Genomic DNA, 115,343 nt, shown 5'->3' with positions numbered 1-115,343 from the left:
ATTTCGGCGCGCAGATCGTCGACGCGCGGAGCGTGGGGCCGGCCGAGGAGGACGGCCCCACAATCGCCACCGAGGAGACGACATGAACATCCAAAAGATGATGAAAGATCTCCAGAAGATGCAGTCCAAGCTGCAGGACGAAATCGAGGTCATGGAGATCGAGGCCACCGCGGGGGGAGGGGTCGTCACCGCTCGGATGAACGGGAAGAAGGAGCTGGTCGCACTCACCCTGCAGCCCGAGGCGATCACGCCGGACGATCCGGGAATGCTTCAAGACCTCGTCGTTGCCGCCGTGAACGAGGCAGGGCGCATGGTGGACGCCGAGATCCAGAAGAAGACCCAAGGCCTCGCCGGCGGGTTGAAGATCCCGGGCCTGACGTAGATCACGCGGTGGCGACCGGTCTCGCGGCACCTCTCGAGCGGCTCATGGCGGAGCTGGCCAAGCTCCCGGGCGTCGGTCGAAAGACCGCGCAGCGGTTCGCCTTGCATGTGCTCAAGGCGCCCGCGTCCGACGTCGAAGCGTTGACCCGCGCGCTCTCCGAGGTCCGCGAGAAGATCCGGCTCTGCACCGTCTGCTTCAACTTCGCCGAGGGCGATCTTTGCGTCGTTTGCGCCGACCCGCGCCGCGAGCGCACGGTCGTCTGCGTCGTGGAGGAGGCGGTGAACGTTCTCGCACTCGAGCGGACGAACGCGTTCCGGGGTCTTTACCACGTCCTCGGCGGCGCGCTGTCGCCCCTCAAGGACGTCGGACCGGAAGACCTACGCATCGCCGAGCTCCTCGAGCGTGTCCGCGCCTCCGGGGTCCGCGAGGTCATCCTCGCGACGAGCCCGAACGTCGAAGGTGAAGCGACGGCGGTTTACCTGTCCCGCCTGTTGAAGCCTCTCGACGTGGCGACGACGCGGCTCGCCCAAGGGCTTCCCGCGGGTGCCGATCTCGAGTTCACGGACGATCTCACCCTCCAGAGGGCGCTCGAGAACCGGCGCGATTATTGACCTTCCCGCCGTGCTTGCCCCGAACGGGTGGCGGGCGTTAGATTGGCCGCGCTCGCTCCTTGGGGAAGTCGGGGAGGTTCACGGGAAAGGTATGGCAGTCTCCGATCTCGTCTTACTCGAGGCCGACCACGCGCGGTTCACCACCGTCCTTCAGCGCCTTTGCAAGGACGCCAACGCGCGGTTCGTCTTCCTCATCGACAAGAACGGGCAGCAGCTCGCCTCCGCCGGTGACGTGAGCGCGCTCGATCCGACGTCGCTCGCCTCGCTCGCGGCAGGCAACGTCGCGGCCACCGACGGCCTCGCGAAGCTCCTCGGCGAGCGCGAGTTCTCGATCCTCTTCCACGAAGGGGAGCACGACAATCTCCACATCAACGTCGTCGGCGGCAAGACGATCCTGCTCGTCATCTTCGACGAGCGCTCGTCGCTCGGGCTCGTGCGTCTGCGCGTCAAGAAGGCGACCGCGGAGCTCGCCGGCATCGTCCACGACATCACGACTCGCTCGCAGGCTCAGCGCGCCGCCGTCGGCAGCCTCGCCCCGTTCGCGGAGATCACGGACGACGACATCGACGCCCTCTTCAGCTGACCCGCGACCTCGCCATGACCTTCATCAACTACGCCGCACGCGAGATCAACTGCAAGATCGTCTATTACGGGCCCGGTCTGGGCGGCAAGACGACCAACATCCAGTTCATCTACGACAAGACCGGCACCGGCTCGAAGGGAAAGCTCATCTCGCTGGCGACGGAGAGCGAGCGGACGCTCTTCTTCGACTTCCTCCCCATCGAGCTCGGAACGATCCGGGGCTTCCGCACGCGCTTCCACCTCTACACGGTTCCCGGCCAGGTCTTCTACGACGCTTCCCGGAAGCTCATCCTCAAAGGTGTCGACGGCGTCGTCTTCGTGGCGGATTCCCAGGAAGCCCGGATGGACGCGAACGTCGAGTCGATCCGGAACCTCAGGGAGAATCTCAAGGAGCACGGTTACACGATGGAGCGCGTCCCATACGTGCTTCAGCTCAACAAGCGAGATCTGCCGACGGCGGTCCCCACCGCCGACCTGGTGTCGGCCCTGAGGTTGAACGAGGAGCCGGTCTTCGAGGCAGTCGCTCCGAAAGGGGTCGGGGTCTTCGAAACGCTCAAAGCTGTGGTCAAGAGCGTGCTCGTCGATCTGAAGAACCGCTAGTTCGGTCGTCTTCCGGCCCGATCCTTGACACCCCTCCCTCGGTCGTCTAGAGTCCCGGGGTTTCCACGGGAGTCAGGCCATGTACGCTGTGATCGAGACGGGCGGGAAGCAGCACCGCGTCCAGGTGGGTGAGGTCGTGCGCGTCGAGCGTCTCGATCTCGAAGAAGGGGCGGCGGTCGTCTTCGAGCGTGTGCTCGCGCTGGGCGAAGGCGAAGGATTGCGCTTCGGCTCGCCGACGGTGTCCGGAGCGTCGGTGCGCGGAACCGTGATCGAGCAGGGCCGCTCCAAGAAGGTTCTGATCTTCCGGTATCGCCCGCGGCAGAACGCGAGCCGCCGGCGCGGCGGACACCGCCAGGACTACACCGCGGTCAAGATCGAAGCGATCGAGTCGTAAGCGTCAAGGAGTCTCGTCCATGGCACACAAGAAAGCCGGCGGCAGCTCGAGAAACGGTCGCGATTCGAATTCCCAGCGCCTCGGCGTGAAGCGCTTCGACGGCCAGGTCATCCACGGCGGATCGATCATCGTTCGTCAGCGCGGGACTCCGATCAAACCCGGCGTCAACGTCGGCCGCGGCAAGGACGACACCCTCTTCGCGCTCGTGACCGGCACGGTGAAATTCCAGGACCGCGGCCGCATGGGCCGCTTCGTCAGCATCCTTCCGGTCGAGTAGCCCGGGTCCCGGCATCGCCGGGGCCGATCCTGATGTTCGTCGACGAAGCCCGCATCACCGTCATGGGTGGCGACGGTGGGAACGGCTGCGTGTCGTTCCGTCGCGAGAAGTTCGTTCCCAAGGGGGGCCCGGACGGCGGCGACGGCGGACACGGCGGTTCCGTGATCCTCGTCGCAGATCCCGAGATCAATACCCTCCTTCCGTTCCGCTACAAGACGATCTTCCGCGCCGACCGTGGACGGCACGGGGAAGGTGCCCAACGCACCGGCCGCTCCGGCGACGACCTCGAAGTTCACGTGCCGATCGGGACGCTCGTCTTCGATGAATCGGATGACGCTTCCCTCGCCGATCTCGCGCAAGGAGGCGACCGGTCGGTCGTCGCCGCCGGCGGGATGGGCGGCCGTGGCAACGCTCGCTTCACTTCGTCCACGAACCGGGCGCCGACCCGGCACGAGCCCGGACGCGAGGGCCAGCAGCGGCAGCTCCGCCTCGAGCTGAAGCTGCTCGCGGACGTGGGACTCGTCGGGTTCCCGAACGCGGGTAAGTCCACGCTCCTCTCCCGGATCTCCGCGGCGAAACCGAAGATCGCCGACTATCCGTTCACGACGCTGGCCCCGGTGCTCGGCGTCGCCGCCGTCGACGCCCACAAGACGCTGGTCGTGGCGGATATTCCGGGACTCATCGAGGGCGCGCACCAGGGCGCGGGACTCGGCGACCGATTCCTCCGGCACGTCGAGCGATGCCGCGTCCTTCTCCACCTCGTCGACCCTCACACGCCGCTCGGATTCCGGGGAGCGGTGGATGCGATCGACCGGGAGCTGGCGCTCTACAGCGCCGCGTTGGCGACGAAGCCTCAGATCCTCGTCTTGACGAAGGCGGACTCGATGCAGCGCGACGCCGAGATCCTGGTCGAGGCGAAGCGGGAGGCCAAGCGACGCAAGCGATCGCTCCACGTCGTCTCCGCCGTCTCGGGGACCGGGCTCACGCCGCTCTTGCGCGCCGCCGCCGAAGCCGTCGGCCGGGCGGGTGCGACCGGATGACCGCGGCCGCGATCCTCGGCGGGAGCTTCGATCCCGTTCATCGCGGTCACATCGTCCTGGCTGCCGGAGCGCGCCGCACGCTCGGCGTCGAGCGCGTGTTCCTCCTGCCGTGCGCGGAGCCAACGCACAAGCCCGGCCGGCGTCTCGCCGCGCGCTACCACCGCCTCGAGATGTTGGCTCTCGCCACCGAGGGCGTACCCGGCCTCGCGGTCTCGACGTTCGAGATCGCCCGCGGCGGCCACCGGTACACGATCGACACGCTGCGCGCCCTTCGCGAGGAGGGGCTCCGGACCGTGTTCCTCGTAGGCTCCGATGCGCTTGCCGAGCTCGACTCGTGGAGGGACTACACCGAACTTCTCGCCGAGTTCGACTTCGGGGTCGTCGAGCGCCCAGACGAGGTCGGCCACGCTCGAGGAGCGACGCTCCCCGAGGCGGTGCGCGAACGGCTTCACGACCTTCCCGCGACGGGACCGCCGCCCGGGAAAGGCGGCCGGATCTTTCGTCTCGCCGTCGACACCCTCCCCGTGTCGTCCAGCCTCGTGCGACAGCGCCGCTTCGAAGGAAGGGCCATCGGCGATCTTGTTCCCCCACGCGTCGCCCGGTATATTCAGCGTCACGGCCTGTACGAGGAGGAGGCCCACCGCTGAGAGCCGTCCTGAAGCACATCGTGGAAGCCGCCCGCGACAAGAAGGCGGAAGACATCCTGGTTCTCGATCTCAGAGGACTCTGCGACTTCACCGATTACTTCGTCATCTGCCACGGCTCGAACTCCCGGCAAGTTCTCGCGATCGCGGACGCGGTCGAGGAGCGCCTGCGCGAAGAGGCCACCCTCAAGCCGAAGCACGTCGAGGGCCGCCGGACAGGCGACTGGGTGCTCTTGGATTTCATCGACGTCGTCGTTCATGTCTTCCAGGACGAGAAACGGGCGTTCTTCGGGCTCGAGCGGCTCTGGGGAGATGCGCGGCGCGTGGCGCTTCCCGGCACCACCGCGACGATCCCTCGCGCGGGACGAAGGCGCCCCGGCATTTCGAGCTGACCGCACCCGGCCGATGCCGGACTTTCTCTCGCGCGACCCTGTCTTCCTCGAGTCTCTCCGCATCGCGGAGCGCGCCGCCGCCGCTTCCTCGAACGTTCTCATCGTCGGCGAGTCGGGAACCGGGAAGAGCCGCATGGCGCGGTGGATCCACGCTCATGGCGCGCGCTCGGAGGCACCGCTCGTGGAGGTGGCGTGCGCGAACGTCCCCCCCGAGCTCTTCGAGAGCGAGATGTTCGGTCACGAGGCCGGCGCTTTCACCGATGCCCGTGAGGCGCGGGCCGGCCGCCTCGAGCGGGCCGACCGCGGAACGCTCTTCCTCGACGATCTTCAGGAGCTCGATCTCGCGGCGCAGGCGAAGCTGCTGCGCGCGATCGAGGAGCGTCGCTTCGAGCGGATCGGCGGACGCAGCACGCTCGAAGTCGACATCCGTGTCCTCTCGTCCGCGCGCGGCGATCCGCAACGCCTCATCGCAGCCGGCCGCCTGCGCGAAGACCTCCTCTACCGTCTCGACGTCTTGCGCATCGAGATGGTCCCCTTGCGCCGCAGGCCGGCCGACATCCCCGCGCTCGCGGAGCGCCTCCTCGAAGAGCTGGCGGAACGCCACGGCGGCGGGCCGAAGCGCTTGGCGCCGGAGACGATCGAGCACCTCGTCGCCCATCCGTGGCCCGGCAACGTCCGGGAGCTCCGGCATGCGATCGAGCGCGGGGTCATCCTGTCGGCGGCCGAGCTGCTCATGCCTTCCGACCTCTCCGACGCCTTCTCCGTCGCCGCATCGTCGATGATCCTCGACGCCGCCGAGCGCGAGATCACGCTCGCGGACCTCGAACGCGCGTACATCGACGAGGTTCTCCGCAAGACCCGCGGGAACAAGTCCGCCGCGGCGCGCATCCTCGGGATCCACCGGAAGACGCTGCACGAGAAGCTGCGCGCGTGAGGCTCATCGTCCTGAGCGTCGGGCAGCCTCCGCGCGGCCCCGCCGCGGAGCTGGTGGAGGATTACGTCTCCCGCATCCGGCGGTTCGGCATCTCGCTCGACCTCCGCTTCGTCAAGGAGGTGCGGCCTTCCGGCCGGTTCACCGACGCGCACCGTCGCGAGCGGGAGGCGCGTGCGCTGACGGAGGCCCTTGCGGAGGACGCCAACAGGATCGCCCTCGCGCCCGGCCCGGCGACGACCACGAGCGAGCAGCTCGCCCGGAAGCTCGAACGGTGGGCCTCGCCGCTGGCGGCGTTCGTCATCGGAGGCCCCACGGGGCTCGACCCGGCGTTCGTGCGCGCATCCGAGGCCACGCTCTCGCTGTCGGCGATGACGCTTCCGCACGAGCTCGCGCGCGTCGTGCTCGTCGAGCAGCTCTACCGTGCGGTGACGATCCTTCGGCACGTGCCGTACCACAAGTGAGCGCGCCTTGACGCTCCCGGGACGCTGAACTAACCTCCCCTGCGGCGGCGCGCATGAAGCTTCGCACCTTCCTCTACATTCTCGTCGCGATGGGCGCGGCTCTCGCGATCATCACCTTGTTCGTCGCGAACCGCGCGGTGCTCCTGGATCACCGCTTCCATTTCTGGGGTGGTATCGACCTCCCCGTCGGCTTGGCGATGATCGTCTTCTTCGTGGCCGGGGTGGTGATCACCCTCCTCGCCGGTCTCACCCGCGAGGCCTCGAGGATGATGGACGGGTGGCGCCTCCGCAAAGCCAACCGCACGACCGAGGAAGTGGAGGAGGAATTCGCGCGGGGCCTCTCCGCGGTCCTCGAAGGGCGGGACGACGAGGCACTCTCGCATTTCCGCGCGGTGCTCGAGCACGACAGCCGTCACTTCAACACGCTCTTGAAATTGGGCGAGGTGCTCCGCGGACAGGAGCGGTTCGACGAGGCGATCGAGTACCACCGGAAGGCCCACCACCTGAAGGACGACGACACGCGACCGCTCTACGCCCTCGTCGAGGACTACGAAGCCAAGGGCGACCTCGAGCGCGCCCGCACGGTGCTCGGCCGGATCATCGCCCTGAAACGCGACTCGATCTCGGCGTGGCGGAAGCTCCGCTGGCTCCACATGAAGGAGAGGAACTGGACGAAAGCGCTCGCCGCACACCAGCGCGCCGAGAAGCGCTCGAAAACGCGGGATCCGCGCGACGACTCGGATCGCCGGTTCGGCATCGGAATCCGGTTCGAGATCGCGACCGAGCAGCTGGCGGCGGGCAAGCCGAAGGAAGCCGCCGCGACGCTGCGCAAGCTCATCAAGGACGATCCGCAGTTCATCCCCGCGCACGTGCGGATCGGAGAGGCGCTCCGTGCCGAAGGCCTTTTGAACGAGGCGGTCGAGTCGTGGTTCCAGGGGTTCGAATCTACGGGGTCGCCGATCTTCCTCACGGTGCTCGAGGAGCACTACCTCGATCAGGAGCAGCCGCTGGCCGCGATCGAGGCGCTCAAGCGTTGTGTCGCGAGGGCCCGGAAGGACACGCTGCCGCGCTTCTACCTGGGGAAGCTCTTCTTCCGCCTGGAAATGCTCGACGACGCGCTCGCGGTGCTCCAGGCTCTGGACGGACGCGCGTCGTACGCTCCCACGCTCCACTACCTCCTCGGTCGCATTCACGAGCGTCGTCGCAACTGGCGCGACGCGTCGTCGGAGTACCGGCGGGTGATCAAGGAGATGGAGCTCGTGCAGCTCGAGTACCGCTGCCGCGCGTGCCGCGACACGCGCGCCGACTGGGCTCCTCGCTGCACACAGTGCGGTGAATGGAACACGATCGAAGTCGATTTCCGCGAGGAGATCTCCCTCGAGGAGCTCGGCCTCGCCCCGGCTCCCGTCTACAGCGCGCGAAGCTGATCCGTCCCGGCCTCCCCAGAGATTGCTGATGCGTTGGCTCTCGCGATGGGGGACGCTCGCCGCGACCCATCTGCTTCCGGCCGACTGCTTCGTATGCAGCCGCCGCCTCGTTCGTCACCATCTCGGTGCCTGTCCCTCGTGCTGGTCGGCGCTCGTGCCGCTCGGAGGATCGTGCTGCGTCCGCTGCGCGATCCCGCTCGGGCCTGCGGGCTCGCCGAGGGGACTGTGCCTTCGCTGCGCGATCCGCCCGTTCCCGCTGGACGAAGCGATGGCGGCGGTCGCCTATCGCGGTGTCGCGGCGCGCTTCCTCCTGCGGGCGAAGCAGGGTGCCCGGCCGGAGCTGCTCGAGCCGCTCGCGCATCAGCTGCTGGTCGCGGCATCCGATTCCGGAATCCTGGCCCGTGCCGACGTCATCGTTCCGGTTCCCTCCTCGTTCCTCTCACGCGTCCGTCGGGGATTCAGCCCAGGTCACGAAATCGCCCGCACCCTCGCTCGCGCGTCTTCGCTCTCCTGGCGGCCGCACGGCCTGAGGCGCCGCGGGTCGGTTCCCGCGTTCAAAGCGCTCGGCGCATCCGAGCGATGGAAGCGTGCCGAAGGAGCGATCGGCGCACGCGGGCGCTTCACGGATGCCGACGTGCTGCTGGTCGATGACGTGATGACCACCGGCGCCACGCTGGCGGCGTGCGCGCGGGCGCTGCGCCGGGCGGGAGCCGCCACCGTGAGGGCGGCGGTGTGGGCGCGTACGCCTGTTCCGGAAGAACGCTTTGACCCGGGTCCCGAGGGACGCCTATAATCGCCGCTTTTGGCCGGGTCTCGGAAGAAAGCGAGGGCGCGGATGCGGCGCGTGATCGGATCGTGGTTCGTGTTCCTGTCGATGGCCACGGCGGCTGGAGCGGCCACGCCGGCGAAGCCGGCCGCGGCCCCCGTGAAGGCGGTGTTGGAGCTCAATCAGCAGTTCTATTACGTCGGCGAGCCGCTCAACATCCGCGTCACACTGTCGAACCCGGGCGCGGCGGAGGTCTCGAACCCGGTCAAGAGCCCGGTGATCGGCGCCTTCACCGTTGCCGATGCGTCCGGAGCCAAGATCGCGCCCACGGGCAAGTCGGCAGCCGAAGAGCCGGCTCGGCGAGCGAAGCTCGCGCCGAAGGAGTTCTACGGGGTGGCCGTCGAGCTTTCGAAGGTCTATCCCCAGCTGTCGACCAAGGGTCGCTACACGATCGGATGGTCCGCCGACGGGGTCGCCGCCGACAGCATCATCGTCACGGTCATCCCGAAGTTCGACCCGGGGAAGAACTACAGCGCCAAGGTCGAGACCGAGGCCGGGACGTTCACCATCGACCTGATGAAATCCACAGCCCCGATCGCCACGAAATCATTCGTCGACATGGCGAACGCCGGCTTCTACGACGGTCTGCTCATCCACGAGATCCGCAGCGACCAGGCGATCGCCGGTGGGGACCCGACCGGAACCGGCGGTGGTCAGGCCCCGATCCGCTTTCCGGCCGAGCTCTCCGCGATCCCGGTCGTCGCCGGCACGGTCGTCCTCAAGCCGGCGGGCCTGGCGCCTCCGGCGAACAGCTCCCAATTCATCATTTCGCTCCGTCCGGAGCCGAAATGGACGGGGCAATTCACCGTCCTGGGCCAGGTCACCAATGGCCTCGAGGTCGTCAAGAAGATCTCGAACCTGCCCAGCACCGACCGCCCGAATTTCCGTCCCATGACCGAGATCCATACGGTCCACGTGACCGTCATCGAGAACTAAAATGACGAAGCGGGCGCGGAAAATCAGCCTCTGAACTGCGAGACGCCTTGACCCGCGTCGGGCTTCAGCGTATAGAAAGCGTCGCGCACGGAAAATCAGTCGATTTTTGGGGGCACGTTCAGCGAAATCCGAGCAAAGACGGTGGCGGATTGGCCGTTTGCGCGCGAAAGGGCTTGACGATCTGTTGGTTGACCGTATAGGTAGCTAACCTTGCTGTCACGAAAAGATGAAATTTCAGGAGATCCCGGAGCGGGGAGGTCATTTCAATGAGGAGAGTTAATCGGATCGGGTTGATCGCTGTTCTTGCGGGTGCGATGGCGGCGGGCTCTGCGTTCGCCGGCAGCGTGACCGTGGGAAATTTCTACACTGAGATCGCCAAGGCGAAGCGGTTGACGGCGGTCGACGGTCCTTCGGCCGAGGCGAGCCTCCGTGCTGCGGGGTACCAGCTTCCGGTTCTGGGCCTTGGAAAGACGTTGACGGAAGGCGATGTCTCGTCGATCTCGGGCGTTCTCGGCCTTCGCGTGACGACCACGCGTCCGACCCAGCCGGTCAGCGATTCGCAGATGGCGCAGTTCGTCTCGAGTTTCAGCAACCAGCTCGGCAAGTCCGCGGTCGGCTCTCCCTACGAGATCCTGAGCCAGGGCGGCGATCCGGGCAACAGCGGCAACGGCAAGGGCAAGAAGAAGGGGCACAACAAGTCCCCGTCCGAGCCGCTCTGATCCAAGACCGCAGCTTACTCAGCTAGATCCAGCCGAAACGCCATCGCATCCGCGATGGCGTTTCTGTTTTTGACGGAGCGCTTTCGCCGGGCGCTAGGATGTCGAGGTGGTCGAATCCAACGCTGAGCGTCCGTCGCTCCCACCCCGATGGCTCGTCTTTGGGCTCTTCTTCCTGTCCGGCGTCACGGGTCTTGTCTATCAGGTCATCTGGCTCCGTCAGCTCACACTGATCTTCGGCGCTACGGCCTACGCGTCGAGCGCGGTCCTCTCCACGTTCATGGGCGGCCTCGCGCTCGGTTCGTACTGGGCGTCGAACCGGGGCGACGCATGGCCCCGGCCGCTCCGCGCCTATGGTGTGCTGGAGCTGGGCGTATCCGCTTACGCGGCGATCATCCCCGCGCTCCTATCGCTCCTCACGCCCGTCTTGGGCGCCGCGTGGCAGCTCGGCGCGGGGCGGCATTTCGTCGTTCTCGCGCTGATCAAGTTCGTCGCGATCGCGCTCCTCATCCTTCCGGCCACGACTCTCATGGGCGCGACGCTCCCCGTCCTCTCGCGCGTGGCCCTTCAATACCGGAGCGGTCTCGGCAGTGGCGTCGGCGCTCTCTACACCGTCAATACCTGCGGCGCGGTCGCCGGCACGTTCGTGGCGGCGTTCGCGGCGCTCCCTGCGCTCGGAATGAAGAGAACGCTCGGGCTGACGATCGCGCTCAATGTGCTCGTGGCGGTCGTCGCTTGGGTCGCCGGCTCCGCGCCTCAGAGCCGGGCCACTCCCGAGTCCCCTCGACCCTCGGAGAGCGGCACAGTGCCCGGGCGCTGGTTGATCGGCACCTTCGCGGCGTCGGGCGCGGCAGCGATGGTCCTGGAAGTCGCCTGGACGCGCGGCCTGGCGCTCGTGTTCGGGAGCTCGGTCTACGCCTACGCTTCCATGCTGGGCGCCTTCTTGATCGGCCTCGCCTCCGGTGCCGCCTGCGCCACAGCGTTTCTCAAAAGGCGGCCGGGAGCTGACGCGACCCTGGCGTTTTCGATCGCGCTCGGCGCCGCGGGCCTGCTCTCCTTCGGGACGGCCTACGGCATCCAGACCCTCCCGCACCTCTTCGGCGATATCTATTTCCGGTGGAGCCCGTCTCCGGAGGGTTGGTGGGCGGTGCAGGTCGGCCTGGCCCTTCTCATCATGTTTCCTACGACGTTCGCTCTGGGCTGGATCTTTCCGCTCGTTCTCGAAGCAGCCGGAGTATCCCGTCGAGGGGTGGCATCGGCGGTAGGACGTGTTTACGCCGCGAACACGCTCGGAACGATCGTGGGCGCCGCGGCGGGCGGGTTCCTCCTGATCCCGGTCCTGGGAGTCGGACGCACGCTCATCGGTGTCGCGGTGGCCCAGCTCCTTCTCGGGGCGGCGATGGCGCCGCGAACCGCGGCCCGAGGCCGGTCGTGGGTAGCGACCGCCTTCGCATCGGGCGCCGTCTGCTGCGTGCTCTTGCGGCCGTCGTGGGACGTCCTGCTCATGAACAGCGGCGTCTACATGAACATCCAGAATTTTACGGACCGCGGCGGTTGGACGGCTTTCCTCAACCAGGTTCGCCAGGACAACACGCTCGTCCTGGCGCGGGACGGCCTGACCGCGTCGGTCGTCGTCGCCAACCAGCCGAAAGCGAAGAACCTGTACCTGACGGTCAACGGCAAGACCGATGCGTCGTCGCGCGAAGACCTCGAGACCCAGATCATGGCGGGCCAGCTCCCGCTCCTTCTGCATCCCCAACCGAAGGACGTCCTCGTCATCGGGCTGGCGAGCGGGATCAGCGTCGGATCGGTCGCGAGCCACCCCGTCGAGCACATCCGAGTCGTCGAGGTCGAGTCGGCGATGATCGAAGCGGCGCGCGCGTTCGGCCCACACAACGGTCAGGTTCTCGACGACCCGCGCGTCACCGTCTCGATCAACGACGCGAGGAACGAGCTGCAGTTCGATGCGTCGACCTACGACGTCATCGTCTCGGAGCCGTCCAATCCGTGGATGACGGTCGCGGCGAACCTCTTCACCGAAGATTTTTTCCGAATCGCGAAGAACCGCCTGCGCGCCGACGGAGTCTTCGGACAGTGGGTCCAGGCCTACTGCCTCGGTCCCGAACAGCTCCGGTCGATCATCGGTGCGTTCCAGCGGAGCTTTCCCCACACGCTCGTCTTCGAGACACTGCACGGGGTCGACCTTCTGCTCGTCGGATCGGACCGGCCTCTCGTTCTGGACGCCGCGATACTCGATGACCGGATTTCCGAGTTTCGCGTGCGGCTCGATCTCGCCCGGGTCGGAATCTCGTCAACGGATGATCTCGCCGGGATGCTTCAGAATGGTGGAGACGGGCTGCGATCGGTCCTGACGGGGGCTCACACCAACACCGACGACAACGGCTACGTCGAGTTCGCCGCGCCGAAAGCGCTGTATCTCGATAGTCAGGATGCGAATCTGGCAATGCTCCAAGGGACCGCTCCCGATCCCTTCGACACGATCCGGCCGCTCGTCCGCGCGACCGGCGACGAGGACTCGTTCCGGCTCGCGCTGATTCGCCGGTGGATCCTGCGGGATGACGTGGATAGGGCGAAAAAGGCGATTTCTTTTCTCAACGCTCCGGACGCAGTCGCGCGCGCTCAGGCTCTCCTGCCTGGCACATCCGTGCCGCCCCAATGATCGGAAACTTTCCTGCTGATTCCTTGTCCGCATAGCATCTTCGCCGTATAGAACCCCGCTGGCGGGGAAAGTTTCGGGTTTGCGGCTTGGTGAATGGCCCGGGCGGGGGTATTCGAATGCGGGCGGTGTCGGCCTGGACACGTGTATCTCATCTACTCCTGATCCTGGCCGCTCTTCTGATCGCGGCAACTCCTGCGGCCGCGCAGGTCACGGTGTGGGCCGACGATTGCGCCGGAACCGGCACCGGGACGCAGGCCAATCCGTACTGCAAGATCCAGACGGCGATCTGCGCGATCAAGGCAACCGGCGGCACCGTCAACGTCATGCCGGGCACCTATCACGAGTGCCTGAGGTTCCCGGCCAACGTCTCGGTGATCTCTACCGACGGCCCTGCCGTCACGATCCTCGACGCATCGGGTAAAGCGGGGGTCAGTACGGACTTCTGCACGATCGGGACGGAAATCCCGTACGCTGCGGTCTACTTTCCGTCGGCGGCCGGCTCGACGAGCCGGATCGAAGGCATCCACATCCAGGGCGGTGGCGGCGTCGACCAGACCTGCAGCGGTACGTGTGCCTCGAAGATCGGCGGTGGCATCCTCGTCTACGGCTCCTCGCCGACGATCACCCGCAACGAGATCGTCGGGAACACGATCAGCAGCTCAAGCTACAAGACGTACTACGGCGGCGGCATCTACATCAACGGCAACGATCCCAACGCTCCGCCGCGGCCGACCATCACGAGCAATCTCATCCAAGGGAACGCCGCCGACCCGCCGGCCGGTACGAGCCATTCCATGTCCGAAGGGGACGGCGGCGGCATCTACGTGGGGTTCAACTCGGCGCCGATCATCACCGCGAACACGATCAAGACGAACAAGGCCGGGAACCCGGCGACCCTCAACCAGTACGGCTCGGGCGGTGGCATCTCGATGTACAGCCGCGTGACGGCTCAAGACACGCGCATCAATCGGAACACGATCAGCGACAACAACGCCGCCGACTACGGCGCCGGTATCGCGTTCGGCGAGTACGACGGCGTCACGCCGGTTCAAGGGACTCGCGGTACGGTCGACAGCAACATCTTCTACATCAACGGTGGGGTCGACGGTGGCGCCGTCGGATTCACGACGTCTTTCGTCAAGTTCTACAACAATACGATCGAGAACAACAACGCCTCGCTCCACGGCGGCGGCGTGTACTTCTCGCCGGTCTCCAATGCCGGGCAGGTCGCCGACTTTCAAAACAATCTGATCACGAACAATCAGGCGACCGGAAGCGGTCTCGGCGGCGGGATCTACGTCGACAGCGCCGATGTCCCCGCCGCGAAGTTCAACGACTTCCGCGGGAACACGCCGACGAACATCGCGGGGGCGAAGACCGACGCCGACTACATCGGCGTCAACGGAAACGTCTCGGTCGATCCGCTCTACGTCAACCGGTCGGCGACCCCGCCGGACCTGCACTTGCAGTCTACGAGCCCGGTCATCGAGGCCGGAACGAATACCGTCATCGGAGCAGGATGGCTCGACTACGACGGGGCTCCCCGAATCCAGGATGCGGACTACAACGGGACGGCGACCGTCGACATGGGCGCCTTCGAGTTCCAGCCTGACTTCGACGGCGACGGTATCCCGGATTACCTCGATCCCGACGACGACAACGACGGCGTGCCGGACGTCTCGGACTGCGCGCCGCTCGACAAGGGGATCTCGCAGCCGCCGGCGAAGGTCGACAACGGCCTGCGGATCGACAAATCCGGGAACACGGCGACCCTGAAATGGCATCACGCGTTTCAAGCGCCGACCTACAACGTCTACCGCGGCACCTTCGGGGGTGGATTCCCGTTCGCCTACAACGAGACCTGCTTCGACACCGAGAACATCGCGCGCACGATCACGGACGGTGCGGTGCCGACGCCGGGCAACGGCTTCTACTACATCATCTCGAGCCGGAACACGTGCGGGGAATCGGCGGCGGACACGAACGGTCAAAACGTCGATCACACGCCGTCCCTGACCTGCTCGACCGCCAACCGCAACAGCGACGCGGACACGCCACGCGACCTGGGGGACAACTGCCCGGCGACGACGAACGCGACCCAAGGCGACGTCGACGCCGACTCCGTGGGCGACGCCTGCGACAATTGCCCGAGCCTCGCGAACGTCGATCAGGCCGACACCGACGGTGACGGCCGCGGCGATGCCTGCGACAACTGCATCAACGTCGCCAATCCGACCCAGACCGACACCGACGGCGACGGCTTGGGCGATGCCTGTGACAATTGCATTTCAGTTCCCAACCCAACTCAGGCCGATAACGACCACGATGGGCTGGGTGACGCCTGTGATCCGGACGACGACAACGACGGCGTCCCCGACGTCAGCGACAACTGCCCGTTGACCCCCAACCCGAGCCAGGCGAACAGCGACGGTGACAGTCTCGGCGACGCCTGCGACAACTGCCCGACCGTGACGAACGCCAACCAGGCGGACTCCGACGGCGACGGCGCCGGCGACGCCTGCGACAACTGCCCTGGCGTTCCGAACGTCGGCCAGGCCGACACCGACGGCGACGGCCGCGGCGATGCGTGCGACAACTGCCCCGGCGTCTCCAACGCGAACCAGATCAACAGCGATGGCGACACGCTCGGCGACGCCTGCGACAATTGCCCGACGGTCGCGAACCAGAACCAGGCCGACGCCGACTTCGACGGTCGTGGAGACCTCTGCGACAACTGTCCCACCGTGTCGAACCCGAGCCAGGCGAACAACGACGGCGACACCCTGGGCGACGCCTGCGACAACTGCCCGACGGTGACGAACCAGAATCAGGCCGACACCGACGGCGACGGCAAGGGCGACCTCTGCGACAACTGTCCCACGGTCGCCAACCCGAACCAGGCCGACACCGACGGCGACGGCAAGGGCGATCTCTGCGACAACTGCCCCACCGTCGGGAACGTGAATCAGGCCGACGCCGACGGCGACGGCAAGGGCGACCTCTGCGACAACTGCCCGACGGTCGCGAACGCCAATCAGGCCGATGCCGACGCCGACGGCAAGGGCGACCTCTGCGACAACTGCCCGGCAGTCGCGAACGCGAACCAAGCCGACGCCGACGCGGACGGCAAGGGCGATCTCTGCGACAACTGCCCGACCGTGTCGAACGCCAATCAGGCCAACAGCGACGGCGACACCCTCGGTGACGCCTGCGACAACTGCCCCACAGTCACGAATCAGAACCAGGCTAACGGGGACGGCGATACGCTCGGCGACGCCTGCGACAACTGCCCCACGGTTACGAATCAGGACCAGGCCGACGCCGACGCCGACGGCAAGGGCGACCTCTGCGACAACTGCCCCACTGTCGCGAATGCGAATCAGGCGGACGGCGATTCAGACGGCAAGGGCGACCTCTGCGACAACTGCCCGACGGTCGCCAACGCGAACCAGGCCAACGGGGACGGCGACACCCTCGGCGACGCCTGCGACAACTGCCCGACGGTCACGAACCAGAACCAGGCTGATGGAGACTCCGACGGCAAGGGCGACCTCTGCGACAACTGCCCGACGGTCGCCAACGCGAACCAAGCCGACGGCGACTCCGACGGCAAGGGCGATCTCTGTGACAACTGTCCGACGGTCGCCAACGCCAATCAGGCCGACGGCGACGGTGACGGCAAGGGCGATCTCTGCGACAACTGTCCGGCGGTCGCAAATGCAACCCAGACGGACGGTGACGCCGATGGCGCCGGTGATGCCTGTGACAACTGTCCGACGATCGCAAACGCGGGTCAGCTCGATGCGGATGGCGACGGCCACGGCGACGTCTGCGACAACTGCCCCACCGTCGCGAACGTGAGCCAGGTCGACGCCGACGGCGATGGACGCGGCGATGCCTGCGACAACTGCCCGGCGATCGCCAACGTGAACCAGCTCGACAGCGACGGGGACGGCGACGGCGATGTCTGCGACAACTGCCCGACTGTGGCCAACGCGGACCAGTCGGACCTCGATCAGGACTCGGTCGGCGACGCGTGCGACTGCGCCCCGTCCGATCCCGCCCTGACGACCGCTCCGGGCGAGGTCCTCGGCCTGGTCGTCGCGAGGGGCGCGTCAACCACACTCTCGTGGGGAACGCCGCAAGGGGGCGCTTCGACCTACGACATCGTCGCAGGCCTGCTGTCGCTCATGCGGACCGGCGGCTCGGTGAACGACGCAGCCTGCCTGGCGAACGATCTTTCGGGGCCGGACTGGAACGACAACCGCCAGGATCCGGACCCGGGCGACGGCTTCTATTATCTCATCCGCGCCTCGAGCATCTGCGGAGTCTCGACCTACGGCGCCGACAGCAATGGCGTGAGCCGGGCGCCCGGGACGCCTTGCCCCTGAGTCGACCCCCAAGCGGTCCTTGTCTCCGCAGCACCTTGGCGGTATAGGACTGCGGTCGGGCTGTGGGCGTTTTCAAAATACCGCTTGGGGTTGGCCGGGCGCAGGGATTCGAGGGTGGCCCGTGGCAGCCTGGACGCGCATCGCTTACCCACTGGTGGCCATCTCTTGCATCATGGCCGCCGCTATTCCGGCATGGGGACAAGTCACGGTCTGGGTCGATGATTGCGCCGGGAACGGCACCGGGACCCAAGGAAACCCGTACTGCAAGATTCAGACGGCGATCTGCGCGATCAAGGCGACCGGCGGCACGATCAACGTCATGCCGGGCACGTATCACGAGTGCCTGAGGTTTCCTGCCAACGTCTCGGTCATCTCCACCGACGGCCCGGCCGTCACCGTCCTCGACGCGTCGGGCAAGGCCGGGGTCAGCACTGACTTCTGCACGATCGGGACGGAAATCCCTTACGCCGCGGTCTACTTCCCGTCCGCGGCGGGTTCGACCAGCCGGATCGAAGGCATCCATATCCAGGGTGGTGGCGGCGTCGATCAGACCTGCAGCGGAACCTGCGCGTCGAAGATCGGCGGCGGCATCCTCGTCTACGGCTCCTCTCCGACGATCACGCGCAACGAGATCGTCGGCAACACGATCAGCAGTCCGACCTACAACATGTTCTACGGCGGCGGCATCTACATCAACGGCAACGATCCCAACGCTCCGCCGCGGCCGACCATCACGAGCAATCTCATCCAAGGAAACGCGGCCGACCCCCCGGCGGGCACGAGCCACGCGATGTCGGAAGGGGACGGCGGCGGCATCTACGTAGGGTTCAACTCGGCGCCGATCATCACCGCGAATACGATCAAGACGAACAAGGCGGGAAACCCGGCGACCCTCAACCAGTACGGCGCCGGCGGCGGAATCGCGATGTACAGCCGCGTCACGGTTCAGGACACGCGGATCAACCGTAATTCGATCAGCGACAACAACGCCGCGGACTACGGTGCGGGGATCGCCTTCGGCGAGTACGACGGCGTCTCACCGGTCGCCGGATCGCGAGGGACGGTCGACAGCAACCTCTTCTTCATTAACGGAGGGGTGGACGGCGGCGCCGCCGGGTTCACGACGTCGTTCGTCAAGTTCTACAACAACACGATCGAGAACAACAACGCCTCGCTCCATGGCGGCGGCGTGTATTTTTCGCCGGTCTCCAATGCCGGGCAGGTCGCCGACTTTCAAAACAATCTGATCACCAACAATCAGGCGACCGGAAGCGGTCTCGGCGGCGGGATCTACGTCGACAGCGCCGGCGTTCCCGTCGTGAAGTTCAACGACTTCCGTGGGAACACGCCGACGGACATCGCAGGGGCGAAGACCGACGCCGACTACATCGGCGTCAACGGCAACGTCTCGGTCGATCCGCTCTACGTGAACCGCGCGGCGACGCCGCCCGACCTGCATCTTCAAGCGGCGAGCCCCGTCCTGGAGGCCGGAACGAACACGGTCATCGGAGCCGGATGGCTCGACTTCGACGGCGGACCGCGCATCGAGGACGCCGACTACAGCGGGACCGCGACGGTCGACTTGGGTGCGTTCGAGTTTCACCCTGATTTCGACGGCGACGGCATCCCCGATTACCTCGACCCGGACGACGACAACGACGGCGTACCCGATGTCTCCGATTGCGCGCCGCTCGACAAGGCGATCTCTCAGCAGCCCGCGAAAGTCGACAATGGTCTTCGCATCGGCAAATCGGGAAGCGTCGCGACGGTGAAGTGGCATCACGCGTTCCAAGCGCCGGCGTACAACGTCTACCGAGGATCGTTCGGCGGAGGTGTCCCGTTCTCCTACAACGAGACCTGTTTCGACACGGAGAACATCGCGCGCACGATCGCCGACGGCGCGGTGCCGGCGCCGGGAAACGGCTTCTACTACATCGTCTCGAGCCGGAACGTGTGCGGGGAGTCGGCGGCGGACACGAACGGTCAAGACGTCGATCACACGCCGTCGCCGACCTGCTCGACCGCCAACCGCAACAGCGACGGCGACACACCGCGCGACCTCGGCGACAACTGCCCGGCGACGACGAACGCGACCCAGGGCGACGTCGACGCCGACTCCGTGGGCGACGCCTGCGACAACTGCCCGAGCCTCGCCAACGTCGATCAGGCCGACATCGACGGCGACACCGTGGGCGACGCTTGCGACTGCGCGCCGTCCGACCCGAACGTGACGGCGCCTCCCGGGGAAGTTTTCGGAGTCGTCGTCGCGCAAGGCGCCCAGACCACGGTCTCCTGGAGCGTGCCGCAGGGTGGCGCCTCGACCTACGACATCGCCGGCGGCTCCATCTCGCTCATGCGAATGAGCCGATCCGTGGTGGATGCGACATGTCTCGGCAACGACGTCGGGGTGCCCGCGTGGAGCGATCCGAGGCCGGATCCCCCTCCCGAAGACGGCTTTTACTATCTCATCCGCGCTTCGAGCATTTGCGGGGTCTCGACCTACGGCACCGACAGCAACGGCGTGGACCGGACGCCCGGGGCCCCCTGCCCCTGAACGGACGGCCGTCGCGCGGTTGTCTCACCGCGGCTTCTCGTCTATAGTTCCGCGGTCTTTTCCGGCCGAAGGTACTGTTCGTCCGGGGTACGGGTGCGCCTACGGTAGGGAGAGGGGACATGAAGACGACGGGACGGGCATTGGCGGTCGTGTCGATCGCGCTGGCCATCGGCGCGGGAGTCGTGAGCTGCTCGAACGATACGCTCGATTCGGGGACCCAAGGTCTGACGGTCAACTTCGTCCCCAATCCGTCGGGGTCCGGCCGGTTCAACCGGGGAAGCTTCGACATCCGGAGCATCAGGATCCGTCCTTCGGACCCGGCCACCGCCTCCGCGTACGGCAACACGAACCTCTCTCTTCGGTTCTTGAGCTTCACCGCGGACATGACACAGTCCGCCACAACGTTCTACTCGAACGTCGCCTTGTCTGCCGGCACGTACGACGTCCGTCAGATCGTGCTGGGCAGTCCGCAGCTCGTCGACACCGGCACGCCGCCGGGAGGACCCAATTGCATCGACGGGATCGCGGCGATTCCGAGCGGCCCCGCCACCGGCCAGGTGCCGCAGATCTTCACCTACGACAACCCCGCCAGCCTGACATTCACCGTTCACCCGGGTCAGACCGTTCTCAAGATCACCGCCGACATCCCGGCCATCATCAGCTCGTATGAGAGCGCGTTCACATGCGTCAGCGATTGCGGATCGGGCACGCCGTGCTTGACCCAGTTCGACGAAGCCGCGTTCACCGCCGCCTTTCTGACCCACATCACGCTGCAATAACGGCACGGCCGATGCTGAAGGCGCCGCGGGCGCTCGTCCTGGTTCTCGCTCTCACGTCGGCCCTCGCCTGTCAGACGGTCGCCGATCCCTTCCCGCCCCAATCGGCCGTCACGGTGACCATCACGGACACCGCCGTCGCGTCGCAGCGGTTCCCGCTCCCTCAGCCGCAGATCGCGATTTGGGCCGTCGACGAGGTGTCGGTCCACGACCTCACGAATTTCAACGGGGCGTTCGATTTCCTCCGTGCGTCGCCGTGCACGTATCAGCTCAACGCGTTGGCACCGATCGCCCTGGCATCGGCCTGCCGGATGTCGGGGCTCTCCCTTCTGCCGGTGCCGACCACGACGGGAAAGATCCGCATCTCGATCTCGAGCCTCGAGCTTCGCGCGGCGGCGCGGCCCGATCTCAGTCCCGGCGGCGATCCCGACGGGGACGGCGTCCCCACTCAATCCGACAACTGCCCGATCATCTTCAATCCGGACCAGAAGAACACGAACGCGGCCACCGAGATCGGGGTCGTCGGGGACGCCTGCTCCGATCTCGACACCGCCACGCCGCCCGCTCCGACGATTCCCGACGAGGACATGGACGGAGTCCGGGACGCCGTCGACAACTGTCTGTGGTATCCGAACCCGCTCGTCGGCGATGCGACGACGCAGCCCGATCAGAACCGCGACGGGATCGGGGACGCGTGCGAGCGGATCGCGCCGGTCATCTTGCCCGGCGGCCGTTTGACGGTGGAATGCACGGTAACGTTCAAGCTGAAGCCGTCCGCGGTTTCGATCTTCCGCCTCGATTTCGGGCGACCGGGCGTGCTGACGTGCGATGCCGCGTTCACCGGCTGCTCGATTAACACGACGGCGCTCAAGCTCGAGCTCGTCGGATCGACCTCGACGTTCGACTGTTTGCCAAAGTAGGGGCCCGGCTGCGGCTCAGGTGCGGACCGGCCGCCGCCGGCGCTTGCCCGCCGCGCTCTGCTCGAGCACGGTATCGATCGACACGGCGACGGCCGACGGCTCGATCGGCTTCGCGAGACAGCGCACCGCTCCGCTCTCGAGGATCCGCGCCTCCGTCTCCGGCGTGTGGTAACCGGTCATCGCGATCACGATGGTCGAGGCGGTGTCGGGGTCGCCCTTGATCGTGCGGCAGACGTGAAAACCGTCGAGCCCCGGCATGCGGAGATCCAGGAGGACGACGTCGGGGCGGAACGTCGCAACGAGGCGCCCGGCTTCGAAGCCGTCGGCGGCCGTGGTCACTTCATATGCGTTCGGACGGTTGGCGAGACTTTCGGCAATGACCTCGCGAATCGAGGCCTCGTCGTCGACGACCAGCACCCGCGGGCGCCCCGAGCCGTCGCGCAGCTCGTCGGGAAGGGGGATGCCGTTGTCGCGCATGAACCGCGCCAGGTCGTCACGGCGGATGCGGCGGTGCCCGCCCGGCGTGCGGAATGCGGGAAGGCGGCCGGCGTTGACCCAATTGATGATCGACAGGGGCGAGACATGGCAGAGCTTCGCCGCCTCGAAGGTAGTGAAGACCGACTTTTCCCGCATAACGACGACCTTAAAGATTTTGATTTATTGAAACTAAGCAGCGCACAATATGACCCCGTTCATGCGCCCATGTCAAGAATCTTCGGGCTCTCCGTCCGCAGGCTCGCGCACGAGAATTCCGAAGTATTCGGGACGGTGAAAATCGGGCGGGTCGGCGAGCGTAGGTGACCAGCAGGTGAACTCCGCCGGCCGTCCGCGGGGGCGCTCCACACGAAAGAAATTGGCTCTGAGAATCGAGGGCGGCGGCGCCTCGAAGCAAGCCGCCCAAGGGAGCGCGATCTCGGCGCTCCAAGCTCCCGGCACGTCGCGCGCGATCCGGGCGATGAGGCCGGGCGCGTTCCAGGTGGTATCGACGCGCATGGTCGCCCGGCGGCCGTCCGGGTTATCGACGACGGCGTCGAAAAGCGTTCCCAGCGGATTGACCTCGAGCTCGAAGTACCGGACTGGGACCGACCCGCCACCGGCCAGGAAGATCTCGACGACCTCCTCCTCCCAGAGAGGCGCATCGCGCTCCGTGTGCGTCGCCCACACGTCGGTGTCGACGCAATCGAAGCGGACGAAAAGCCGCCGGCCGTCGTCCAGCACGCGCACGCGCGTCGGGTCGAGCGCGGCCCCACCGTCCTGAGCGCGCCGCAGTTCGAGCGAGGCGGCTCGCTCCCACGCGCCTGGGTCCGGAAAGCCACCCTCGACACGAGGCAGCCGTGGAATCGCGAGGCGCGGAAGCGGCACGTTCCGCACTAGCGTAGGTAGATGTCCGGGTCGTGAATCGTCATGAGAATCGACGGATCGGCCAACGGCGTGAAGCCTACCTTGAGGTAGAGGTCATGCGCGTCCCGGGTCGCGAGAAGCCACCGGCGGAGCCCTCGTAGATCGGGGTGTGCGAGCGCCGTCTCGACGAGCCAGAGGCCGAGGCCCCGGCCGCGCGCCTCCTCCGCGACGTAGACGTCGGCGAGGTACGCGAAGGTCGCACGATCCGAGATCACGCGCGCGAAGCCGATCTGGCGGTGACCGTCGAAGAGTCCGAAGGCGAGCGAGTGCCGCACCGACCGCTCGATCGTGTCGCGCGGGATGCCTCGCGCCCAGTATGACGTCGCGAGAAACGCGTGAACTCGATCGAGGTCCAGCTCATCCGGCCGGTCGCTGATCCGATAGGGAGGCCTCGTCCACTCCATGCCGTCACTCGTGCAGGCGGAAGATCGCCGCTGCGTTCCGCGTCGTGGTCGCCTCGAGCTGCTCCCACGGCTCGCCTCTCGTCTCCGCGAGCGCCGCGAGCGTGTGCCGGACGAACGCGGGCTCGCACCGCGCTCCGCGATGGGGGACCGGCGCGAGATAGGGGCTGTCGGTCTCGACGAGCAGGCGCTCGGAGGGGGTGCTTCGCGCGGCGTCGCGCACGTCGTCGGCGTTCTTGAACGTGAGCACGCCGTTGAACGCGAGCGACCAGCCGCACTCGAGGTAGGGAGCCGCCTCCTCCGGCGTCCCGGTGAAGCTGTGGATGATGCCGCGGTTCCTCGGATGGCCCTTGAGGATCGACGCCATGTCGTCGTGGGCCTCCCGCACGTGGATCACGACCGGCAGGTCGAGGCGCGCGGCGAGATCGAGCTGGCGCTCCAACCGGTCCGCCTGGATGGGGCGAGGATCGAGGTCGTAGTGGTAGTCGAGGCCGATTTCGCCGACGCCGCGGAAGGCGCCGCTCGCAAGAAGCTCGGCGAGCGACGCGAGCGCCTCGTCGAAGCGCTCCCCCGCGGCGTGCGCCGAGAAAGGGTCGAGCCCCGCGGTGGCGAAGATGAAACCTTCGTGTCTCTTGGCGAGCTCCGCCGCCCGCCGCGCGTCGTCCACCCCGGTCCCGATCGTGACGCAGGCGTCGAGCCCGGCCTCGCGCGCACGCGCGACGACCGCTTCGGCGTCGCCCGCGAATTTCGCGTGCGTGAGATGGCAGTGGGTGTCGATCACTCGTGGAAGGTTAACAGTTCACTATTCATACCGCAGCGCTTCGATCGGGTCCTGACGCGCCGCCTTGAGCGCCGGCCACATGCCGAACACGAGCCCGACCGCGGAGGAGACTCCGAACCCCAGGACGACCGACCACAGCGGGGCCGCGGCCTGGAAGTTGAACGCAGCGCGAGCAATGAAGGCCGTTCCAAGGCCGACTGCGATGCCGAGCGCTCCACCGACGCCCGTGAGCGTGACGGCCTCGACGAGAAACTGTGCCGCGATGTCGCGCCGCCTGGCGCCGAGCGCCTTGCGGAGGCCGATCTCTCGCGTTCGCTGGGTCACGTTCACCAGCATGATGTTCATGACCCCGACGCCGCCGACGAGGAGCGCGATCCCCGCGATCACGATCATCGCCGCGGCGACGGTGCCGGTGATCTGCTGGAACTGCTTCAGCCGTCCGACGCTCGTCATCAATGCGAAGTCGTTCGGCTGGTTCGGCTTCAGCCCCCGCCGCGCCCTCAGGATCGCCGTCTCCTCCTCGATGAGCGCGCCAAAGTCTTCCGCGCGCCGGGGGACGGTCGCGATGTGGATCGTGTCACCGCCGCCGTTCTTGACTTGAGGGAACTGCTCGTCGAACGCGGTGATCGGGATGGCGATGTAGTTGTCGCTGGAGCCGAAGAAGCTCGTCCCCTGGTGCTCGAAGACCCCGATGACCCGGTAGGTCTGCCCGTTGATCGTCAGCGTCTCGTCGATCGGATCCTGGAGCGGCCAGAGGGCGGTGACCACGTCGGGCCCGACGACACAGACGTGCGACGCGTGCGTGAGGTCGGCCTCCGAGATGAAGCGGCCGTCGTCGACGAAGTGGACGTTGGCTTCCGGGTAGTCGGGCGACGCCCCGAACACGAGCGGCCCGTTCGCCTCCCGGCGGCTCGCCTTGACCGTCGGCGGATCGCCGAAGAGATAACGCTCCGGCGAGACCGCCTTGACGAGCTTCGAGAGGTGCTTCAGGGCCAAGGCGTCGTCGATCGTGAGGTCGCGACGCCTGCGCTCCTCCTCGGGCCGTCCGTCGGGCCCTCCGTTGAAGCGGGGCTCGAACTTCTGGAATTGGACGAGATGCGTCCCGAACGCCGTGAACGACGCCGTCACCTGATTGTTGAACCCCACGACGAAGCTCACCATCATGATGACCGTCGCCACGCCGGCCATGACGCCGAGAAGCGTCAAGAAAGACCTGAGCTTCTGCGAAGCCATCGCGCCGAGCGCGAAGCGCACGTTCTCCCAGGTCGACCGCCGGACGATGCCGCGGGTCACGTCTCGTCCCGGAGCGCGTCGACGACCGGGAGGTTCGACGCATTGCGTGCCGGCCAGTAGCCGGCGACGATGCCGACCGTCGTGGCGAGGCCGAGGCCCATCCCGACGATGCCTGCGGTGAGCTGGGCCGGGAAGTTGAACTGCTGCCGCACGACGAAGGGGACGAGCGCGCCGATGACGACCCCGAGGAGCCCGCCGACGGCGCTCAGGATCGCGGCCTCGAGAAGGAACTGGCGGCGGATGTCCCGCTTGCGCGCCCCGAGGGCCAGACGCACGCCGATCTCGCGCGTTCGCTCGACCACCCCAACGAGCATGATGTTCATGATGACGATCCCGCCGACGCCGAGCGACACCGACGCGATGAGGAACGTCAGGATGAACGCCGCGGCCGAGATCTGGCGCCAGAGATCCTGGAGCGATTCGGCGGTCACGACGCCGAACGGATCCGGCTGCTTGAACGACGTGTGGCGCAGCGCGCGGAGCACCGCTCGCACCTCGTCGATCGAGGCGTCGACGCCGGGCACGCCGCCTCTCGCTTTGACGAGCATGTCGATCGAATTGCGCGTACCCCAGGTCTTGCGATACGTCGAGAGCGGCACGTAGACGTGGTTGTCCTCGGTCTGGCCGAGGACGTTGCCCTGCTGCGCGACCACGCCGACGATGCGGAACGGCACGCCGTCGATCGTGAACTCGCGGCCGATCGGATCCTGTCGTGGGAACAGCTCGTCCTTGACGTCCCATCCGATGACGGCGACGGCGCGCGACGCGCGCTCGTCCGCGTCTGCGAACCACCCGCCTATCTCGATGTCCTTGCCGAGCAGCTCGGCGTAGTTCGCCGTGCAGCCGTGGACCGGCGTGTCGGCGAGGCGCTTGTCTTTGTGCTTCACCGGCGACCGGCTCACGACGTCCGCGGCGAGAGCGACGGCGTGGGTCAGCGTCGTCTCGAGGCGCTCGACGTCGCGCGGCGTGAAGTTCGGCCGCTTGAGCGCGTCCAGGAACTCCTCGCGCGAGCGGATGATCCCGAACTTCGTCACGACGTAGACGTCGGGCGCCAGCCGGATGACCTTGTCCTTGACGTAGGCGTTGAGCCCGGAGATGACCGACGCCACCCCGACCACCGTCGTGACGCCGATGATGATCCCGAGGAGGGTCAGGAAGCTCCGGAGCTTGTGCGCCCGGAGCGACGCGACGGCGGTGCGTAGGAGCTCGGCGAGCGACACGTCAGCCTCGCGGCGGCCCCGATTCGTCGGGCTTCTCCGCGCGGACGAGATCGCCGGCTTTCAGGTCGCGGAGGACCCGGAACGGTCCGGTGACGAGCGTCTCGCCCTCCTTGATACCGTCGACGACCTCGATCGACAGCTCGCCCAGGAGGCCGGTCTTGATCGCCTTGAAGACGACCTTGCCGCTCTCGACGACGTAGACGCCTTCTTCTTCCTTGGGCGGGCCCGCGGCCTTCGGCTCGCCGGCCGTCGCCGGCGCGTCGCGGACGACCATCGCCTGGAGCGGCACGGTCAACACCTTCGAGCGGAAGCCGGTGAGGATGTCGGCCTGGACCGACAGGCCGGGCTTGATCCCCGGCGGCGGATTCTTGAGCTGGACCTTCACCTTGAACTTGATCGCCTCGGCGGCGCCGACCGCGGTGGTGATCGGCGAGTTGCCAACCTCCGTGACGGCGCCGTCGAACGTCTGGTTCGGGTAGGCGTCGATGTGGATGCGCGCCGCCTGGCCGAGCGCCACCGAGGGAATCGAGGTCTCGTCAATCTCCATCTCGGCCTCGACGACCGACATGTCCGAGATCGTGAGGAGGACGGTGCCCGGCTGGTTCTGCACGCCGATGACCGCAACCTCGCCCTCCTCGATGCGCTTGGCGGTGACGACACCGTCCATCGGGGCGCGGATCGTCGTCTTCGACAGCGTGTCGGTGCTTCCGTCGACCGCCGCGTGCGCCTGCTCGATGCGGTGCTGAGTCGCCAGGATCGACGCTTCGCCGCTCGTCACCGCGGTCTTCGCCCGCTGAAGGTCGGCGTCGGCGAGGATCCCGGCCGCGTGGTTCCTCTCGGCGCGGGTGAAATCGGCCTTCGCCTGCTCGAGGTTCGCGACCGCGGCATCCAGCTCCTTCTGGAGAGCCTCCATGGACGACTGCGAGCCGCGAGCGCTGGCGCGATAGTTCGCGGGATCGAGCTGGAGGAGGAACTGCCCCTTCTTGACGACGTCGCCTTCCTTCACCGCGAGCTGAACGACTTGCCCGGGAACGGTCGCGGAGATGTCGACCTTCTTCGTCGCCTGGATCTTCCCGTTCGCACTGACCTTCGCCTGGAGGTCCTGCCGATCGATCTTCGACATCTGGACCGGCTTCGCCTTCGGTCCGCGCGACATGGCGGCGCCGACGATCACCGCCGCGACGACGACGACCGCCAGGAGGACACCGACCCAGACCACTTTTCGCCGTTTCGTCACAACGACACCCTCGCCGGCCTCTCGCCCGCTCCACTAGGTACGGCCGAAGCACGGCCACGGTTTCAGGGGATCGGTGTAGCCTGGCGCCATGACCGACACACCGATCCTTTATGTAGGCGAGAAGAACATCTCCACGTGGTCCATGCGGGCGTGGGTTGCTGCGACCTGGAAGGGAATTCCCTTCGAAGAGCGGACGATCAGCCTGGCGGCCGACAAGGACCGGAAGAGGCGGCGCGAGGTCTCCCCGACGGGGAAACTGCCGGTCCTCCACCATCGCGGAATCGTCATCCCCGACTCGCTCGCGATCTTCGAATACTTCGAGGAAGCGTTTGCTCCGCCCGCCTACCGGTCGCTCTGGCCCGCCGACACGGCCGAGCGCGCTCGCTCGCGGTGGCTCTCCGCGGCGATGCATTCGGGCTTCATGAAGATCCGCGAGGGCATGTCGTTCAACCTCTGCTTCCTCGATCCCGTACCCGAGGCGTCGGCGGCCGCGCGGCAGGAGTCGGTCGAGGTCCTCGATCTTTGGGAGTCGCACCTCGTCCGCGGAGGCCCGTTCCTCTGCGGAGCCTTCAGCGGCGCCGATGTCATGTACGCCACGATGGCGGTACGCCTGCTGGCGTTCAAGATTCCCACCGATCGGCATCCGCTCGCGCGTGCGTACATGGACGCGCTCATGCGGGAGCCGGCCGTCGCAAGCTGGCTCGATGGCGCGCGCAAGCTCCAGCCGGTCGCCGCGTACTGACGCTCACTCGGCGCGCAGCACCTCGATCGGCCGCTTCCTGAGGGCGCCCGCGCTCGCGGCGATTCCCGCGCCGATCGCGAGGAGCGCCGTCGCCGGGGGGGCGACGGCGAGGACCACGGGGTGCCACGCCCATTCGAGCTCCATGACGCGCGTGAGGACCGCCCAGGCGAGGACGGTGCCGGCGGCGGTGCCGACGATCCCCGCGACGAGCCCGATGAGCGCGAACTCGATCGCAAAGATCCCGACGACGCCCTTCCGCGTCGCCCCGAGCGTCTTCAGCACCGCGACCTCGCGTCCGCGGAGGTGCGCGTTCGCGCCGATCGCGCCGGCCAGGATTGCGACGCCCGCCGCGACCGCGAACCCGCCGAGGAGGCGGATCCCGAGGCCGAGCCGCTCGAGGACGGCCGCGACCTTCTCCACGATCTCGCGCACGCGTAGCATCGTGACGTTCGGCGTCGCCGCCGCGAGCGCGTCCTGCACCGCCTGCTCGGCGTCCGCGGGCAATCGCGCCGCCGCGACCCTGAGCTGCGGCGCGTCGTCGAGGACGCCGGGCTCGACGACGAGGAAGAAGTTGATGCCGAAGCTCTTCCACTCGACGGTGCGCAGGCTCGTCACGACGAGCTCCACCGGCACGCCCTGGACGTCGAAGACGACCTTCGAGCCGAGCTTCGCCCCCATGTCCCGCGCGAAATCTCGCTCGATCGAGATCTCGGGACGCGGGTCGCTCCAGAGCTTGCCCGCGACCACGACGTTGTCCTTCGGCAGCGCCTGGAGCGACGTGAGGTTCTGCTCGCGCGTGAAGATCCAGCGCCTCCGCCCGTCGTCCTTCGCGCGCTTGGCGAGATCGGCGGCGGGAATGCCGTCGACCGAGCTCAAGCGTGCGCCGATGATCGGCACGCTGTTCACGCTGGTGGCGCCGTGCGCCTCCAGGATCGATCGCACCTGCGGCCACTGGGCGCCCTTCAGGTCGACGAGGAAGACGTTCGGCGCGTCCTTCGGCAGATCCGCCCGAAGACGCTCGGCGAGCCCCCGCTGAACGAGAGCGATCGCGACGACGACGAGCACGCCGAGGCCGAGCGCGGTGAGCGCCGGGAGCGTGCCGGCGCCGGGCCTCCCGAGGGAGGCGAGGCCGTGACGGACCACGACGCGCACGCGCGCCTTCGACGCGCGAACGACCGCCGCCGAGAGAAGGCGCGAAGCACCGGCGAGGACGGCGGCCGCCGCGGCCATCCCGACGACGAAGACCGTGGCCATCTTGAGCGATTGCGCTTGCGCGTAGGCCGTGGCGAAGACGCCGCCGGCAATTGCGACGCCGACGCCGAGGCGCGCCACGGCGCCGGGGACCAGCGGATCCGCATCGCGCCTGAGAACGCGAAGCGGCGGCACGCGCCGCGCGGAGGAGAGCGCCGGCGCGCTGAAGAGCGCCGCGACGCCGGTCCCGAGGACGATCCCGCGGGCGGCGGCGGCCGGCTGCCACATCGACACGCTGAGGGCGGGAAGTAGCCCGGCGAGGAATCGTGGCGCCGCCGCGAGGAGGGCCGTTCCGAGCGCAACCCCGGCGATACTGCCCGCGAGCCCGAGGATGAGCGTCTCGCCGGCGTAGAGCACGACGATCTCCCGAGGACGAATCCCGAGGCAGCGCAAGATCGCGATGGCGTCGAGCCTCGTCGCGAGCCACGCTCGCACCGTCTGCGCGACGCCGATCCCCCCGAGGACGAGCGACACGAGCGCCACGAGACCGAGGAACCGTGCGACCCGCCGGATGCCGTCGCGGAGCGCGGGCTGCGCGTCGGTGTACGTCTGGACGCGTACGCCGCTCGCCGCAGGCACCGCGGCGCGGAGGCGCTCCGCTTCCTTCTCGACGTCGCGCTCGGGGAGCCGGAGGAGGATCCGCCGGTCGACGCGGCTGCCGAACCCCTCGAGCGACGTTCGCCCCAGGCCGTCGAGGGAGACCATGACCCGCGGTCCGAGCGAGAACGACACGTTGACCTTGTCGGGCTCCTTCACGATCACACCGCGGACGGTGAACGGCTGTCCGCCGATGCGAAGAACGCTGCCGACGGAGAGGTGGAGCTTCGACGCAAGCTCGGGCGCGACGAGCGTGCCGTCGGCATCGAGCGACGCGCCCGCGGGCCGCGGCGGATCCACGACGAGATCGCCGTAGAGCGGGTAGCCGGCCTCGAACGCTTTGAGGAGGACGAGCGCCGACGGTCCCGGTCCGCCGCCTTCTCCCGGAACCGAGACGACCGTCGCCAGCTCGCGCAATCCGGAGACGGTGACGTCCGTCCGTCCCTGCGCGAGCGCCGCCACGCTCTCGAGCACCGGCGCGGGGAGCGGCGACTCCGACGACACGGCGATGTCCGCCGCGAGGAGAGGCTTGGCCTCCGCGCGGATCGCGCGGTCGATCCCCGACGACATCCCCGAGACGGCGACGATCGCGGCGACGCCGACCGAGAGGCACGCGATGAAGAACGTCACCCGGATCGCCGAGCCCCGCGCCTCGCGCGCCATGAGGCGGAATGCCAGCGAGAGCTTCAAACCGCCGTCTCCGCGGTGCGCCTCTCGTCGCGATCGATGCGACCGTCCGAGAGGTGGATGCGGCGGTCGGCGCGCGACGCGACCTCGACGTCGTGGGTGACGAGGACGAGCGTCGTGCCGCCCTCGCTCCTGAGGCTCTCCATCGTCTCGAGGACGGCGCGGCCGGTCTCGCGATCGAGGTTGCCCGTCGGTTCGTCGGCCAGTAGGATGCGAGGTCGCGGGCCGAACGCACGTGCCAGAGCGACGCGCTGCTGCTCTCCGCCGGAGAGCTGCGACGGGTAGTGATGGCCGCGCGCGGCGAGACCGACGGCGGCCAGGAGCGACGCGGCCCGATCCTTCGCCCCCGGGATCTCCGCCAGCTCGAGCGGGAGCAGGACGTTTTCGAGGGCCGTGAGATTGCCGAGCAATAGAAACGACTGGAACACGAAGCCGATCGCGCGGCGCCTCAGGATCGCGAGCGCATCCTCGCTCAGGCCCTGGATCGGCGTCCCATCGAGCAGAACCTGCCCCTCCGAGGGCCGGTCGAGCCCCGCGATGAGCCCGAGCAGCGTGGACTTCCCGCTCCCCGACGGACCTAGGATCGCCACGAACTCTCCCGCGCCGATCGTGAGATCGATGCGGTCGACGACGGTGAGCACGCGTCCGCCCGAGGGCAGGCGCCGCGTCAGTCCTTTGAGCTCGATCCTCGGCGTCGCGCTGGCGCTCATCTCCTTCAGCGTAGCCCATGCCGCCACCACCGCGACCGATGCCCCGCTCGTGATCTTCCTCGGCGACAGCCTGACGGCGGGGTACGGGCTCCCCGGCGATCACGCCTTCCCGACCCTGGTCGCGGAGGCGCTCCGGGCGCGCGGCAAGCCGATTCGCGCCGTCAACGCGGGCGTCAGCGGCGACACGACGACCGGCGCCCTCGAGCGCCTCGATTGGCTCCTCAAGCAGCGGCCCGACGTCCTGGTCGTCGAGCTCGGCGCGAACGACGCGTTCCGCGGACAGCCGGTCGAGCGGATCGAAGCGAACATCCGTGAGATCGTCCGCCGGGGCAAGGCGGCCGGCGCGCGCGTCCTCCTCCTCGGCATGAGGATTCCGACGAACTACGGACCGGAGTACGCCGATGCGTTCGCCGCCCTCTACGTACGCGTCGCCAAGGACCAGCACGTGGAGCTGATGCCGTTCCTCCTCGACGGGGTCGGCGGGCACGCCGACCTCAACCAAGGCGACGGAATCCACCCCAACGACGCCGGCGAGAAGATCGTGGCCGACCACGTCGTCGCCTACGTCGAGCGCGTCCTGGGAGCCGCTCGATGACGGCGCTCCTCCTCGCCGCCGCGCTCGCCGCGCAAGCTCCCGAGATCCGCTGGCAGCCCGAAGCGCTCGAAGTGCTCGCGTCGATGGGCACCGCCGCGGCGCACGTGAACGACTACACAATGATGCTCGTCAAGCGCGAGCTGCGCGGGACCGAGCTGGACCCCGAAGAGACGCTCCTCGTGAAGTGGCAGCGGCCGCAGCGGATTTACCTGCGCGAGCTCGAAGGGCCGCGCGAAGGCCAGGAGGTCCTCTACGCCACCGGCTGGAACAAGAACCGGATCAAGGTCCACCGCGGATCGTTCCCGGCGATCAACCTCAACCTCGACCCGTACGGGACCCTCGCGATGGCGCACGCGCACCACGCGGTGCCGGAGGTCAGCCTCGTCCGCTTCGTCGACCTCGTCCTCGACAACGCGCACCGCGCGCAAGCGAAGAACGTCGGCACCGGGGCGGTGGTCGCGCACGAAACGCTATGGGGACGCCCGGCTACGAAGCTCGAGCTGACGACGCCGCCAACCGGCACGAGCCCGACGCTCAAGAAGGGTGAGACGCTCTGGGACGTCGCGCGCGCGACGGGTCAGGACATGTACGTCATCCTCCACGCGAACCGCGCGCGCCAGTGGCGCCAGGCCGATCATCCGAACCCGGGAGACGCCGTCATCGTCCCAGAGTTCTACGCGGGCCGGCTCGTCCTGTGGGTCGACGACGCGCTCCACCTGCCGCTCCAGGCCGACCTCTACGACCAGGAGGGCCAACTCTACGAGCACTACGAGCATCGCGATCTCGCGGTGAACGTCGGGCTCACTCCGGCCGATTTCGATCCGAAGAACCCCGCCTACCACTTCTGAGACTTCCCACGGGAATCCGGCTACAATCGGCCTACATGAGCAACGGGTCCGAATCGACTTCCGAGGCGATCACGAGCGGCGTCCGTGTCGCGGTGCGCGCGCGTTTCATCCCGGAGCGCTCGAACCCGGGCGACGGCGAGTGGTTCTTCGCCTACACGATCAAGATCGCGAACGAGAGCGACAAGACGATCCAGCTCCTGAGCCGCCACTGGATCATCACCGACGGCGACGGGAAGGTCGAAGAGGTTCGCGGTCCGGGCGTCGTCGGCCAGCAGCCGATCTTGAACCCGGGGCAATCGTTCGAGTACACCTCCGCATGTCCGCTGCAAACGCCGTTCGGGGTCATGCAGGGCAGCTACCAGATGGTCACACCCGGAGGCGATCACTTCGACATCACGATCGCACCGTTTTCCCTGCACGAGCCCTACGCCATCAACTAGCTCGTGTCACGACTTCAAGGAGACAGCATGAGACGCCTCGTCGTGCCGTTCGTCCTCGCGGGGCTCGCCGCCGGATGGGTCGCCGCCGCGGATCCCGCCCCCGCGCCGAAGCCTGCGGGCGCGAGCAGCGCCCCCGGCGATCCCAAGTCCGAAGAGGAGAAGACGTTCTACGCGCTCGGCCTCTTCCTGGCCCAGCGCGGGCAGCTCCAGAACTTCGGGTGCAAACCCTCCGAGGTGGCGATGATCCAGGCCGGCCTTGCGGACGGGGCCTTGGGAACCGCACCGAAGGTGGATCTCCAGACGTATTTGCCCAAGGTGCAAGCGATCGCGACGGAGCGCTTCGCGGCGAACAAGTCCGTGACCGCCGCCGCCGAGAAGAAGAAGTCGAAGGAGTTCCTCGACAAGATCGCCGCGAAAGAGAGCGTGAAGAAGCTCCCCGCGGGCGAGCTCATCGAGACGATCACCGAAGGCAAGGGCACCGGGCCCGTTGCCGGCGACAACGTCAAGGTGAACTACAGGGGAACGACGATCGACGGGAAAGAGTTCGACTCCTCCGAAAAGCACGGTGGCCCGTCGACCTTCCGGATTGACCCGAGCAACCTCGTCAAGTGCTGGTGCGACGCGCTCGAGTACATGAAGCCGGGCGGAAAGGTGAAGCTTTACTGCCCGTCCGATCTCGCGTACGGCGACGACGGGCACGGTCCCGACATCCCGCCGGGTGCGGCGCTGGTGTTCGACCTCGAGCTGCTCGAAATCGTGAAGTAGGAAATCAGGGGACAGCTTCCGAAACTCGAAGTGCAGAGTTTCGGAAGCTGTCCCCTCTGGAAATTCGATAGCTGTCCCCTGATTTCCTCAGCCTTCCTGCCGCAGAAGCATCGTCGTCGGATCCATGACGAGCGAGAGCTGCGAGACGTCCGGGTTGTCGTGATCCTTGAGGACGTTCAGGTGCACCGCGCGGCCGTCGTGCGCGAAGTAGACGATCACCGCGAGCTCGTTCGCCAGGTGCGCCACAGGCTCGGGGATGCCGCGCGCGTCGCGCGGGTCGGTGTGGTGCGTGTGGGCGGCCATCCAGAATTCCGCCTTCAAGGTCTCGGCGATCCGGCGCAGCTCGGCGAGCTCATCGCCCGTCGCCGCGGCGAAGTCATAGCCGTCCATGACGACGGCGACCGGCACGAACCCCATGGTCTCGCGCAGCATCGCGATGTGCGCGCGCAGGTGTTCGACCGAGAAGGTGTCCTTGAGATAGGCCTTGATGTGGCGATGGCTCTCGATCTCGCGCCGGACCTCGTGGACGTCCTCGAGGGCGCTCGCCTCCGCGAGGTCGTGGAAGATCTCGTCGTAGTACTCGCGCACGTGCTCGATCGTGCGCCCGATCGTGACGTGGAGCACGCGCCGGCCGCGCATGAGGTCGTCGAGCGCGATGTCGACGAGGAATGCGGTCTTGCCCATCCCGTGGCGGGCGACGACGACGCCGAGGTTCCCGGCGCCGAGACCCCCGTGAATCGAGTTCTCGAAGACCCGCATCGGACTCCGGTCGGTCAGCTCTTTCAGCAGCATGGGGTCTCCTCCTACTCCTCGTCTTCCTTGGTGCCGGTGCCGTACTTCTTGATCAGCTCCTGGCTGACCTCGCCGGGAACCGGAGCATAACGCGAGAATTCCATCGTGTACTCGGCCTTGCCCTGGGACGACGACCGCAGATCGGTCGAATAGCCGAACATCTCGGCGAGAGGCACGTCGGCCTCGACGCGGACGAAGCCTTCCTGCTCGGTCGTGCCGACGATGATGCCGCGGCGCTGCATGATCGTCCGGACGAACTGCCCCTGGAACTCCGTCGGACCTTCGACGGCGACCTTCATGATCGGCTCGAGGATCGCCGGCTTCGCGCGCGGATAGCACTCGCGGAATGCGCCGCGGGCCGCCGCCTGGAACGCGTTGTCCGACGAGTCGACCGCGTGCGCCGCGCCGTCGTTGATGACGATGCGGAGGTTCGTGACGGGGAAGCCGATGAGCCGCCCCTTCTTGAGCATCGAACGGAAGCCCTTCTCGACCGACGGGATGAACTCCGACGGGATCGACCCGCCGAAGGTGTCGTTGACGAACTCGAAGTCGCCGTCGGGGTAGGGCTCGAAGTAGCCGCCCACCTTGCCGTACTGGCCCGAGCCGCCGGTCTGCTTCTTGTGGAGATAGTTGAACTCGGCCTTGCGCGTGACCGCCTCGCGATAGGCGACCTGCGGCGCGCCGGTCTCGACCTCGGCGTTGTACTCGCGCTTCATTCGCTCGACGTACACGTCGAGGTGAAGCTCGCCCATCCCGGAGATGACCGTCTCGCCCGACTCTTCGTCGACGCGGGCGTGAAAGGTCGGATCTTCCTTCGTGAATCGCTGAAGCGCCTTGCCGAGGTTGGCCTGCGCCTTCTTGTCCTTCGGCTTGATCGTGAGGTGGATGACCGGCGCCGGAACGTGCATCGACGTCATCGCGTAGTGGACCTTGTCCGACGTGAACGTGTCGCCCGACGCGCAGTCGACGCCGAAGAGCGCGACGATGTCGCCCGTCGTGGATTCCGAGATGTCCTCCATCTCGTCGGCGTGCATGCGGACGAGGCGGCCGACGCGCACGTCGCGTCCGGTCCTGGCGTTCACGATCGAATCGCCCTTCTTGAGCTTGCCCTGGTAGACCCGCAGGTAGGTGAGCTGGCCGAACCGGCCCTCCTCGAGCTTGAACGCGAGCGCGACGAGCGGCTGATCGGGGTCGGGCGCCAGGACGATCTTCTCTTCGTCCTTGTCGAGATCGAGCGCCACGTTCTCGACCTCGGTCGGGTCGGGCAGGTACTGGGTCACCGCGTCGAGGAGCGGCTGCACGCCCTTGTTCTTGTAGGCGCTGCCGATGAACACGGGGGTGAGCTTGAGCGAGAGCGTGCCTTTGCGGATCGCTCTCCGGATCATCTCGGTCGTGGCGCGCTCTTCGAGGACCGCCTCCATGAGCTCGTCGGAAAACATCGACACCGCGTCGAGCATCTCCGCCCGCTTCGCCTCGGCGTCGGCGCGCAGGCGCTCCGGGATCTCCTCGGTGCGGCGGACCTCGCCGTTGTCGCCGTCGAAGTAGTAGGCCTTCATCTCGACGAGATCGACGACCCCCTCGAAATCGTTTTCGAGGCCGATCGGGATCTGCATGAGGACGGCGTTGTGCTTGAGCTTCTCCCGGAGCTGCTCGGTGACGCGGAACGGGTTCGCCCCAGCACGGTCGGACTTGTTGACGAAGGCCAGGCGCGGCACGTTGTACCGGCGCATCTGGCGATCGACCGTCATCGACTGCGACTGCACTCCGGCGACCGCGCAGAGGACGAGCACCGCGCCGTCGAGAACGCGCAGCGACCGCTCGACCTCGATCGTGAAATCGACGTGGCCCGGCGTGTCGATGATGTTGATGTGGTGTCCGTCCCACTCACAGTGCGTCGCGGCGGATTGGATCGTGATGCCGCGCTCGCGCTCGAGGTCCATCGAGTCCATCTTGGCGCCGACGCCGTCCTTGCCCTTGACGTCGTGAATGACCCGGATGCGCTGCGTGTAGAAGAGGACGCGCTCGGTGAGCGTCGTCTTCCCCGAGTCGATGTGCGCGCTGATGCCGATGTTACGGACGCGTGACAGGTCGGTGATCGCCATAAAAACCCTCTAGTGCAGCTATCCCCAAGAGAACACAGCATCCTAGCAAATGGGGGCAAATTCAGAGGGCTTGGCGTCTTTTTCTATTCGCCCCAGGCCGGGCCGTTCAATGCGTCGTCGAGAGAGGCGGCGCCCGCCGTCAACACCGGCTCGCCGTGGGACGGAAGGAGGATCTCGGGGCGGAGGTCCGCGATCGCCCGGAGCGAGGCGCGGAAGCCGTTCTCGTAGGTCGCGCGGCCGGCTTCGGTCTTGATCCCCCACGAGGGCGGCGCGACGCGCACATGGCCGTTGCCGGTCCCGATCACCGCGTCGGCGAAGACCGCGGCCTTCCAGGGCTCGAGCCAGAACGCGCGCTCGCCTGGCGACATGCCGACGACAGGGAGCGCGACGACGCCTCGCGGAAGCCGAATCTCGTCGAAGGTCGCCTGGAGCTCGCACGACACGTTGTCGCGGATCGCGGGGTCGCCGATCACCTCACCCCGGTAGCGCGTCGCGATCTCGTCCGCGCTGCGCCCGTGATCGACGGAGCCGATCAGGATGAGGGCACGGCCGCGGGCGCGCGCCACGTCACGGTCGAGCGCGTCCCAGAACTTGGACCGATCGGCCTCGGGCGGAAGAAGCGGATCGATGAGCACGACGCGGCCTTCGATCTCCGCGTAGACGCAGCCGACGACCTCGGCCCACCCGCCGCCACCCGGCCTGTCGAACTCGGGCTTCCAGTCCGGATGCGGGACCGTCCAACGCCAAAAGCCTTCGGCGATCTTCTGAACATGCATCGGAGCCCTCACGGGTTGACGTGCACTTCGACCGAACATTCGCCGACATGCACGTCATTTCCGGCTGCTGCTGCCGCCTGGCCTGCAGCGGTCAAGAGGCAGAGACCGACGAAGTTCTTGACTCGCATCCTTCGCAGCATCTTACGTCGCCGCTCGGCGATTCTCTGAGAACACGCGCATCGGATCTCCGTGCCAAATCTAGGGGAGTAGCCCGGGGGGTCGGAACCGAGGATCGTGCTCGCACACGCTACATCGGAGTTTTCCTTCGGCTCGTGCCTTCGCGAACGCCGACTCGATGGGCTTCATGAAAGCCGGATCGGACTCGAGCTCTTTGCGGACGATTTCCTTGTAACGCGCTCGATCCTCAGCCGTCAGCGCTGGCAAACGCGATCGAAAGGAATCCGCCTCCTTCTCTGCGGCGCTTCGAACCCCGCGGTGATCGCGCAGCGTTTCGTAGACGAGGACGTACGCGAACTCGCCCAGAGTGTCGTCGTACACGGCGACGACGCTTCGGTCGATCGCGTCGGTGCAGACGAAGAGGGAAAACTCCGCCCCACTCAATGCGGGCACGACACGAGCGCGGATGTAAGGCAGGAGCTCCGTGAAAGAGACGTCGGGAGTTCTCACGAACCGTCTCGCGGCTGCGTCGGCATCGAATGCCAACAGCGCGATCCCGACGGCCGAGATCCACCTACTCGCAGTCAATGACCACGACCCCGACGTCATCCACGACGATTTCCGCCGTCTTGAAGACGGCGTCACGCATCTCGGGCTTCGGTCGCCGCGATCGACGCCTGGATCGTCGCCCATGTCGTCGCATCCGTTCCTGCCACACCTCCGAGGCAGAGCGAGAGCAGTGCCGCCAGAGCGAGACTCGACATGACATCTCTTCACCAGAACTTGTCGGATTCTATGCCTCTCTCGGAATCCTCTTGACGCTTCTTTCGGTCCGCAGTAGCAAGTACGGCTGGAGGACTCACCATGAGCGTCAAGTTGCCCGCCGGTCTGCGTCTCGAAGTCGAGGAGATCGAAAACCGCACGAAGCCGAGCTGCAATTCGTCGTCGACGTCGCGCCTTTGCACCTGCCCGGTGCTCGTGACGCCGATCAACGACTAAGACACGGGGGCCTGCAGCTCCATCAGCATCGCCTTCACCGCGCCCGCGGTGTCGGCGGGGTGGTTGCAGGCCTCAAGCGCGCTTCCCACGGCTTCAATCGTCCGCATGAGCATGTCGGGGCGCGTCAGCGCGTAGCCCATGTGTCCGATGCGGAAGTACTCCGCCTTGATCGCGGGGTGAAGTCCGCCCGCGACGACCACGCCGCGCTCCGCGATCTTGCCGACGAGCCCGGCATCGACACCTGAGGGGAAGCGGAGCGCCGAGAGTGTGTGCGCGGCGTAGCTCGCCTTCGCGGGCACACCGCGAAGGCCGAGCGCCGCGAAGGCCGCGCGCATCGCACCGGCCCCGCGCTCGTGGAGCGCGAACCGCGCGTTCATCCCTTCGGCCAGGATCTCGCGCAGTCCCACCTCGAGCGCCAGGATGAGGTTGGTCGGCGGTGTCGCGAAGTACGAAGGCTTCCGCGCCTCGTACGCCTGCATGACCGGTCGCCACGAGTGCCAATCGAGCGAGAGCGGAACCGGCGCCCTGCGCGCCTCGCGAGCCTCGAGCGCACGCTCCGTGACGACGAGGAGCGCGAGTCCGGGCGGGAGGCCGATCGCCTTCTGGGAAGCAGTGAGGTAGACGTCGGCGCCCCACGTCTCCATCTCGAAGCGCTCGGCGGCGGTGGCGCAGACGCCGTCGAAGATCGAGAGCGCGCCGTGCTCGCGCGCGATCGCGGCGAGGGGCTTGGGGTCGCAGCGGACGCCGGTCGAGGTGTCGACGTGGGTGGCGAAGATCGCCTTGGGCCTGCGGCCGGAGCGCACGAGATCTTCGCAGGCGCCCTCGGCGCGGCTGGCGTGAGGGACGTCGCCGGGGACGGCGGTGAGATCGACGACTTCGGCGCCGGCGCGGCGCAGCATGTCGACCATCCGGTCGGAGAAGAACCCGGTGTTCACGACGACGACGGCATCGCCGGGCTCGACGAGGTTCGCGACCGCCATCTCCATCGTCGTCGTGCCGGATCCGGGAATGACGAACGGCTGCGCTCCGGGGGCCGCGATCCAGACGCGCCGCATCATCTCGAGCGACGCGCCGAACGTCTCGATGACTTCGGGCGAGGTGTGACCGGGCGGCGGCACGGAGAACGCCTCGCGCACGCCGGGAGAGATCTCGATCGGCCCCGGAATCATGACGAGGCGTCTCTGGGAGGTCATACCGCTGCACCTCTCGGCCCGCGCAGACGGCGGACGACGAAACGGACGCCGAAGAAGAGCGCCCAGACGATGAGCGCGAACGCGAGGAGCGGCACGGCGATCGCGAGAACCGCGAGCCCCACGGAGCCGCCGAGCTCCGCCGTGGAGACGACCGGGTTCGCGAGGCCGCCGGTCGTGAGAAGCGACGCCTTGCGCGTGCCCACGGTGAGCGCCTGCACCGTCGCCGCAATCCCGCCGCCGGCGATGAGCGCCAGCGACCACCGGAGCATCGGGTCGAGCCCGGTGACGACCGAGGCGGTCATGATCACGCCGGCGACGATCGCCGCCGGGCTCGCGATGAGATCGAGCACGTGGTCGAGCCAAGGGATGTAGTACGCCGCGACCTCGAGCACGGTCGCGACCGAGAAGGCGACCAGCGCAGGCGTCGTCGCCATCCACGCGAACGACGGCCCCAAGGTGAGATGCCCGGTACGAGCCGCAACTCCTGCGACGAGGAAGGGAACGAAGATCCGGAAGCCGCAGGCCGCCGAGAGGCCGATTCCCAGAACGACGGAAAGCAGTGTTTCCACGAGGAGCAATGTAGCGCGACTCGGCGCCCGGGGAAACGGCGTAGGCTCTCCGCGGTGAGCCTCCGCGACCAGCTCGTTCCGTTCCTGGCCCAGGACCGCGTGCTGACGCGGCTGTTCGAGCGCGCCGCCTATTCCTGCGATGCGAGCTTCTACACGCTGACGCCGCGCGCCGTCGTCCGGCCGCGCGACACGGACGAGGTGCGGCGCCTGCTCGCGTGGAGCCGGCGCTCGAAGGTTCCGCTCACCTTCCGCGCGGCGGGTACGTCGCTTTCGGGCCAGGCGGTGACCGACGGTGTGCTCGTCGACGTGTCGCGACATTGGCGGGCGCTCCAGGTGCTCGAAGGCGGGAAGGCGGTGCGCGTCGGCCCGGGTGTGGTGGGCGGCTTCGTCAACGCGCACCTGGCGCGCTTCGGCGCCAAGCTCGGTCCCGACCCGGCCTCGATCAACGCCTGCATGATCGGCGGGATCGTCTCGAACAATTCGTCGGGAATGTGCTGCGGGACCGAGCGCAACGCTTACCGCACGCTGCGCTCGCTCCGCTTCATGCTGACGAGCGGCACGCTGATCGACTCGGGGGCGCCGGACGCCGAAGCGACCCTCCGGAAGAAGGAGCCCGCCCTCGCCTCCGGCCTGATGCGCATCAAGACCCGCATCGAGGGCGATGCGCGCCTCGGCGACCGCATCCGTGCGAAGTACCGGATGAAGAACACGATGGGCTACTCGCTCAACGCGTTCCTCGACTTCGACAACCCGCTCCCGATCCTGTGGCACCTCCTCGTCGGGTCGGAGGGGACGCTCGCGTTCATCGAGGAGGCGACGTTCGAGACCGTTCCCGATCTCCCGCGGAAGTCGGCGGGACTCATGTTCTTCGAGAACGTGCCGCGCGCCTGCGAGGCGATCGAGCCACTCAAGACTTCGGGCGCCGTGGCCCTCGAAATCATGGATCGCGCTTCGCTGCGCTCGGTCGTCGGGATCCCCTCCGTCGTCGATCTCGTGGCCCCGCTTCCGGCGAGCGCGGCGGCGATCCTCGTCGAGTATCAGGCGGCGGATGAAAAGGGACTCGCCGACTTCGAAACGGCATTCACCTCGGTCACGCTTCCGTTGCTGTCGCCCGCTCGGTTGACGCGCGACGCGAAGGGCCAAGCCGACCTCTGGGCGGCGCGCAAGGGCCTGACGGCGTCGATCGGCGCGATGCGGCCTTCGGGCACGAGCATGATCTTCGAGGACGTCGCGTTCCCGCACGAGCATCTCGCGGCGGGAGTCATCGACCTCCAAGCGCTCTTCGTGAAGCACGACTATCCGGATGCGATCGTCTTCGGTCACGCGAAGGACGGCAACATCCACTTCCTGCTGAGCCAGTCTTTCAACGATCAGCGCTCGATCGACCAATACGCGCGCTTCACCGACGATCTCGTCGACATGGTCGTCGGCCGCTACGACGGCGCGCTCAAGGCCGAACACGGCACCGGCCGCAACATGGCGCCGTTCGTCGAGCGCGAATGGGGCAGCGACCTCTACGCGATCATGCGCGAGATCAAGCACCTCTTCGATCCCGACGGCATTCTCAACCCCGGCGTCCTCATGAACGACAATCCGCGCATCCACCTCGAGAACCTGAAGGCGCTCCCCAAGGTCGAGGACGAGATCGACCGCTGCATCGAGTGCGGTTTCTGCGAGCCGCTCTGCCCCAGCCGCGATCTCACCGTGACCCCGCGCCAGCGCATCGTGCTCCGGCGCGAGCGGGCGCGTTTGCTGGCCGCCGGCGACAGCAAAGGTGCGCGTGCGCTCGAAGAAGGGCTCGACTACGCCGTCCTCGACACCTGCGCCGCGGACGGAATGTGCGCGACGGCATGCCCCGTCGGGATCGACACCGGCGCGTTCGTGAAGCACCGGCGCGCGGAACGGCATGGCGCGCTGGCGTCCGCTCTCGCGACCACGCTCGCCAAGAACTTCGGCGCGACCGAATCGATCGCACGGATTGCCGGTCGTGCGCCTCAACTCCCGCGGACGTCGCGCGAGGGAGCGGCCGCGGTTTACCTCCCGAGCTGCGTCACGCGCGTTCTCGGCGGCGATCTACCCGCGACGGTTCTCCGCGTCGCGAAGCGCGCGGGACTCTCGCTGTGGATACCGCCCGACGTTCACGGCAGGTGTTGTGGGATGGCGTTCTCGTCCAAGGGGTACGACGCGGCCCGTGAGAACCGTGTCGGCGACATGCACGCCAAGCTCGAGCGTTGGACGAACGGCGGAACGCTCCCGGTCGTCATCGATACGAGTCCCTGCGCCTATTCCTTGAAGAACGACGGAGTCCGCGTCATCGATTCAGTGGCGTACGCGCACGAGGTCGTGTGCCCACGCCTCACCATCAAGAAGAAGTTGGGACGCGTCGCCGTCCACCCCGTCTGCTCGATCGTCAAGCTCGGCCTCGCCGGCACGCTGGCGAGCGTGGTGCGTGCCTGCGCCGAGGAAGCGATCGTCCCGATCGCCGCCGGTTGCTGCGGCTTCGCCGGCGATCGCGGCTTCACGCACCCCGAGCTGACCGAAGCCGCCACCGCGCGCGAGGCCGCGGAGCTCCGCGCCGCCGGTCCCTTCGACATGGCGGTTTCGTCCAGCCGCACTTGCGAGATCGGGATGGAGCGCGCCACACACTTGCCGTTCGTTTCCGTGTGGCATCTGCTCGATCGGGTCACGTCATGATTGAGCGAGACCCCGAAGACGGGAGGCTGGCCTGCTCGATCGTCATCGCGACGGCAATTGGGTTCGGCGTCTTCCTCTTGGGGTTAGGCGTCGTCTTGCTGGGCGCGCGATTACATGGCGCCCCATGGTTGTACCTATCGGCCTTCGCGCTTCAGTGGCTGGGCCTCGGGATCGCCCTCCGGCGCCAATCCGTCATCGTGAAATTCGGCGGATCCTTCGTGGGCGCCGCGGTCACGACGGCGAAGTTGGTCACCTGGCTGGGAGCGTGGCCCCGCTGATCATCCGGCTATACTCCTTCCGATGACCTTACGCCCATCGCACCGCATCGAGCCGGCGCGCCTCAAGCCCGGCGTCACAAAAGAAAACCTGCCTGGTCCGCGTCCCGCCGACGTCGCAGGAACAGGCGGCGACACCGCCGTGATCCGCGGCAAGGCGCTCATCCTCTGGGACCCGAAGCGGCCGGGGATGAAGCGCGACGCGATCGATACCGATCAGATCACGCCGGCGGCCGATTGCGTCTCCGAGAGCCTCGAGACGCTCGACGAGCGGTGGAAGGCGGGATCGTTCCGGTTCCTCATGCCGGAGTTCCGCGCGCGCGTCCACGCCGGAGAAAACTTCCTTATCGCAGGCGAGCGGTTCGCGATCGGCTCCTCGCGCGAGATGAGCCCGGCGGGGCTGAAAGGCGTCGCGGAAGAGGTCGGCCTCGAGATGGTCGTCGTCTGCTCGCACAACATGGGCGACATCTTCCGGAGGAACTCGTTCAACCTCGGCCTTCAGGTCGTGCAGTGCCCTGAAGCGGTCGACGACGCCAAGGACGGCGACGCCTTCGCGTTCGATCCGGTGTCGCGCAAGCTCGTCAACGAGACGCAAGGAAAGACGTACACGCCGACGCCGCTGACGCCCAAGGAAGACGAGATCCGCCGCTCGGGCGGGATCTTCGCGATCGGCCGGCGCGAGTTCCGGGAGTCGGTCAAGACCGCGCCCGCGATCGTCTGGCCCGACGCCGCCACGGCGCGCGGCCTCACGACGACCGAGCAGATCCTCTGGGCTCACCGTGTGGACAAGGATGCCGAGGTCAAGCCGGGCGCCACGCTGCGCGCCTACGCCGATCTCCTGCCCGCCTCCGACGGCACGGCGCCGTTCTCGATCCACACCTTCAACCAGATCACCGGCGGCAACACGATCTTCCCGCGCCAGGCGGCGGTCGCGAACGATCACTTCGTCTTCACCGGGAAGGATTCCGACGACAAGCAGACGTCGATCGGGCGCGCTTTCGCCGCGATGCAGGACATGGTGAAGCCGTACTACGCGACCCCCGGCGACGGCATCTTCCACTTCTACTTTCCCGAGCAAGGCCTCGTCTACCCGGGCCAGTTCATCCCGGGCGCCGACTCGCACAGCCGCGCCTACGGGGCGTACGGCGCGATCGGCATCGGCGTCGGCTCGACGACGCTCGGCTTCGGCTGGTCGACCGGCTACGTCTACACGACGGTGCCGAAGGCGCGCCGCGTCGTCTTCAAGGGGAAGCTCCAGGCGTGGGTCTCCGGGAAGGATATCGTGCTCAAGCTCCTCGAGCGCTGGGGCACGCGGCAGTCGCAGGGGATGTCGGTCGAGTTCGTCGATGCGGGGAAGCAGCTTCCGATCGCCTACCGGAACACGATCGCGAACATGATGGCCGAGGCCGAGGCCTACAACGGCATCTTCGCGCCTGACGAGCTGACCTACGCATGGTTCGCGTCGAAGGGGATGACCGATCTCCCCTACCCGCGCTTCGCCCCGGGCGACGCGGCGCGCTACGAGATCGACGAGACGCTCGTCCTGGACGAGATCGTCCCGATGATCGCCAAGCCGTTCTCGCCCGGAAATGCGTTTCCTGCGGTCGAGGTCGCGCGCGAGCACCTGACGTTCGACAAGGCGTACATCGGCTCGTGCACGAACGGCAGCTACGACGACCTTCTCCAGGCGGCGCTCGTGCTCCGCGCGGCGCGACAGAAGGGACTGAGGAAGGCGGCGAAGGACTTCATCGTGTTCCCCGGCTCCGGCGGCGTCAAAGGGATGATCGAGCGCCCGGAGCCTCGCCTCGGAGGCGAGTCGATCGCCACCGTTCTACGCGAGGCCGGCGGCCAGATCCGCGACTCGTGGTGCGGGCCGTGCTTCGGCCAAGGGAAGGACGCGCTCGCTCCGGGCCAGCGCGCGATCACGACCTTCAACCGGAACTGGCAGAACCGCATGGGGGTCGGCGGCGAAGGGTTCCTCGCGTCGCCCGCGGTGGTCGCGGCGTCGGCGCTCGCCGGCTACATGGCGCCGCCTTCCGAGCTGGGTCTCTCCTGGAAGGCCGAGGACTTCGGCATCTGATCCGAGCTTGGTCGATCTTCCTCGCCGCCGCGATCCTCGTGATCGCGGTGCGCGTCCGCCTCCTCGACATTCCGCTCGAGCGCGACGAAGGCGAGTATGCCTACGCGGGCCAGCTCCTTCTTCAGGGCGTGCCGCCTTACGCGGCGGTCTACAGCATGAAGGCACCGGGGATCTACGGCGCTTACGCGGCGGCCATGGCGGTGGCCGGCGAGACGCCGCGCGGCGTTCACCTGGGACTGCTCGCGGCGAATCTCGTCTCGATGTTCGGCCTCTTCATTCTGGGCCGCCGCATCGCGGGGCCGCTGGCCGGGGCCGTCGCCGGAGCGGCGTACGGTCTCATGGCGCTCAGTGCGTCGGTTCTCGGCTTCGCGGCGCACGCCACGCAGTTCGTGGTGCCGTTCGTCGTCCTCGGCTTGCTCTTCCTCACCGGCAGCCGCTTCGTGCTCGCCGGAGTCTGCTTCGCGCTCGCGTGCCTGATGAAGCAGCACGCGGCCACGTTCGTCGTGTTCGCAATCGTCTGGCTCGCCGTGGATCGATGGCGACGCCTGGGACTGATTCGGTTCCTCTCCGGCTTCGCCTCGCCGATCGTCATCGTCTGGCTCGCCCTCGCCGTCTGCGGCGTTTTCCCCCGTTACTGGTTCTGGAACGTGACCTACGCCTTTCGCTATGCGACTAGCGTGCCGCTCGCGGAAGGGCTCGGAAGTCTCGGCGCCCACCTCGCCGCGATGTGGACGCTCGCGGGGTTCGCCGTTCTCGCCTGCTTCGGCGTCAAGCACCGATTCCTCGCCGGGCTGCTCGCCGCGTCGTTCGTCGCGGTCGTTCCAGGCCTCTACTTCCGAAGTCACTATTTCGTGCAGATGCTCCCCGCCGTCGCGCTCCTGGCCGGAGCCGGCGCCGCCGCGATCGAGATCCGGCTCGGAAAGGCGGCGGCGACGGTCGCGCTCGCGTTGCCCGTCGCTCTCTTCGTCGGCGTCGAGGCGCCGTATCTCTTCCGGGCGAGCCCAGACGAGGTCTCCCACCACTTCTACCCCGGCGGCCCGTTCGTCGAATCGGCGGCGATCGCGAACTACTTGGCCTCGCACACGGAGCCCGGCGAGCGCATCGCGGTGCTCGGCTCCGAGCCGCAGATCTACTTCCTCTCAGGGCGGCGCGGCGTCACGGCCTACGTTTACATGTACGGGCTCATGGAGCCGCAGCCCCACGCACTCGAGATGCAGCACGAGGTCGCAGCCGAGGTCGAGGCGGCCGCGCCGCGTTTCATCGTCTGGAGCAACGTCCGCTCGTCGTGGCTGCGGGAACGGAGCTCGCCCACCTTCATCTTCGCGTGGGCTCAAGACTTCCTTTCCGACCGTTACGACAAGGTCCAGGATGTTCCGATCCCGCCCGACGGCGAGGTGGATCGGATCGAGATCTTCAGGAAGAAGTAACTTCCCGGCCGGTCGTCCGTTCTAGGTGCGGGAGGGACGGCCGATGTCGAAACGGTTGGCCTGCGCGGTGGCGATCCTGGTGGCGGCGAGCGGGTGCTGGACCTACCGGGGGCCGAAGGGGGTCGAGGCCGCCCTTCACGACTCGTTCGGGTCGGATCTTCACCGCGAGGTCGGCATGAAGCTCGGGCCGATCTCGCTGAAGCTCGTCGGCTCGTTCGCCGGCGACGACATCGATCTTCACGGCGTGACGACACTCGGCTTCGCGGTCTATGAGCGGGAGGGGAGCGGCACGAAGCCGTTCCGGCCGCTCGACACGAGCCGGTTCGCCGGACCCGAATGGAGCCGGATGGTCGACGCGCACGACGGCGACGATCAGGTCGTGGTGCTCGCGAAGACGAGGAACGGATCGATTCACGAGATGATGATGGTGTCCGTCGACAACGACGAGATCGTCGTCGCGCGTCTCACCGGGCACCTGGATGCGCTGATCAAGAAGACGATGGACGCCGCGAAGAACGACGGTCCCCGAGCGGCGCGTCACGAGCTGGCGTTCCCGAACTGAGAGGTCAGGATCGCGAGATCGGCGCCGTCGACCTGCCCGTTGTGGTCGAGGTCGGCGGCGGCGTCGTACTTGGCCTCTCCCGTGCTCGAGCCGAAAGCACGTCCCAATCGCGCGAGGTCGAGCCCATCCACCCGGCCGTTCCCGTCGATGTCGGCGGTGGTGCCGGCTTCGCAGGCGTCACCGATCCCATTGTGGTTCGAGTCGGCCTGGCTCTCGTTCGCCACGAAGGGGCAGTTGTCGATCGGGTCGGCGTACGAATCGCCGTCGTTCGTGCACGTGCCTCCGTCGCCGAGCAACGCCACGGCGTCGCTCGCGGGACTGTGGAAGGTCGCGCACTCGGTCGGCGAAAGGCCGTCGTTCTGTCCGTTGTCGTTCGGCGCCATGATCGAGGCCGGCGGGGTGACGTGCGGAAGGCCGAGGTTGTGGCCGTACTCGTGGATCCACAGCACCGCCTCGTAGCCGACATCGGACAGCCGGACGAGGGCCATCCCCCAGCCCGGTTGATAGCTGCAGCCGATGATGTTGGTACCGGCACCGCCGCAATAGTTGATCACGTTCACGACCTTCACCCGCGCGACCGATACCGCGAGCACCGTGTTGACCTCTTGAGCGGTGTCGATCGAGGCGAGCCCGTCGGTCGCGGTGCCGAACGTTTGCGCCGCCGCGACGCGGGACACGATCGTGCAGCAGGCGACGTCGGTCGAGAAGTCCCCCTTCGCCGCGCGGAACGTCGCGTCGGCGAGGACGGCATCGAGGCGCGTCTCCGTCATCGGGTTCGTGACGCTCACGTGATTGGCGAAGGTGAGACCGTGCGCCGTCGTGTGCGTCGCGGGATCGACGATGTAGTCCATCGCGGCCGCTGCCGACGCCGACGACAGCCTCCGCAGGGAGTCGGCGGACGATGCCATGGCTTCCCGCGCCTTCGACTCCAGACGCCGCTGCTCGGGGTCGGGCACGACGCGCCCTTGCGCGATCGCTTCGAGGCGCTCCCGTGCCGGACCCGGCCCGGCGAGCGCGAGGGATGCGACCGCGGTGTCGAGGAGCTCATCCTTCATGGCCAGTCCCGCGAGCGGTCCGCCCTCGGCGCGATCCGCGGTCATGCGAAGGAGCGCCCGGAGCGCCGCCGCATCGCCGCGGCCGGCGATGTGTCCCAGCGCATGCGGGACCAGCAATCGCGACCGCACCTCTTCCGGAGTGGCGGATGCCGCGGGACGACCGAGGAGGTCGAGGAGCCGGGGCGTCGACTCGGCGGAGCCGAGGTACGCGAGGAAGGCCACGACGTTGTCGCGGCGCGGGAACGACGGATCGTCGAGCAGGCGAAGGAGCGCTGGCACGCCCTCGACACCAACCTCGTTGCGCGCGATCTCGTCGGTCATCCCGTGGATGTACACCTGGAGCGCCGCCTGGCGCACCCGCTCGTCGGCGGCGCCGGAAGCGGCTTGGGCGCGGGCGACGCAGAGAATCGAGGCGAGAAGAAAGTACGCTACACGTCGCGGCATCACGGCCTCCGCCCCCAGCTATTTCAAGGACGTTATGCCCGGTTCGATGACGACGCAAGCGCCCTTGTCCACCATCGCTCGCAGTGGCATCATTCGCACTTTCCGAGGTGCCTCGATGATCGGGAAAGGAAGGGACAGAGCCATGGGGTCCAGCGCGTCTCGTGACGCGATCAACGCCATCCGTGACTGGGCCGTCAACGAGGCCCGCAACCTGAACGGCGTCAAGGTCACCCCGCAGTCGTTCGGCAGCCTCGTCTTCAACGACGACGTGCAGCGCTCGCGCCTTCCTCGTCCCGTCTACCAGGCGCTGCGACGCACCGTCACCAAGGGCGAGCCGATGGCCCTTCCCGTCGCCGACGCCGTCGCGTCCGCGATCAAGGACTGGGCGGTCGAGCACGGGGCGACGCACTACACGCACTGGTTCCAGCCGATGACCGGCCTCACGGCCGAGAAGCACGACTCGTTCTACGCGCCGAGCGCCGACGGCAAGGCGGTCGCGGAGTTCTCCGGCAAGGAGCTGATCAAGGGCGAGCCCGACGCCTCGAGCTTCCCCTCCGGCGGCATGCGCTCGACGTTCGAGGCGCGCGGCTACACGGCGTGGGATCCGACCTCGCCGCCGTGGCTGCTCATGAGCCCGAACGGCGCGACGCTCGTCATCCCGACGGCGTTCGTGAGCTGGACGGGAGAGGCGCTCGACAAGAAGACGCCGCTCCTACGCTCGATGGAGGCGCTCTCGGTCCAGGCGCTCCGCATCCTCAAGCTCTTCGGATCGAAGGCCGAGCGCGTCGCCGCAACGTGTGGGCCCGAGCAGGAATACTTCCTGATCGACCGTCATTTCTTCTTCGCCCGCCCCGACCTCACCCTCACCGGGCGGACCCTCTTCGGCGCGAAGCCGCCGAAGGGTCAGGAGATGGAAGACCAGTACTTCGGTCACATCCCCGAGCGCGTGCTCGCGTTCATGATGGACGTCGAGCAGGAGCTGTACAAAGTGGGGGTGCCGGTGAAGACACGGCACAACGAGGTCGCGCCGAGCCAGTACGAGGTCGCGCCGATCTTCGAGAACGCCAACGTCGCGACCGACCATCAGATGATGTTGATGGAGGTCATGAAGCGGGTCGCGCCGCGCTACGGCCTGGCGTGCCTGCTCCACGAGAAGCCGTTCGCCGGCGTCAACGGATCGGGAAAGCATCTCAACTGGTCGATCGCGGACGACCTCGGCAACAACCTGCTGAATCCGGGCGATACGCCGCACGACAACATCCAGTTCCTCGTCTTCTGCGCCGCGGTGCTTCGCGCCGTCGACAAGTTCCAGGGGCTCCTGCGCATGTCGATCGCGTTCGCGGGGAACGATCACCGGCTCGGCGCCAACGAGGCGCCGCCGGCGATCATCTCGGTCTTCCTCGGCGACATGCTCACCGACATCTTCGAGCAGATCGAGAAGGGCGGGGCGACGGGCACGAAGCAGGGCGGCATCCTGCACACGGGCGTCTCGGTGCTCCCGCAGCTCCCGCGCGACGCGGGCGACCGGAACCGGACGTCGCCGTTCGCCTTCACCGGCAACAAGTTCGAGTTCCGCGCGGTCGGGTCGAGCCAGTCGATCGCCTTCCCGAACATCTGCTTGAACGTCGCCGTCGCCGAGTCGCTCGACGCGATCGCGACCGAGCTGGAGAAGGCGGTCGCATCGGGCGAGAAGCTCGAGAACGCGGTCAGCAAGCGGCTCACGCGGCTCATCAAGGATCACAAGCGCATCGTCTTCAACGGCAACGGCTACTCGCAGGAGTGGCAGGACGAGGCGGCGAAGCGCGGCCTGCTGAACCACAAGAACACCGTCGACGCCCTGCCGGAGCTCGTGACTCCGGACGTCCTCAAGACGTTCGAGAAATTCAAGGTCTTGAACGAGCGCGAGGTCCGCGCGCGCTACGAGGTCGCCCTCGAGCAGTACAACAAGGTCGTCAACATCGAGGGGCTCTCGATGGTCCAGATGGCCAACCGGCACATCCTGCCGGCGGCGCTCGAGTACCAGAAGCGCGTCGCAGAAGCGGTCACGGCCACCAAGGCTGCGGGCGCCGACGGTTCGGAGGGGAAGGCGCTTCTCGACGAGCTGTGCGCGCTCACCAACGACTTTCGCAGGAAGACGGCGACGCTCCAGAAGGAGCTCGACCACACAGGGAACGCCTCGGCGGAGCACCACGCCAAGCACTACCGGGACAAGGTCGTCCCGGCGATGAACGCTCTGCGCGAAACCGGCGACAAGCTGGAGGGGTACGTTCCTCACGACATCTGGCCGCTGCCGACCTACCGGGAGATGCTGTTCCTCAGGTAGTCGAGTCGATAGCTATTACGGATTGTCAACGAGTGGCGGCGGACCACCGTCCGTCGCCGCTCAGTGTCGACGCTTCCCGGCCTTCTACCGACTACGAACTCGTCATTCCTTGGATTCCCGCCCCTTCGGTTGACCCGTCCCCCCTTGGCAACAATATTGCGGTTGGGTTCTCTTCGTTAACCCGGAGAGTGGGGGAATGAAGTATCAACCGCTGAACGATCTGATCGATCCGGATGTTCCGGTGGCCGAGACGCCGGCCCAGCCGGCCCAACCTGCCGCTCCTCGCGCGCCCGAGACTCGGGGGATCAAGTATCAAACGCTGATCGATGAGCTCGATCCCGACGTGCCCGCCGCGGACGCACCCGTCCAGGAGGCGGAGGCCGACCCCGACGCTCCCGAAGACGCGTACGTCATCGGGGCGCCCGGGAAAATGATCCTGACGCTCAAGAGCGACGCGAAGATGAACGAGGACCGGCCCAGAACCTGGGTCAAGCCCGTCGCCATCCTCTCCGCCGCCCTCTTCGTGGGGCTCACCGTCTGGAACCTGTCGAAGCTCATGCAGGGACCGCCGGTGCCGCCGCCGCCCAGCCCGTTCCACCTGAAACAGGCGCTGTACATGGCGGCGATCAAGGTCGAAGCGTACCGGCGCGAGCACGGCGTCACACCGGCCTCGCTCGCCGACACCGGCCTGGCGAGCCCGCCGTACAGCTATACCCGCGTCGATCCGAACGTCTACGTCGTCGCCGTCGATCTTCACGGATCCAAGCTCGAGTACGACAGCACGGTCGCGCTGGACAAGTACTTCGGCACGCCCAAAGAGATGCTGACCACGGAGAACCACCAATGACGACCGCCGCGGAACGGACCGCCGAGCGCGCCCCGGTAAAGCGGTCGCGCGAAGCGGGCTACACGCTGCTCGAGCTGATGATCACTTGCTGCGTCATCGGGATCATCGCGAACATCGCGATCCCCGAGCTGTACGAATCGCTCTACCGCGCGAAGGCGAGCCGCATCATCGAGGACTTCAACACCGTGCGCCTCGCCGTGCACCAGCAGTACGCCGATCATAGCTACTACCCGCTCGAGGTCAGCGCCGGCGTCGAGCCGCCCGAGCTGACCCCGTACCTCCAGAACCGCATCCTCTGGACACACGAGGACTACCAGTACGACTGGGAGCTCTGGATGGACGGCAGCGGGAACCCGACGCAGCCCTCGACCGGCGTCCTCGTCGGCTTCAGCATCTCGACGCAGGACGCGCACCTCGCGGACTGGCTCAAGAAGCTCTACAAGGGCCGGATCATCGACACGATTCCGGACCACACGACCTTCGTCATCGAGCCTTACGGCACCTAGCCGGCGCCGCGGGCGCCGCCGGAGGGTCGTGTCGTATAACAGACCCTCCATGGGCGTCCCCCGCACCGCACTCCTGGCCGCGCTGCTCGTCGGCGCGGCGGCCTGCTCCAAGGGCACGCCGTCCGCGACCGCCGTTCGTCCCCTCGATCCTCCGGCCGCCCCCGGCGCGATCGCGCCGCGTCTCACCTCGTTCGACGGACGCGTCGTCCTGAGCTGGGTCGAGCCGCAGGGAGACGGCGGCACGCTTCGCTATGCCGTGCGTGACGCGAGCGGCTGGAGCGCCGCGCGGACTGCGGAGCAGGACCCCCACCTCGCCGCGAATGGCGCCGACGTCCCCGGTGTCGTCCCTCTGGCCGGCGGCGGCCTCGCCGCGCACTGGTGCGTCAAGCGCGACGGCTCGACCCACGCCACGGACCTTCTCACCGCCGTCTCGCGCGACGGAGGCGGCACCTGGAGCGCTCCCACGCGCCCTCACCGCGACGACACCGCGACCGAGCACGGGCTGGCCAGCCTGATCCCGCTGGCCCAGGCCGGACGGTTCGGCATGGCCTGGCTCGACGGTCGCGCCGGCGAGCTGGCCAGCTACGGCGAGGGGGGCACCGCCCTCTACTGGGCGCAGTGGGACGGCCAGGCGTTCGGCCCCGAGACGGTCCTCGACCCCCGCGTCTGCGACTGCTGCAAGACCGCCGGCGCCGCCACCGCCTCCGGCCCCGTCGTCGCCTACCGCGACCGCGACGCCGACGAGCGCCGCGACACGTCGGTGGTGCGCCAGCGAGAGGGCCGCTGGCAGCCCCCGGATACCGTGCACGCCGACGGCTGGCGCCTGACGGCATGCCCGACGAACGGCCCCGCCGTGGCGGCGCAGGGCGATCGTACCGTGGTCGCGTGGTTCACCGGCGCGGGCGCCGGCCCATCCGTGTGGGCGGTGCGATCGACCGACGGCGCCGGGACGTTCTCGCCGCCCGTTCGTCTCGACGCCGGCACTCCCGGCGGCCGCGTCGACGCCGCCCTGCTTCCCGACGGCTCCCCCGTCGTCGCGTGGCTCGAGAAGAAGGGCGACCGCGGCGAGGTCACCGTCCGCCGCATCGGCGCCGACGGCACGCTCGCGGCGCCCGTCGTCGTCGGCACCACCTCCGCGGCGCGCTCCTCCGGCTACCCGCGCATCGCCGCCACCGGCGCGCGCGAGGTGCTCGCCGCCTGGACCGAGACCGGCTCCCCCGCCAAGCTCCGCGCCGCGCTCGTCACCCTGCCGTAAGAGGGGACAGCTTCCGAAACTCCGCTTCTCCGAATTCCCGGAGCGAAAGCGGAGTCATGTTTTCGGAGAACGGAGTGCCGCGTACCACGGACGGTACAACGATGTACCACCGGTGGTACGCGAGACCGCCATCTCCGAATACCCAGTCGTGGCTCGCGGATTCTCCACCGCGATTCGCGCGGGACGCTTGCAACGCGGATCGATCGACGAGCCTCTCGTCAGCGCGCGTCGGGCCTAGTGTCGATGCACATCACGGGAGGGCCGGACGATGAACGCTTTCCTACCGCTCGCATTCATGATGTCGCTCACATCGGCCCCGAACGATTCGACGGCTTGCGATGAGCTGATGGCGACGTTGTCGATACTTCGCTGGGGATCGTTCACCGAGCGGTGGCAGCTCGTGAGCGACGGCGTTCCCCACATCCAGGATCTTCTGGATGAGGACGAAGACCTCGACGGCTGCAGCGTGCAGGCGCTGCGCACCCTCGGACAAATCCTTCGCAACGAGTCGGACGATCGCATCGTCGCCCGCCTGATGGACGCGATCGAGCTCGACTGCGACGCGCTCGACGGATTCGCCGTCGCAGCGCTATCGCACCCGTCGCCGAACGTCCGCCGCCGCGCCGCCGCCATCGTCACCGAGGACACGTGCGAACGCCCGGTCGTGCCACGGCTCCTACGGATGTGGGAGAGCGAACCGCGGTCCTGGGTATTGTCCGAGGTCGCTCTTGCGCTCGCGAGCGAACAGGACACGACAAACATCGGCCAATTCGAGGAGCTTGCGCACGACGATCCGGGCGTGCTCGGAGACGCGGCGCTCGAAGCGGTCGGCGATCTGGCGATGCCGCGGAGCGTGCAGGTGATCGAGCGGGTCGCCGACAGCGACGGGCCGCGTGCCGCTCTCGCGCTGTCGTATCTCGGAAGGTGGATTGATCGTCCAGATGCGCTCAAGGCACTCCGCCGCCTGACGCTCTCCGACAATCCCACAGTCGCCCACGCGGCGGTCGCGTGGCTTGCACCTCGGGCGCCCGATCCGCCCCCCAAGGACGACGAGGGAGGATCGCAGGCGAGTGTCAAGGAGCCCGTCGTGACTGGTAGAACGTCGGCGCGCCTCCTGCCGGTGCTTCTTCAGTTTTCCGCCGAAAACCGCGAGCTGTCTTTCGGATCGTTTGCGCTCCGGGCGAGCGATCGCTCGCGTTCGGTGCGTTGCTGGGAGGTGCCGGGATACGAAAACCCGGATGCGATTCGCCCGAGGCTCGTCGACGGCAGGTCGGTCACCGCGCACGACGTCTTCGAATGGAAAGGCGAAATCTGGTACCTCGTGATGTCCGGCACGTTCGCGTGCTGGGTCCCGGAAAGCGTGCTGGTGCAGGAGGGCACGGCAGACGCGACGTCCCGTCCTCCCGTGGAGTTCGACATACCGATGACCGAGCTTGCGTCCCCGGGTTGGCGCCTAGCCGAGCGATCCGGGTTTGCCGTGACGTTCGACGAAAGCGATCAGGTCGTCGGCGTGCGCTTGTCCGCCGCCACGGGCGATCGCGATCAGATTTCCTGGGTGGTCGATCTCATCGAAGGCACCGAGGGACAGCTCCAGCTCGGTCTCTTGATCTGGCTCCGCGAGAACGTCGCGTGGTGGAGCGGCGACGAGGAGATCATGGCGCGCGTTGCCGCGCTCACTCACTCCGACGACTAACCGACCCGTTTCGCCAGCTTCTTCATCCACTTGCGCAGCATCGGGTGCGCGCCGGGCAGATCCTCGGCGAGCGCCGAGATGTCGGAGCCGGCGCCGTCGAAGACATCGGGGTTCGCGAAGCGGCCCTTGGTCCCGCCCACGGCGCGCACGAGCTCGCCGAGGGCGGTTGAGGCGCTGCCCTCCTCGAAGTCGACCTTGTAGGGGTTGCCGTCCGCCGCGATCGCACGCTGCCAGTCGGCGCGCATGCGGTCCATGAGGAGCGCGCGCGCCTGGGTGATGTCGCGCATCGGAACGCGCTGGGTGTGGGCGAGCTCGATCATGTAGCTCACGAGATCGGGGCTCGAGAGATCGGTCGAGGCGGGCGCGAGCGTCACGGTGCGCGTGTCCTGGAGCGTGCCGTCGCGCGCGACGCTGACGTCGAAGCGCGGGGTGCCGGCGAGGAGGTCGAGCGGGCGGAGACCGTCGTAGACCGCTTCGGTCGTGGCGGTGCCGCCGGCGGGGACGTCGAGACGATCGCGGCGCGGCTCGCCGCTGCCTGCGATCGAGGTCTCGGCGCGCATCGGGTTGCGGCTGCGGTTCGCGACCGCGAGCGCGACGCGCACGGTGCCGCGGAGCGGGTCCGATTCGATCGAAGGCTCGTTCGCCAGCTCGAGCGGCCACGACACGTAGACGGGGACCTTCTGCCGGTCGTCGTCGAGGCCGACGACGAGGTCGGCCTGCGTGCGCGGCGGGACGTTGCCGGCGACCGCGAGGACGAGGCGGGGCATCGGGACGCGGCTGCGCGCCGCCACGCGGACGCTGGCGTCGTCGCCGGCCGTCAGGATCGTGCCGTGGACACTCACGTCGGCGGTGCCGTCGGCGCCGCCGTAGTTCACGATGTTGCCGGCGAGCATCACGCGCTCGCCCGGCTCGACGACGCCGTCGCCGCCGGCGTCGACGACGTGCACGTCCTCGAGCGCCGGCCGCGGGTTCCGCGACCAGTTCTGGTACTCACGCTCGTACGCGGCGGCGTACGCCTTGTCGAACAGGAAGCCGAACGACATCGCGGCGGCGGCCCTGACGCCGTCGTTGAAGCCGTCGGCGTAACCCTGCCGGTATGCCCACTCGGCGTTGACGGCCCGGCCGTAGCGCCAGCCGTCGGCGTAGCCGACGCGCCAGCCGGCGTACACCTGGCGGAGATCGACGGCCGCGAAGGTGTCGTCGAAGCTCTCGAAGAACGCCGCGCGGAAGCGATCGCGCTCGCCGGGACCGAACTTCGTCCAGTACGAACCGGGGCGCTGGCGGTCGCGCCAGACGGCGAACGCGTAGGCGGAATCCTTCCAGGCGCCGTCGTAGGCGCGCGAGGCGCTCGCGTCGCGCGTCAGCCCGGCGGGCTGCGCGTCCCAGCCGTCGAGGGCGGCGCGCGCGTCGCGGCTCAGGCCCGGCGCGGAACCGAACGGCATCGCGGCGAAGACGTCGTCGAAGACCGGCTGGTCGGCCCACGGTCCCGAAGGCATGAACCGGGAGGACGCGGCGGCGGCGCCGGGCGACGCGGGGTCGTTCCGCGGATCGCGTGAGAGATCGGCGAACTGCGCGCGCACGCGGTCGGCCGCGATGCCGGCGGCGGCGTCGACGGCGGCGTCTTGCGCGATCGACCCGCCGACCGTCATCGCGCGCGGGTCGAGCCGGCCGTAGCGGAACCCTTCGCGGCGCTCCCAAGTCGCGGGGCGCGGGTCGTTCAAGGCTTCGCGGGCACCGCGCTGGAAGCCGGCGCGCCAGTACTGGCGCCAGCCCCATTCGCGCGTCGCCTCGAGCGCCATCGTCTCGCCGGCCTTGTCCCCCAGCGTCTCGGGATCGGCGGCGGGACGCGGCGCGCCGCGACGCGCGGCGGCGACCTGCGGTGAGACCGTGACGACGACCTTGAGGTCGTCGGGAAGATCGGGCGCGGATTTCGCGGGAGCGTCGTCGGGATCGCGCCGGGCCGCCGGATCGCGCTTGTACTCGAGCGCGACCTTGGGCACCGCCTTTCGCGGCGCGAGATCGTCGGCGTGCACCACGCCAATGGCGGCCAGGCCGGTGAGGGCGGCGAGCGTCAGGACGCTGGTCGTTCTCATGGTGATCTCCCACCCGACAACTTCGGGCTCGGAAGCGTCTAACGCAACCCCGATGCCCGGCGTTCCCGCGCTTCTTGCGCGCTATTCTGTGCGCTCGCGATGACGTCCCGTCCTCGCCGGAGGCCAGATGATCGACCGCCTGCGCACTTTCGCCGCGCTGGTGCTCGTAGCGCTCGCGAGCTGCGCCGGACCTTCGAGGCCGAAGGACCCGGCGGCGTTCTACGACGCCGATCTGAAGCCGCGTCTCGTGCCGCTTCTCGAGGAAGCGATCCGCTTCCCGACCGTCAAGGGCAACATCGCCGCCCGCGACGCGCAGCAGGCGTGGTTGATCAAGACCGGGACGGCGATGGGATTCACGACACGGAATGCGGGCAAGGTCGTCGAGGTCGAGCTGGCGGGACCCACCGGAGCGCCGGTGCTGGGTCTCGTCGCCCACGGCGACGTGCAGCCGGTGGACGAGAAGGCCTGGTCGATCCCGCCGTTCGCCGGAGCCGACAAGGACGGCTACGTGCTCGGGCGCGGCGCCGCCGACGACAAGGGCCCGATCGTGCAGGCCCTCCTCGCGATGAAGGCGCTCGATGCGGCGGGGCCGGCGCGCTCGCACACGATCCGCCTCCTCGTCGGCAGCGACGAGGAGAGCGACAACCTCGACATGAAGGAGTATCTCGCCGGCCATGCGCCGCCGGACTACTCGCTCGTCCTCGACTACGACTTCCCCGTCGTCGTCGGCGAGAAGGCGTGGACCGGCCTCTACCTCGACGCGAAACCGGGAGCGCGATCGAACGCCGAGCTTCCGTTCCGCATCAAGAGCTTGAGCGCCGGCCTCTCGGCGAGCATCGTCCCCGACCGCGCCGAGCTGGTTCTCCAGTGGATTCGCGGCGTGCCCCAGTGGGGCTCGCTCGTCGCACGCCTTCAGGAGCGTCCTCTTCCCGAAGGTACGCGCCTCGAATTCATCGACGATCCCGGCGGGACGCTCACCGTCATCGCGCATGGAAAGTCGGCCCACGGCGGCACGAATCCGGAAGGCGGCCGGAACGCCCTCGTCGCCCTGGCGCGCGTCACCGAGAACCTGCTGCCCGCTTCCGGTGAAAACGACCTGCTCGCCTTCGCGCGCATGGCCGGGCGGGACATCTACGGCACGGGGCTCGGCCTCACCGAGAGCGACCCGCTGTGGGGCCGGCACATCGTCAACGTCGGCACGATCAAGCCGCGTGACGACGGCTCGCTGCGCCTCGAGGTCTCGATCCGCCGCCCGCCGCCGCGCACCGGCCAGCAGATCAAGGCCTACCTGACCGACGTCGTCCGTCGCTTCAACGCTCGCACCGGTGCGAAGCTCGCGATGGACGGCTACTGGGACGACGAGCCGCTCTCGTTCGATCCCGAGTGCAAGCTGGTGAAGCGCCTCCTGGCGGTGTATGCGAGGGCGACCGGCACGCCCGCGCCCCCGTTCGTCGGCGGAGGCGGCTCATACGCGAAGCGGCTTCCGAGCAGCATCGCCTTCGGGATGTGGTTCCCCGGCAAGCCCTACCCCGGCCACGACGTCGACGAGAAGATCTCGATCGACGACCTCCACCGCGGCACGCATGTCCTGATCGCCGCGCTCGCCGACATCGCGTGCGGGCCGAAGATCGATGCCCCTTTCGCTCGATAGCCCGAAGGCGCAGCGCCGACTCGTGGCGGCGATCGTCGTCGCGACGCTTCTCCCCTTCGTCGGCAAAGCATTTCACATCGACGATCCTCTCTTCGTCTGGATCGGGAAGCACATCGTCGATCACCCTCTCGACCCGTACGGCTTCCAGGTCAACTGGGCGCTCACACCGCGTTCCGTTGCCGAGATCACGAAGAATCCTCCACTGACCTCGTACTTGATCGCCGCGGTCGGCTCCGTCGCAGGCTGGTCGGAGATCACGCTCCACGTCGCGTTCCTCCTACCTGCCGTCGCTCTCGGTCTCGGCACGCTCGAGCTGGCGCGGAGGCTTTGCGCGAGACCGTTCCTCGCGTTCCTCGTCTCGTGGCTCACACCTGTGACCGTGCTCACGGCGTCGGGCGTGACCTGCGACGTCCTCATGCTCGCGCTGTGCGTGTGGGCGCTCGTCCTCTGGCGCGACGGACGGCTGTGGACCGCGATGACCCTCGCCGGCGTCGCCGCATGGACGAAGTACTTCGGCGCGGCGTTTCTTCTCCTCTTCGTTCTCGACGCGCTCCTGCGACGAACGCCGCTCAGGCGCTGGGCGCCGCCACTCGTCGTTCCCGTCGCGATGCTCGCGGCCTACCAAGCTTGGACGAGCCACCTCTACGGTCGTGGCCTCCTTCTCGACGCCGCGGCGTACGCTACCGACTGGCGGGCCGGCGAGAACATCCCGCTCCTCGACCGTGCGCTCATGGGACTCTCGTTCACCGGCGGTTGCATGCTCGCCGCCCTCGCCTTCGCGCCGTGGCTCTGGAAGGTGCGCGGTTGGATCGCGGCCGCCGGCGTCGCCGTGATCGCGGCGTACCTGATTGCGACACGCGCCACGATGATTGCCGACACCGAGCGTCTGGCGGTCGGCGTCCACGCCGCCTTCTTCGTCGCGGGCGGCCTCTCGCTTCTCGCGCTCGCCATCGATGATTGGCGGCGGGAGAAGAGCCCCGACGCCGCGCTCCTCGCCGCCTGGGTGGTGGGAACGTTCGTCTTCGCGTCGTTCGTGAACTGGACGATCAACGGACGTTCGATCCTTCCCCTGGTCCCGGCGGCGGCGATCTTGATCGTGCGCCGACTGCCGGAGCGCCCGCGATGGATGTCGGCGGCGGCCATCGCCGTTTCGGCGATCGTCACGTTGGTCGTCACGGTCGGAGACGTTCAGCTCGCCGACGCCGGCCGAGAGGCCTCGGGCATCGTTCGAGCCAAGGCGGCGGGGCGCACCGCTCGATTCGAGGGCCACTGGGGCTTCCAGTACTACATGGAGTCCTGGGGCGCGAAGCCGCTGGACATGGTCACGGCCGAGCTGAACCCCGGCGACGTCGTCGCGTTCGGTTACAGCAATACGCAGATCGTCGGCTTGCCCAAGTCGAAAACCGGTCCGACCGATCGGTTCGAGGTCGGATCGACGCTGCCGGCGTCAACGATGCGCTCCTATGCCGGAGCCGGCTTCTATGCGTCGGTGTTCGGTCCGTTGCCCTATCGCCTCGGTGCGATGGCACCGGAGCGTTACTCGATGATCGAGGTGAAGTGATCCGGTTCAGGCGACTTTGACCGGAGTCATCGCGTCTTCGCGACCCTCGCCACGGTCTCCCTGAGCGCTGCGATCGAGAACGGCTTCGTCAGGATGGGACGTCCCGCCGACTCGAGGAACGCGACCGACTTCGCGTTGGCGATGTCGCCGGTCGCGAAGACGAGCTTGTCGACCAGCTCGGGGCGGTGCTCCTTGAGGTAGCGGTAGACGCCGCTGCCGTCGACGTCGGGCATGCGCATGTCCGAGAGGATCATGTCGAACCGCTCACCCTTGGCGAGGACGCCCATCGCCTCGCGGCCGCCGCGGGCGGCGGAGACGGTGGCGCCGCTACCGTCGAGAGCGGCGGTGACGAGGTCGAGGATGGTCGGGTCGTCGTCGATGACGAGGATGCGGAGCGCTTCCGCGATCTCGGCGACCTGTGCGGCGCTCGGCTCGGCCGGTTTCGCCTCGACGTGGGCAACGAGCGGCAGCGCGATCGTGAACCGCGTGAACTGCCCGGGCTCGCTCTCGACGCGGATGTCGCCGTCGTGCTCGCTGATGATGCCGTAGCAGATGGAGAGGCCGAGGCCGGTGCCGCGGCCGACTTCCTTGGTCGTGAAGAACGGCTCGAAGATGCGGTTGCGGACGTCCGGCGGCATGCCGGGGCCGTTGTCCTCGATCGTGAGGACCACGCGCTCGTCGTCTCTCTTCGTGCTGAACTTGATGCGGTCGCCGCGGCCCGCGTCCTCGATCGCCTGCTCGGCGTTGACGAGCAGGTTCAAGATGACCTGCTGGACCTGCTGAACGTCGGCGGAGACCTTCGGGAGCGACGGGTCGAGCTCGGTCTCGACGCGGATCTTCTCGCTCCTGAGGTGGTAGGCGCGCAGGCCGATCGTCTGCTGCACGACCTCGTTCAGGCTCATCGCGGAGCGCTCGGGGGAGCGCTTGCGCGCGAAGGCGAGCAGGTTCTGCACGATCTTGCGCGAGCTGTCGGCGGCGGAGACGACGGTCTGGAGGCGGCGCCTCAGGTCTTCGTCCTTGATGCGCTCCATGAGGAGCGCGGCATTTCCGAGGACGACGGTGAGCGGGTTGTTCAGCTCGTGGGCCACTCCGGCGACGAGCTGGCCGACCGCCGTGAGCTTCTCCGAGTGGATCAACGTTTCCTGCGCACGCGACAGCTCGGCGGTGCGCGCGGCGACGCGGTCCTCGAGCGCCCGGCGCTCGGCATCGAGATCGGCGCGGGTCTTCTCCAGGTCCTGCGCCATCACGTTGAAGGCTTCCGCCAGCTCGCCGACCTCGTCCCTGGAGGAGACGGGCACGCGTACCGACGCCTCGCCGCGGGCGACGCGCGCGGTCGCGGCGACGAGCCGTCCGAGAGGGCCGGAGACGATGCGCGCGATGAAGACGCCGAGACCGATCGTGAGCGCGAGCAGGATCGCGGCGCCCGCGGCGATCTGCGCCTGGAGCCCCCGCGTCCTCTCGTCCGTCGACTCGGTCGACATGACGAGGCGCACCGAGCCGATCGCGTGTTTCGTCTCGTTTCCCGGGGTGTCGAGCGCGAAGGCGCCCTCATCGCGGCCCGTGCCGGAAGAAGCGGTCTCGACCGGCTTCTCGACGACGAGCATCGCCCGCTCGCCGGCGGCGTGCTTGTCGGCGACGACGGACGCGACGACGCGGCCCGACGCGTCGAGGACCGCCGCGCTCGAGACGTCCCTCGTCCGCGCGGCGCCGTCCAAGAGGGCCTTCAGTCCGCCGACGTCCCGCGCGAGGAGCGGCAGCTCGGCGTTGTAGGCGAGCGTTCCGGCGATGATCTCCGCGCGCTCGGAGAGATCGCGCTTCCCCTCGGAGCGCACGGTGTTGCCGAGGACGACGACCCCGACGGCGCAGAGAAGCGCGAGCGCGACGGCGAGTGGCGAGACGAGGCGCACGGCGAGGGAGCGGGCGAACGGTGTGCGATGGCTCATGGTGTGGGGTAGACCGCGCTCGCCTTGGCGGCGAGCTGCGGCGGAACGGCGACGCCGATGTGCTCGGCGGTCGCCTTGTTGAGGAACAGATCGAGGCGCGGAGGCCCGATCGGCGACGGTGCCTGCTGCTGCTCGTTCTTCGCGAGGCTCGCCGCCATCGTCCCCGCCGCGCGCCCGACCTCGGCCGGATCGGCGGCGAGCGCCGCAAGCGCGCCGGTTCTGACGAAACTCTCGGACAGCGCGAGGAGGGGCTTGTGGCTTCGCAGGGCGAGGAGGATGAGGGCCCGCGCGTTCGCGGCGGTCAGAACGGTCGAGTCGGCGATCCCCCAGAGCGCATCGACCGAGGAAACGAGCAGGGTGGCGGCCGAGAGGACCTCGCCCTCGCCGCGGACCGCCTGCGCGACGACCTCGAACCCCTTCGAGCGCGCGATCGCCTGCGCCTTGCGAACGGCGGCTCCCGAGATCGCGGGATCGTAGAGGACACCGATTCTCTTCACCTCGGGCGCGAGCGTCTTGAGCACCTCGAGCTGCGCCGCGGGATCGACGTCCATCGTGACGCCGGTCATGTTCTTCTTGGGCGCGTCGCCGGGGCCGGGAAGGCCGAGCGCCTCCGGGTCGAGGAGCATCGCGTAGACGAGGCGTGCGTCCGGCGCCTGCGCACGGACGAATCGCGCGGCTCTCGCACCGACCGCGAGCGCGACGTTGCCCGACGCCGCGAGACGCTCGGCCACCCGCTTCTCCGCCGCGGCGTCCTCGAGCACGACGACCTCCGCGGGAACGCCGCCTTCGTCGATCGAGCGCCGTGCCGCGTCGCCCGCCGTGCGATACGCCTCGGGCCCAGGCGACACGACGACGAGCGCCCCGGGCGAAGACGACAGAGCACGGCCCGCCGGCTCCAGGAGGAGCGCGAGAGCGAGCGCGGCGGCGCGTGCGAGCTTCATCTCAGAAGGTGAGCCTGACGCCGAACGTGACGAAGCGGCCGCGGAGCGCCGTGTTGATGTCGGGCGCGACGAGCGTCTCGTAGGGGTGCGCGTCGGAGAGGTTGTGACCGTCGAGCTCGAGCGCGATCTCGCCGCGTGAGACGGGAATCCGGTAGTGGATCGCGGCGTCGTAGAGCGTGTACGAGCCTTGCGGCCGGAGCCCGAAGATCGCGGGCGACGATACCGTGTACCCGCTCGAGTACTGTGCCGCGACGTTGACGGTCCAGTGCTTGCCGGGAGCCCAGTCGGCGAGGAAGTACGCCCGGCTGCGGGGCGCATAGGCGTTCGCGGCGTCGCCGTAGGGGAGCGACGTCGCACGGTACGCGTAGGCGAGGTTGACGTGGAGCGACTTGACCGGGGTCGTGAGCAGGGTCGCCTCGCCTCCCGCGACGCGGAACGGATCAGTGCGATTCAAGTAAGGCTGCTGGATCTCGTTCGGCGTTCCCGGCACGAAGAACGTGGGGCCGCGATAGATGAAGTTGTCGACGTCGTTGTTGTAGAGGTCGGCCCTCAGAACCGCCCACTTGGCGAAGCGCCACGCGAACCCGCCCTGCGCCGAGTCGATCCGCTCGCGCTGGAGATCGGGGTTGCCGTAGATGACGACGATGAGATTCGGCGCGATGTCGTAAGGAAGGAAGCGCTGCTCGATGTAGCGCTCGTTCCACGACGGAAGCCGGTAAGCGCGGCTCCACGAAACGTGGATGCTCCAGTCGGAGTCGGGCTCGATGACCGCCGCGATGCGAGGGGAATACGCGGGAGCGAACCCTTCGGCCATGTCGGCCCGGAGGCCGGTCAGCAAGTGGAAGACGCCGTCCGCCGCGTGCCACTGGTGCTGCGCATAGAGGCCGCCACCCGACCGCACGCTCGGCACGTCGTCCTGCTTGACGATGTCGCGCGACACCTCGTCCCGCTCGGCCTCGAAGCCGGCGGTCAGGTCCTGGTGGTCGGTGAGGGTCGTGTCGGTGCGAAGCGCGACGCGCACGCGCGAGTCGGTCTCGCGCTCGTCGCCGACGTACGGGGTCACCGCGTTGTCCGGCGGCCCGCTCTGGTTGTTGTGGCAGTTGGCGCAGGTCGTCCCGCGGTAGCGGTTGAGCGTGAGGGACGAATGGAACGTGGTGCGGTCCGTCCTCGCATCGTAGTGCGTGTCGATGATATCGACGTCGTTGTGCGCGGGGATCGTCGGGAACCCCGAGAACGAGAACGAGCCGTAATCGCTCTGCTGGTGGAGGAGCGAGCCCGAGAAGTTCCCGACGCGGCCGGCACCGTAGAGATAGCTCTGGCGGTGATCGGCGTCGCCGTTCAGCTCGATCGGCGTGTTTCCGGAGAAGGCGCCGACCTCGACGGCTCCCGAGGCGCTCTTGTCGGCGATGTCGACGCCGACGTTGCCTCGCACCGTGCGCTCATTGCCGGCGGCGAGACGCGCGCTCAGGCTCGAGCCGTTGTCGCCGACAACCTCGGCCGGCTTCTTGCTCACGATGTTGATGACGCCCCCGAACGCGTTCGCGCCGTAGACGACCGACACCGGCCCGCGCACGACTTCGATCCGCTCGATCCGCGACAGTGGGAAGAAGCCGGTGTAGTTCGGGTGCCCGGGGAAGCCGCCCTTGTCGGGGCTGTTGTAGGGCGAGCCGTCGATGAGCATGAGCACTTCTTCGGAGAAGGGAGACGACCCGCTCGAGCGGATCGAGATGTGCCCGCCCATCGGCGTGTAGCGGATGTCGACGCCGGGCACGCGGCGCAGGAGATCGAAGATGTTCGAGACGCCGGAGCGCTCGATCTCTTCTGCCGTGATGACGGTCGTGGCGCCGGGCGCCTCGCTCCACGGGATCGCGATCAGCTCGGGCCCTTGCCAGCCGAGGGCCGCGGTCTCGCGATCGGCGACGGGGTCGGCCGCCTGCGCCGGATGAAGCGCCCCCAACGCCAGGACGGCGAGAAGTCTCTTGAAGGACACGGTGCCCCCCTCCGAGGCCCGAAGGGCCTCGCGCGGAAATCTGGTTTCCGCGGCGGGTCAGGGCAATCCGGTCAGCTTTTTGTCGAAAACGGCCTGATGTTTCGTGGGGCCGTACCCGAGGCGCCGGTAGAAGACGTGGGCGCGCTCGCGGACGACGTTGCTCCGCACCCGGATCCTCGGCAGGCCGTGGGTCTTCGCCCAGCCCTCGGCGGCGAGGGCGAGCGCGCGTCCGATGCCTCCGCTCCGCCGCCCCTCGTCGACGACGAGACCCGCGATCTCGGCGAGCGAGCCGCCTTCGAGCGTCAGGTCCGCGCGCACGGAGATCCAGCCGACGACGGTATCGCCTTCCGCCGCGACGAAGATCGCGGCGCGGCCGTCCGCGGTCATGCACTCCATGCGCGAAGCGATCTCCGCAGCGGTCGCCGGGTACCCGAGCTGGCCCGACAGCTCGGCGATCGATGCCGCATCCGCCGCGGCCGCTTCCCGGACGATCAGGCCGGGTACTCCGTGTCGATCGCGGAGGCGCACGCGACGAGGGCACGATGCGCGGACGTGTGCTTGAGGAGGGTCATCTTGTCCCCCTCCACCTTCATCCTGCCAGAGAGGATCGCGGTCGCCGCCATCGTCTTGCGCTCGAGCACGTCCTTCCACAGGGAGAACGGCGCGCGCAGTCCGAAGCCCGCGTCGGGGTGGCTGCCGCCCTCGATGAACGACGCACCGCCGCACGCGCCCTTGGCGAGCTTCACGAGCAGCGACCGCGTCTCGGGGAGCTTCGTGTCGGCGTCGAAGACGAGGAGCACGTTGCCGTTGAACCCGTCGCCCCATTTCACGGCCGCGTTCCGGTACTCGCTCGAGCGGTTGATCTCGGCGGCAAGGGCCTCGGCCCACGCCTCCGTTCCGAAGGTCACGGCCATGCTCAGCGTCTCCCCGCGCCCGCCTGCTTCGGCGCATCGAACGGAAGAAATCCGGGGTTCAGAATGTGATCGGGATCGTAGCGCCGCTTGAGCGCGACCATCTCGTCCCAGCGCGCGCCGAAGTGCTCCTTCCACTCGTCCGGCGTGAAGTTGACCCAGCCGGAGAGATAGCGTTTCGCGCCGAACATGACCATCATGCGGCTCACGTTCTCGAAGCGCTCGCTCATCTCGCCCCAGAATTTCTGCGGAACCGCGGGGAGCAGGCCGAAGCCGACGAGGTTCTCCCCTTCCGGCACCATGAAGTTCTTCGAGCGCGACGTCGTCCCCTTCGCGGGCCAGATGAGGACGTGCCCCCCGACCTGGATCCCGGGCGGCGTGTCGGCGAGCACCTGCTCCATGCAATCGGCCGCCGTCTCCCAGGGGAGGATGCACTCGATCCACGGGTGCATGAACTCCCACGTCCCGGCCTTCTTCCACAGCTCGAAGACCGGCACCATCCGCTCGAGGAAATCGATCGTCGGGCAGTCGTCGGTGTAGACGTTGTCGTAAGGGCGGAGGCCGGCGAGCAGCGCCGCGTCATCGGGCGGATGCCCCTCGTCGTACTCGATCGTGAGATGGAACGGGTAGAACCACTTCGCGAAGACCTGGCGCCGCCCCGACACCGGCCGGGTCCCCTGCGCGCACGGCGCGCCCCACGACTCGAGGTGATCCCACGTCCCGCTGTCCATCGACATCCGCGCATCGTCCAGGAAGACGCGGAGGTCGTCGTAGAGCAGATAGTAGGTCCGCGTCATCGGCTTCATCTTGCGGAGCTGGAGCTTCGCGCGCGTGATGACGCCGAACGATCCGAGCCCCGCGATCGCGCCCCAGAAGAGATCCTCATGCTTCTCCGGCGAGCAGGTGACGAGCTTCCCTTCGCCGGTGACGACGTCCATGTCGACGACGTTGTCCCCCTGCGAGCCGAACTTGAACGACGCGACGCCGATGCCGGCCATCGACAGCGTGCCGCCGACGGTGACGCCGAGGTTGTTCGTGAGCACCCGCGGGACGAGGCCGTGCCTTGCGAGGTGGTGGACGAGATCGCGCCAGACGACTCCCGCCTCGACGTCGACCGTGAGAGCGTCATGGTCGATCGCGCCGATCTTATCCATCGCCTTCATCTCGACGAGGACTCCGCCCTGGTTGATCGCGAGCTGCGACTGCGAGTGGGCCGAGCCGCGGTTCGTCAGCGACAGCTTGTTCTTGCGGCAGAACTCGACGAGCGCCGTCACGTCCCGGGCGGAGTCCGGGTAGACGACGAAGCGCGGCGTCCACTGGAAGATCCGCCCGTAGTTCTGGACCTGATCGGCGGTGAACTGGTCGGGGGTGCGGATCGTCCCTGCGAGGGCATCGGTGAGCGAGGCGAGGAGCTTGTCCATAGGCCGTGCAATGTACCGGAGGGGAACGAGGGCGGCTAGGGTTTCGTCGCCACGAGCTGCGCCGCGAGCGCCTTCGCCCCGCGCTCGTCGAGGCGAAGTCCCTCGGCGGCCGCGGCGAGCGCGCGCTTCCGCGCTTCGCCCTCGGGCATGACGCTCGCGAGTGCCATGACGTGGGTCCAGCTCGAAGCGCCGACGTAGTGGGCCAGCTCGAGATAGTTCGCCGTTTCGGCCGGGAGCGGCCCCACCTCGCCTTCGAGCGCGCGCGTGCGGTCGAGGACGTCGGCCGCCGCGACCCGGAACGGAACCCCCGCCGACAGCGGCGCCCCGCCCGCTTCGGGCTCGAGCCACCACGTGTAGACCTCGCCGGGCGCCAGCGCCAGCGCGCTCCCTGCGGCGAGCGGTTTGCCGGGTGCCGCCGGCTCGCTCCGCCACACGACGTCCCGCTTCTTCGCGACGACGACTCGCGCCTTCGGCGGGCCGCCGGTCCACGCGAACGTCGCCTTCGTCTCGGTCAGCGCCTCGTAACGCGGTGTCAGCGGCAGAGGCGCGTCGCCCGCCTCCCAGCCCGCGTCGCCGCGCATGGGGCTGACGAGCAAGCTGCCCGAGGGATCGTTCAAGACCCAGAGTCCGCTCTCGAGCTGCGCGATCGTCCCACTCTTGAGCTTCGCGGCACCCTCGTGCGGCTCGACGCTCTTGGGAATCGCGAAGCGCGTCGCGTCGGTGAGCCGCACGACCCCGCCGCCCTTGAGGTACACCGACGCGGTGGCACCACGATCGACCACGACGACGTCGGTCGGAGCGAGACGCATCCCGAGAGTCGCCGGTTGCGACGACGATGACGCCCCCTGGACGACGACGTGACCGGAGACACCGACGATGACGCCGGCAGCGGGATCCGACGCCACCGAGGCCAGAGCAACGAGCGCCGCGAGAATGAGCATCATCCGGGCAGTCTACCTCGCGAGGCGGGCCAGCCCCTCGGTCGCGTCGTCGCGGGCCTTCCCCTCCGCGCCCGCCGCGATCGCCTCGGCGAACGCGGCCACGGCCGCATCCTTGTTTTCCGACCCCTCCTCCGCCTGCCCGAGCCCGACGAGCGCATCGATGCGAGGCCCCTTGGGGAGCGGTCCGGAGAGCGCGCTCCTCAAGGTTTTCGCCGCGGCGTCGGGCGAGCCGTCGGCCAGCTCGGCGAGGCCGATGCTCTTCATGAGGATCGCGTGCTCCGCGGTGTCGGCGGCGGGCGGCCGATAGCCGGCGCCGAGCGCAACGGCGTCCCCCGCACGTCCCTCGGCGAGGAGGACGAGGATCAGCTCGCTCGCGGCGGGCGCCTCGAGCGCACGGCCGCGCGCCAGCTCGAGCGCGCGGCTGAGCGACTCTTCGGCACCGGGCAGATTCCCCGCGCGCCTGAGCGCCGACGCGTGGTTGTAGACGACGACGTCCTCGTCGCCGAACGTCTGGGCGCAGTCGCCGAGGATTGCGACCGCCCACGACGGATCCTTGTCGAGGAGGGCGAGGGTGCCGAGGTTCGTGCACGCCGCGAGGTAGCTCGGGTCGGCGCCGCGCGCCGCCAGGAACAGGCGCCGCGCCTCCGCGAACTGACCGGCCTCGAGCGCCGATCGCCCCCGTTCGTTCAGACGCAGGGCTTCGCGCTTCGATTGCCAGACGCGCATGCGCCATGTGATGACCGACGCGATCGCGACGAGAGCGACGACCCCCACGACCGCGATCAGGACCTTCCGGTCGCGGCCGCGCCGCGCGACGGCGCGGTCGAGCGCCGCCACGACCTCGTTCATGCCGGCGAAACGATCGCGCGGATCCTTCGCGATGCACTTCGCGACGATGCGCAAGAGATCGTTGGGAATCTTCGGATCGAGGGACGGCCGGTCGAGGACGGCGTGGAGCCCGCGCTTCCGCGAGAACGGCCGGTGCCCCGACAGCATCTCGTGGAAGGCGACGCCGAACGCGAACTGATCGGCAGCGGGCGTCGCCGGCAGCCCGGCGAGCGCCTCGGGCGGGATGTAGAGCGGCGTCCCGTACAAGCTTCCCGAGCCGTGATCGAGCGTGACCGTCGCCGTCGTCTCCCCGTCGTCCTTCGCCTTCGGCACGGCGTTCACGGCGAGCCCGAAGTCCGATACCTTCACGCGGCCGTCGGAGGCGACGAGCATGTTCCCCGGCTTCACGTCCCGATGGAGGATCCCGCGGTCGTGCGCCGCCGCGAGCGCCGAGGCCGCCTGCCGCGCCGCGGCCAGCGCTTCCTTCACGGGGAGGCGGCCGCGCTCGATCCGGTCGGCGAGCGACCCCTCGGCCATGTACTCGGTGACGAGGTAGAGCCCGTCGTCCGCCGTGCCGACCTCGTGCACCGTGAGGATGTGCGGATGCTCGATCGCGGCAAGCGTCGCGGCTTCGCGGCGCAGCACGCCGGCGTCGGCCGCCGCGACCTCGGGCTTGAGGCGCTTGACCGCGACGCGGCGCCCGGGAATCTCGAGGTCCTCGGCGAGGTAGACTACGCCGGCGCCGCCGCGCCCGATCTCCTGAACGATCCGAAAGTGTCCGATCGTCTGCATGAGGTGCCCCGCATGATAGTTCTCGGGCGAGCGGTGGGAGCCACGATCCTCGCGCTCACGATCGCGACCGCCGCGGAGCCGGCGAAGCTGCCCGTGCCGCCGGCCGAGCAGAAGGTCATGGACGCTCTCGGGGCCGGGAAGGCCGACGAGGCGATCGCCGCGATGAAGGACGCGATCGCAGCGCGCGAGGCCCAGGCGACGACGGACGCCGTGGCGGCCGCCACCGCGCTCGACGACCTCGGCGCGGCCGTCTTCCAAGGCGCCGCCGGATCGGACGCCTCGATCGCAGCGGCATCCGACGCCTTCCGGCGCGCTCTCGACGTGCGCACGAAGGCGTTCGGCCCGCGCGGCGCGGAGACGGCCAAGAGCTACAGCACGATGTCGACCTTCGCCTTCCTGCGCGGGAAGTGGGACGAGGCCGAGAAGTCGGAGCGCCAGGCGCTCGACATCCGCCGTGAAGCGCTCCCCAAGGGCGACCCCGCCATCGCGGAGAGCCTCGACGGCATCGGCGTCGTGCTCGTGCGCGAGGGCCGCCTCGCCGAGGCCGAACCGCTGCTCGTCGAATCGGTCCGCACGTACACCCTCGCGATGTCGGCGCCGGCCGACAAGCGCTACGACGCGATGAACTCGCTCGGCGAGCTGTACCGGCAGCAGGACCGCCTCGACGAAGCGGAGAAGACGTTCCGCGACGCGATCGACGGCGCCGAGAAGCTCGGTCCCGACGGCTCCCCTCTCGTCGCACGATTGACGAACAACCTCGGCGGCCTCCTCAAGGACAAAGGCAACCTCGCGGACGCCGAGTCGCTGACACGGCGATCGCTGACGCTCCGCGAAGCGGCGCCGCAGCCGGACCCAGCGGATCTCTCGGTCGGCTACCTGAACCTCGCCGAGATCTACAGGCTCGAGGGGAACGCTGCCGAAGCCGAGCCGCTCTATCTGAAATCGATCGAGCTGGCGAAGAAAGGGCTCGGCGAGGATCATCCCGATCTCGCGACCCATTACGGCCAGCTCGGCGTTCTCTATCGCGACACCGGACGCGTCGACGAAGCCCGCAAGCTGTCGGACCGGTCGATCGCGCTGCTCGAGAAATCACTGGGACCCGACCATCCGTTGCTCGCGCAGGCCCTGCACGATCGCGGCGTGCTCGAAGCCGGCGCCGGAAAACCGCAGGCGGCACTGCCGCCGCTCAAGCGCGCCCTCGCGATCCGCGAGAAGGCGCTCGGCGCCACTCACCCGGACGTCGCGGCGACGTTGGTCGAGGTCGCGCGCGCCGAGTCTTCCTCACAACCCGTGCAAGCCAAGACGCGCGTCGACCGCGCGATCACCATTCTCGACGCGTCTCAGACCTATCCCGACGTTGCGATCGACGCCCGGACGATCCGGGCGGGACTCGCGCGAGCGAACGGCGACTTCGCCGGCGCCGAGAAGGATCTCACGACGGCGGCGGGCACGATCGAATCACTCAGGCCACGAGCGGGAGGTGGCGAAGCGACGCGTGCGCAGTTCCTGGCGAAGTACGCCGGGGTCTATGACGGGCTCGTCGATCTGCTCCTGACGCGGAGCCGCATCGGCGACGCCTTCACCTGGTCGGAGCGCAAGCGCGGCCGCGCCCTCCTCGAACAGCTCGCCTCCGCCGGCGTGGACCTTCGCCAAGGAATTCCCGAACCGGCACGCACCGAGCTGAAGACGCGAGAGACCGCGGCGCGATCGTCGGTCGCCGAATGGCAGGCGCGCACCGACGCCCTCCTCGCCCGCGACGACCTCGCTCCGGCGGAGCGCGAGACACGGCTCACCGACGCAAGGAAGCAGCTCGCGACTGCGACTTCCAGCCTTCGTCGCGTCGACGAGGAAACGAAGAACGCGAGCACGCTCTGGCGCGCGTCGTCCGGCGGCGACCCCGCGACGCTCAAGGACGCGCAGGCCCTCCTGGGCAAGGACGAGCGCTTCTACGTCTATGTCGTCGGCGAGAAAGCGAGCTGGCTCATCGACGTGCCCGCGGCTCCCGCGCCCGCCACCGCTCAGAAGCTGACCGTCGATGCGCTCGCGGCGAAGACGCTCGGCGTCAAGGCCGGCCCGCTGACGGCTTCCTCGCTCACTTCGGTTCTCGACGCTCCCACCGGTCTCCTGGCCGCTCTCTCGCGCCGCCCCGCCGAAGGCTTCCCCGACGAGAGCGGCGAGACGCTCGCTGCGCTCTACGGGATCCTCGTTCCGCAAGCGACTCGCGCCGGATGGAAGACGGCGCATGAACTCGTGATCGTCCCGGATGCGGCGCTGATCCGTCTTCCCTTCGACGCGCTCCGGATCGGCGAGCGCTACTGGCTCGACGACGGTCCCGCCGTGCGTTACGCGGTCTCCGCGACCCTGCTTCGCGCTCTGGCGCAGCGTCCAGCGCCTGCGACCGACGGGCTGCTCAGTGTCGCCGACCCTGCCTACACCGGAGCGCGCTGGCCGCGGCTTCCGGGCACCGCCGCGGAGAGCGACGCCGTCATTCAAGCGGTCGGGATCCCCGCGGTGGTCCTTCGTGACGACAAGGCGAGCGAGCGAGCTGTTCGTGCCGTCATGCCGGCGAAGCGTTTCCTCCACTTCGCGGTCCACGGCGTCGTCGACGAAGGCCGCGGCGATCTGCTCGCCGCGCTGGCGCTCACCCCGCCGGCAGGCGCGCCCTCCCCCGAAGACGACGGCCTGCTTCAGCTCTTCGAGATCTACGACCTCAAGCTCGACGCCGATCTCGCCGTCCTCTCCGCCTGCGCGACGCACGCCGGCACCACCGTCGCCGGTGAAGGCGTCTTCGCGCTCAGCCGCGGCTTCCTCGCCCGCGGCGCGCGCCGCGTCGTGGCGAGCCAGTGGGAGGTCGACGACGCCTCGACAGCGAAGCTCGTCGCGGAGTTCTTCAAGACGATCGGCGCGGCAAAGTCGCCGGACTACGCGGCAGGCCTCGCAGCGGCGAAGAAAAAGGTGCGCGGCGAGGTTGCGACTTCGGCGCCGTTCTACTGGGCGGCGTTCGTGATGACGGGGCTCAGGTGATGCTGCGCTTCGTTCGTTTGGTCATGACGATCTTCTTGACGTTTGTCCTTGCCGTTCTCTTCGCAGAGTTGGAACGCAGACGGACGAATGCGAGCGGAAGCGCCCCACGGCCCGAAGACTCTTTTCGGCGCAGGCGCGCCGTGCTTCTGTCGATTGTTCCGGGGATTGTCGGCCTGGGCTTGGTGGTGGCCCACCGAGCGTTCATGCTTACGCAAACGTGGGCTCCGCTCGCTGGGGGCGTCCTCTGGTCCGCTGTCGCAGTAGTGCTGTCCTGCTCCGACCCGCGCGTGCGTCAGATGTGCCGCCCAGTCGTTCTGACAGGCGAGACGACACCAGACGTGGCGACGGCGTACGCCGTGGCACTTGGACTCGTCGGCTGGACAAGTGCCCGAGGACTGCTTCTCAACGTCAGCCCGGTTCGAGCATCTTCGGTCCTGTTGATCGTACTGGTTTCTTTCTCGGTCTCAGTAGGTGAGGAGACGTTCTATCGCGGCTGGCTGCTCGTTCACTGGAACGCGTCGACCACGAAGTTTCTGGCCGGTGCGGCGTCGCTCCTGCTTTTTGTGATCGCGCACTTCGGTGGAGACTGGTTTGTCATTGTTCGCGCGCTGATCCTCGGAGCGGTCATGACTTGGGTGACTCAAGAGAAGAACAACTTGCTTCCCGCAGTACTGCTGCACACCGTCGCGAACGTGGGATTCGTTTCGCACGACCTCGCCGCAAGTGGCGCTCTGATGCCGTTGTCTCTAGGCCGGTGATCTTCGACGGGCGCTCTACGGACACGTCCTCCCCGCAATCACGCCCGCCGTGCTGAACCCGAGCGGCCCCTGCCCCGACGGGCACGCGTCCTCCGCGCGCACGAGGTAGTAAAGGCCGGCACCGACCGCGGGATTCGTCGCATCGGTGAAGGTCGTATTGGGGCCGTCGTTCGTCTCGACGCACGTCGCAGACGTCGTGAAGTTCGTCGGCGTGGGCGATCGCAGCGTGTCGTAGAGGAGCGACGCCGCGCCGGGTGCCGACGGCGCCGACCAGATGAACGTCGTCTTGCTCGTCGCCATCAGCAGGCGGACCTCGCCGGGCGTGGCCCAGATCGTGGCGTTGGCGTCGTTGCAGTCGTTCATGCAGACGCTGAAGCCGTCGCCGTCGTTGTCGGCTTCGTTCGTGCCGGCGAGGAGAGGCCAGCTCGCGCTGTTGCAGTCGTTGTTGAGGCCGTCGCCGCAGAGCTGCGTGGCGCCGCCGAAGACCGTGGCGCGCGTGTCGTCGCAGTCGACGCAGCTCGATTGGCCGTCGCCGTCCGCATCGACACAGTTGCAGCCTTCGCGGAGGAAGTAGATCTCGACGTCGCCGGTGAGGTTGCTGGTGTCGCTCCACGCGACACCGTACTTGCCGCCGCCCCAGCCGAGGCTGGGGCTGACCGACTGATCGCCGAGCGTCGTGAGCTGGATGTCCGAGCCGATCTTGGCGCCGGCGCTCGAGATGCGCGTGAACCAGATCTCCGGGTTGCCCGAGCTCGTGCGGTCGTCATCCCATACGACGCCGTACTCGGAGCCGGTCCAGGCGATCGACGGGTCGCTCGAGATGCCGGCGGCGTTCGTGATGCGGACGGGGTTCCCGACTCTGGCGCCGGCGGCGCTGATCCGTTGGTAGTAGATCTCGGCGAACGTCTGGAAGTCTTCCCAGGCGACGCCGAACTCGCTGCCGTTCGAGGCGACGGTCGGGACGTTGACGCCGGAGGTGTGCGTCGTGACCTGCGTCGCGGGCAGGGTCGGGCCCTGACGCGGATCAACCAGCTCGAAGAAGATCTGGCTCTGGCCGCTGCCGTTGCCACGCCACGCGATCCCGTACTTCGAGCCGCTCCACGCGATCCGCGGGAGCGAGTTGCCGTTGAAGCTCGTGTCGTCGGTCACGTGGATGTACTGGCTCAGGGTATTGCCGGTCCTGTCGATGCGGACGAAGCGGATCTGCTGCTGGTTGACGAACTGGTCCCACACGACGCCGTACTCGGAGCCGGTCCAGACGAGGTCGGGCTCATCGGGGCTGGTGCCACCGTTCGCGGGGTCGAGGAGCGGGACCTCGGTGCCGATTGGCGTGCCGTTGCGGTCGAAGCGGCGGAACGAGATCGCGCCGTTGTGGCTCCAGACGGCGCCGTACTCGCTGCCGTTCCAGACGACGCGCGGATTCGTGCAGTCGGAGCACGAGCCGGTGACGGAGACCTCGGGCGCGACCTTGACCCCCGCCGGCGTGATGTGCGTGAACCAGATCTCCTGGTCGCCATTCCGGCTGTCGTGCCAGACCATGCCGTAGTCGACGCCGTTCCACGCGATCGAGGCGTGCGACGAGTCGAACTGCGCGTTGGTGACGCGGAGGTCGCTCCCGATCTTGGAAGGCGTCGAGCAGACCTTGACGCACGCGGCGTTGTCGTCGATGAGGCCGTTGCAGTCGTTGTCGCGTCCGTCGCAGACCTCGGCGGCGCCGGGGTGGATCTTGGGATCGGCGTCGTTGCAGTCGCCGGCGCAGTCGGTCACGCCGTCGCCGTCGTTGTCGTGGCAAGGATTCGTGATGATGGTGAAGGTGAGCGTGTTGAGGTTCTGCGTCGACCACCAGCCGGTGATGACGTAGAGCGTCCCCGGCGTGAGGCCGGTCACGGTGACGTCCGATTGGGCCTGGATAGCGCCGTCTTCTTGACGGCCGAGGGCGAGTGCGCCGCCGCTGAAGTCGTTGGGGTTGGCGGATGAGCTGTGCGGCGCGGAGGCGTGGAAGTCGACGTTGTCCCACCAGGCGTGGTTCGTCAGGTCCCATGCGGCGGCGTTCGTGTCGAACTGGTCGAAGAAGGTCTCGGTCGTTCCGGCTGCGGAGAAGTCGTAGCCGGGGTAGTTGGCCGGTCCGGGCGGATCGACGAAGCAGATGCCGTAATTGGGCGTGACGATTCGATGGGCGTCGAACGTCGCCTTCGGCACGATCGTGAAGTTGTCGAGGCGGTTTGCGTTCCAGCTCGATCCGCTGAAGTTGTTCGCCTGCACTCGGATCGTGACGCGGTCGCTCGCCGCGGTGAACGTCAGATCGTTGTCGTCGTTGTCGATCGGGCAGTACTCGGTGGGGAAGCGCCGGTCGAGGGTCTTCATGAAGTCGGCGCGCGCACGGATGGGAACGAGGAGCGCCGCGAGAGACGCAAACACGAACACGAGGCGATGAGCGAGACGCATGGACCTGCCCCTTGAGTCGCACTGAAAGTACAACCGTCCGCGCGTGTGGGCCGCTATCTATCTTGTTAGGGAATTGAAGGAATCAGACGATCTCGATGCCGCCCGCGCGACCCGCAATCGCCTCGCCGACGATCCACGCGTGCTCACCCGCCTCGCGAAGGGCGCGGACGATGCGATCGGCGGCTTCGGGTGCGACCGCGGCGAGCAGAGGGCCCGAGGTCTGCGGGTCGTGGAGCACGTCGCTCTGCCACGGCTCGAGCGTCGAGGGCAGCGTGACGAACGGCGCGTAGTAGCCGGCGTTGCGCCGGCCGCCTCCGGGGAGCAGGCCGGCGAGCGCGTACTCCTTCACGCCGGGGAGGAGCGGCAAGGCGTCCCAGCGGAAGCGGAACGTCAGATCCGAGAGGTGCGCCATCTCGTGAGCGTGGCCGACGAGCGCGAAGCCGGTGATGTCGGTGAGCGCATGCACGTGTGGGTGCGCCTCGCCGAGCACGCGTGCCGCGGTCGCCGAGAGCCGCATCATGCTCGCGATCGCGGCGTCCATGTGCACCGGGTCGACCTTCTCCCTCTTACCTGCGGTCGTGACGATGCCGGTGCCGAGCGGCTTCGTCAGCACGAGCATGTCACCGGGATTCGCGCCGCCCTTCGCGAGGACGCGGTCCGGGTGGACGATCCCCGTCACGGCGAGGCCGTACTTCGGCTCCTTGTCCGACGTCGTGTGGCCGCCCGCGACGACGGCGCCCGCTTCCTTAACTTTATCGGCGCCGCCTTTCAGGATCGCGGTGAGGATCGCCGGGTCCATGTCGTCGGGGAAGCCGACGAGGTTGATCGCGAAGATCGGCTTCCCCCCCATCGCGTACACGTCGGAGAGCGCATTCGCCGCGGCGATCGCACCGAAGGCGTACGGGTCGTCGACGACCGGCGGGAAGAAATCGGCCGTGTGGACGAGCGCGCGCTCGGCGTCGAGCTTCCACACGAGCGCGTCGTCCGGGGAATCGAGCCCCCGCAGGAGATCCGGGTAGTCGGCCGGATCGAACATCGAGCGAATGGGACGCAGCACCTGCGCCAGGGCCGCCGGGCCCATCTTGCTCGCTCAACCGGCGCAGGCGGCGTAGCTCGTCAGGCGGATCGTCTTGTTCGTGCGCTCGCCCATCGCGAAGAGCGTAGCAGGTCTCGTGTCGTGCCGTGTCGTGTCGGACGTGTCCTGGATTCCGACAGCCTCATGAACTGCGGTTGCGTCCAGCCGCGCCGTTCCGACCTTTCGTCTCTGGCCTTCGGCTTGCGATACGGGATCCCGCGAGGAGACCCCGATGACGAACCGGTCCCGATTCGTGTCCGCGCTCTTGATCGCCGCGATCGCCGGCTTCGTTCCGGCATTCGCCGCTTCCGGGACGATCGATAGCGGCGGCAGCGGCGGCGGGACGTCCGTCATCGACCTCACCGATCTCGCGAACGTCGCCGACGACCTCGCGGAGATCGTCGAGACGGTCACGCCGGCGACGATGATGCAGGTCGTCGTCGGCAGCGACCGCCCGATGACCGCGGACGAGCAGGCGCGCATCGCGGCCCTGATCCAGTCGCTCGGCGGGACGGTCGACAAGAGCGCGTTCGAGTCGTTCAACGGCTACGTCGCGACGGTGCCGGCGGACAAGCTCGCCGATCTGGCGGCGGACACCGCGAGCACGCACATCGCGCCGAACCGACGCGTTGCGCCGTCGTCGTTCGATGCCGCGCTCTGCACGATCGGCGCCTCGAGCGGCGTCAACACGACGTCGAACCTCGTGCAGGCCGTCAGCTCGATCCTCCCCCAGCCGACGCCGGTGCCGGTCACCGACTACACCGGCCGCGGCGTCACCGTCGCCGTCATCGACTCGGGGATCGGGACGAATCAGGATCTCCGCGACGCGGCAGGTGTCGACCGTGTCGTGCTGCGCTGGTCGTCGCAGGGCGGCTCGGCGTCCGATGAATTCGGCCACGGGACGCACGTCGCGGGGATCATCGGCGGCAACGGCAGCGCGTCGTCGGGGCCGTATGCGATCCATACCTTCCGGGGCGTCGCGCCCGACGTGAAGCTCGTGTCCTTGCGCGTCCTCGGCGCCGACGGCTCCGGCCAGGTCGTCGACGTGCTGAAGGCGGTGGACTGGGTCCTCGATCATCACGTCGACTACGGAATCCGCGTCGTCAACATGTCGCTCGGCTCGCCGGTCGTCGAGACGTGCTCGAAGGATGCGCTGTGTCAGGCGGCCGAGGCGCTCAACGCCGCCGGCATCGTCGTGGTCGTCTCGGCCGGGAACTTCGGCTCGCTCGGCTTCGGATCGATCACCTCCCCCGGCGTCGCCCCGGACGCGATCACCGTCGGCGCGTCGAAGGACCTCGGCACCTGTTCGACCGGCGACGACGACATCGCCAGCTATTCGTCGCGCGGCCCGACGTGGCCCGACCACATCCTGAAGCCTGACGTCGTCGCGCCGGGGAACCGGATCGACTCGCTGCGCGCCGCGGGGAGCACGCTCGACACGCTCTTCCCGGTGCTCAGGGTCCCGTTGCGCTCGTACACCAAGGACCCGCTCCTCCTCTTCGCACAGACGAACTATTTCGAGCTGTCGGGGACGAGCATGTCGGCGCCCATCGTGACCGGCGTCGTCGCCCAGATGCTCGAGAAGGACCCGTCGCTCACTCCGGCGACGGTGAAGGCGCGGCTCATGGCGTCGGCGCAGCGGATGGGCAAATCGCCGTTCACCTTCGGCGCCGGCCTCGTGAACCTCCCCGGCGCGCTCGCGGCGACCCAGGTCGCGGAGCGCGCGCCGTCACCCCACGTCTACGAGGACCCCAGCCTCGTCGGGGTCGTCTGGATCGAGGACATCGGCCAGCTCTGGGGCGACACCGCTGTGTGGAGCGACACGGCGGTGTGGGGCGACACGGCGGTGTGGGGCGACACGGCCGTGTGGGGTGACACCGCCGTCTGGGGCGACACCGCCGTGTGGGGGGACACCGCGGTCTGGGGCGATACCGCCGTTTGGGGCGACTCGGTCCTCGTGCGCGGAGAGCTCCCGTTCCGGACGCACCTGACCAAGGTCGGCCGGACCGTGCAGGCGACCACGGCGCCTCCGCCCACCACGCTGAAAGCCGGCCCGACGACGCTTAGCCGCCGCTGATTTTGCTCGTCGCCTTGCCCCGGACGCCGGTCGAACCGACGTTCGGGGCATGTCGGAGAACGCGACACCGATCCGTATCCTTGCGGCGCTCCCGCCGGGGCACCTGCTCCAGGCGTGCTTCGACGTCCTCCGTGACGAAGCGCATCACGAGGTGGAGGTCGCGGGAGATCAGGAGCACGCGCTCTCCCGCGTGCGTTCGGTCGATTGGGACTTGGTCCTCCTCGACTTCGCCCTGGGCCCCGATGCGAGCCTCGCGCTCCTCGAGGCGCTGAAGGCGCAGCGTCCGGCGACCCTCTTCGTGATGGCGGGAACGGGCGTGACCGCGGCGACGGTGCGCGAGGCGTTCCGCCGCGGCGCGCACGACGTGCTCCTCGAGCCGGTGCCGCCGCGCGAGCTGCTCGACGTCGCCTGCAAGGCGTCGCACCTCCGGACGATCGGCGCCGCACGACGGCGGATGGGAGAAGAACTGGAGACCGAGCGGCGCCGCGCCCGCGATCTCGAGGAGCGCCTCGCCCAGGACGACCCGTTCGCTACGCTCGTGACGGCTTCGGCGGCGATGCGGCGCCTCGTGGCCGACCTGCGCGAGGTCGCCCGGTCCGACGCCACCGTGCTCCTGACCGGCGAGAGCGGGACCGGCAAGGGCCTGCTCGCGCGCGCGATCCACGGCGGCTCGTTCCGCAAGACCGGCCCGTTCGTCGAGGCGAGCTGCGTCGTGTACTCCGAGGGGATGCTCAACAGCGAGCTGTTCGGCCACGAGCGGGGCGCGTTCACGGGGGCGGCGCGGCTGAAGCGCGGGCGCTTCGAGCTGGCGCGCGGTGGGACGCTCTTCCTCGACGAGATCGGCGAGATCGCTCCGGCGACGCAGCTCCTCCTGTTGCGCGTGCTCCAGGAGCGCGTCTTCGAGCGCGTCGGCGGCGAAGAGACGCTCGAGGCCGACGTGCGCCTCGTCGCGGCGACGAACCGCGATCTCGACGCCGCGGTGCGCGGCGGCGCGTTCCGGGAGGACCTCTTCTACCGGCTGAACGTGATCCCGCTCCGCGTGCCGGCGCTCCGCGAGAGGCCCGACGACGTCGCCGTGCTCGCGGCGCACTTCCTCGCACGCGCCTCCTCGCGCCTCGGCCGCGACGTTCCCGAGCTGGCGCCCGGCGCCCTCGACGCACTGACGGCGCACACGTGGCCCGGCAACGTACGCGAGCTCGAGAACCTCATGGAGCGCCTCGTGGTGCTCGAGCGTCGCGGGCGCATCGAGGCGAGCGATCTGCCGTCGTCGATCCGTGCACCGCTTCCCGCCGTCCCCGACGTGCGCCTCGCCGACGTCGAGACGACGCACATCCTCGAGATCCTCGCCGCGTGCGGCGGCAACAAGAAGCTCGCCGCGTCCAAGCTCGGCATCCACCGCAGCACGCTCTACGCGAAGCTCGGGAAGCGGGGACAGTAATGGGGACATTCTGCTTTTTCTTTCAGAGCTTCGAAGGGCAGAAGCTCTGAAAGAAAAAGCAGAATGTCCCCATTACTCTCGCAGGCGGTATCCGACTCCCAGCTCCGTGATCAAGAGCTTGGGGCGCGCTGGGTCGTCTTCGATCTTCGAGCGCAGATCGGCCATGTGGACACGCACGTGGTGCGGAAGCGCCGTCGAAGCGCCGCCCCACACCTCGCGCAGGATCTGTGCGTGGGTTACGACGCGGCCGGCATGGCGCGCGAGGTAGGCGAGCAAGCGGAACTCGATCGGCGTGAGCTTGATCGGCTCCCCCGTTTTCGCGACTTCCCTTCGGTCGAGGTCGATGCGCAGGCCGCCGACTTCGACGACAGGCTCGCCGCCCCCCGACGCATCGCGCGCGTGACGCAGCGCGACTCGCATGCGGGCGAGCAGCTCGTCGAGGCCGAACGGCTTCGTCAAGTAATCGTCGGCGCCCGCGTCGAGCGCCTCGACCTTGTCCGTCTCGCGACCGCGCGCCGAGATGACGATGATCGGGACGGCGCTCCAGCCGCGCAGGCGGCGCGTCAGCTCGATTCCATCGCCGTCGGGAAGGCCGAGGTCGAGGAGCACCAGCTCCGGATTGTGCGAGGTCGCGGCGACCACGGCCTCGGCGGCGGTCGACGCCTCGACGATCCTGAACGGCCGCGAGGTGAGCGCGGCGCGCAGGAACCGCCGCATCTGCGGCTCGTCCTCGACGATGAGGACGAGCGGATCGTGCGCGCTCAAGGCGCCGACCCGACGACCGGCAGCGTCACGGTGAAGTTCGCGCCGCCGCCGGTGCGGCTCGCGGCCTTGATCGTGCCGCCGTGCGCCTCGACGATGCCGCGGCAGATCGCGAGACCGAGGCCGACGCCCGGAATTCCCGGTGCGGCGCCACGATGGAACTTCTGGAAGACCTGCTCCTCGGAGCCGGGAGCCAGCCCCGGTCCGCGATCGGCGACCTCGATCATGATCCGATCGGCGTCGCCGGTGACGAACACATCGATCGGAGATCCCGCCGGAGTGTGCTTGATCGCGTTGTCGATGAGGTTCATCAGCACCTGCTCGACGAGCACGGGGTCGACCGGCAGAAGTGGCAGCGCGGGATCGAGGCTCGTGTGGACCGGCCGGCCGGCGAGCGCGCCCTCGAGCCGCGTGAGGACGGCGCCGACGATCTCCTCGGCCGGAACCCATTCGCGGTGGACCTCGATCGCGCCGGCCTCGACCCTCGTCATCTCGAGGAGATTCGCGACGAGCCGCTCGAGGCGCGTCGACTCCTCGCAGATGGTCTCGATCAGCTCGCGCCGCTGCTCCGGGTGCACCGCCGCCTCGTCGCCGCGAAGCGAGGTCGCGGCGCCGGTGATGGCGGCGAGCGGCGTCCGGAGGTCGTGCGACACCGCCGACAGGAGCGAGCTGCGCATGTTCTCGGTGCGCGCGCGCAGCTCCGACGCCTTCGCCTCCGCCGCGAGGACGACGCGCTCGATCGCGAGCGCCGCCTGGCGCGCGAGCGCCTCCAGGAGATGCCGCTGCTCGCCGTCCAGGACCCGTCCGGGCACGCGCGGCACGAAGGCGATCACGCCCAGACCTCGGGCATCGGTGCGAAGGGGAACGCACGCCGCCGCCGCGCCGGGGAGCGTGTCGGTGCCGAGGCCCGCTGGACGCCCGTGCTCGTGCGCCCATCGGGCGACGCCGCGGTCGCGCGCATCGAGGACGGCATCGCCGGAGCGCGCCACTTCCCGGAGCTCACCTTCCCCTTCCGCCAGGAGCACCGCGACGGTCCCGTTGAACGCGTCCGAAGCGCGCGCGGCGATCGCCCCCGCGACCGAGGGCTTGTCGGCCGCGGCGCCGAGATCGCGCGCCAAGGCGAACAGAGCGGCCGTGTACGCCTCGCGACGGCGCGCCTCGCGCTCTTGCGTTCGAAGCCGGCGCGTCAGCTCGCTCAGGAGGATCCCGACCCCGAACATCATCGCGAAGGTGAGGACGTGCCGCGTGTCCGAGACCGCGAAGGTGAAGCGCGGCCCGACGAAGAAGAAGTCGTACGCCGCGACCGACAGCGCCGCGGCGAAGACGGACGGCCCGCGCCCGACGCGCAGCGCCGACACGATGATCGCGACCAGGAACGTCATGACGGTGTCGGCGGGCGCCAGGTAGGCATCGACGACGAACGAGACGATCGTGGCGACGGCGACGAGCTGGGCGGCGAGGAGGTACGCGGGCCACTCGCTCGGGCGCTCGGAGGTCTCGGAGAGAGGAAGCGCCTCCTCGGATGCGGCGCCCGAGATCACATGGACGTCGATGCCCCCGCTCCCGCGCACCAGCTCCTCGAGGAGGGAGCCGCGCAGGAGATCGCGCAACCGCGAGCGCGTCGGACGGCCGATGATGAGGCGCGTCGCGTTGTGGCGCCGTGCATAGCGGAGAATCGCGTCGGCGCGGCTCGTGCCGGAGAGGCGCACGACGGTGCCGCCGAGCGACTCCGCGAGCCTGAGGTTCGCCTCGAGACGGTGCCGGTCGTCGTCGCCGAGGGGTCGTGATCCTTCGACCCACACCGCCGTCCACGACCCGCGAAGACCGTCGGCCATCCGGCGCGCCGAGCGGAGGAGGCCGGCCGAGGAGGGGCTTGGACCGACGCCGACGACGATCCGCTCCGCGGTGGGCCACGGCGTGGCGATCGCGTGCGCCTCGCGGTACGCGCGGACGTCGGCGTCGATGATGTCCGCGGTCCGCCGCAGGGCGATCTCGCGAAGGGCAAGGAGATTCCCCTCGCGGAAGAAGCTCTCGAGCGCGCGCGCCGCGAGGTCGGGGACGTAGACCTTCCCCTCACGCAGGCGTGCCAGCAGCGCATCGGCCGGGAGGTCGATGAGCTCGATCTGATCGGCCCGCTCGAGAAGCGCGTCGGGCACGGTCTCGCGTACCCGCACCGTCGTGATGCGCGTGACGACGTCGTTCAGGCTCTCGACATGTTGCACGTTCAGGGTCGTGTGGACCTCGATGCCGGCGTCCAGGAGATCGAGCGCGTCCTGCCAGCGCTTCGCATGGATCACGCCCGGCGCGTTCGTGTGCGCCAGCTCGTCGAGGAGGAGGATCGCCGGCTTCCGCTCGAGCGCCGCCTCGAGGTCGAACTCTTGCAGCGTGACGCCGCGGTACTCCACCGCGCGCCGCGGCAGGACGGCGAGCCCATCGAGCAGCGCCTGCGTCTCGCTCCGGCCGTGTGTCTCGACGCAGCCGACGAGGACGTCGGCGCCGGCGGCCGCGAGCGAGCGCGCGGTCTCGAGCATCGCGAACGTCTTGCCGACGCCCGGGGCGAACCCGAAGTAGATCTTGAGCTTGGCGCGGCCGCTTCGAGCCTCGTCCGCTTGGACGCGCCGGAGCAGCGCGTCGGGGTCGGCGCGTGTGGCGAATTCACCCACGCGGGCAGTGTGTATCACGCCGGGGCCGGGTGCCGCACGGGAGACCTTTCTTGATGCGGACTTGACGCGGTCCGGCCGAGCTTTGAGACCGCCCTGACGGGAGGGTGGATAGCGTTTCCTCATGCGATGCGTGACGCTTGCCGCCGCCGTTCTTTTCGCGGCAAGAAGCGCCTGCGCCGCGCCGCCGGAGCCGTTCACCTTCGCGGATTTCACCTGGCTGACGGGCAACCCCCGCACGAACGAGTCACCGCTCGGCAACGACGTGTTCACCGCGGAGTTCCGCATCGACGTGAACTACACGGAGAGCCTCGATCATCCCCAGGACGACACGATCGGCGGGTCGAGCGAGATCTTCCGGTCGGGCGAGTTCCAGCTCACGCAGCTCGGCGCCGGCGGCGACCTCCATTGGAAGAACGTGCGCGGCCGTCTCATGACGCAGCTCGGCATGTACTCGCAGACGACCCCGAGGAACGACGCGAGCACTTCTCGCGGGCAGTGGAACCTCGATGGCGCCTACCGGTATCTGTCGGAGGCGTACGGCGGTTACCACTTCGACGTCATGAACGGCATCAACGTCGACGCCGGGATCTTCATGTCGTACGTCGGTCTGTTCAGCTACTACCAGTTCGACAACTGGGCTTACCAGCCGTCGTTCGTGTCGTCGAACACGCCGTGGTTCTTCAACGGCGTGCGCGTCCAGATCTTCCCGAGCGACAAGCTCAAGATCGAGCCTTGGATCGTGAACGGATGGCAGTCGTACGGCAAATTCAACGACGCGCCCGGATTCGGCGTCCAGGTTCTCTTTAGGCCGAACGGATCGCTCTCGATTCTCGGCAACCAGTACTACGGCACCGACACGCTCGGGATCGCCGACCGGAAGCGCCTTCACACCGACGACAGCGTTCAGTGGAAGTTCTACGACCGGCCCGCGGCGGCGCTTTCCAAGGGAGCGATGACGCTCACACTCGACGCCGGCTGCGAATCGGGCGGAGGTGTCGGCTGCGGCTCTCAGTACTTCCTGGGTTTCATGACGTACGGCCGCCTCTGGTTCGCTCGCGATCGCTACGCCGTGACGCTGGGCGGCGGCGCGATCGACAACCCCGGCCGCTACCTCGTGCTCATCCCTCCGATCAACGGCGCGACCGCCACGACCGGCTCGCCGTACTTCACCGCGGCGCCCGGCGACCCTTACCGGGCCTGGGACGCCTCGGCGACGTTCGATTGGATGCCGTCGCCGTTCGTCACGTTTCGCGCCGAATTCAACCATAGGTTCGCGAGCGTCCCCTACTTCTCCGGGCCCGGCGGGATCACACCGCCCGGAGGGAACACCGGGACGCCGGCGACGCCGGTTCCCGGTTGGTCTCCCGATCTCGTGAAAACCGAGAACCGGTTCACCCTCGCCATCCTGGTCAAGATCTGAATGCTCGACGTCGCGTTCGTCGCCGCCACGGCGCTCTTCTTCGGGGTCTGCCTTGCGTACGTCCGCTGGTGCGACCGCATCGTTCGGGGCTCGCGATGAGCGTCGAGTACGCCGCCGGCCTTCTCCTGGCGCTCTTGCTCCTCGGCTATCTCGTCTACGCGCTCTTGAAGCCGGAGCGCTTCTGATGACGTTCAATGGATGGGCCCAGATCGTCTTCTTCTTCGCGACGGTGCTCCTCGTCACGCGCCCGGTCGGGATCTTCCTTCACCGCGTGATGGAAGGCGAGCTCCGTCCGCTCGGCGGTCTCGAGCGCCTCGTCCTTCGCTTGTCCCGCGCCGACGGTGAGGAGCAGAGCTGGGCGCGGTACGCCGCGAGCCTGCTCGTCTTCAGCGCGGCGACGATGCTCGTCACGTACGCGATCCAGCGCCTCCAGCTCCTGCTGCCGTGGAACCCGCAGCATCTGGGGCCGGTCGCGGCCGGCTCCGCGTTCAACACCGCGGCGAGCTTCACGACGAACACGAACTGGCAGGGCTACGCCGGCGAGACGACGATGAGCTACCTGAGCCAAATGGCCGGGCTCGCGTGGCACAACTTCATCTCGGCCGCCGCGGGGATCGCGGTCGCCTTCGCGCTCGCGCGCGGGCTGACGCGTCGCGAGTCGCCGACGATCGGCAACTTCTGGGTCGATCTGACGCGTGCGACCGTTCATGTGCTTCTGCCGGCGTCGATCGTCTTCGCGCTGCTCTTCGTGTCCCAGGGAGTGATCCAGAACTTGGCGCCCTCCAGGGAAGCGACGACGCTCGAGGGACGGACGCAGACGATCGCCATGGGCCCCGTCGCCTCGCAGGAGGCGATCAAGCAGCTCGGCACGAACGGCGGCGGCTTCTTCAACGCGAACGCCGCGCACCCGTTCGAGAATCCCACGCCGCTCACGAACTACCTTTCGATGTTCCTCATCTTCGTGATTCCCGCCGGGCTCACGTACGCGTTCGGCAGGATGGCGAAGGATCAGAAGCAGGGCTGGGCCCTTTTCGGCGCGATGGCGTTCCTCTTCGCGGGCGGCGTCGGGGTCGCCTACTGGGCCGAGGCCCGCGGCAACCCGATCGTCGATCGTCTCGCGGTCACGCGCGGCGAAGGCAACTGGGAGGGTAAGGAGGTCCGCTTCGGCATCGCGAACACCGCTCTCTACGCCGTCGTGACGACCGACGCCTCGTGCGGCGCGGTCAACGGCATGCACGACAGCTTCACCCCGCTCGGGGGTCTCGTGCCGCTCTTCGACATCCAGATGGGCGAGGTGGTGTTCGGCGGCGTCGGCGCGGGGCTCTACGGAATCCTCGTGATGGCGATCCTGTCGGTCTTCATCGCGGGGCTCATGGTCGGCCGGACTCCCGAGTACCTCGGGAAGAAGATCGAGACGCGCGAGGTGCAGCTCGCGATGCTCTACGTCCTCATCTTCCCTCTCGTCATCCTCGCCTTCGCGGGGTGGTCCGCGGTGGCCCCGTACGGAACCTCGTCCCTGGCGAACGCGGGTCCCCACGGATTCTCCGAGATCCTGTACGCCTTCACGAGCGCCGCCGGCAACAACGGCTCTGCGTTCGCGGGACTGAACGCGAACACACCCTGGTACAACGTGACCCTCGCGATCGCGATGCTCGCGGGGCGGTTCCTCATGATCGTGCCGGCGCTGGCGATCGCCGGCAGCCTCGCCGCGAAGAAGGTGGTCGCGCCCGGGCCGGGAACGTTGCCGACGGCGGGGCCGCTCTTCGCGGGGCTCGTCGTCGGCGTGATCCTCGTCGTCGGCGCGCTCACCTTCTTCCCCGCCCTCGCCCTCGGCCCGGCCGTCGAGCACGTGCTCGCGAACACCGGCAAGGTCTTCTGATGCCCGCCGCTCGGCCCCGTCGCGCGTCCGCGTGGAGCGGCCCGATCGTGCGTGCGGCGCTCGCCGACAGCCTGCGGAAGCTCGACCCGCGCGTCGCCGCGAGGAACCCGGTCATGTTCGTGGTGGAAGTGGGAAGCGCCGTCACGACGCTCATCGGGATCCGCGACGCGCTCTCCTCCGCCCCTCCCGCCGCACCGGCGTGGTTCACGCTCCAGGTGGCGCTGTGGCTCTGGTTCACGATCGTCTTCGCGAATTTCTCCGAAGCGCTCGCGGAGGGACGCGGGAAAGCGCAGGCCGACGCGCTGCGCGGCCTCCGGAAAGAGACGGTCGCACGCCGGCGCGCGGGCGCGCGCGAGGAGAGCGTGCCCGCGTCGGCGCTGCGGCGCGGCGACGAGGTCGTCGTCGAGACGGGCGAGACGATTCCGGGCGACGGCGAGGTCATCGAGGGGATCGCATCGGTCGACGAGTCGGCGATCACGGGCGAGTCGGCGCCGGTCATCCGCGAGAGCGGCGGCGATCGCTCTGCGGTGACCGGTGGCACGCGCGTCCTCTCCGACCGGATCGTCGTCCGGATCGGCGTCGATCCCGGCGAGTCGTTCCTCGACCGCATGATCGGTCTCGTCGAGGGCGCAACGCGCCGGAAGACGCCGAACGAGATTGCCCTTCACGTGATGCTCTCGGGAATGACGATCATCTTCCTCATCGCCTGCGTGACCCTGGTGCCGATCGGGGTTTATTCGGGGCTTCAGCTCACGACCCCCGTCATCGTCGCGCTCCTCGTCTGCCTGATCCCGACGACGATCGGGGGCCTGCTCTCCGCCATCGGAATCGCGGGGATGGACCGGCTGATCCGCCACAACGTCATCCCGCTGAGCGGACGCGCCGTCGAGGCCGCGGGCGACGTCGACACGATCCTCCTCGACAAGACCGGCACGATCACGCTCGGCAACCGCATGGCGACCGAGTTCCTGACCGCCGACGGCGCGACGAGGGACGAGCTGGCCGACGCCGCGCAGCTCGCCTCGCTCGCCGACGAGACGCCGGAGGGCCGCTCGATCGTCGTGCTCGCCAAGGAGCGCTACGGCCTGCGAGGACGCGAGATCGGCGATCAGGGCGCCCGCTTCGTCGCGTTCTCCGCGCAAACGCGGATGAGCGGATGCGACCTCGACGGCCGCGTCATCCGGAAAGGGGCGGTCGACGCGATCGCGCGCCACGTCGAAGCGCTCGGCGGCCGCCTCCCGGTGGGAATCGAGACGATCGTCGCGACGATCGCGAGGTCCGGAGGCACTCCGCTCGCGGTGGCCGACGGTCCCCGGGTGCTCGGCGTCATCCATCTCAAGGACATCGTGAAGGGCGGGCTGAAGGAGCGATTTGCGAAGTTCCGGTCGATGGGCCTCCGGACCGTCATGATCACCGGCGACAACCCCCTCACCGCCGCCGCGATCGCCGCCGAGGCCGGCGTCGACACCTTCCTGGCCGAGGCGACGCCCGAGATGAAGCTGAAGCTCATCCGCGAGGAGCAGGCGAAGGGCAAGCTCGTCGCAATGACCGGCGACGGCACGAACGATGCGCCCGCGCTCGCTCAGGCCGACGTCGCGATCGCGATGAACACCGGAACGCAAGCGGCGCGCGAGGCCGGCAACATGGTCGACCTCGACAGCAACCCGACGAAGCTCCTCGAGGTGGTCGAGGTCGGCAAGCAGCTCCTCATGACGCGCGGGTGTCTGACGACGTTTTCGATCTCGAACGACGTCGCGAAATACTTCGCGATCCTCCCGGCGCTCTTCATCCCCGTCTTCCCCGAGATCGCGCCGCTCAACGTGATGCACCTCGCCTCGCCGCGGAGCGCGATCCTCTCCGCGGTCATCTTCAACGCGCTCATCATCGTCGCCCTGATTCCGCTCGCGCTCCGAGGGGTGCGCTACCGCCCGCTCGGCGCCGCGGCGCTCCTCCGCCGATCGATCCTGATCTACGGCGTCGGCGGGCTCGTCGCACCGTTCGTCGGGATCAAGCTGATCGACATGATCCTCGGCGCGATCGGTCTCACGTAGGAGTCGTGCGTGCGCCGTGACCTCGCCGTCGCGCTCCGGATGACCGTCGTCACGCTGGTCTTGACCGGCATCGCGTACCCGCTCGCGGTGACCGCGATCGCGCGCGCGGTCTTTCCCCGCCAGGCCGCCGGGAGCTTGGTGACGCGCGACGGGGTCGTCGTCGGATCGGAGCTGATCGGCCAGGGCTTCCGCGACCCGAAGTACTTTCAGCCGAGACCGTCCGCCGCCGGCAAGGACGGCTACGACGCGAGCGCGTCGTCCGGCTCGAACCTCGGCCCGACGTCGAAGGCGCTCATCGACCGCATCGCGGCCGACGTCACACGCCTCGAGACCGAGAATCCCGATGCGTCCGGCCCCGTGCCGATCGAGCTCGTGACCACTTCCGGCAGCGGGCTCGACCCACACGTGTCGCCGGAAGCCGCCCTATGGCAAGTGCCGCGCATCGCGAAGGCGCGCGCCCTCGACCCCGAGCGCATCCGCGCGCTGATCGACGACACCACCGAGGGCCGCACGCTCGGCCTCCTGGGCGAGCCCCGCGTGAACGTCCTCCGCTTGAACCTCGCACTCGATGCCCTGAAATAAGGGGACGGCTACCGAATTCCGACGGAGAGCGATAGGTCGAAATTCGGGAGCTGTCCCCTTATTTCAGGGCACCGCCGGTCGATAGCTCGTGCGGCACGCCGCTCGGATACTTCTCTGCGAGCCAGCTCTTGATCGCTTGGATCCGCTGCTCGGGGTACGGGTGCGTCGAGAGCATCTCCGGCGGCGCCCCGCCGTGCGACGAGTCCTCGAGGATCTGCATGACGCCGAGCATCGCCTGCGGGTCGTAACCGGCCTCCGTCATCGCCTTGAGGCCGAACTGATCCGCTTCGAGCTCGTCGTTCCGGCTGTACTTGAGCTGCACGAGCTGGTTGACCATCGCGGCGATCATCGCGGCGCGCTGGCCGCCGCCGCGGTCGTCGCTTCCCGCGACGCCGGTCGCGACGGTGAGGAGCTGGCCCAGCTCGCCTTTCGCCATGTGCTCGGCCCCGTGGCGGTTGACGACGTGGCCGACCTCGTGGCCCAGGACGCCGGCGAGCTGCGCCTCGTTCTCGAGCTTGCCGAGGAGGCCGTACGTGATGAACACCTGACCGCCCGGGAGCGCGAACGCGTTGACCGTCTGAGGGTCGCGCAGGAGATGGAAGTCGTAGGTATAAGGAGAGCGGCTCGCGTCGCTCTTCGCGACGACGTTGTTGCCGATCGACGTGACGAGCTTCGCCGCGGGCTCCGACGAGGGAACTTCCCCGCCCATCTCGCGCGCCATCACCGGCGCCGACTCGAGGCCGAGCGCGGACTCCTGATCGACGGACATCGCGATGTGCTGCTTCTCGCCGGTGACCGGGTTCACCTCGGTCTGCGTGAAGTAGCGGAAGAGCGCGAACGCGACGATCGCGCCGGCGATCAGGAACCGGAGGCCGCAGCCGAATCCGCGGCGCTGAGGGGCCTCGAACGCCTCGCCCATCGCGCCGCGCCGCTCGTCAGGCCTTCGCCGCGGTGTAGAGCTCGTCCGCCTTCGACCAATCGACGACGCTCCACCACGCCTCGATGTAGTCGGCGCGCCTGTTCTGGTACTTCAGGTAGTACGCGTGCTCCCAGACGTCGCAGCCGAGAACCGGCACGCCGCCGTCCATGACCGGCGAGTCCTGGTTCGGCGTCGACTCGATCCCGAGCTTGCCGTCCCGGACCGCGAGCCACGCCCAGCCCGAGCCGAACCGGCCGAGCCCCGCGGCCGCGAACTTCGCCTTGAACTCCGCGAACGAGCCGAACGCTCCGTCGATCGCCGTCTTGAGGCCGCCCTTCGGCTCGCCTCCCGCGCCCTTCTTCATGAGCGTCCAGAAGAGGGTGTGGTTGTAGTGGCCGCCGCCGTTGTTGCGCACCGCGGTCCGGACCGCCTCGGGCACCTTCGCGAGGCCGCTCAGGATCTGATGGAGCGACTGCGTCTGGAACGTCGGATGTGCTTCGAGCGCCTTGTTCAAGTTCGTCACGTAAGCGGCGTGATGCTTGTCGTGATGGATCTCCATCGTCCGCGCATCGATGTGAGGCTCGAGGGCGTCGAAGGCGTACGGGAGCGGGGGGAGTTCGAATGCCATTGCGGGTGACCTCCTGAGGTGTGACGGGCATTGTAGCGCGGCGTCCGTAGAATGGTGGGGATGATGCCGTCGATCGGTCGCACCTTGCTGCTCGCGGCGGGACTCTGGGCCGGACTCCCCTGGATCCGGTCGCCGCATACCGTGCCTCGCGGCGGCGAGGAGGCGACGGGCACCGTCACCTCGACGGCGTCGCGCGTCGACGTCGTCTCGAAGGATGCGCCGGAGTACCGCGCGCTCGCGATCCCGAAGAGCTACAAGAGCGACGTCGCGGCGGCCACCCGCCTCCTCGTGTTCAAGGACGGACTGTGCGTGCGCGACCGCGGGCTCGTCTCGGCGCACTCGACCTCGAACGCCGGCGACCCGCGCGGCCTCGTCACGGAGGAGACCGGCGTCACGGAGCGGGCCGTCGTGGCGTCGGACGATCGCACCGCGGTCGTCGCCTCGACGCGCTACGTGAGCCGCGTCGACATGACCCCGGGCACGACGTCGACGGCCGGCGACACGATTCGCGGCGCGACGACGCTCACGATGATCGACCCCGCGCACCCCGACGGCCGCTGGCAAATCACGCTGGAGTCGAGCCGGTGGGTCAAGGACCTCGTCGCGATCCCGCGCGACGGCGGTCTCGCCGTCAGCACCTTCCTCCCGCGCAAAGGCCCTTGCGACCTCCGCCTTCTCGATCCCACGGGGCGCGAGCGCGTGCGCGTGCCCGAGTCGGTCGGGGAGACGCTCCGCATCGAGGCCTCCCCCGACGGCACATTCGTCGCGGCGGAACTGGCGTTCGCGGACGACCCCCGGTGGGAGCGCGGCATCACCGTCTTCGGTCCCGGCGAGTCGGCGTGGACCTACGGCTGGAAATACGGGACCGACGACGAGCCTTCGTCGTGGGCGCTCGAACCGAAGGGCGTCCTCGCGGTACGCCTTGCCTCCGGAATGAAGCGCTTCGACCCCGCTGGAAAACATCGGTAGGAGAGGGGACAGCTTCCAATACTCCGCATTCCAGGTCTTGGAAGCTGTCCTCCTCTTCTCACGTGCGGATCTGATATCCGCACATTCCTCCTCGCCCACGTCTTCTTGCTTTCGCGCCGGCAGCGTGACGGGTTAGATAGTCGAGGCAAGGGGGGATGTCATGAGCGAGTCGATCGACGAACGTCGGACGGCTCCCGCAGCGACCCGAGAGGCATGGGTCGCCGCGCTGTCCGGCGTCAACTTCGTTTCCTGGATCGCAAGGGAGTTCCACAGCTCCGGCGTCGCGCGCGAGGACCTCGAGGCGGAAGGGCGCATCGGTCTCTTCGACGCGGCGCTGCGCTTCGACCCGACGCGCGGCGTCCAGTTCCTGACCTACGCGGCGTGGTGGGCGCGCCGACGCATGCAGACGTTCATCGCGCGTCACGCCTGCGTCGTGCGCCGCCCGGGGTCGCGGCCGTTCAACCGGCGCTCGCGCGGGGACGTGTCGCTCGACGACATCGTCTCTCCGGGCGCCGCGCACCGTTGGAGCGACGTGCTCTCCGACGAAGCCGCCGTGCCGCCGCTCCAGAGCCTGCTCCTCGACGAGGCGGCGAGCGTCGTGACCGAGTTGGCGCGCGAGCTTCCCCCGCTCTGGCGCTCCGTGCTCGTCCGCCGCTTCGGGCTCGACGGCGAGCCGCCGATGACCCTCGCGGCGATCGGCGTCCTTCAGGGGTTGTCGCGCGAGCGCGTGCGGCAGATCGAGGCGAAATGCCTGAGACGGCTCCGTAGGCGGCTCGAGGCGCGGGCGGGACGTCAGGCGCGCTCGCCGCGCGAGATCACGACGGCCGCGGCCAAGTCGCCGCTCACGTTGAGCGTGGTCCGGCACATGTCGAGAAACCGGTCGACGCCCAAGATCATGCCGATGCCTTCGGGTGGAACGCCGACCATGCCGAGGATGAGCGCGACGACGGGGAGCGAGCCCGCGGGCACGCCGGCGGTGCCGATGCCGCCGAGCACGCAGATTCCGACGACCATCATCTGACGCGCGAGCCCCAGCTCGACGCCGTAGAACTGCGCCAGGAAGAGAACGGTCACCCCCTCGAAGAGGGCGGTGCCGTTCTGGTTCGCCGTCGAGCCGATCGTGAGGACGAAGCGGCTGACGTGCGGCGGCAGCTTGAGCTTCTCCTCGGCGACCCGGAGCGCCGTCGGCAACGTGGCGTTCGACGAGGACGTCGAGAACGCCGTGAGCATCGCCTCCTCGATCCCGGAGAAGAACACGCGCGGGCTCATGCCGCCGAACACCTTGACGAGCGCGCCGTAGACGATGAACTGGTGGATCGCGAGCGCGAGCACGACGACGCCGACGTAGCGCGCGAGGAGCGTCAGCGCATCGAAGCCGATCTGCGCCGTCAGGTTGAACAGGAGCGCGGCGACGGCGTAGGGCGCGAAGCGGATCACGATGCCGATGAGCGTCATCGAGACTTCGTAGAGCCCTTCGAGCGCCCCTTGGAGCTTGCGCGACGCCTCCGTCGGCGTCAGCGAGAGGCCGATCCCGAGAAAGAGCGCGAAGACCATGACCCCGAGCATGTCGCCGTCCGCGGCGGCCTTGACGGGATTGCTGGGAACCATCTGGATGAGAAGGTCGAAGCCGGCCTTGGGCGCGGCCGACGTGGCCGCGATCGTTCCGGACGCCTGCTGTGCGCGCGCGAGCAGGATCTGCCGCTTGTCCTCCGCGATGCCGGTTCCGGGTTGGAGCAGATTGACGAGCGCGACGCCGAGCACCGCCGCGATCACCGAGACGGAGACCGTGTAGACGAGCGTCTTGAGGCCGATGCGGCCGAGCTCGCGGACGTCACCCAGACCCGCCACGCCCATGGCCAGCGCCGAAACGAGGAGCGGGATGACGAGCATGAAGAGCAGGCGCAGGAAGACCTGGCCGACCGGCGTCGTGACGTACCGGATGAAGGTGTCGAGGCGCGGGTCGCCGGCGGAGGCGACGTGCGCGACCAATCCGAGCGTGGCGCCGCCGACACCGCCGATGAGCATCTTCCAATGGAGCGGGAGCGGCCGCTTCACGGCTTCACCAGGAGGTCGAGAAGCGCCTCGTGCATCTCGGCCGCCGGCGCGCCGGAGACGATCCCGACCTTGGCGCCGCTCCTCTTCGCCCAGAACGAGGCGCGGTCGTGCGGCAACGCTCGCTCGAACTCGACGGCGTCGTTCTCCGTGTCCCACACGGTCGCGAGGAGAGCGATCGCCGACTTGCCCTTCGTCCAGAGCTCGTAGCGGTCGCCGCCCCACCCCGTCGCGGCGGCGTTCGTCCATGCGGAAGCGGGCGCGCCGAGATCGCCGGCCTCGGGGGCGACGACGCCGACGAGCCCCCCGATGGTCAGCTCACCGAGGATTCCCGAGCCCGACCGCGTCCACTTCTTCGCGAGGACGGCGGCGGCATCGGGGATCGTGACGCGCACCGGCTCGTCGCGCTTCGCGGGATCCCAGTACTTCTCCGGGTGGAGGATCTGCTCGGACGATCGCGGCGGCTTGTCCCACGCCGCGTTCACGTCGTCCTTGGGGAAGCCGTTCGCGAGGGACGCGACGTTTCCGCGGAGGAGGAACGACATCCCGAGTACGTAGGGGCCGAGGAGCTGCCGGCGAAGCACGGGCGGCATCGCGTTCAAACGCTTGGTCGGGACCTTCTCCGCATCCGCGGCCGCGGAGGCATCGTTGATCTTCCCGGACTCGGCGGCGTGCGCAATGTAGACCGCCGACGAGAGGGTCGCGCTCCCCTCCGCGACCGACGACAACGCGAAGGCGGCGTCGTCGTCGTCGCCGACCTTGTCGAGGCGTCCGTCGATGTCGTAGCGCTGGTCCTCGAGCGCGTGAGTCATCTCGTGCGCGGTCAGCATCGGCGCCATCGCCTCGGGCATGTCGTCCAGGAGGTAGAACTGCTTCGTCTCCGGGTCGTAGAAGCCGCCGGCCTGCTCTTCGAGGACGTCGAGGAGCGTCTTCACGACGTCGACACCGGGGGGCACGAGCCCGAGGAGGCGGTACGCCGTCTCGTCGGCGCGGATCTTCGCGTCGGGGGTCATGCGATGGAACCGAGCGAGCGCGTACGCCCGCGCCTTCGCATCGTCGATCACCGTCACGGGAACCGGCCGGACGAACTTGATGCCGCGGATCGACTCGATCTCGGGGAGCACGTCGGCGACGGCGCGCTTGGCCTCTTCGGGGGTGATCGCGCGGGCGGCGAGCGCGGCGCCGAGCACCAGTCCCGTGGCGAGCATCGAGCGTCGGCGCATGCGAGGCGGGATTGTACGATGGCCGGGTGGACATCGAAGGCTGGTATGCGGCGCTCGAGGAGCGCCACCTCGCCTCGCTGACCTTTCCCGAGGTTCGGCGCGCGCTCCAGTCGCTCTCGACGCTCTACGTCGGCAAGCGCGACAGGATCGCCGGCGGCGCCGCGCTCGACGGCGCCGGGAAGCGCGCGGCCTTCGCCCTGTTCTACGGGCCACTCCACTTCCTCACCGTGCGTGCGGTCGTCGAGGCGGTCGGATCCGGCGAGCCGAAGCGCATCGTGGACCTCGGCTGCGGGACCGGGGTCGCCGGCGCGGCGTGGGCGCTCGCGGCGAAGGGTGCTCCCGCCGTCTCGGGAGCCGACACGAGCGGCTGGGCGGTCACGGAGGCGACGTGGAACGCTCGCGCGCTCGGCGTCCACGCCTCGTTCAAGCGCGGCGACCTGACCGCGGTCAAGGTCGGCGCCGTGGGCGAGGGGGTGATCGCCGCCTACGCGATCAACGAGCTTCCCGATGCCGTGCGCGAGACGATGCGCGAGCGCCTGCTCGCCGCTGCGAAGGCGGGGAGCCGCGTCATCATCGTCGAGCCGATCGCGAAGCGGCCGTTCCCGTGGTGGCCCGTGTGGGAGAAGGCGTTCGTGGAAGCGGGGGGCCGGGCGGACACCTGGCGGTTCCCGGCGCTCCTTCCCGCGCGCATGAAGCTCCTCGACAAGGCCGCCGGCCTGGACCACCGCGAGCTGACCGCCCGCAGCCTCGCCATTTGACAGCATCCAGGAGGGCTTCCTATCCTCCGCCGGATGGACCATCACTCACTCGCCGGAAAACGTGCTCTGGTCTGCGGCGCGACGCAGGGAATCGGACGCGCCGCCGCGATCGAGCTGGCGTCGCGCGGCGCCGCCATCACCGTCTTCGCCCGGGATCTCGCGACCCTCGAGAAGGTGAAATCGCTGCTTCCGGGTACGGGCCACTCGGTGCTCACCGCCGACTTCCAGGACAACGACGCGGTGAAGAACACCGCCGCGGCGAACGTCCAGGAGCGCGGGCCGGTCCACGTCCTGATCAACAACACCGGCGGCCCCGCCGGCGGCCCGATCGTCGACGCGAAGGCCGACGCCTTCCTCGCGACGTTCAAGGCGCACCTCATCAACAACCAGCTGCTCGCCCAGGTCGTGATCCCCGGGATGAAGGAGTCGGGCTACGGCCGCATCGTCAACATCGTCTCGACGTCGGTGAAGGAGCCGATCCCAGGTCTCGGCGTGTCGAACACGATCCGCGCGGCGGTCGCCGGCTGGGCGAAGACGCTCGCCGGCGAGCTCGCGCCGTTCGGCGTCACCGTGAACAACGTCCTCCCCGGCTACACGAAGACGCAGCGCCTCGATTCGATCATCGACGCACGCGCCAAGGCGACGGGGCGCGACCGCGACGAGATCGCGCGGCAGATGACGGCGCAGGTCCCGATGGGGCGCTTCGCGGAGGCGTGGGAGATCGCCGCCGCCATCGGGTTCCTCGCGAGCCCCTCCGGGGGGTACATTACCGGCGTCAGCCTCCCCGTCGACGGGGGAAGGATCTCCGCCCTATGACGACCCGCACCGAGACCGCGACCCGGATCCTCCAGTACATCGGCGACGACTTCGTGCCGCCGTCGTCGAACGCCTACATCGACGACGTCGACCCCGCGACCGGCCACGCCTACGCGCAGGTCCCCGACGGCGACGCGAACGACGTCGACCGTGCCGTCGCCGCCGCGAAGAAGGCGTTCCCAGCTTGGTCGGCGACTCCCGCTGCCGAGCGCTCGCGCCTCTTGATGGCGATCGCCGACGCGATGGAGCAGGAGATCGACGCGCTGGCGCGGATCGAGAGCATCGACAGCGGCAAGCCGATCGCACTCGCGCGCGCGATGGACATCCCGAGGGCGATCGCCAACTTCCGCTTCTTCGCGACCGCCATCCTCCACACGAAGAGCGAGCTGCACGCCACCGACACCGAGGCGTTGAACTACACCCTCCGCCGCCCGCTCGGCGTCGTCGCCGGCATCTCGCCGTGGAACCTGCCGCTCTACCTCTTGACGTGGAAGATCGCGCCCGCCCTCGCCGCCGGGAATACCGTCGTCGCGAAGCCGTCCGAGATCACGCCGATGTCGGCGTTCGAGCTGGCGCGCATCGCGAAGGCCGTCGGCCTCCCCGCCGGCGTTCTCAACATCATCCACGGCCGCGGGCCGCAGATCGGCCCCTCGCTGACCGGCCATCCCGACGTCAAGGCGATCTCCTTCACCGGCGGCACGGCGACGGGAACGAGCATCGCCGCGATCGCGGCGCCCAAGCTCAAGAAGCTCTCGCTCGAGCTGGGCGGCAAGAACCCCAACGTCGTCTTCGCCGACGCCGACCTGGACGACGCGGTCAAGACCGGCCTCCGCGCCGCATTCAGGAACCAAGGTCAGATCTGCCTCTGCGGCTCGCGCATCTTGGTCGAGCAGAGCGCCTACGACGAGTTCGTCGAGCGCTTCGTCGCGGGCGCCGTGACGCTGCGACAAGGCGATCCGCTCGACACGGCGACGGAGCAAGGCGCGATCGTCTCGAAGCAGCACTTCGACAAGATCATGTCGTACCTGAGTCTCGCGAAGGAAGAAGGCGGGACGATTCTTTGCGGCGGCGGCGCGGCGCCGAAGATCAACGAGCGCTGCAAGGACGGCTGGTTCATCCAGCCGACCGTGATCGTCGACCTGCCGATGAGCTGCCGCACGAACCAGGAAGAGATCTTCGGCCCCGTCGTCACGATCGCGCCGTTCAAGGACGAGGACGAGGCCGTGCAGCTCGCGAACGACACGCCCTACGGCCTCTCCGCGACGCTGTGGACTCAAAGCCTCAATCGTGCGCACCGCGTTGCCGACCGTATCGATGCCGGTACCGTGTGGGTGAACTGCTGGATGTTCCGCGACCTCCGCGTCCCCTTCGGCGGGATGAAGGCGAGCGGCGTCGGCCGCGAGGGCGGCGACGACGCGCTCCACTTCTTCACCGAGCCGAAGAACGTCTGCGTGAAGACATGAGCACACCCCGCAACAAGGACGTCGTCAGCACGCGCGCGCCCGAGCCCGTCGGCGCCTTCCCGCACGCCAAGCGCGTCGGCGATCTCCTCTTCCTCTCCGGCATCGGCCCACGGAAGCGCGGCAGCAAGGAGATCCCCGGCGTCACCCTCGGCCCCGACGGCGACATCCTCCGCTACGACATCGAGAAGCAGACGCGCGCCGTCTTCGAGAATGTCCGCCTCGTCCTCGAGGACGCGGGCGCCTCATGGGACGACATCGTCGACGTCACGGTTTTCCTCACGGACATGAGGGCCGACTTCCCCACCTTCAACCGCCTCTACGCGGAGCACTTCACGACGAACCGCCCCACGCGCACGACGATCGAGGTCGGCGCCCTGCCGACGCCGATCGCGGTGGAGCTGAAGGTCATTGCGCAGGTGAAGGGAAACGGTAAGGACTGACCGTTACGGCTGCATTCCCGCCGGATAGCGGGTGAAATGACCGTCCTCGAGAACGATGTCGTCGTCCAAGCTGATCGTCTCGCCGGGCACGTAGTTCACCGCATCACCTGAGTCCGGGGCTGCATCCTTACCGAGCGATCGAATCAAGTAGTGTCGCCCGTGCCACCGGACTGTGAACGGCTCGTTCCACCCGTCTCGTCCCGATAGCGTTGAGTTGATGAGCGCGTTCACGTCGCGCATGGTGGCGGCATCGGCCCCCTCGGGATGAAGCGCGAGATAGGCCTCGATCTGCGACGACAGCGCTCGCATGTCCGCCATCGTGCGCTTCTGCTTGCCGCGATCGATATTGCATAGCAAGCTCGATATCGCGACGGTGCTTGCCACCAGGAACGCGAGCCAGAGTCCCATGACGAGATAAAGATCGGATTTCCCCTCGACGCCGGCTCGGTGGAGCACTCCGGAGTACAGCCACCACGACGCAAGCGTGAAGGCCACGACGATGGGCCAGAGCGCCAGCGCCGGGTGCGTGTGTCGAGCGATTGCGGATTGGATGGTGCCTTCAGCGAAGATGGCAACGATCAGACCCACAACGCTCAGCGTGAGCCAGACGAACGGGTAACTGAGAAGGCCTCGGCGCCTTGTCTCGATGGGTTCCAGCAAGGAGTGCCCTCCGCTGACCGTTGATACGTGGGTCGGCGAACGGCCGTCTAGAACTTCTTCACCGCTGCACTCCTTCGGGGTGCCGCTCGAAGACGACGGCCACGAAGAGGACCTTCGGCCACGGCCCGGCGTGCGAGACGGCGGATCTCATGACGATCGCCGGGACGGCCGCGCCCGCCAACGTCGCGACGAACCAAACGAACGGATGCAGCAAGAGCTGCAACAGGGGCCGGGGTCGTGCGGCGTGGTCATGGGAGCGCGCCGATACTCTTCCGATCGAGGCAAATCGATCGACCGTACGTGTTGACCCTCTCGCTCCCGAACGCTACGCTGCCGGGATGAGTCAACACGAAAAGCCCCCTGTCGGCTCGATCGGCTGGTGCGATCTCACCGTCGCCGACGCCGCGGGTGTCCGCGACTTCTACCGCGACGTCCTCGGCTGGAAGGCGACCGAAGTCGACATGAACGGCTACTCCGATTATGTGATGCAGCAGCCGAAGACCGGCGCGCCGACGGCGGGGATCTGCTGGGCACGCGGCAAGAACCGCGATCTGCCACCGGTATGGCTCATCTACTTCGTCGTGAAGTCGCTCGACAATAGCCTCGCCCAACTCCTGTTGCACGGCGGCACGGTCGTGCGTGAGCCGGTGTCGGGTGGCGGCGGGCGCTTCGCGGTCGTGAAGGATCCGGCGGGCGCCGTGTGCGCGCTCTACGAAGCCGAGGACTGATCCTCTCCCGGAAGCTGGGTCCACAGTGCCCCGACGTCGATCGTGAGACCGTCGAACTCCGGATGCGTCAACACACCGTCCGACGCGACCCCGAGGAGAGACGCGTACCTCCGTCGCTCGAGTCGATGACATTCGACCCACCGCTCACCAGGATCGACGATCCAATAGTGCGGAATTCCGAGCTCGGCGTAGCGTGTCTTCTTCAGCCGGAGATCGTTGCGTCGCGTTGACGGTGAGAGAATCTCGACCGCGATCAGCGGTGGACGCTCGATGCCGCGGATAGTGATGTCGTCGAGAGCTGCGACGACGATGTCCGGAATGAAGACATCGCCGGGCGTCAGGATGACGTCGGTCGGCGCCTGGAAGACTCGGTGCCCACGCGTCTCGAAGTACCCGTAGAGCGTGACGCTCAGGCGCATCGAGATCAGTTGATGGATCGTATTGGGCGACGGGTTCACGAACAACCGGCCGCGAATAAGCTCGTAGCGCCTGCCGTCGGTCGGCTCCGGCGGGAGATCCGAGTACGTCAGCTTGCGCGCGAGACCGTGCGGCACGAGGAGAACTCCGAGACCCAAATCGAGCCTACGACGCTGGCTTCGGCCAAATGCGCCCAACATTGATCGTCATGCCGTCGAAGTCGGGGTGGCGCAGGAAGCCCTTGAAGACGGCGGGGACTCGTATCCGGTACTTGTCGCCGTGGCGCTTGAAGCACGTGACCGATCGTTCGACTGGATCGACGACCCAGTAGTGCTTGATGGCGAGCTCGCCATATCGCCGGTGCTTCAGGTTGAGATCTCTGCCCCGCGTCGAAGGCGACAGGATCTCGACCGCGAGGAGCGGCGGGCGCTCGACCCCGCGCTTCGAGTCGTCGGCCACTGGATCGATGACGACGATGTCGGGCACGAAGATGTCGTGCGTGGCGAGAATCATGTCGATCGGCGCGTGGAGAATCATCAAGCCGAGCGGTTCAAAATAGTCGGCCAGATCGCGCTCGAGGCGAAATGAAATGATTTGATGTGCGCGATCGGGGGCCGGGGTCACATAGAGCCGGCCGCGAATGATCTCGTAGCGCTTGCCGTCGGTCGGCTCTTCGGGCAGATCCGCGTACGTAAGCTTGCGTTCGAGAACGTGCGGCATGGGAGGCTCCGGAACTCGAACCTCAGCTTACGGTCGCGGCGATCACTCGGGAAGGACCACGCCCTCGAACCCTGTTACGCCTGGGCAACCCTCGCAAAAAAAAGGGCGTGCCGGTTTCCCGGCACGCCCAGAGGGTGCGCTAGCTAGCGACTGCCCTTACGGGCAGGTCGTGCTCGTTCTTGCCGTCGAGACACCGTCGATGACCTGGTCGCCCCAGGTACCGGTGCCGCACGCGGACTGGCCGCGCACGAGGTAGAAGTACCCGCTGTCCGCAGCCGGGACCGAGGCGTCGGTTGCCGTGGCCCCGCTCAGGTCGTTGAAGCAGGTCTCGTCGCCACCACCCGGACCGACCGGGAGCGCTCCGAGGCTGCCGCGGACCATGTCGGACTGCGTGGCGCCGAGCGCCACCGTCCAGCTGATGACGGCGTCACTACCGCTCTTGTCGACGAGGACTCCAGTGACCTCGCCAGGGGCCGCCACAGGCGTTCCGCTGCACGTTCCGCCGCTGCAGGTGTCGCCGGTCGTGCAGTCGTTGCCGTCGTCGCAGGAGGCCGTGTTCGCGGTGTAGACGCAGCCGGTTGCCGGGTTGCAGCTGTCGTCGGTGCAGACGTTGTTGTCGTTGCAGACGATCGGGGTGCCGTGGCAGCTACCGCCGCCGCAGACGTCGCCCGAGGTACAGGCGTTGCCGTCGTCGCACGCGTTGTTGTTGTTGGTGTAGACGCACCCCGTCGCCGGGTTGCAGCTGTCGGTGGTGCAGGCGTTGTTGTCGTTGCAGACGACCGGTGCGCCGCCATGGCATGTGCCGCCGCCGCAGGTGTCGCCCGAGGTGCAGGCGTTCCCGTCGTCGCACGACGCAGTGTTGTTGGTGTAGACGCAGCCCGTCGCCGGGTTGCAGCTGTCGTCGGTGCACGGGTTGTTGTCGTCGCAGGTCACGGCTCCGCCGGCGTGGCAAGTGCCGCCGCCGCAGGTGTCGCCCGTGGTGCAGGCGTTCCCGTCGTCGCATGAGGCGGTGTTGTTCGTGTAGACGCAGCCCGTCGCCGGGTTGCAGCTATCGTCGGTACACGGGTTGCTGTCGTTGCAAACGACCGGCGCGCCGGCGTGGCAGGTGCCGCCGCCACAGGTGTCGCCCGTGGTGCAGGCGTTCCCGTCGTTGCAGGGAGCCGTGTTCGGCGTGTAGACGCAGCCCGTCGCCGGGTTGCAGCTGTCGTCGGTGCACGGGTTGTTGTCGTTGCATACGACCGGGGCGCCGGCGTGGCAGGTCCCGCCGCCGCAGACGTCGCCCGAGGTGCAGGCGTTCCCGTCGTTGCAGGGAGCCGTGTTCGGCGTGTAGACGCAGCCCGTCGCCGGGTTGCAGCTATCGTCGGTGCACGGGTTGTTGTCGTTGCAGATCACCGCCGCGCCCGCATGGCAAGTGCCGCCGCCGCAGGTATCGCCCGTGGTACAGGCATTGCCGTCGCTGCACGGCGCCGTGTTGTCGGTGTGGACGCACCCCGTGGCGGGGTTGCACGAGTCGTCGGTACACGGGTTGTTGTCGTCGCAGTTGACCGCGGCGCCCGAGCACGTGCCGTCGCTGCAAACGTCGCCCGTGGTGCAGGCGTTGCCGTCGTCGCAGGAGGCGGTGTTGTTCGTGTAGACGCAACCCGTCTGCGGATCGCAGCTGTCGTCGGTGCACGGGTTGTTGTCGTTGCAGGTGACGGCGGCGCCGGGCTGGCAGACGCCGTCGCTACAGGTGTCGCCGGAGGTGCAGGCGTTCCCGTCGTCGCAGGAGGCGGTGTTGTTCGTGTGGACACAACCCAGCACCGGGTCGCAGCTATCGTCGGTGCAGGGGTTCCCGTCGTCGCAGCTGGTCGGCCCGCCCGGCTGGCAGCTTCCGCCGCCGCAGGTATCGCCCGTGGTGCAGGCGTTGCCGTCGTCGCACGGCGCGGTGTTGTTCGTGTAGACGCAGCCCGTGGCCGGGTTGCAGCTGTCGTCGGTGCACGGGTTGTTGTCGTTGCAGATCACCGCCGCGCCCGCGTGACACGTGCCGCCGCCGCAGACGTCGCCCGCGGTACAGGCATTCCCGTCGTCGCACGGAGCGGTGTTCGGCGTGTAGACGCAGCCCGTCGCCGGGTTGCAGCTGTCGTCGGTGCACGGGTTGCTGTCGTTGCAGACGACCGGCGTGCCGTTGCACGTGCCGCCGCCGCAGGTATCGCCCGTGGTACAGGCGTTGCCGTCGTTGCACGACGCGGTGTTGTTCGTGTAGACGCAGCCCGTCGCCGGGTTGCAGCTGTCGTCGGTGCACGGGTTGCTGTCGTTGCAGACGACCGGCGTGCCGCCACAGGTGCCGCCGCTACAGGTGTCGTTCGAAGTGCAGGCGTTCCCGTCGTTGCACGACGCCGTGTTGTTCGTGTAGACGCAGCCGGAAGCCGGGTTGCAGCTGTCGTCCGTGCACGGGTTGCTGTCGTTGCAGACGATCGGCGTGCCGTGGCACGTGCCGCCGCCGCAGACGTCGCCCGAGGTGCAGGCGTTGCCGTCGTCGCACGACGCCGTGTTGTTCGTGTGGACACAGCCCGTCAGCGGGTTGCAGCTGTCGTCGGTGCACGGGTTGTTGTCGTCGCAGTTCGTGGGGCCGCCCGGCTGGCAGCTCCCGCCGCTGCAGACGTCGCCGGTGGTACAGGCGTTCCCGTCACTGCAGGGAGCGGTGTTGTTCGTGTAGACGCAGCCCGTCGCCGGGTTGCAGGAGTCGTCCGTGCACGGGTTGCTGTCGTTGCAGGTGATCGGCGTGCCGTTGCACGTGCCGCCGCCGCAGACGTCGCCGGTGGTGCAGGCGTTGTTGTCGTTGCACGGGTTCGTGTTGTTGACGTAGACGCAGCCCGTCGCCGGGTTGCAGCTGTCGCTCGTGCAGAAGTTGTTGTCGTCGCAGTTGAGCGGCGTGCCGGTGCACGTTCCGCCGTTGCAGACGTCGCCGGTGGTGCAGGCGCTTCCGTCGGAGCAGCTCTGGCCGTTGCCGATCACGTTGACGTTCGTCGTCGCCGATCCCGCGAAGACCGAGCAACCGTTCACGGTCACGGTGACCGTGTAAGTGCCCGTGGCTGAGGCAGGTGCGTTCGTGATCTGCGGATTCTGCTGGCTCGAGGTGAAGCCGTTCGGACCGGTCCAGCTGTAGGAGGCGCCGGGCAGGAAGGTGGCGGAGAGGTTGACCGTGCCGCCCTCGCAGACCGTGCCGCTATTCCCCGCGACGACGCTGTTCCGCGTCGGCTCGCAGATGAGGGTTTGCTTGAGGTTCGTGATCGACACGTTGTCGACGCCGTAGCCGCCGTACGTCGTGCCGTTACCGCTGACGTCGCCGCCGAGTCTCCACCTGAACTGCACGGTCTGGCCGGAGGTCGAGGGCACGCTGGCGGCGTTGGTCGACGTCCAGCTCACGCCGTTGCCGGTCCACGCGGCGGTCGACGCGAGGATCGGGCTACAGAAGTTGCTCGCCGTCGTGGCCGCCTGCGCAGGCGTCGTGAACCCGAGGTTCGTCCACGTCCCCGCGTTCAAGCGGTACTGGACGATCGCGCCGTCGAAGGTGGTCTCGGTCCTGTAGGCGACCTGGAACGCCAAGGTCGTCGCCCCGTTCGCGACGAACGCCGGCGAGGTGACGGTCGAGGAGTTGTAGGCCGCCGTGTAGTTCTGGCCGCTGGTGCCGAAGGCGCTGTTGCCGATCCACGCGCCCAAGCCCGCGCCCGCGTTGCCGCATGCGGCGCACCAGTGGAAGTTGTTCGTGTAGGTGTTCGACGTGCAGCCCGCGTTGTCGGGGGCGGTGACGCTGAACGCCCAACCCGGATCGCTGTTGAAGTTCTGGGTGTAGGTGTAGCTGCCGCCACCGAGGTTGGCGTCGAGGTCGAGGTTGATCGTGAACGACTGCAGCGTGGACGAGCCGTCGATCCCGTCACCGGTAATGACGACGGTGAACTTGCCGGTCGGCGGGTTCTGCCAGTCGGCGCACGCGACGTTCGGCGAGACGTGGAAGGTGAACCGGTCGCTCGGCGGGTTCGTCGCCGAGGCACCGCTCACGATCGATCCGTAGAGCGCCTGGTTATCGGGGATGCAGTCGATGTTCGGGCTGTCGGAGAAGATCGTGACCTTCGCGTTCGTCAGCGTGGTCGCGAGGTTGTTCTGGATCGTGATGTCCATCGTGACGGTTTCGTTGTTGTCCGCGACCCCGTCGTTGTCGCCGTTGTCCGAGACCTGCGCCGACGAGACGTAGGTCACGGCGCCGCCGGTACAGCCGATGAGCGCGGAGGCCGTGCTCGTGCCCGCGGGGGCCGTATCGGTGTAGGTGGCGGTGATCGTCTCGCTCGGGAGGACGAAGAGGGTGCCGTTGTTGTTCCCGCGGCCCGACTGCGTCGAGATCGGGATCGTGCCCGAGTAGTACGGGCCCGCCCCGGTGAGGGTGACGACCTCGCTGTCCCCCGTCCCCGGGCTCGTCACCGTCACGGTGATCGGACCGGAGGCGTTGGCGTCGATCACGCTCAAGGTCGCCGTCCCCGACGGGCAGCTGTTGTAGGAGTACAGGTCGAAGGCGACCGTCCCCACCTGGCTTCCGCCGTTACAGACGCCCGCTTGCGCGGTGGCGTAGAACTCGTCGTAGACCAGGTTGTCGTTGTCGAGCGCGATGTCGCGGCGAGTCGTTGCCGACGAGGTGCCGCCGAAGACCGTGATGTCGGCGTGCTCGTGGCCGTACGCGAACCAGGTGCTCGAGGTCGCGAGCCCGGTGACGTTCGTGAAGGTGACGAAGAGCTGGTTCGGCGCCGCGATCGGGGTCGACGTGGTGTTCAGGCGCGGATCGTCCGGCGTACCGGTGTTCGCCACTTCCCAGTTCCACGTCCCGACGTAGTCGAAGACTGTCTGGTAGAAGTAGGCCAACGAGATCGGGAAGGTCGTTCCCTGGTCGCCGGTCGGGTTGACCGCCTGGTTCCACTGGTCGTTGTAGAAGGCACCCCAGACGCCGGTCGTGGCGCCGAGCGTTTCCGACGCGTGGTAGAACGAGTGCCACTTCCACGCGTAGTGATACGGCTGCCCGCTCGGGCCGTTGCCCTGAAGGATCGGCTGGAACCGCTGCATCAGGAACGAGTCGGAGTTCCCTGTGAAGTTGTTGCCGGACGTGGTCAGGGAGTTCCCGATCATCGCCGCGGCGTTCGCCGTGCTGTTGCTGCAGATACCGTCGGTGCGGTTCTCGCTGCTGATCGTCGCCGGCGTCGTCGCCGAGCCGCTCCACTTCCAGCCCGAGAGCGCGCGGCCCCCGACCGCGGTGTCGAACCATCCCGTGATCCCGGCGTTGAACGTCGAGCACTGCTTCTGGCGGCTGATGACGTCGTTGGCCTGGAGGAGCTGGACCTGGGTGATCCGTTTCGGCGTCGTGTAGCCGTCGGCCGGCGAGGTGATGTCGAAGTCGAGGTTGACGCTCGTCAGGCCCGCGGTCGAGAGGTCGGTCGAGAGCTGGAACACCGCACCGGCCAGGGCCCCCGTCGGGACGTTCCCGATGTGGATCGGATTGTTGAAGACCGACATCTTCGACGCGCCCGCTCCGGAGAAGCTGACGTTGACGGTGACGTCGTGGAGGGCGCCTCCGGTGAGGTTGTTGAAGCCGAAGCTGTAGGAGCTGTTCTCACCCGCGTCCATGTAGTGCGTGTAGAACTCGTTGACGCCCCCGTTCGTCAGCGGGCCGGAGATCTGATCGGTTCCGGCAAGATTGTCGTCGCAGCCGCCGGCGATCGTCGCGCCGCCGTCCGAGAGCGCGAGCTGGCAGCTCACGGTGGCCGTGGCGGGGGCCACCGCGCCGTAGGTGGCGGTGACGCTGCCGCCGTTGGAAACGATGATGCCGCTTCCGGCCAAGATCGTCCCGATGAACACGCCGTTCGACCCGGTGCAGCTCACGAGCTGCGTGTCGATCACGCTCGACGAGGAGTTCTTGCTCGTGAGCGTGACGGACACCGGCGACGTCGCCGAGGCGTCGTTGACGGTGACCTTGATCGTGTCGGAGCAGGTGTACTTGCCCTTGTCGAGCGAGACCTGCGTCGAGGTCGTGCTGGCCACGTCGCCCGAGACCGCGAGCGAGTAGTTCATGCCGCCCGGATCGTTGAAGCCGACGACGTCGACCTGGACCGTCCCCGAGGCCGGCAGGCCGTGGGCGGCGTCGAGGAAGAAGCCCTCGGTGGGGTTCGTGTGGTCGCGCGTCGACGTGGACGAGGTGCTCCAGCCGGCCGACATGTTGTTGCCCCAGTAGACGTTCGCGCCGATCGTGACCCTGAGGTCGGCGTCCTTCTGGAGCGCGTTCCCCGCCGCGTCGTAGTAAGTCATCATGATGCGCAGCGGCATCGAGTTCGTGTTGATGTTGTAGAAGAACGTCTTCGTCGCGCCGTCACCGAGGGCGTCGTTGTTCTGTACCCAGAGGAACGGTGCGCCGCTCCCGATGTGGAGCACGCCGGGGACGTTCGCGCGGCCGTAGCCGACGTCGTTGCTGTAGCGCTTCTGGATCGTGATCGACGACTGCGGCGAGGCGGTCGTGTTGAGGTCTTCGCCCGACGCGAGGAGAACCGCCTTCATGAGCGACCCGGAGGGCGTGAGCGCGTTCGCCGGGGTCGCGGTGCCGGTCGGGTAGAAGCCCTGCATGAAGTAGTCGCGGATCAGCGCGGCGAGGCCGGCCGCCTCGGGCGCCGCGAACGACGTTCCGCCGAAGTTGTTCGTGTTGGTCCAGTCCCAGTAGACGGTCTTCGTCGCGTCGGTCTGGCACATCGCGTGGGGCCGGTCGCCGGCTTCCGTCTCACCGCCGACCGCCGCCGAGAAGGCGACGTAGGTGCAGATGTCCGGCTTGACGCGCAGCGACGTGCTGACCGGGCCGCGGGCCGACCCGAGGTCGGTCGAGGCGCAGGTCGATGTGCCGTCCCAGTTACAGTCGATGAAGAGGCCGTTCGGGGAGGCCGCGTTGACGCCGCCGACCGTGACGCAGTTCTTCGAGGTGCTGGGCGAGCCGATCGTCGACTGCCCCGTCGCCCCGCCGTTTCCGGCGGCCACCGTGACGAGGAAGTTCGGGTTGGCGAAGAGCGCCGAGTCCAGGGTCGTCGTCTGCGCGTCGTACGTCGGCGACGTCGTGCCCCAGGAGTAGTTCTGGATGAACGAGCCCTTGCCCTCGGCGGTGGTGATCGAGTTCGTGAGATCTGCCGGAGTCGCCAGCGAACCGGTCGAGGTCCCGATGTCCTGGAAGTAGATCTTCGCACCGCGCGCGATGCCGTCGTCGTAGTTGACGGTCGGCGTGTGGAGCGTGTCGGGGTTCGTCGTCATGTTCGAGATCGAACCCGCGGCGTGCTGGCTCGTCCACGTGCCGTGGCCGCCGTCGGACGTCGTGTAGTTCAGGACGCAGATGTCGCCGCCGAAGTTGTCGTAGCCGATCACCTTACGGTGCGCGGCGCCCAGCGTGCCGGGGGCCGACGTGTCGTTCGCGAAGTGCTCCATGTTCGTGTTGAGGCCCGAGTCCATCATCGTGATGATCTGGCTCGTCGCCGTGCCGTCGATCCCCGCGTTCCAGAGCTTCCACCCGAGGCTCGTCGTGGTCGTGAAGACGCCGTTGTTCTGGAGGAGGGTCGGCATGGTCGCGGGCGAGGTGGCCGACGCGAGGAGATGCGCGTACGGCTTCTCGGCGATCCACTTGACGCCCGGGATCTTGGCCAGGAACGTGATCGCCTCGGGGATCGTGCGGACGTTGATCAGGGTGAAATCGTCGTTCAGGATGACCTGCTGCGCGCTCCCGGAGATCCCGACGCTCTCGAGCCCGGTGACGACGTCGGCGAGCGACGCGCCCTTGTGGAGCACGACTTCGAGGATCCAAGGCTTGGCGGCACCCGTGGCCTGATCGACCGTCTGGTCGACCGGGATGTCTTCCATGCCGATCCGCGGGCTGATCTTGTAGGCCGGCTGGTAGTCGCCGACGAAGGTGACGAACGGCAGGCTCCGGACCGCTTCCACGGAGCCGCCGGGGATCTTCGCGATGTACGTGTTGACGTTCAGGTACTCGCCGAGGACGGCGCCGGCGGCGGTCAGCGCGTCGACTTCCTTCTGGGTGCGGCTGAACCCGGCGATCTTCACCAGGTAGTAGCCCTCACGCTCCTTGGCCTGCGCTCCGCTGGCGATCAGCAGGTCCCTGGGGATCGCGCGGGTCGAGGCGGCCGCGTCCGAGAGGTCCAAGGTGACGATGCCGTTCACCTGGATCTGGTTCTCGCGGAGCGACTCGACCGCAGCGTTGACGTCGTTATAGGGGGGCAGCTGCTGGCCGTACGGCCACCAATCGCGCCCGCGCTGCACCGTCGGCATCTGCTGGACCGCGGCGGCAGCCGGCGTCGCCTTCGGGCCCGCCTTGTTCGCGTCGAGGTCGATCGGGTTCCCGTCGGCGTCGTAAACGCCCGAGATCTTGTCGTTGATCGGCGGACGGACCGCCTTGGGATGAGGCTCGTCGGCCGCGAACGCGATCGCAGGGACGACGAGAATGGCGGCGAGCGCCGCGAGAGTCGTGGCGAGTCGGCGAGACGTGTGCATGAAACCCCCCGAAAAAGGTCGAATCGAACCCCCGTCCGATGGCCGAGATGGATCCGCGCAGCGCGAGTGCGCGCGCACGGACAGAGAACGAGAGCCCACCCCCGCAAACCGAACGCGAGAGGATCTACTCTGTTTCGAGGATCCGGCTATGGGAGATATTGACTAATTTGCCCTAGCACAAATGTGCCAGAACGAATGTGGTGGCCCGGAACCCTGAACCCCTTCCGAATCGATCACGAGGGCGGCGGAATCATCTTGTGCCGGTAGGCGAAGAGCAGCAGCTCCAGACGATCGCGGAGCTGGAGCTTGCGATAGATCGAAGAGAGGTGATGACGGACGGTGATCTCGCTGATGCTCAATCGGTCGGCGATCCCCTTGTTGCTCAACCCCTCCCCGATGAGCGCGACCAGCTCGGTCTCCCGCGCGCTCAGGGATTGGATGCGCGACCGCTCGGGGCTCACCGGGGCCGAGGGCGATGAGATTCCTTCGAGGAGCACGGCGGTCATCCGGCGGTCGACCCACGCCTCTCCCTCGCTGACGCGCCGGATCGCCTTCAGGAGAACCTCGGGCGCCGCTTCCTTCTCGACGATGCCCGAGGCCCCGAGCTGAAGGGCGCTCCGGTGGACCCGCGGCTCGCGGTTGCCGGTCAGGACGAGCACCCGCGTGCCGGGATAGCGTGCGCGCAGGTCGGCGATGACGTCGAGGCCGTCGTCTCCCCCGAGCATGAGATCGACGAGCACGATGTCCGGCGCGCTGCCGGCCACGAGAGTGACGGCCCCGGCCCGGTCCGAGGCCTCGCCGACGACCTCGAGCTCGGGGTCGGCCTCGAGAAGCATGCGCAGTCCCTGGCGGACCATCGCGTGGTCGTCGACGAGTGCGATACGGATACGTGTAGAGGTCATAAGGGGATCTCGATCTCGACGACGGCGCCGCCGTCGGCCCGGCCCGTGACCGCGACGCGGCCCCCGAGCGCGACGGCGCGCTCGTGGATGGAGCGCGGGATGAAAGGAATGAAGGTTCCGGCGCCGGCACCGTCGTTCTCGATGCGCAGCGCGACGTGGCCGTTCGGGCAGTCGAGACGGATGGCGGCCCGCCCGGCGCCGCTGTGCCGGCGGACATTGCTCAGCCCCTCCGTCACGAGCTGGAACACCTCTCCCGCCACCCGGTCGCTCAGCGCCGTCACGTCGCCCGCGACGACATCGACGTCGATCCCGGTGAACTCCCGGTAACGGGTGGCGAACCGTGCGATCGCCGGGAGGAGGCCGCCGCCCGGCGCCTCGTCGGCCCTGAGGCTCGCGATCTGCCCGCGGAGGTCGTCGATGCCGGCCGTCGTCATCCCGAGGAGCCGGTCGACCTCGGAACGGACGGCCGGGCTCTCCCCGGCGACCTTGTGCTGCAGGCCGGCGAGACCGAGACGGATCCCCACGTAGGGCTGGATGACGCTGTCGTGGAGGTCGCGGGCGATCCGCTTCCGCTCCTCGATCGCCGAGGAGGTCGCGAGGTAATCGACGAGGCGGATGTTGTCGATCATCGGGAGCGAATGCTCGATCACCTGCGCGATGAACGCGACGTCGTCTTCCTCGATGCGGACGCGGTCGGCGAAGGCGAGGACGATCGTCACGACGGTCTCGCGCGGCACGACGATCGACACCGCGGCGAACGCCTTGGCCTCCCACAGGCCTGCCATCGCCTCGCAGTCGTCCCGGCCGACGTCGGCCCCGGCGAACCCGTCGCGGCCCGCGGCGCCGACCGGCCAGACGCGCACCCGGCCGGGGGCGGCGTACGCCAGCGCCGATTGCGGCGGAAGGCGCAGGAGCGACGACGCCAGCCCCGCGGGAATCGTCTCCGGGGGAACCGAGCTTTCGGGCTCTCCCGACACCACACGCCGCATCTCATCGCGGCCGGAGAGCGGATCGCGGGTGATCATCGCCGCCACGTTAGCGCCGTAGAGCGCGCGGAGGCGGTGGAGGAGGACGCCGATCGTCCGGTCGACCCCGAAGCGGGGGTTCGACACCGTGCCGACATCCTTGAGGAAGCGGAGCCGCTCGCGGAGGCGCAGCTCGAAGCCGCCGCGGGACGCGATGACGTAGCCGAACGCGACCAGGAAGACCGGCCGGATGAGGAACCGCTGCAGCTCGAAGTCCGGCGGGGGCGGCGCGGCGACGAGACCGACCGTGACGAGGAGCGCCGCCGACACGAGGGCGACGCGCATCCCGGATGCGAACCCCCAGCGGAAGGAGGCGATGAGCATCGGAAAGAAGTAGCCGAAATTGCTCTGCGTGCCCGCGGTGAGCCCGATGATGACCGTCGACCAGGCGACGTCGCCCCAGTGCTCCCACTGCGCCAGCTTCTGCACGACGCCGGTGCGCCCCGCCACGGCGACGTAGAGGGCCAGCGCGTAGAGGGTGTAGAGCGCCAGCACGATCTGCACGATCCACGCAGGTGTCGCCATCGGGAGCGGCGCGACGCTGAAGATGACGAGCCCGGCGAACGTGATGATCACGCGCGTCGTCGCGATGACGCGTGCGTCGGAGGGAATCGCGGCGGGGGGCTCACGGTGCGCCGGCAAATTCATGGGGCTCCCCTCGGATCGGACTCCGGGCGTCCGTATACCGTCCGGCTCCGAACCGGTCAAGCTAGACTTGCCGGTCATGGCGAGGAAGAAGGCCGAGCGGGATCATGAGGCTCCTCCGACGTTCGCGGCTCGTCTTCCTCTGTGGGTCGGCCTCTTCGCCGTTCTCGTCGCGGCATTCCACGCCTTCTTCCAGATCGAGCTGATCGACGAGGGCGTGCTCACCATGGGCGCCTGGCGGATCACGCAGGGCCAGATCCCCTACCGCGACTTCTTCGCGTTCTACACTCCGGGCTCGTTCTATCTCGTCGCGCTCGCGTTCAAGCTCTTCGGCGTCTCGCTCGCCGCGAGCCGGGTCGTCGCGGTCGCCCTCGGCGCGGCGCTCGTCGCGGCGACGGCGGGGCTCGCGCTCCGCGCGATTCGCGCGCCGCTCTTCGCCACGGTGCCGGTCGCGGTCCTCTGCCAGGCGGGCCTCGGCGGGTGGCCGATGGCGAGCCACCACTGGATCGCCGATCTCGGTTGTGTCGCCGCAGCCTGGCTCCTGCTCCGCGCGCTCGATGAGCGGCCGTTCCTCTGGTCGTCGCTCGCCGGTGCCGCGGCGGCGGTGGCCTTCTGGAGTCTCACCGGCCAGGGGGCGCTCATGGCGATCCTCACCGCGGCGCTCGTCCTCTTCGCCGTGCCGTCGCCGAGTCGCCGGTCGATCCTCACCGGATGGAGCGCAGGCATCGCGGCCGTGAGCGTTCCGTTCCTGTTCCTCCTCCTTCGGGTCGACGGCGCCACCCTCCGCTACGACCTCGTCACCTTCGCGACGACGGCGTACAAGTCGATCGAAGGGAACCGCTACGGATTCACCTTCCCGGTCCGCGAGCTGGCGCAGCAATGGGCAAGCGGTGCGTGGCGCGCGGCGCCGCTCTACACCATCGTCGTCACCGCCACCTCGGTCGCGCTGTGGCTCGGCC

Annotated in this window: 95 protein-coding genes and 1 pseudogene (2 of these 96 cut by a window edge); 56 read left to right on the top strand and 40 right to left on the bottom strand. The window is 68.2% G+C overall.

Annotation, left to right across the window (positions count from 1 at the left end; translation table 11 throughout):
* The 21 genes from dnaX to VFV19_10995 form a co-directional block, all read left to right on the top strand.
* Positions 1–86, top strand: the 3' end of a protein-coding gene (dnaX, locus tag VFV19_11095) for a DNA polymerase III subunit gamma/tau (protein ID HEX4824854.1). It extends 1,600 nt beyond the left edge of the window; 86 of the gene's 1,686 nt are visible here — the last part of the coding sequence; the start codon falls outside the window, past its left edge; the stop codon is at positions 84–86.
* Positions 83–382, top strand: coding sequence for a YbaB/EbfC family nucleoid-associated protein (locus VFV19_11090; protein ID HEX4824853.1), 300 nt, complete (start codon positions 83–85; stop codon positions 380–382). The genes dnaX and VFV19_11090 overlap by 4 nt, the downstream gene beginning before the upstream one ends.
* 8 nt (positions 383–390) lie before the next feature.
* A complete protein-coding gene (recR, locus tag VFV19_11085) occupies positions 391–993 on the top strand; it encodes a recombination mediator RecR (GenBank protein HEX4824852.1) in 603 nt (200 codons plus the stop codon).
* A 91-nt stretch (positions 994–1,084) separates the two neighbouring features.
* Positions 1,085–1,576, top strand: a complete 492-nt coding sequence (locus VFV19_11080; GenBank protein HEX4824851.1) for a roadblock/LC7 domain-containing protein — start codon at positions 1,085–1,087, stop codon at positions 1,574–1,576.
* A 14-nt stretch (positions 1,577–1,590) separates the two neighbouring features.
* A complete protein-coding gene (locus tag VFV19_11075) occupies positions 1,591–2,175 on the top strand; it encodes an ADP-ribosylation factor-like protein (GenBank protein ID HEX4824850.1) in 585 nt (194 codons plus the stop codon).
* Between the two features lie 79 nt (positions 2,176–2,254).
* A complete protein-coding gene (rplU, locus tag VFV19_11070) occupies positions 2,255–2,569 on the top strand; it encodes a 50S ribosomal protein L21 (GenBank protein HEX4824849.1) in 315 nt (104 codons plus the stop codon).
* Between the two features lie 19 nt (positions 2,570–2,588).
* Positions 2,589–2,846, top strand: a complete 258-nt coding sequence (rpmA, locus tag VFV19_11065; protein HEX4824848.1) for a 50S ribosomal protein L27 — start codon at positions 2,589–2,591, stop codon at positions 2,844–2,846.
* Between the two features lie 32 nt (positions 2,847–2,878).
* Positions 2,879–3,886, top strand: coding sequence for a GTPase ObgE (gene obgE / locus VFV19_11060; GenBank protein ID HEX4824847.1), 1,008 nt, complete (start codon positions 2,879–2,881; stop codon positions 3,884–3,886).
* On the top strand, positions 3,883–4,533 hold the full coding sequence (gene nadD / locus VFV19_11055; protein ID HEX4824846.1) for a nicotinate (nicotinamide) nucleotide adenylyltransferase: 651 nt from the start codon (positions 3,883–3,885) through the stop codon (positions 4,531–4,533). Before obgE ends, nadD begins: the two co-directional genes overlap by 4 nt.
* A gap of 20 nt (positions 4,534–4,553) precedes the next feature.
* Positions 4,554–4,922 carry a ribosome silencing factor gene (gene rsfS, locus VFV19_11050; GenBank protein HEX4824845.1) on the top strand — a complete coding sequence of 123 codons (369 nt, stop codon included), beginning with the start codon at positions 4,554–4,556 and terminating at the stop codon, positions 4,920–4,922.
* 13 nt (positions 4,923–4,935) lie between these two features.
* Entirely contained in the window at positions 4,936–5,856 is a 921-nt protein-coding gene (locus VFV19_11045) for a sigma-54 dependent transcriptional regulator (protein ID HEX4824844.1), read from the top strand.
* A complete protein-coding gene (locus VFV19_11040) occupies positions 5,853–6,317 on the top strand; it encodes a 23S rRNA (pseudouridine(1915)-N(3))-methyltransferase RlmH (GenBank protein HEX4824843.1) in 465 nt (154 codons plus the stop codon). The genes VFV19_11045 and VFV19_11040 overlap by 4 nt, the downstream gene beginning before the upstream one ends.
* A 53-nt stretch (positions 6,318–6,370) precedes the next feature.
* Positions 6,371–7,744 (top strand): lipopolysaccharide assembly protein LapA domain-containing protein, encoded by a 1,374-nt coding sequence (locus VFV19_11035; GenBank protein HEX4824842.1) that lies wholly within the window; start codon positions 6,371–6,373, stop codon positions 7,742–7,744.
* Positions 7,745–7,772: 28 nt separating this feature from the next.
* The gene (locus VFV19_11030) at positions 7,773–8,537 is read left to right on the top strand and encodes a phosphoribosyltransferase family protein (protein HEX4824841.1); all 765 of its coding nucleotides are present in this window, start codon (positions 7,773–7,775) and stop codon (positions 8,535–8,537) included.
* 42 nt (positions 8,538–8,579) lie between these two features.
* Positions 8,580–9,506: a peptidylprolyl isomerase gene (locus tag VFV19_11025; protein ID HEX4824840.1), complete on the top strand. Its 927-nt coding sequence runs from the start codon at positions 8,580–8,582 to the stop codon at positions 9,504–9,506.
* Between the two features lie 314 nt (positions 9,507–9,820).
* Positions 9,821–10,225, top strand: coding sequence for a hypothetical protein (locus VFV19_11020; GenBank protein ID HEX4824839.1), 405 nt, complete (start codon positions 9,821–9,823; stop codon positions 10,223–10,225).
* Positions 10,226–10,331: 106 nt separating this feature from the next.
* Positions 10,332–12,902 (top strand): fused MFS/spermidine synthase, encoded by a 2,571-nt coding sequence (locus VFV19_11015; protein HEX4824838.1) that lies wholly within the window; start codon positions 10,332–10,334, stop codon positions 12,900–12,902.
* A gap of 125 nt (positions 12,903–13,027) precedes the next feature.
* On the top strand, positions 13,028–17,293 hold the full coding sequence (locus VFV19_11010) for a thrombospondin type 3 repeat-containing protein (protein ID HEX4824837.1): 4,266 nt from the start codon (positions 13,028–13,030) through the stop codon (positions 17,291–17,293).
* A gap of 154 nt (positions 17,294–17,447) precedes the next feature.
* Entirely contained in the window at positions 17,448–19,847 is a 2,400-nt protein-coding gene (locus VFV19_11005; GenBank protein ID HEX4824836.1) for a right-handed parallel beta-helix repeat-containing protein, read from the top strand.
* A gap of 119 nt (positions 19,848–19,966) precedes the next feature.
* The gene (locus tag VFV19_11000) at positions 19,967–20,626 is read left to right on the top strand and encodes a hypothetical protein (protein ID HEX4824835.1); all 660 of its coding nucleotides are present in this window, start codon (positions 19,967–19,969) and stop codon (positions 20,624–20,626) included.
* An 11-nt stretch (positions 20,627–20,637) separates the two neighbouring features.
* Positions 20,638–21,543, top strand: coding sequence for a thrombospondin type 3 repeat-containing protein (locus VFV19_10995; protein ID HEX4824834.1), 906 nt, complete (start codon positions 20,638–20,640; stop codon positions 21,541–21,543).
* A 15-nt stretch (positions 21,544–21,558) separates the two neighbouring features.
* Here VFV19_10995 and VFV19_10990 read toward each other — a convergent pair whose 3' ends face one another.
* The 7 genes from VFV19_10990 to VFV19_10960 all read right to left on the bottom strand — a co-directional run bounded on the left by VFV19_10990 (position 21,559) and on the right by VFV19_10960 (position 27,876).
* Positions 21,559–22,176, bottom strand: coding sequence for a response regulator (locus VFV19_10990; GenBank protein ID HEX4824833.1), 618 nt, complete (start codon positions 22,174–22,176; stop codon positions 21,559–21,561).
* Between the two features lie 72 nt (positions 22,177–22,248).
* Positions 22,249–22,905 carry a carbohydrate-binding family 9-like protein gene (locus VFV19_10985; GenBank protein HEX4824832.1) on the bottom strand — a complete coding sequence of 219 codons (657 nt, stop codon included), beginning with the start codon at positions 22,903–22,905 and terminating at the stop codon, positions 22,249–22,251.
* Between the two features lie 8 nt (positions 22,906–22,913).
* Positions 22,914–23,348, bottom strand: coding sequence for a GNAT family N-acetyltransferase (locus VFV19_10980; GenBank protein ID HEX4824831.1), 435 nt, complete (start codon positions 23,346–23,348; stop codon positions 22,914–22,916).
* Positions 23,349–23,352: 4 nt separating this feature from the next.
* A complete protein-coding gene (locus tag VFV19_10975; GenBank protein ID HEX4824830.1) occupies positions 23,353–24,126 on the bottom strand; it encodes a TatD family hydrolase in 774 nt (257 codons plus the stop codon).
* A gap of 21 nt (positions 24,127–24,147) precedes the next feature.
* Complete coding sequence (locus VFV19_10970; protein ID HEX4824829.1) at positions 24,148–25,419, bottom strand: ABC transporter permease; 1,272 nt, start codon at positions 25,417–25,419, stop codon at positions 24,148–24,150.
* Complete coding sequence (locus tag VFV19_10965) at positions 25,416–26,639, bottom strand: ABC transporter permease (protein ID HEX4824828.1); 1,224 nt, start codon at positions 26,637–26,639, stop codon at positions 25,416–25,418. Before VFV19_10965 ends, VFV19_10970 begins: the two co-directional genes overlap by 4 nt.
* Position 26,640: 1 nt before the next feature.
* A complete protein-coding gene (locus VFV19_10960) occupies positions 26,641–27,876 on the bottom strand; it encodes an efflux RND transporter periplasmic adaptor subunit (protein ID HEX4824827.1) in 1,236 nt (411 codons plus the stop codon).
* 88 nt (positions 27,877–27,964) lie between these two features.
* On the opposite strand from VFV19_10960, the gene VFV19_10955 reads away from it, so the two are divergent.
* Positions 27,965–28,618 (top strand): glutathione S-transferase N-terminal domain-containing protein, encoded by a 654-nt coding sequence (locus tag VFV19_10955; GenBank protein HEX4824826.1) that lies wholly within the window; start codon positions 27,965–27,967, stop codon positions 28,616–28,618.
* Between the two features lie 3 nt (positions 28,619–28,621).
* Here VFV19_10955 and VFV19_10950 read toward each other — a convergent pair whose 3' ends face one another.
* Positions 28,622–31,156: an FtsX-like permease family protein gene (locus tag VFV19_10950; protein ID HEX4824825.1), complete on the bottom strand. Its 2,535-nt coding sequence runs from the start codon at positions 31,154–31,156 to the stop codon at positions 28,622–28,624.
* On the bottom strand, positions 31,153–31,863 hold the full coding sequence (locus VFV19_10945) for an ABC transporter ATP-binding protein (protein HEX4824824.1): 711 nt from the start codon (positions 31,861–31,863) through the stop codon (positions 31,153–31,155). The genes VFV19_10950 and VFV19_10945 overlap by 4 nt, the downstream gene beginning before the upstream one ends.
* On the opposite strand from VFV19_10945, the gene VFV19_10940 reads away from it, so the two are divergent.
* The 4 genes from VFV19_10940 to VFV19_10925 are packed head-to-tail and all read left to right on the top strand — an operon-like array spanning position 31,829 to position 34,511.
* Positions 31,829–32,458: an arylesterase gene (locus tag VFV19_10940; protein HEX4824823.1), complete on the top strand. Its 630-nt coding sequence runs from the start codon at positions 31,829–31,831 to the stop codon at positions 32,456–32,458. The two genes, VFV19_10945 and VFV19_10940, sit on opposite strands and share 35 nt — an antisense overlap.
* Positions 32,455–33,306 carry a DUF1571 domain-containing protein gene (locus VFV19_10935; protein HEX4824822.1) on the top strand — a complete coding sequence of 284 codons (852 nt, stop codon included), beginning with the start codon at positions 32,455–32,457 and terminating at the stop codon, positions 33,304–33,306. Before VFV19_10940 ends, VFV19_10935 begins: the two co-directional genes overlap by 4 nt.
* 35 nt (positions 33,307–33,341) lie before the next feature.
* The gene (gene apaG, locus VFV19_10930) at positions 33,342–33,746 is read left to right on the top strand and encodes a Co2+/Mg2+ efflux protein ApaG (protein ID HEX4824821.1); all 405 of its coding nucleotides are present in this window, start codon (positions 33,342–33,344) and stop codon (positions 33,744–33,746) included.
* Between the two features lie 27 nt (positions 33,747–33,773).
* Entirely contained in the window at positions 33,774–34,511 is a 738-nt protein-coding gene (locus VFV19_10925) for an FKBP-type peptidyl-prolyl cis-trans isomerase (protein ID HEX4824820.1), read from the top strand.
* An 87-nt stretch (positions 34,512–34,598) separates the two neighbouring features.
* On the opposite strand, the gene VFV19_10920 is transcribed toward VFV19_10925, so the two are convergent.
* From VFV19_10920 to VFV19_10905, 4 genes are all read right to left on the bottom strand, one after another.
* Positions 34,599–35,303 carry a hypothetical protein gene (locus VFV19_10920; GenBank protein HEX4824819.1) on the bottom strand — a complete coding sequence of 235 codons (705 nt, stop codon included), beginning with the start codon at positions 35,301–35,303 and terminating at the stop codon, positions 34,599–34,601.
* 11 nt (positions 35,304–35,314) lie between these two features.
* The gene (gene fusA, locus VFV19_10915; protein ID HEX4824818.1) at positions 35,315–37,405 is read right to left on the bottom strand and encodes an elongation factor G; all 2,091 of its coding nucleotides are present in this window, start codon (positions 37,403–37,405) and stop codon (positions 35,315–35,317) included.
* An 83-nt stretch (positions 37,406–37,488) separates the two neighbouring features.
* On the bottom strand, positions 37,489–38,181 hold the full coding sequence (locus tag VFV19_10910; protein ID HEX4824817.1) for a hypothetical protein: 693 nt from the start codon (positions 38,179–38,181) through the stop codon (positions 37,489–37,491).
* A gap of 758 nt (positions 38,182–38,939) precedes the next feature.
* Positions 38,940–39,062, bottom strand: a complete 123-nt coding sequence (locus tag VFV19_10905; GenBank protein HEX4824816.1) for a hypothetical protein — start codon at positions 39,060–39,062, stop codon at positions 38,940–38,942.
* A 100-nt stretch (positions 39,063–39,162) separates the two neighbouring features.
* On the opposite strand from VFV19_10905, the gene VFV19_10900 reads away from it, so the two are divergent.
* Positions 39,163–39,297 carry a hypothetical protein gene (locus VFV19_10900; protein HEX4824815.1) on the top strand — a complete coding sequence of 45 codons (135 nt, stop codon included), beginning with the start codon at positions 39,163–39,165 and terminating at the stop codon, positions 39,295–39,297.
* Here the strand turns inward: VFV19_10900 and VFV19_10895 are convergent.
* A complete protein-coding gene (locus VFV19_10895) occupies positions 39,294–40,490 on the bottom strand; it encodes an alanine--glyoxylate aminotransferase family protein (protein HEX4824814.1) in 1,197 nt (398 codons plus the stop codon). The genes VFV19_10900 and VFV19_10895 overlap by 4 nt on opposite strands.
* On the bottom strand, positions 40,487–41,059 hold the full coding sequence (locus tag VFV19_10890; protein HEX4824813.1) for a DUF4126 domain-containing protein: 573 nt from the start codon (positions 41,057–41,059) through the stop codon (positions 40,487–40,489). The genes VFV19_10895 and VFV19_10890 overlap by 4 nt, the downstream gene beginning before the upstream one ends.
* A gap of 54 nt (positions 41,060–41,113) precedes the next feature.
* Here VFV19_10890 and VFV19_10885 point away from each other — a divergent pair, with 54 nt between their 5' ends.
* From VFV19_10885 to VFV19_10865, 5 genes are read left to right on the top strand one after another with little or no spacing between them, the layout of a single operon-like run.
* Positions 41,114–43,753: an FAD-binding and (Fe-S)-binding domain-containing protein gene (locus tag VFV19_10885; GenBank protein HEX4824812.1), complete on the top strand. Its 2,640-nt coding sequence runs from the start codon at positions 41,114–41,116 to the stop codon at positions 43,751–43,753.
* Entirely contained in the window at positions 43,750–44,031 is a 282-nt protein-coding gene (locus VFV19_10880; protein ID HEX4824811.1) for a hypothetical protein, read from the top strand. Before VFV19_10885 ends, VFV19_10880 begins: the two co-directional genes overlap by 4 nt.
* Before the next feature lie 22 nt (positions 44,032–44,053).
* Positions 44,054–46,108 carry an aconitase family protein gene (locus tag VFV19_10875; protein ID HEX4824810.1) on the top strand — a complete coding sequence of 685 codons (2,055 nt, stop codon included), beginning with the start codon at positions 44,054–44,056 and terminating at the stop codon, positions 46,106–46,108.
* A gap of 47 nt (positions 46,109–46,155) precedes the next feature.
* On the top strand, positions 46,156–47,535 hold the full coding sequence (locus tag VFV19_10870) for a hypothetical protein (GenBank protein HEX4824809.1): 1,380 nt from the start codon (positions 46,156–46,158) through the stop codon (positions 47,533–47,535).
* Between the two features lie 43 nt (positions 47,536–47,578).
* The gene (locus VFV19_10865) at positions 47,579–48,097 is read left to right on the top strand and encodes a DUF4252 domain-containing protein (protein ID HEX4824808.1); all 519 of its coding nucleotides are present in this window, start codon (positions 47,579–47,581) and stop codon (positions 48,095–48,097) included.
* Here VFV19_10865 and VFV19_10860 read toward each other — a convergent pair.
* Entirely contained in the window at positions 48,073–49,596 is a 1,524-nt protein-coding gene (locus VFV19_10860; GenBank protein ID HEX4824807.1) for a dockerin type I domain-containing protein, read from the bottom strand. The genes VFV19_10865 and VFV19_10860 overlap by 25 nt on opposite strands.
* A 142-nt stretch (positions 49,597–49,738) precedes the next feature.
* Here VFV19_10860 and VFV19_10855 point away from each other — a divergent pair, with 142 nt between their 5' ends.
* The 5 genes from VFV19_10855 to VFV19_10835 all read left to right on the top strand — a co-directional run bounded on the left by VFV19_10855 (position 49,739) and on the right by VFV19_10835 (position 56,220).
* Positions 49,739–51,919, top strand: a complete 2,181-nt coding sequence (locus VFV19_10855; protein ID HEX4824806.1) for a glutamine synthetase III — start codon at positions 49,739–49,741, stop codon at positions 51,917–51,919.
* Positions 51,920–52,115: 196 nt separating this feature from the next.
* Positions 52,116–52,766, top strand: coding sequence for a hypothetical protein (locus VFV19_10850; protein HEX4824805.1), 651 nt, complete (start codon positions 52,116–52,118; stop codon positions 52,764–52,766).
* Positions 52,763–53,272 carry a prepilin-type N-terminal cleavage/methylation domain-containing protein gene (locus VFV19_10845; GenBank protein HEX4824804.1) on the top strand — a complete coding sequence of 170 codons (510 nt, stop codon included), beginning with the start codon at positions 52,763–52,765 and terminating at the stop codon, positions 53,270–53,272. Before VFV19_10850 ends, VFV19_10845 begins: the two co-directional genes overlap by 4 nt.
* Positions 53,273–53,321: 49 nt before the next feature.
* On the top strand, positions 53,322–54,527 hold the full coding sequence (locus tag VFV19_10840; GenBank protein ID HEX4824803.1) for a sialidase family protein: 1,206 nt from the start codon (positions 53,322–53,324) through the stop codon (positions 54,525–54,527).
* A 268-nt stretch (positions 54,528–54,795) separates the two neighbouring features.
* On the top strand, positions 54,796–56,220 hold the full coding sequence (locus VFV19_10835; GenBank protein ID HEX4824802.1) for a HEAT repeat domain-containing protein: 1,425 nt from the start codon (positions 54,796–54,798) through the stop codon (positions 56,218–56,220).
* Here the strand turns inward: VFV19_10835 and VFV19_10830 are convergent.
* On the bottom strand, positions 56,217–58,313 hold the full coding sequence (locus tag VFV19_10830; GenBank protein ID HEX4824801.1) for a hypothetical protein: 2,097 nt from the start codon (positions 58,311–58,313) through the stop codon (positions 56,217–56,219). The genes VFV19_10835 and VFV19_10830 overlap by 4 nt on opposite strands.
* Before the next feature lie 127 nt (positions 58,314–58,440).
* On the opposite strand from VFV19_10830, the gene VFV19_10825 reads away from it, so the two are divergent.
* Positions 58,441–59,964, top strand: coding sequence for a Sapep family Mn(2+)-dependent dipeptidase (locus tag VFV19_10825; protein HEX4824800.1), 1,524 nt, complete (start codon positions 58,441–58,443; stop codon positions 59,962–59,964).
* Positions 59,945–61,525 carry a hypothetical protein gene (locus tag VFV19_10820; GenBank protein HEX4824799.1) on the top strand — a complete coding sequence of 527 codons (1,581 nt, stop codon included), beginning with the start codon at positions 59,945–59,947 and terminating at the stop codon, positions 61,523–61,525. Before VFV19_10825 ends, VFV19_10820 begins: the two co-directional genes overlap by 20 nt.
* 26 nt (positions 61,526–61,551) lie before the next feature.
* Here the strand turns inward: VFV19_10820 and VFV19_10815 are convergent, their stop codons facing one another.
* The 8 genes from VFV19_10815 to VFV19_10780 are packed head-to-tail and all read right to left on the bottom strand — an operon-like array spanning position 61,552 to position 71,292.
* Complete coding sequence (locus VFV19_10815) at positions 61,552–63,468, bottom strand: ATP-binding protein (protein HEX4824798.1); 1,917 nt, start codon at positions 63,466–63,468, stop codon at positions 61,552–61,554.
* Positions 63,465–64,409 carry an ABC transporter substrate binding protein gene (locus VFV19_10810; GenBank protein HEX4824797.1) on the bottom strand — a complete coding sequence of 315 codons (945 nt, stop codon included), beginning with the start codon at positions 64,407–64,409 and terminating at the stop codon, positions 63,465–63,467. The genes VFV19_10815 and VFV19_10810 overlap by 4 nt, the downstream gene beginning before the upstream one ends.
* A 1-nt stretch (position 64,410) precedes the next feature.
* Positions 64,411–66,399 carry a TonB-dependent receptor gene (locus tag VFV19_10805; GenBank protein HEX4824796.1) on the bottom strand — a complete coding sequence of 663 codons (1,989 nt, stop codon included), beginning with the start codon at positions 66,397–66,399 and terminating at the stop codon, positions 64,411–64,413.
* A gap of 57 nt (positions 66,400–66,456) precedes the next feature.
* Positions 66,457–66,927, bottom strand: coding sequence for a GNAT family N-acetyltransferase (locus VFV19_10800; protein HEX4824795.1), 471 nt, complete (start codon positions 66,925–66,927; stop codon positions 66,457–66,459).
* The gene (locus tag VFV19_10795; protein HEX4824794.1) at positions 66,891–67,313 is read right to left on the bottom strand and encodes an SCP2 sterol-binding domain-containing protein; all 423 of its coding nucleotides are present in this window, start codon (positions 67,311–67,313) and stop codon (positions 66,891–66,893) included. Before VFV19_10795 ends, VFV19_10800 begins: the two co-directional genes overlap by 37 nt.
* Positions 67,314–67,315: 2 nt before the next feature.
* Entirely contained in the window at positions 67,316–68,731 is a 1,416-nt protein-coding gene (locus VFV19_10790) for an FAD-binding protein (protein ID HEX4824793.1), read from the bottom strand.
* Between the two features lie 35 nt (positions 68,732–68,766).
* Positions 68,767–69,675 (bottom strand): hypothetical protein, encoded by a 909-nt coding sequence (locus VFV19_10785; GenBank protein HEX4824792.1) that lies wholly within the window; start codon positions 69,673–69,675, stop codon positions 68,767–68,769.
* Positions 69,676–69,684: 9 nt separating this feature from the next.
* Positions 69,685–71,292, bottom strand: coding sequence for a protein kinase (locus VFV19_10780; GenBank protein ID HEX4824791.1), 1,608 nt, complete (start codon positions 71,290–71,292; stop codon positions 69,685–69,687).
* Positions 71,293–71,304: 12 nt separating this feature from the next.
* Between VFV19_10780 and VFV19_10775 the strand changes: the two genes are divergently transcribed.
* Positions 71,305–74,316, top strand: a complete 3,012-nt coding sequence (locus VFV19_10775) for a CHAT domain-containing tetratricopeptide repeat protein (protein HEX4824790.1) — start codon at positions 71,305–71,307, stop codon at positions 74,314–74,316.
* On the top strand, positions 74,316–75,074 hold the full coding sequence (locus tag VFV19_10770) for a CPBP family intramembrane glutamic endopeptidase (protein ID HEX4824789.1): 759 nt from the start codon (positions 74,316–74,318) through the stop codon (positions 75,072–75,074). The genes VFV19_10775 and VFV19_10770 overlap by 1 nt, the downstream gene beginning before the upstream one ends.
* 15 nt (positions 75,075–75,089) lie before the next feature.
* On the opposite strand, the gene VFV19_10765 is transcribed toward VFV19_10770, so the two are convergent.
* Together VFV19_10765 and selD are read right to left on the bottom strand one after the other, a co-directional pair.
* Positions 75,090–77,519 (bottom strand): putative metal-binding motif-containing protein, encoded by a 2,430-nt coding sequence (locus VFV19_10765; GenBank protein HEX4824788.1) that lies wholly within the window; start codon positions 77,517–77,519, stop codon positions 75,090–75,092.
* Between the two features lie 82 nt (positions 77,520–77,601).
* Positions 77,602–78,600 carry a selenide, water dikinase SelD gene (gene selD, locus VFV19_10760; GenBank protein HEX4824787.1) on the bottom strand — a complete coding sequence of 333 codons (999 nt, stop codon included), beginning with the start codon at positions 78,598–78,600 and terminating at the stop codon, positions 77,602–77,604.
* A gap of 226 nt (positions 78,601–78,826) precedes the next feature.
* Between selD and VFV19_10755 the strand changes: the two genes are divergently transcribed.
* Both VFV19_10755 and VFV19_10750 read left to right on the top strand, forming a co-directional pair.
* Positions 78,827–80,671, top strand: coding sequence for a S8 family peptidase (locus VFV19_10755; GenBank protein ID HEX4824786.1), 1,845 nt, complete (start codon positions 78,827–78,829; stop codon positions 80,669–80,671).
* Positions 80,672–80,720: 49 nt separating this feature from the next.
* Positions 80,721–82,109 (top strand): sigma-54 dependent transcriptional regulator, encoded by a 1,389-nt coding sequence (locus VFV19_10750; protein HEX4824785.1) that lies wholly within the window; start codon positions 80,721–80,723, stop codon positions 82,107–82,109.
* 72 nt (positions 82,110–82,181) lie between these two features.
* Here the strand turns inward: VFV19_10750 and VFV19_10745 are convergent, their stop codons facing one another.
* Together VFV19_10745 and VFV19_10740 are read right to left on the bottom strand one after the other, a co-directional pair.
* Entirely contained in the window at positions 82,182–82,874 is a 693-nt protein-coding gene (locus tag VFV19_10745; GenBank protein ID HEX4824784.1) for a response regulator, read from the bottom strand.
* On the bottom strand, positions 82,871–85,534 hold the full coding sequence (locus VFV19_10740) for a sensor histidine kinase KdpD (GenBank protein ID HEX4824783.1): 2,664 nt from the start codon (positions 85,532–85,534) through the stop codon (positions 82,871–82,873). The genes VFV19_10745 and VFV19_10740 overlap by 4 nt, the downstream gene beginning before the upstream one ends.
* Before the next feature lie 121 nt (positions 85,535–85,655).
* Here VFV19_10740 and VFV19_10735 point away from each other — a divergent pair, with 121 nt between their 5' ends.
* The 5 genes from VFV19_10735 (at position 85,656) to kdpC (ending at position 91,466) form a co-directional block, all read left to right on the top strand.
* Positions 85,656–86,954 carry an outer membrane beta-barrel protein gene (locus tag VFV19_10735; protein ID HEX4824782.1) on the top strand — a complete coding sequence of 433 codons (1,299 nt, stop codon included), beginning with the start codon at positions 85,656–85,658 and terminating at the stop codon, positions 86,952–86,954.
* 95 nt (positions 86,955–87,049) lie between these two features.
* Positions 87,050–87,139 carry a K(+)-transporting ATPase subunit F gene (gene kdpF, locus VFV19_10730; GenBank protein HEX4824781.1) on the top strand — a complete coding sequence of 30 codons (90 nt, stop codon included), beginning with the start codon at positions 87,050–87,052 and terminating at the stop codon, positions 87,137–87,139.
* Positions 87,139–88,833, top strand: a complete 1,695-nt coding sequence (gene kdpA / locus VFV19_10725; GenBank protein HEX4824780.1) for a potassium-transporting ATPase subunit KdpA — start codon at positions 87,139–87,141, stop codon at positions 88,831–88,833. Before kdpF ends, kdpA begins: the two co-directional genes overlap by 1 nt.
* A complete protein-coding gene (gene kdpB, locus VFV19_10720) occupies positions 88,833–90,884 on the top strand; it encodes a potassium-transporting ATPase subunit KdpB (protein ID HEX4824779.1) in 2,052 nt (683 codons plus the stop codon). Before kdpA ends, kdpB begins: the two co-directional genes overlap by 1 nt.
* 9 nt (positions 90,885–90,893) lie before the next feature.
* Positions 90,894–91,466: a potassium-transporting ATPase subunit KdpC gene (kdpC, locus tag VFV19_10715; GenBank protein ID HEX4824778.1), complete on the top strand. Its 573-nt coding sequence runs from the start codon at positions 90,894–90,896 to the stop codon at positions 91,464–91,466.
* Positions 91,467–91,524: 58 nt separating this feature from the next.
* Here kdpC and VFV19_10710 read toward each other — a convergent pair whose 3' ends face one another.
* Positions 91,525–92,385: a M48 family metalloprotease gene (locus tag VFV19_10710; GenBank protein ID HEX4824777.1), complete on the bottom strand. Its 861-nt coding sequence runs from the start codon at positions 92,383–92,385 to the stop codon at positions 91,525–91,527.
* Between the two features lie 16 nt (positions 92,386–92,401).
* Positions 92,402–93,013, bottom strand: a complete 612-nt coding sequence (locus VFV19_10705; protein HEX4824776.1) for a superoxide dismutase — start codon at positions 93,011–93,013, stop codon at positions 92,402–92,404.
* A 60-nt stretch (positions 93,014–93,073) separates the two neighbouring features.
* Here VFV19_10705 and VFV19_10700 point away from each other — a divergent pair, with 60 nt between their 5' ends.
* Both VFV19_10700 and VFV19_10695 read left to right on the top strand, forming a co-directional pair.
* Positions 93,074–93,982, top strand: coding sequence for a hypothetical protein (locus VFV19_10700; protein ID HEX4824775.1), 909 nt, complete (start codon positions 93,074–93,076; stop codon positions 93,980–93,982).
* A 160-nt stretch (positions 93,983–94,142) separates the two neighbouring features.
* Positions 94,143–94,745: pseudogene (locus VFV19_10695) on the top strand (sigma-70 family RNA polymerase sigma factor).
* Between the two features lie 29 nt (positions 94,746–94,774).
* Here VFV19_10695 and VFV19_10690 read toward each other — a convergent pair.
* Together VFV19_10690 and VFV19_10685 are read right to left on the bottom strand one after the other, a co-directional pair.
* Complete coding sequence (locus VFV19_10690) at positions 94,775–96,037, bottom strand: dicarboxylate/amino acid:cation symporter (GenBank protein HEX4824774.1); 1,263 nt, start codon at positions 96,035–96,037, stop codon at positions 94,775–94,777.
* On the bottom strand, positions 96,034–97,257 hold the full coding sequence (locus VFV19_10685; GenBank protein ID HEX4824773.1) for a hypothetical protein: 1,224 nt from the start codon (positions 97,255–97,257) through the stop codon (positions 96,034–96,036). The genes VFV19_10690 and VFV19_10685 overlap by 4 nt, the downstream gene beginning before the upstream one ends.
* A gap of 26 nt (positions 97,258–97,283) precedes the next feature.
* Between VFV19_10685 and VFV19_10680 the strand changes: the two genes are divergently transcribed.
* The 4 genes from VFV19_10680 to VFV19_10665 are packed head-to-tail and all read left to right on the top strand — an operon-like array spanning position 97,284 to position 100,734.
* Positions 97,284–98,015, top strand: a complete 732-nt coding sequence (locus tag VFV19_10680; protein ID HEX4824772.1) for a methyltransferase domain-containing protein — start codon at positions 97,284–97,286, stop codon at positions 98,013–98,015.
* Positions 98,016–98,048: 33 nt separating this feature from the next.
* Positions 98,049–98,831, top strand: coding sequence for an SDR family oxidoreductase (locus tag VFV19_10675; protein ID HEX4824771.1), 783 nt, complete (start codon positions 98,049–98,051; stop codon positions 98,829–98,831).
* A complete protein-coding gene (locus VFV19_10670) occupies positions 98,828–100,294 on the top strand; it encodes an aldehyde dehydrogenase (GenBank protein ID HEX4824770.1) in 1,467 nt (488 codons plus the stop codon). The genes VFV19_10675 and VFV19_10670 overlap by 4 nt, the downstream gene beginning before the upstream one ends.
* Positions 100,291–100,734, top strand: coding sequence for a Rid family hydrolase (locus tag VFV19_10665; GenBank protein HEX4824769.1), 444 nt, complete (start codon positions 100,291–100,293; stop codon positions 100,732–100,734). Before VFV19_10670 ends, VFV19_10665 begins: the two co-directional genes overlap by 4 nt.
* Before the next feature lie 3 nt (positions 100,735–100,737).
* On the opposite strand, the gene VFV19_10660 is transcribed toward VFV19_10665, so the two are convergent.
* Together VFV19_10660 and VFV19_10655 are read right to left on the bottom strand one after the other, a co-directional pair.
* A complete protein-coding gene (locus tag VFV19_10660) occupies positions 100,738–101,394 on the bottom strand; it encodes a hypothetical protein (GenBank protein ID HEX4824768.1) in 657 nt (218 codons plus the stop codon).
* A 58-nt stretch (positions 101,395–101,452) separates the two neighbouring features.
* Positions 101,453–101,617 carry a hypothetical protein gene (locus VFV19_10655; GenBank protein ID HEX4824767.1) on the bottom strand — a complete coding sequence of 55 codons (165 nt, stop codon included), beginning with the start codon at positions 101,615–101,617 and terminating at the stop codon, positions 101,453–101,455.
* A gap of 115 nt (positions 101,618–101,732) precedes the next feature.
* On the opposite strand from VFV19_10655, the gene VFV19_10650 reads away from it, so the two are divergent.
* On the top strand, positions 101,733–102,122 hold the full coding sequence (locus VFV19_10650) for a VOC family protein (protein HEX4824766.1): 390 nt from the start codon (positions 101,733–101,735) through the stop codon (positions 102,120–102,122).
* Here VFV19_10650 and VFV19_10645 read toward each other — a convergent pair.
* The 5 genes from VFV19_10645 to VFV19_10625 all read right to left on the bottom strand — a co-directional run bounded on the left by VFV19_10645 (position 102,104) and on the right by VFV19_10625 (position 114,387).
* The gene (locus VFV19_10645) at positions 102,104–102,676 is read right to left on the bottom strand and encodes a Uma2 family endonuclease (GenBank protein HEX4824765.1); all 573 of its coding nucleotides are present in this window, start codon (positions 102,674–102,676) and stop codon (positions 102,104–102,106) included. The genes VFV19_10650 and VFV19_10645 overlap by 19 nt on opposite strands.
* A 28-nt stretch (positions 102,677–102,704) precedes the next feature.
* Positions 102,705–103,259 carry a Uma2 family endonuclease gene (locus tag VFV19_10640; protein ID HEX4824764.1) on the bottom strand — a complete coding sequence of 185 codons (555 nt, stop codon included), beginning with the start codon at positions 103,257–103,259 and terminating at the stop codon, positions 102,705–102,707.
* Between the two features lie 156 nt (positions 103,260–103,415).
* Positions 103,416–111,812, bottom strand: a complete 8,397-nt coding sequence (locus VFV19_10635; protein HEX4824763.1) for a hypothetical protein — start codon at positions 111,810–111,812, stop codon at positions 103,416–103,418.
* A gap of 233 nt (positions 111,813–112,045) precedes the next feature.
* The gene (locus VFV19_10630) at positions 112,046–112,714 is read right to left on the bottom strand and encodes a response regulator transcription factor (protein ID HEX4824762.1); all 669 of its coding nucleotides are present in this window, start codon (positions 112,712–112,714) and stop codon (positions 112,046–112,048) included.
* Positions 112,711–114,387 (bottom strand): histidine kinase, encoded by a 1,677-nt coding sequence (locus tag VFV19_10625; protein ID HEX4824761.1) that lies wholly within the window; start codon positions 114,385–114,387, stop codon positions 112,711–112,713. The genes VFV19_10630 and VFV19_10625 overlap by 4 nt, the downstream gene beginning before the upstream one ends.
* A gap of 76 nt (positions 114,388–114,463) precedes the next feature.
* Between VFV19_10625 and VFV19_10620 the strand changes: the two genes are divergently transcribed.
* Positions 114,464–115,343, top strand: the 5' portion of a protein-coding gene (locus tag VFV19_10620) for a hypothetical protein (GenBank protein ID HEX4824760.1). The gene runs 665 nt beyond the window's last position; 880 of the gene's 1,545 nt are visible here — the first part of the coding sequence; it begins with the start codon at positions 114,464–114,466; its stop codon lies beyond the right edge, outside the window.

Source organism: Candidatus Polarisedimenticolaceae bacterium (assembly GCA_036275915.1).
Lineage (GTDB): Bacteria > Acidobacteriota > Polarisedimenticolia > Polarisedimenticolales > DASRJG01 > DASRJG01.
Note: the sequence above shows the minus strand (reverse complement) of the source record. Positions and strands in the feature narration are given on the sequence as shown.

Excerpts from the sequence above, each read along its gene's own strand:
- VFV19_11045 (HEX4824844.1), top strand. The coding sequence starts at position 4,936 with ATGCCGGACTTTCTCTCGCGCGACCCTGTCTTCCTCGAGTCTCTCCGC.
- VFV19_10845 (HEX4824804.1), top strand. The coding sequence starts at position 52,763 with ATGACGACCGCCGCGGAACGGACCGCCGAGCGCGCCCCGGTAAAGCGG.
- VFV19_10775 (HEX4824790.1), top strand. The coding sequence starts at position 71,305 with ATGATAGTTCTCGGGCGAGCGGTGGGAGCCACGATCCTCGCGCTCACG.
- VFV19_10670 (HEX4824770.1), top strand. The coding sequence starts at position 98,828 with ATGACGACCCGCACCGAGACCGCGACCCGGATCCTCCAGTACATCGGC.
- VFV19_10635 (HEX4824763.1), bottom strand. The coding sequence starts at position 111,812 with ATGCACACGTCTCGCCGACTCGCCACGACTCTCGCGGCGCTCGCCGCC.
- VFV19_10830 (HEX4824801.1), bottom strand. The coding sequence starts at position 58,313 with ATGAGAACGACCAGCGTCCTGACGCTCGCCGCCCTCACCGGCCTGGCC.
- VFV19_10925 (HEX4824820.1), top strand. The coding sequence starts at position 33,774 with ATGAGACGCCTCGTCGTGCCGTTCGTCCTCGCGGGGCTCGCCGCCGGA.
- VFV19_11090 (HEX4824853.1), top strand. The coding sequence starts at position 83 with ATGAACATCCAAAAGATGATGAAAGATCTCCAGAAGATGCAGTCCAAG.
- obgE (HEX4824847.1), top strand. The coding sequence starts at position 2,879 with ATGTTCGTCGACGAAGCCCGCATCACCGTCATGGGTGGCGACGGTGGG.
- VFV19_10770 (HEX4824789.1), top strand. The coding sequence starts at position 74,316 with ATGCTGCGCTTCGTTCGTTTGGTCATGACGATCTTCTTGACGTTTGTC.
- VFV19_10835 (HEX4824802.1), top strand. The coding sequence starts at position 54,796 with ATGAACGCTTTCCTACCGCTCGCATTCATGATGTCGCTCACATCGGCC.
- VFV19_10710 (HEX4824777.1), bottom strand. The coding sequence starts at position 92,385 with ATGGGCGAGGCGTTCGAGGCCCCTCAGCGCCGCGGATTCGGCTGCGGC.
- kdpF (HEX4824781.1), top strand. The coding sequence starts at position 87,050 with ATGAGCGTCGAGTACGCCGCCGGCCTTCTCCTGGCGCTCTTGCTCCTC.
- VFV19_10900 (HEX4824815.1), top strand. The coding sequence starts at position 39,163 with ATGAGCGTCAAGTTGCCCGCCGGTCTGCGTCTCGAAGTCGAGGAGATC.
- VFV19_10665 (HEX4824769.1), top strand. The coding sequence starts at position 100,291 with ATGAGCACACCCCGCAACAAGGACGTCGTCAGCACGCGCGCGCCCGAG.
- VFV19_10755 (HEX4824786.1), top strand. The coding sequence starts at position 78,827 with ATGACGAACCGGTCCCGATTCGTGTCCGCGCTCTTGATCGCCGCGATC.
- VFV19_10820 (HEX4824799.1), top strand. The coding sequence starts at position 59,945 with ATGCCCCTTTCGCTCGATAGCCCGAAGGCGCAGCGCCGACTCGTGGCG.
- VFV19_10840 (HEX4824803.1), top strand. The coding sequence starts at position 53,322 with ATGGGCGTCCCCCGCACCGCACTCCTGGCCGCGCTGCTCGTCGGCGCG.
- VFV19_10810 (HEX4824797.1), bottom strand. The coding sequence starts at position 64,409 with ATGAAGCTCGCACGCGCCGCCGCGCTCGCTCTCGCGCTCCTCCTGGAG.
- VFV19_10980 (HEX4824831.1), bottom strand. The coding sequence starts at position 23,348 with ATGGAGTGGACGAGGCCTCCCTATCGGATCAGCGACCGGCCGGATGAG.
- VFV19_10935 (HEX4824822.1), top strand. The coding sequence starts at position 32,455 with ATGACGGCGCTCCTCCTCGCCGCCGCGCTCGCCGCGCAAGCTCCCGAG.
- VFV19_10705 (HEX4824776.1), bottom strand. The coding sequence starts at position 93,013 with ATGGCATTCGAACTCCCCCCGCTCCCGTACGCCTTCGACGCCCTCGAG.
- VFV19_10685 (HEX4824773.1), bottom strand. The coding sequence starts at position 97,257 with ATGCGCCGACGCTCGATGCTCGCCACGGGACTGGTGCTCGGCGCCGCG.
- VFV19_10795 (HEX4824794.1), bottom strand. The coding sequence starts at position 67,313 with ATGGCCGTGACCTTCGGAACGGAGGCGTGGGCCGAGGCCCTTGCCGCC.
- VFV19_10865 (HEX4824808.1), top strand. The coding sequence starts at position 47,579 with ATGTCGAAACGGTTGGCCTGCGCGGTGGCGATCCTGGTGGCGGCGAGC.
- VFV19_10630 (HEX4824762.1), bottom strand. The coding sequence starts at position 112,714 with ATGACCTCTACACGTATCCGTATCGCACTCGTCGACGACCACGCGATG.
- VFV19_10675 (HEX4824771.1), top strand. The coding sequence starts at position 98,049 with ATGGACCATCACTCACTCGCCGGAAAACGTGCTCTGGTCTGCGGCGCG.
- VFV19_11075 (HEX4824850.1), top strand. The coding sequence starts at position 1,591 with ATGACCTTCATCAACTACGCCGCACGCGAGATCAACTGCAAGATCGTC.
- VFV19_10765 (HEX4824788.1), bottom strand. The coding sequence starts at position 77,519 with ATGCGTCTCGCTCATCGCCTCGTGTTCGTGTTTGCGTCTCTCGCGGCG.
- nadD (HEX4824846.1), top strand. The coding sequence starts at position 3,883 with ATGACCGCGGCCGCGATCCTCGGCGGGAGCTTCGATCCCGTTCATCGC.
- kdpA (HEX4824780.1), top strand. The coding sequence starts at position 87,139 with ATGACGTTCAATGGATGGGCCCAGATCGTCTTCTTCTTCGCGACGGTG.
- VFV19_10910 (HEX4824817.1), bottom strand. The coding sequence starts at position 38,181 with ATGCATGTTCAGAAGATCGCCGAAGGCTTTTGGCGTTGGACGGTCCCG.
- VFV19_10650 (HEX4824766.1), top strand. The coding sequence starts at position 101,733 with ATGAGTCAACACGAAAAGCCCCCTGTCGGCTCGATCGGCTGGTGCGAT.
- VFV19_10750 (HEX4824785.1), top strand. The coding sequence starts at position 80,721 with ATGTCGGAGAACGCGACACCGATCCGTATCCTTGCGGCGCTCCCGCCG.
- VFV19_10825 (HEX4824800.1), top strand. The coding sequence starts at position 58,441 with ATGATCGACCGCCTGCGCACTTTCGCCGCGCTGGTGCTCGTAGCGCTC.
- VFV19_10905 (HEX4824816.1), bottom strand. The coding sequence starts at position 39,062 with ATGTCGAGTCTCGCTCTGGCGGCACTGCTCTCGCTCTGCCTCGGAGGT.
- VFV19_10780 (HEX4824791.1), bottom strand. The coding sequence starts at position 71,292 with ATGCAGACGATCGGACACTTTCGGATCGTTCAGGAGATCGGGCGCGGC.
- VFV19_11020 (HEX4824839.1), top strand. The coding sequence starts at position 9,821 with ATGGCGGCGGGCTCTGCGTTCGCCGGCAGCGTGACCGTGGGAAATTTC.
- rpmA (HEX4824848.1), top strand. The coding sequence starts at position 2,589 with ATGGCACACAAGAAAGCCGGCGGCAGCTCGAGAAACGGTCGCGATTCG.
- VFV19_10945 (HEX4824824.1), bottom strand. The coding sequence starts at position 31,863 with ATGAGCGCCAGCGCGACGCCGAGGATCGAGCTCAAAGGACTGACGCGG.
- VFV19_10625 (HEX4824761.1), bottom strand. The coding sequence starts at position 114,387 with ATGAATTTGCCGGCGCACCGTGAGCCCCCCGCCGCGATTCCCTCCGAC.
- VFV19_11030 (HEX4824841.1), top strand. The coding sequence starts at position 7,773 with ATGCGTTGGCTCTCGCGATGGGGGACGCTCGCCGCGACCCATCTGCTT.
- VFV19_10990 (HEX4824833.1), bottom strand. The coding sequence starts at position 22,176 with ATGCGGGAAAAGTCGGTCTTCACTACCTTCGAGGCGGCGAAGCTCTGC.
- VFV19_10860 (HEX4824807.1), bottom strand. The coding sequence starts at position 49,596 with ATGCCGCGACGTGTAGCGTACTTTCTTCTCGCCTCGATTCTCTGCGTC.
- VFV19_10855 (HEX4824806.1), top strand. The coding sequence starts at position 49,739 with ATGGGGTCCAGCGCGTCTCGTGACGCGATCAACGCCATCCGTGACTGG.
- fusA (HEX4824818.1), bottom strand. The coding sequence starts at position 37,405 with ATGGCGATCACCGACCTGTCACGCGTCCGTAACATCGGCATCAGCGCG.
- VFV19_10640 (HEX4824764.1), bottom strand. The coding sequence starts at position 103,259 with ATGCCGCACGTTCTCGAACGCAAGCTTACGTACGCGGATCTGCCCGAA.
- VFV19_11035 (HEX4824842.1), top strand. The coding sequence starts at position 6,371 with ATGAAGCTTCGCACCTTCCTCTACATTCTCGTCGCGATGGGCGCGGCT.
- kdpB (HEX4824779.1), top strand. The coding sequence starts at position 88,833 with ATGCCCGCCGCTCGGCCCCGTCGCGCGTCCGCGTGGAGCGGCCCGATC.
- VFV19_10955 (HEX4824826.1), top strand. The coding sequence starts at position 27,965 with ATGACCGACACACCGATCCTTTATGTAGGCGAGAAGAACATCTCCACG.
- VFV19_11025 (HEX4824840.1), top strand. The coding sequence starts at position 8,580 with ATGCGGCGCGTGATCGGATCGTGGTTCGTGTTCCTGTCGATGGCCACG.
- VFV19_10735 (HEX4824782.1), top strand. The coding sequence starts at position 85,656 with ATGCGATGCGTGACGCTTGCCGCCGCCGTTCTTTTCGCGGCAAGAAGC.
- selD (HEX4824787.1), bottom strand. The coding sequence starts at position 78,600 with ATGGGCCCGGCGGCCCTGGCGCAGGTGCTGCGTCCCATTCGCTCGATG.
- VFV19_10815 (HEX4824798.1), bottom strand. The coding sequence starts at position 63,468 with ATGAGCCATCGCACACCGTTCGCCCGCTCCCTCGCCGTGCGCCTCGTC.
- VFV19_10700 (HEX4824775.1), top strand. The coding sequence starts at position 93,074 with ATGATGCCGTCGATCGGTCGCACCTTGCTGCTCGCGGCGGGACTCTGG.
- VFV19_10880 (HEX4824811.1), top strand. The coding sequence starts at position 43,750 with ATGATTGAGCGAGACCCCGAAGACGGGAGGCTGGCCTGCTCGATCGTC.
- VFV19_11000 (HEX4824835.1), top strand. The coding sequence starts at position 19,967 with ATGAAGACGACGGGACGGGCATTGGCGGTCGTGTCGATCGCGCTGGCC.
- VFV19_10875 (HEX4824810.1), top strand. The coding sequence starts at position 44,054 with ATGACCTTACGCCCATCGCACCGCATCGAGCCGGCGCGCCTCAAGCCC.
- apaG (HEX4824821.1), top strand. The coding sequence starts at position 33,342 with ATGAGCAACGGGTCCGAATCGACTTCCGAGGCGATCACGAGCGGCGTC.
- VFV19_10850 (HEX4824805.1), top strand. The coding sequence starts at position 52,116 with ATGAAGTATCAACCGCTGAACGATCTGATCGATCCGGATGTTCCGGTG.
- VFV19_10920 (HEX4824819.1), bottom strand. The coding sequence starts at position 35,303 with ATGCTGCTGAAAGAGCTGACCGACCGGAGTCCGATGCGGGTCTTCGAG.
- VFV19_10895 (HEX4824814.1), bottom strand. The coding sequence starts at position 40,490 with ATGACCTCCCAGAGACGCCTCGTCATGATTCCGGGGCCGATCGAGATC.
- rplU (HEX4824849.1), top strand. The coding sequence starts at position 2,255 with ATGTACGCTGTGATCGAGACGGGCGGGAAGCAGCACCGCGTCCAGGTG.
- VFV19_10785 (HEX4824792.1), bottom strand. The coding sequence starts at position 69,675 with ATGATGCTCATTCTCGCGGCGCTCGTTGCTCTGGCCTCGGTGGCGTCG.
- VFV19_10790 (HEX4824793.1), bottom strand. The coding sequence starts at position 68,731 with ATGGACAAGCTCCTCGCCTCGCTCACCGATGCCCTCGCAGGGACGATC.
- VFV19_11080 (HEX4824851.1), top strand. The coding sequence starts at position 1,085 with ATGGCAGTCTCCGATCTCGTCTTACTCGAGGCCGACCACGCGCGGTTC.
- VFV19_10995 (HEX4824834.1), top strand. The coding sequence starts at position 20,638 with ATGCTGAAGGCGCCGCGGGCGCTCGTCCTGGTTCTCGCTCTCACGTCG.